Genomic DNA, 114076 nt, shown 5'->3' with positions numbered 1-114076 from the left:
GGGAACCAGCCCTGCGGGCCCTTGCCGCTGCTGGCCGTGACGGCGATCTTCTCGGTGCTGTAGGTGCACACCGGGATCAGGCCTCCCCGCCGAGGTGCGTGGCGAAGAACGCCTCGACCCGCTGCCACCCGTCGACCGCGGCGGCCACCCGGTAGGAGGGCCGGTCCACGGAGAAGAACGCGTGGCCCGCGTCGTCGTAGCGGTGGAACTCGTAGGTCTTGCCGTGGGTCTGCAGCAGCTTCTCCAGCTCGTCGACCTGGTCGGGCGAGGGGTAGGAGTCCTCGTTGCCGAACAGGCCCAGCAGCGGTGCGCGCAGCTCGGCCGTGCGGTCGGCGAGCGGCTGCACCTGCAGCGGGAAGCCCTCCGGCGGGGTGCCGACGACGAACGCGCCGTAGCAGTCCACCGCGGCCTGGACATCCAGCTCGAGCGCCGAGAGGAAGGCCTGGCGCCCGCCGGAGCAGAAGCCGATGGTGCCGACCTTCCCGTTCGACGTCGGCAGTGCCCGCAGCCACCGCGCCGCGCCCGCCGCGTCCCCGACGAACCGCGCGTCCGGCACCCCGCCGCTCGCCCGCGCCGCGGCCGCCGCGTCGTCCGGGTCGGCGCCGGGCGCCTCCCGGCTGTAGAGGTTCACGCAGATCGCGTTGTAGCCCGACGTGGCGAAACGGCGCACCACCTCCTTGCTCTCCCGGTCGAACCCGGGCATGTGGTGGATCACCACCACGCCGCCCCGACCGCCGCCGTCCATCGGGCGCGCCGTGTAGGCCTCGATCTCGTCGTCGTTCGCACCCCGGATGCCCACGGTCTCGGCGAGCACGGCGTCGTAGCGCACGAGGATCCCCTCTCGATCACGTCTCCACTGGTCGCTCCCAGTCTTCCCCCCTCCGCCGTGGAGATCCACGGGCCCGTGGTGCTCAGGCGGCGATCGCCACGTCGAGCAGCTCGTCCAGTGCCATGGTGGGCGCGCCGGGGACCTTCGCCTCGTCGTCCCAGCGCCGGACGTCCATCGCCTCGCGCGCGAGCGGGTGGCGCAGGAAGCGGTCCAGCTCGGCCGACGCGGCCGGCCCGCCCTGCTGCTCCAGCGAGCGGACCGACACCGGCGACAGCAGCGCCGCGTAGCCGGGGTCGAGCGTCACGAGCGCCCGCTTGGCCAGCACGTGCGCCCCGACGAGCCAGCCGACCTCGTGGCCGAGCAGCCGCGTGCAGTACGCCGCCCCGGCGCGCTCGTGCGGGGCGTCCGGCAGCTGCGCCGACACGCCGGGCGAGCGGCCGATGTCGTGCAGCAGGGCCGCCGCGACGACCGCGGGCCGCGCCCCCGCCCGCACGGCGAGCGTGCCGCACTGCAGGGCGTGCGCGAGCTGGTCGACGGCCTCACCGTCGTAGGGCAGGTCGGCGACGGCGCACAGGTCGGCGCGCAGCCGCTCGCGCGTGGGGACGGGGGCGGTCGGTCCCTGGGTCATGGCGGCTCCGTTTCGGGGGGTGGCCGGGTCATCGCCGCTGAGTCAAGGGCGCAGGGGTGGCGCGCCCCTCAACCGGGCCTGCACGGGGGATGACGGTCCGGTGACCCCGGCAGCGGGTTGTCGCGCGAGGGGCCGTGATCGATCTGATCCGCACGAGAGCGCGCTCCGGACAGCCGTGGTGTGCGACTCACTGCCGTCCCGGCGCGATGATCGTCGCGAGCCGCACCCCACCGTCGTCCGCGGCACCGTGGTGTGCGGATGGGAATGATCTCGGCCGTGTCCCGCGAGGTCTATGCGCGCAGCCCCAACGCCCGCGACGCCTCGGCCGCCGCGGCGCGCAGCAGCGCGAGCTGGTGCTCCTGCTCGGAGTCGGGGAGGTGAGCGGTGAGGCCGCTCAGGCTCAGCGCCGCCACGGTTTCCCCGGTGTGGTCGCGCACCGGCACGCTCAGCGCCTTCACGCCCAGCTCGACGTCGTCCCGGCTGGTGGCGTAGCCGTCGGCGCGGATGCGCCGGACCTCCTCACGCAGCTGGTCGGCGGTGGCCTGGGTCGGGGAGGTCCGCCGCTGCAGGGGGCCCGCGAGGTAGCCCTCCACCTGCTCGTCGGGCAGGGCGGCCAGCAGCAGCCGCGGCCCGGCACCCAGGTGCAGCGGCAGGGTGCCGCCGACGCGCAGGGTGTGCGTGGACGCGTAGCGCCCGTCGAGCCGCTCCACGCACACCGCCTCGTCACCGCGCAGGACCAGCAGGAACACCGTCTCGCCGGACTGGCGGTACAGCTCGCGCATGGCGGGCTGGGCGCGCTCGCGCACGCTGAGGCGGCGCGCCATCGCGCTGCCGACCCGAAAGGCGCCGATCCCCAGCCGGTAGGTGCCCGGCGAGGGCCGCTCGACGAAGTCACCCGCCGCCAGCGTGGTGAGGATCCGGTGGCAGGTGCTCTTGTTCAGGTCGAGGCGCGCGGCGATGTCACCCAGGCTCAGCTCGTCCGGGGCCTCGGCCAGCAGCTCCAGCACCGCCATCGCCTTCACCAGCACCCGGACGGGTTCGCCCGCACCGGCGGCCCTCTCGGCCATCAGCCCTCCCCCGTCCACCGCTCGATCACGCTACGCGACGCCGGGAGAGCGCTCGGCGCCGAACGCGAGGGTCGAGGGGAGGTCGACGATGCCGGCGTCGGAGCCGAGGCCCTGCGCGACCAGTGCGGCGGCGGCGGTGCCCAGCCGCGCCGCGTCGGGCAGCGAGCGGCCCGCCCCGAACCCCACGAGGAACCCCGCGGTGAAGGCGTCGCCGCAGCCGGTCGTGTCCACCACCGGGACGTCGAACGCGGGGATGCGCTCGGCCCCGTCCTCGGTGACGACCAGGCAGCCCTGCGCCCCGGTCGTGACGACGACGGTGCCGACGCCGCAGGCGCGCGCCACCCCGGCGGCCTCCACCAGGTCGTCGCGGCCGGTGACACCGCGGATCTGGTCGTCGTTGGGGAGCAGGAAGCCGGTGTGCTCCCACGCGGGCGCCAGCACGTCGACGAGCTCGGGCCGGCCGATGCTGAGCAGGTCCATGCTCACGACCGTGCCGTGGGCGGCGGCGAAGCGCAGCAGGTCCGGCAGGGCGTCGCGGGTGAAGTCGCCCAGGACGTCGGGGCCGCCGACGTGCAGCACGTCGGCCTCGGCGACGAGCTGCCGGTCGACGTCGGCCGCCGTCAGCGTGGCCATCGCGCCGGGCGCGTGGAGCGCGGGCCGCTCGCCGTTGGGCCGGATCGGCAGCATGGTCGCGGGCGTGGCCTGCCCGGGCCGGTGGGCCATGTGGCGCACGTCGACGCCGTGGTCGGCGAGCAGGTCGAGCAGCAGGCGGCCGGTCGTGTCGTCGCCGACCGGGCCGATGCTCACGACCTCGGCCCCCGAGCTTCGCCAGGTCCACCGCGGTGCCACCGGCGGTGCCCGCTGCGGTGATCCGGATCTCGTCGAGGACGCGGCGTCCCTGCCCGGGCGGGATGTCGGGGACGGGGCGCCCGAGCACGTCGAGGATGTGCGCGCCGAGGCAGACGACCTTCATGCCGGAACCTCCGTGATGTTCCCGGTACGGCGCCGCGCGACCGCGGCGAGCTCCTCGCCGCTCAGGACGCGCGGGCTGCCCATCCCGGTCGCCATGACGTGCAGCGCGCACAGCCACTCCACCAGCCGGGCCCGGTCATAGGCGGTCTCGAGCGTGTCGCCGTGCGCGACCGCGCCGTGGTTCTGCATGAGCGCCGCGGTCCGTCCCTCCAGGGCCGCCCGTACGGATCGGGCCAGCTCGGGGGTGCCGTACGTCGCGTAGCTCGCCACCCGCACCGGCCCGCCCAGCTGCAGGACGTAGTAGTGCAGCGCCGGGAGCTCGTCGACCACGGTGGACACGGCGGCGCTGTGCAGCCCGTGGTGGTGCACGATCGCACCCGCGCCGGTTCTGGCGTAGATCGCGAGGTGCATCGGGGTCTCCGACGAGGGGGCGTGCGGCCCGTCCACCCGCTGCCCCGCGAGGTCGACCACCGACACGTCCTGCGGTTCGATGCGGTCGTAGGGCGTGCCGGACGGCGAGACCGCCACCAGCTCCCCCACCCGCACGCTCACGTTGCCGGCCGTGCCCAGCACCAGCCCGTCCGCGACCATCCGGCGGCCGCACTCGGCGACCTGCCGGCGAGCGTCGTCCAGCGCGTCGCGCTGTGCCCGTGATTCGCTCGCAAGCTCGCTCATCGGGCACCCACCGGCTGCTCGGCCGGCGTCTCCGCGCCGTCCGGCACGAGCACGCCGGCGTCCTCGGACCAGCACACCTCCACCCGTTCGCCCACGGTGACCGAGCGGCTCACCCCGGCGGTGTCGCGCACCTGCCCGCTGCCGCCCCCGTCGAACCGCACCAGCACGCGCCGGAACGCGCCCTGGTAGACGACGTCGGTGACGGTGGCGGACAGGACGTTCCCCTCCGCGGCAGGCCCACCGCGCACGGCGAGGCGCAGGTGCTCGGGGCGCACGACCAGCGCGACCGCACCCTCCGGGCCGGCCGGCGCGCGCAGGCTGCACCAGCCCGTGTCGAGCAGGCCGTCACGCACCCGGCCGGTGAACACGTTGGAGTCGCCGAGGAACGTTGCGACGAACCGCGACGACGGGGTCTCGTACAGCTCGGCGGGCGTGCCCGCCTGCTCGATGCGCCCGTCGCGGAACACCGCGATCCGGTCGGACAGGGCCAGCGCCTCGTCCTGGTCGTGGGTGACGAAGACGAAGGTGATGCCCAGCTCGCGGTGCAGCCGCGAGATCTCCAGCTGCAGCGACTCGCGCAGCTTCTTGTCCAACGCCCCGAGCGGCTCGTCGAGCAGCAAGGCACGGGGCTCGAACACCACGGCCCTGGCCAGCGCCACGCGCTGCTGCTGCCCGCCGGACAGCTGCGAGGGGAGGCGCTCGCCGTGCCCGCCCAGGTGCACCAGCTCGAGCGCCTCCGCGACGCGCCGCCCGATCTCGGCCTTCGCCACCTTGCGCTGCTTGAGCGGGAACGCGACGTTCTCGGCCGCCGTCATGTGCGGGAACAGCGCGTAGTTCTGGAACACCATGCCCAGGTTGCGCTTGTAGGCCGGCAGCTGGGCGATGTCGCCGCCGTCGAGCCCGATCCGGCCCGCCGTGATCGACTCGAATCCGGCGATCATGTTCAGCGTCGTCGTCTTGCCCGACCCGCTGGGGCCCAGCAGGGTCATGAACTCGCCCGGCCGGATCTCCAGGTCGATGCCGTCGACCGCAGGCGCGGCCGCGCCCGGGAACAGCTTCGTGAGGCCCTCGACCTCGATCCGGGCTCCGGCGACGTCGGCACCAGCGGTGTCAGGCATGACGGCGGTTCCTCCTCATGGCGGTGGCCAGGGCCAGCAGGGCGGTGGTGACCGTGATGACCACCGTCGAGGCGGCGGCGATCGTCGGGTCCACCTCGTTGGTCACGGACGTGAACATCCGCACCGGCAGCGTCTGCAGCTGCGGCGACTGCACGAACAGCGACACCACCACCTCGTCGAACGAGGTGACGAACGCGAACACCGCACCGGACAGCACCCCGGGCATGATCAGCGGCAGCGTGACGCTGCGGAACGTGGCCAGCGACGAGGCACCGAGGCCGGCCGCCGCGCGTTCGAGCGTGCGGTCGAACCCGCCCAGCGCCGCGCCCACGTTCACGGTGACGAACGGGATCGCGAGCACCGTGTGCGCGAGGATGAACCCCGTCGGGGTGCCGATCAGGCCCCACTGCAGGAACGCGGCGTAGACGGCGACGGCCACGACGATGCCGGGCACGATGAGCGGCGCCAGGAACAGCCCGTTCACCGCGCCCTTGCCACGGAACGCGGTGCGGGAGAGGGCGAACGCGGCGGCCGTCCCGAGCACCGTCGCGACGACCGTGACGATCACGGCGAGCTGGATCGAGACGAGCAGCGCGTTGAGCCAGCTCGGCTCGGTGAAGAACGTCGCGTAGTGGCGCAGGCTCCACGAGCTGGGCGGGAACGCGAAGCTGTCCTCGCCGGAGAAGCTGATCGGGATGACGATCAGCGTCGGCACGAGCAACCACGCCCCGATCAGGACCCCCACCGCGACCAGCGCGCGGCGCAGTCGTGCGGACCTCACGATCCCCCACCCCCGACCAGTCCGACCGGCGCCCCTCCGGTGCGGGTGAGCCGCTGCACCCCGGCCACCAGCACGAGCGTGACGACCAGCAGCGTCACGGCGAGCGCACCGGCCGCGCCGAAGTCCACGAGCTGGTTGACCTGCACGGAGATGAGCTGGGCGAGCATCGACTGCTGCGGCGAGCCCACGAGCGACGGTGTGACGTAGAAGCCGAGCGACAGCACCATCACCAGCGTCGCGCCTGCGGCGACGCCGCGCAGCGACAGCGGGAGGTAGACGCGCAGGAAGGCGGCGAACGGGGTGGCGCCGAGACCCATGGCGGCATCGACGAGGCGCCGGTCGATGCCCCGCATCGCCGAGTACACCGGCAGCACCATGAACGGCAGCATCACCTGTGCCATCGCGACGCTGACCCCGGCGGTGGTGCCCAGCAGCCGGGCCGGGCCCAGCCCGACCGCCGCGAGCAGCCCGTTGACGAGGCCGGTGTCCTGCAGCAGCACGACCCACGCGAAGGTGCGCGCCATCAGCGACGTCCAGAACGGCAGCAGCACCAGCGCCGTGAGCACCGCCCGCCACCGGGGCCCGACGATCGTCATCAGGTAGGCGTAGGGGTACGCGCACAGCACGCACAGCACCGTGACCACCGCGGCCATCCCCAGCGTGCGCAGCACGACGGTGACGACCACGCCGTCGGAGGCCATGCCCGTGTAGTTGCCGAACCCGAGGGCGGGCTCGCTCACCGACAGCCAGGCCAGCCGGGCCGCCGGCACCACGAAGAAGACCGCGAGCACGACGACCGCCGGCAGCGCGAGCAGCAGCAGCGGACGGCCCCGCGGTCTGCGGCGCGCCGCCGCGGGCACGGTCGCGGCGGGCGCCGCGTCGACCGGGCTGACCGACACCATGGACACACCCCACTTCGATCACGCAATCCGGTACGGGTTTCACCAACTGAAACGGGAGCGTCGGGGTCACAGCCCGTGTTGTCAACCCTCCACCGCGCCGGTTACGGAGTCGAAACGCAAGAGAGCAGCTAATTCACGTCCACCCTCTTGACGACCCCCGGCCACCCGACCATCCTGCCGGTACCACATCGCGAAGTGCGTTCTGGATGGTGAAACGGCCCGGACGTCTCACCCCGTCAACCGAAGGTGGTCCCCGTGCGCAACCGCAGGCTCCTGTCCGCACTGGCCCTCTGCGCGGCCGTCTCCGTCAGCGCCACCGGGTGCTTCGCCACGGTCGGCGGGGACGCGGGAGCAGGCGGGACAGTCGTCTTCAGCAACACCGGGGGCGCCCTCGCCTCGATCTTCGCCGACACCGCCTACAAGCAGCTCGCCGAGCAGGGCATCCAGGTGGCCGAGGAGTCGCCGAACAACGAGGCGAAGCTGACGGCGATGGTCGAGTCGGGCACCCCGACGTGGGACGTCTTCTACGCCTCGCCCTACCGCACCGTCGCCAAGTGCGACGTCCTGTTCGAGAAGCTCGACATGTCGCGGATCAACACCGACGGCCTCGACCCCGAGCTCACCTCCGAGTGCGGCGTGCCCGTGCTGAAGTCCGCGTTCCTGCTGGTCTACAACGCCGACAAGTACGGGGACCGGCCGCCGCAGAGCTGGACGGACTTCTACGACACCACGAACTTCCCCGGCACTCGCGGGATCATGAACTACGCCAAGGACGCGGGCATGGAGACGGCGCTGCTCGCCTCCGGCGTGCCGGGCGACCAGCTCTACCCGCTCGACTACGAGCGCGCCTTCGCCACCCTCGACACGATCCGTCCCTCGGTGCGGTTCTACGAGACCGGCGCCCAGCAGACGCAGGCGCTGGAGTCCGGCGAGGTCGACATGATGCTGGCCTGGCCCGGGCGCGCCTACGAGGCGGCGAAGAACGGCGCGAACCTGAAGGTCGTCTGGAACCAGCCGCTCTACTACACCGACTCCCTGGGCATCGTGAAGGGCGCCCCGAACATGGACGAGGCGTACGAGCTGATCAACGCCCTGATCGACGTGCCGACCCAGGAAGAGATCATGAAGCGCCAGCCCTACGGGGCGGCCAACGCGAACGCCCAGCCCTCCGAGGACCCGCTGCTGAACTCGTTCATCGCGACGAGCAACGTCACCGGCACCGAGGTGAACCGCGACAACGAGTGGTGGGCGGCGAACCTCGACGAGGCCACCCAGCGGTGGACGAACTGGGTGAACCGGTGAGGCTGCTCGGCTACGCCGACCGGCTGTCGGTGCCCGCGGGCGGGCGGATCGAGTTCAAGGTCAGCAGTGAGCTACCGGAGTTCACGCCGTCACTGGTGCGGCTGCGCCGCGGCGGGTCGCCGGTGCACGAGTGCGATCTGCTCGAGGACGACGTCGCGGCAGAGCTCCCCGCGAGCGTCCCCGGCCGGGTCCAGGTCGCCCGCGCGGGCTCCTACGTCGAGGCCGCGGTGCGCGAGGACGTCACCGTGCACGGCGCCGGGCTGGCGGCGTGGATCTTCCCGACCCTCCTGGACGGCGAGCAGACCGTCCTCGCGCTGACGGCACCCGACGGCAGCGCCGGGTACCGGCTGGCCGTCACGTCCGACGCCGTGGTGCTCCGCGACGCGTCCGGGACGGAACTGTCCCGCCTGGCCGTGGCCCCGGTCCTGCGCCAGTGGAGCTTCCTGGCGGCGACACTCTCCCCCACGGGCGAGGCCCGGATGGAACTGCACCGCCCGGGCCGCACCACCCCGATGGTTCAGGAAAGCCACATTCATGAACCTGCAGGGCAGGAAAGTGGCTTTCCTGAACCTCGGGAGGCGGGGGCGTGGCGCGGGGGGCTCCTTCGCATCGGGGCCGGGGGGCGCGGCGCGCCCACCGGGTTCTTCAACGGCAAGCTCGCTCGGCCGATCGTGTCCGCCGCCGGCTGGTCCGCCGAGGCCACCGCGCGGCTCGCCGCGGGTGAAGCCGCCGTCGACGTCCTGGGCGCCACCGGGGTGAGCGCGCTCGCGCTGGGTCGCGAGCCCGCCGCCGCCACCGTCGCCGACGACGGCGCGCTCACCACCGGCGGGACCGTCGTCAACCGGCCGGCGAGCGCCGTGCCCGGCCCGTTCTGGCGCTGCACCGAGACCGACTTCCGCCGGGTCCCCGGCGAGTACGACGCGCTGCACCTGCACGAGGACGACCTCGACGACGCCGGCTGGGACACCGACGTCGCGCTCACGGTCCCGGCCGACCTCCCGAGCGGGGCCTACGCGCTGAAGGTCCGCACGGGCGAGCACGTCGACCGCATCCCGTTCGTCGTCACCCCGCCCGCCGGCGCCCGGCCGGCCCCGGTGCTGGTGGTGCTGCCGACCTGGACCTACCTGGCCTACGCGAACTGGCGCACCTATGCGGAGTTCGAGGAGGAGCGCGTCGGGCTCTACGGGGAGCGCCGCGGGGTCGACCCGCGCGACCGCTGGCTGGCGCGTCACCCCGAGCTCGGGAAGTCGCTCTACGACGTCCACACCGACGGCAGCGGCGTCATGTACTCCTCGCGCGCGCGGCCGATCGTCAACATCCGGCCCGACTACTACACCCCCACCACCCGCGGGCTGCGCCACTTCGCGCAGGACCTCTCGCTGCTGCACTGGCTCGACGCGCGCGGCGAGGACTACGCGGTGATCACCGACGACGAGATCGAGGACCGCGGCGCCGACGCGCTGTCCGGGCACCGCGTCGTGATCACCGGCAGCCACCCCGAGTACTCGTCGGCGCGGATGCTCGACGCGTACGAGTCCTTCACCGCGCACGGCGGCCGGCTCATGTACCTGGGTGGCAACGGCTTCTACCACGTCACCAACCGCCATGCCGGGCCCTCGGGAGCGATCGAGATCCGCCGCGCGCGGGGCAGCACCACGGCGTGGGCGTCCGCCGCGGGCGAGGAGCACCTGTCGGGGACGGGCGAGCCCGGCGGGCTGTGGCGCTGGCGCGGCCGGGCCCCGCAGCGGGCGTTCGGCGTCGGCATGACCGCGCAGGGCTTCGACAAGGCGAGCGGCTACCGCCGGACCGCGCAGAGCCGGGCCGTCGACTGGGTCTTCGACGGGGTGGACGCCGCGGTCGGCGAGGTCTTCGGCGACGAGGGCCCGGGCCTGGGCGGTGCGGCGGGCGACGAGATCGACCGCGCGGACGTCGCGCTCGGCACCCCGGCCGACGCCGTCGTCCTCGCGACCTCGGTGGGGCACTCCTCCAGCATCGTGCTCGTCGCCGACGACCGGACGATCTCCTACGCGGCGCCGGTCGCTCCCGACCCGCGCGTGCGGGCCGACATCGTGGTCTTCGGCCGACCCGGCGGCGGCGCCGTCTTCGCGGTCGGTTCGATCGCCTGGTCCACGGCGATGACCCACAAGGGCGGCGACAACGACGTCTCCCGGATCACCGCGAACGTCCTCGACCGCTTCCGCGAGCACCCCGAGCCGGTGGAGGGCGCATGAGGATCGTCGGGTACGCCGACCGGCTCTCCGTCCGCGCCGGCGAGGAGATCGCGTTCTGCGTCAGCTGCGAGCACGACGCCTACGAGCCGGAGATCGTGCGGCTGCGGCGCGGCGGCTCGGAGCGGCACGGCAGCGCGCTCGTCGAGGAGCCGGTCGCGTCGGGGCTTCCGGACACGCTGCCGGGCCGGGTCCAGGCCACCACGTCCGGCTCGTTCGTCGACGCCGGGCCCGTCGGCCCCCTCGACGAGCTGGGCCTCGCGGTGTGGTTCCTGCCCACCCTGCCCGGCGACGAGCCCCGGCCGCTGCTGGCCGTCGGGGACCTCGTGCTCGAGGTCTCGGCCGCCGGGATCGCCCTGCGCCGGGGTCACGCGGTGCTGGCCGCCCTCGCCGCGCCGCCCACCGAGCGGCGCTGGGCGTTCGCGGCCGCGACCCTCGACGCCGCGGGCGAGGTGCGCCTGCGCCTGCACCGCCCGGACCTGCCGGCCGCCGCGGTCACGGCACGCACGGCCCCGGCGCCGGTGCTCGGCGTCCTGCGGATCGGCTCGGACGGGACCGCCACCGGCGGGCTCGGCCGGACGTTCAACGGCAAGGTGGCGCGCCCGGTCGTCGCCGCGGCGGCGTGGCCGGAGGCGACGACGGCGGCGCTCGCCGGCGGCGCCGACCCGATCGGCCTGCTGCTCCCCGCCACGACCAGTGCGCTCGACCTCGCCACCGACCCCGGTGGGGCCCGCGTGCCCGACCGCGGCAGTCTCACGGACGGGGGCGAGGTCCGGCACCTGCCCACTCGCGGCGTGCCCGGCCCGTTCTGGGCGGGCGCGGAGACCGACTTCCGCCGCTCCCCGGCCGAGTTCGACGCGCTGCACCTGCACGACGACGACCTCGCCGACGCCGGCTGGGCGCCGGACCTGACCTGGACCGTCCCCGCGGACCTGCCCAGCGGCGTCTACGCGCTCAAGACCAGCGCGGACGGTGACGTCGACCGGATCCCGTTCGTCGTCACCCCGGCCCGCCACGACGCCCCCGTGCTCGTCGTGCTGCCCACCTGGACCTACCTCGCCTACGCCAACTGGCGCACCTACGCCGAGTACGAGGCCGAGCGGCTGGTGATCTACGGGGAGGCGCGCGGGATCGACGAGCGCGACCGCTGGCTGGTCGCGCACCCCGAGCTCGGGCGCTCGCTCTACGACGTGCACACCGACGGCAGCGGCGTCTGCCACTCCACCCGGTTGCGCCCGATCGTCAACATCCGCCCCGACTACTTCACGCCGACCACCCGCGGGTTCCGCCACTACGCGCAGGACCTGCTGCTGCTCGACTGGCTCGACCGGCGCGGCGAGCACTACGCCGTGGTCACCGACGACGAGGTCGAACGCGAGGGCACCGACCTGCTCTCCCGCTACGACGTGGTGCTCACCGGCAGCCACCCCGAGTACTGCTCGGCCGGGATGCTGGATGCCTACCTCGCGTACACCCGTGCCGGTGGGCGGCTGATGTACCTGGGCGGCAACGGCTTCTACCAGGTGACCGCCCGGCACCCGGGACACCCGGACGCGGTGGAGATCCGCCGCGGCCACGCGGGCGTCGCCACCTGGGTGTCCGACCCGGGTGAGGAGCACCTCGCCGCGACCGGCGAGCCGGGCGGGCTCTGGCGGATGCGGGGGCGCGCGCCGAACCTGCTGGCCGGCGTCGGGTTCACCGCGCAGGGCTTCGACTCCGGCTACGGGTACGCCCGCTCCGCCGCGAGCGCGGACCCGTCCGTGTCGTGGGTGTTCGAGGGCGTGAGCGCAGGCGCAGGCGAGGTCTTCGGCACCGAGGGGCCGGGCCTGGGCGGCGCGGCGGGCGACGAGCTGGACCGTGCGGACGTCACGCTCGGCACCCCGGCCGACGCGGTCGTGCTGGCCTCCTCGGTCGGGCACTCGGAGAAGATCGCGCTGGTGCCCGAGGAGGTCGACCACGGCTACGCCGCACCTCCGCCCGGCGTCCACCCGAAGGTCCGCGCGGACGTCGTGCTGCTCGCGCGGCCCGGCGGCGGCGCCGTCTTCTCCGTCGGCTCGATCGCCTGGTCGACGGCCATGACGCACAAGAGCGGCGACAACGACGTCTCGCGGATCACCGCCAACGTCCTCGACCGGTTCCGGGACGAACCCGGCCCCGTGCTCGGCGAGCAGCAGTAAGGAGCAGGAGTGCCCGTCACCAGTACCGACCAGGTCGCGCACCTCACCGACCGGGCGAGGTTCGTGCGCACCGAGACCGTCCGGCTCACCCGGATCGCCGGGGCCGGCCACTACAGCGCCGTGTTCTCCTGCGCGGAGCTGTTCGCCGTCCTCTACTACGCGCAGCTGCGCCTCGACCCGGCCCGGCCGGACTGGCCCGACCGCGACCGGTTCGTGCTCAGCAAGGGCCACGCCGCGATCGGCCTCTACCCGGTGCTCGCCGACCTCGACTTCTTCGACCCCGCCGAGCTCGACACCTACACCCGGCTGGGCAGCCCGTTCGGCGACCACCCGGACATGCGCCGCATCCCCGGCGTCGACTTCTCCTCCGGCTCGCTCGGGCACGGCCTGTCGATCGCCGCGGGCATGGCGCTGGCCGGGCGGATGTCCGCGTCGGAGCACCGCACGTACTGCATGCTCGGCGACGGGGAGCTGGCCGAGGGCCAGATCTGGGAGGCCGCGATGGCGGCCGGGCACTTCCGGCTCGGCAACCTCGTCGCGATCGTGGACGCCAACCAGCTCGGCATAGACGGCTTCGTCCGCGACGTCATGGCGGCCGAGCCCATCGACCGGCGCTTCGCCGCGTTCGGCTGGGAGACCCACCGCGTCGACGGCCACGACATCCCCGCACTGCTGGAGCTGTTCGCCGGGCTGCCGTCCGCCGCGGACGGCCCGCCGCAGCTCGTCGTCGCGGACACGGTGAAGGGCAAGGGGGTGGCGCGCATGGAGCTGTCGCCCGACTGGCACGTCGGCAACCTCGTCGGCACCGACTACGACGACGTGCTGGCCGAGCTGGAGGGACGGGCATGAGCACCCAGGACCAGTCCGAGCTGTTCAACGGCACCGCGAACGTCGGGCTCAAGGACGCGCGTTCCGTCGACGGCACCGACACGCGCGCGATCCCCGCGTTCGTCTTCGGTGAGGAGCTCGCCCACCTCGCCGACCACGACCCGCGCATCGTCGTGCTCACCGCCGACCTGGCCCGCTCCAACCGGGCCACCGACTTCGCGAACCGGCACCCGGAGCGGTTCGTCAACGTCGGCATCGCCGAGAAGAACATGATCACGATGGCGGCCGGCATGGCGGCCTCGGGCTACGTCCCGTTCGCGGCCACGTTCGGCGCGTTCGCGGCGCTGCTGTGCGCCGAGCAGATCCGCACCGACTGCGCCTACCCGGGGATGCCCGTGCGGGTCGTCGGCCACCACTCCGGCATGTCCATGGGCTTCTACGGCACGAGCCACCACAGCCTGGAAGACCTCGGGATGATGCGCTGCATCGCCGACCTCACCGTCGTCTGCGCCACCGACGCCAACCACCTGCGGGCGCTGCTGCGCCTGTCGCTCGACCACCCCGGCGCGATGTACATCCGGCTCGGCCGCGGCCGCGACCCGCAGGTCTACGACGTGGTGCCGGACCTGTCGATCGGGCGCGCCGAGACCGTCCGCGACGGCACCGACCTGACGATCATCGCCACCGGATCCGAGGTGCACCCCGCGCTGCAGGCCGCCGACGAGCTGGCCGGCGCGGGCGTCTCCACCCGGGTCGTCGACATGTTCACGATCGCCCCGCTGGACCGCGACGCCGTGCTCGACGCCGCGCGCTCCACCGGCGCCGTCCTCACCGTCGAGGAGGGCAACGTGACCGGCGGGCTGGGCAGCGCGGTCGCCGAGTGCCTGTTCGAGGCGGGCGCCCGCGTCCCGTTCCGCCGCCACGGCGTGCCCGACGAGCACGTGCCCGTCGGCCCGCCCGCGGGCCTCTACGCCCACTACCGCCTCGACGGACCCGGTATCGCCGCCGTCGCCCGCGAGCTCCTCGACTCCGGCAAGGGAACCCACGCATGACCACCGCACCCACCGTCCTCGGCGAGCGGGAGCTCGCGCTGCGCGAGCGGGCCCGCCAGGTGATCCCCGGCGGGATGTACGGCCACATGTCCGTGCAGGCGTTCAGCGCCGCGCACCCCCAGTTCATGGCGTCCGGGCAGGGCTCCCGCGTCACCGACACCGACGGGCGCACCTACCTCGACCTCATGTGCGGCTGGGGACCGGTGGTCCTCGGGCACCGCCACCCCGGCGTCACCGCCGCGGTCCTCGACCAGCTCGACCGCGGCGACTGCCTCGACGGCACCAGCCCGGTGGCCGTCGAGTTCGCCGAGCTGCTGGTGGACACGATCCCGTCGGCGGACTGGGCGATGTTCTGCAAGAACGGCTCGGACGCCACCACCACGAGCGTGACGATCGCGCGCGCCGCCACCGGGAAGCGGAAGCTGCTGGTGGCCCACGGCGCCTACCACGGCGCGGTGCCGTGGTGCTCGCTGCGCGGCTCGGGCGTGACCGCCGAGGACCAGGCGCACCTGGTGCACTACGAGTACAACGACCTCGCCTCCGCGGAGGCCGCCGCGGCCGAGGCGGGCGACGACCTCGCCGCCATCGTCGTCTGTCCGATGCGCCACGACATCAAGCGCGAGCAGGAGCTCGTCGACCCCGCCTTCGCGCGCGGCCTGCGGGCGCTGGCCGACCGCACCGGCGCCGTGCTGATCCTCGACGACGTCCGCTGCGGCTTCCGGCTCGACCTCGGCGGCAGCTGGGAACCGCTCGGCGTCCGGCCCGACCTGTCGGCCTGGTCGAAGGCGATCGCCAACGGGCAGGCGCTGGGCGCCGTCACCGGCGTCGAGGCGCTGCGCGACGCCGTCGGAAAGATCTACGTGACCGGGTCGTTCTGGACGGCAGCGGTGCCGCTCGCCGCCGGGCTGGCGACGCTGACCGAGCTGCGCAAGGGCGTGGCGCTGCCGGACATGGCCCGCACCGGCGCCCGGTTGCGCGAGGGTCTCGCGGCCCAGGCCGCCGCGCACGGCGTCGCGATCCGCCAGACCGGCCCCGTGCAGATGCCCATGCTCTCCTTCGACGGCGACGAGGACTTCCGGCTGGCCACCTCCTTCGCCGAGGCCGCCGTGCAGCGCGGGGTGTACCTGCACCCGTGGCACAACTGGTTCCTCTCGGCCGCCCACACCGACGACGACATCGAGGAGATCCTCGCCCGCACCGACGACGCGTTCGCCGCGGTGCGCCACGGCTGACGCGCTCCCACACCGATAGTGGTGCCGGCACACCGGTTGCAGTCGGTGTGCCGGCACCGAAGTCGGTGTGCCGCTCAGCCGGGCGGGTCGAGGGCGATGCCGGCGTCCTCCAGGGCCGCCTCCGTGAGCAGCCGCGCGAAGGCCCGGTCTCCGCGGCGGGCCTCGGCGAGGGGCGCCTCGACCCCGACCATCGCGCACACCTCCAGCAGCGTCTCGTCGTAGGCGGCCAGCAGCGCGACGGTGCGCACCTGGGTCGGCGGGCGGGAGTCGCGCACCTGGCGGTGCAGCCTGCGCAGGGTCGCGACCACCGACTCCAGGCACGGCCCGGGTGCCGGGTCGGTGCGCCGGCGGCGCGCGAAGAACGCGGCGACGGCCGCGGGCAATGCCCGCAGGCCCAGCCAGAGGACCACGGTAGGGGCGACCGCGATGGCGACGTAGAGGAGCAGCCCCACCAGGACCGGTCGATCACCCACCGCGGCACCTCCCCGTGCCGATCGAATCGATTCGATGGACAGAATACGCCGCCGGCCCGGCGCGGACAAGCGGGCTTTCTCGGCTCGTCCCGTGTGATTAAGGTGAGCCTAACCAATTGAAGGAGGGTCGATGGCGGGCGCGATGGGTCGATGGCTGCTGGAGGTGCGCCGGACCGAACGCGTCACCCCGCACATGGCCCGGGTGACGCTCGGCGGAGACCTCCACGGGTACGCCCCGCTGGCCCCCGACCAGCAGGTCAAGCTGTTCTTCCCCCGGCCCGGCCACGACGCCACCGAGGTGCCGGCACCGCCCGTGAACGGGGACGGGGCGGCCGAGCGCATGTCCTGGTACCAGGCCTACCTCGCCATCCCCGAGGAGCGCAGGCCGTGGATGCGCACGTACTCGGTGCGCCACCACCGCCTGGAGGAGGGCGAGATCGACGTCGACTTCGTGCTGCACGACCACGGCGACGACACTGGCCCCGCCTCCCGGTGGGCCGCCGGAGCCGCCGCGGGTGACGTCATCGCGCTCGTCGGGCCCGCGCCCAGCCACTTCCGGACCCCCGGCGCGCACGACTGGACGCTGCTCGCCGGCGACGAGAGCGCCCTGCCCGCCATCGGCGCCCTGCTCGAGGCGATGCCGGCCGGGCAGCGGGCCGAGGTGTTCGTCGAGGTCGCCGACGCGGGCGAGGAGCAGCCGCTGCCGACCGCGGCCCGGGCGTGCGTCCGCTGGCTGCACCGCGGCGACGTGGCGGCGGGCCACTCCGACCTCCTGGTGGAGGCGGTCCGGGCCGCCGACCTGCCCTCCGGCCCCGTCTACGCGTGGGTGGCGGGCGAGGCGTCGGCCGTGCGCGCGGTCCGCCGCCACCTCGTGGGCGAGCGGGGCGTCGCCAAGAAGCAGATCGCCTTCGCCGGCTACTGGCGGCTGCACCTGACGCAGGACGCCGCCCCCACCCCCCGAGGAGGCGGCCGAGCTGCTCGCCGAGCAACCCTGACGCGCTGACCGCACCTTGGAGCCGTACTGCTGCTTTTCGGGCCTCGGAATCAGCAGTATGGCTCCAAGGTGCATCACGTGGTGGCGGCTGCGGCGGCTCGGCGCCATGCCGCTGCACGGAGGAGGCGCAGGCCGTTCAGGCCCACCAGGATCGTGGAGCCCTCGTGGCCGGCCACGCCCAGGGGCAGTGGCAGCGTGCCGAACAGGTCCCAGGCCACGAGGACCGCGATCACGGTTGCGGCGATCGCGAGGTTCGCGACCACGAGCCGCCGCGCCCGCCGGGCCAGCGCGATCACGGTGGGCACCGCGCCGAGCTCGTCGCGGGTGATCACCGCGTCCGCGGTGTCGAGCGCGAGGTCCGACCCGGCGCGGCCCATCGCGATGCCGACGTGCGCCGCCGCCAGGGCCGGAGCGTCGTTCACGCCGTCGCCGACCACCACGACCCGGTGCCCGGCCGCCTCCAGCTCGCGCACGGCGGCGACCTTGTCCTCGGGCAGCAGCCCGGCGCGCACGTCGTCGATCCCGACCTCGGCGGCGATCCGGGCGGCGGCCAGCGGGTTGTCGCCGGTGAGCAGGACCGGCCGTGCGCCGGTCAGCGCGGCGAGCCGGGCGACGCCGTCCGCCGCGGCCCGCCGGACCGTGTCGGCGAGGCCGAGGACGGCCACCACCGCACCGTCGACGCGGACCACGACGGCGGTCTGCCCCGCACGCTCGAGCTCGGAGACCAGCGCGGCGGCCCGGGGGTCCTCCACGGGGAGCCGAGCGGGGCTGCCGACCTCCACGCTCCGCCCGTCGACGCGCGCGGTGACGCCGTGGCCGGGTACGGACGCGAAGTCCCGCGCCGGGCGCAGGTCGAGGCCCGCGTCGCGCGCCGCGGCGACGACGGCGCGCGCGAGCGGGTGCTCCGACCCCCGTTCGGCGGCGGCGGCCAGCGCGAGCGCCTCGTCGGACCCGAGGCCGTCGAGCGGTCGCACCTGCACGAGCCGCGGCCTGCCCTCGGTGAGCGTGCCGGTCTTGTCGAACGCGAGGATCGTGGCGGTCCCGAGGCGTTCGAGCACGACGGCCGACTTCACGAGCACCCCGTGCCGCCCGGCGTTGGCGATCGCGGACAGCAGCGGGGGCATCGTCGCCAGCACCACCGCGCACGGTGACGCAACGATCATGAACGTCATCGCCCGCAGCAGCGTCGGCTCCAGTGCGGCGCCCAGCGCCAGCGGGACCACGAACAGCGCGAGGGTCGCGACGACCATCCCCACCGAGTACCGCTGCTCGACCTTCTCGATGAACAGCTGGGTGCGCGCCTTCGTCGCGCTCGCCTCCGCCACCATGGCCACGATCCGGGCGACCACCGTGTCGCCGGCCGGGCGCGTGATCCGCACCCGCAGCGCGCCGCGTCCGTTGAGCGTGCCGGCGAACACCTCGTCGCCCGGGCCCTTGCCGACCGGGAGCGGCTCGCCGGTGATGCTCGCCTGGTCGACGTCGCTCGCACCGTCGACGACGAGGCCGTCCCCACCGACGCGCTCGCCCGGGCGCACCAGGATCACGTCCCCGACCTCGAGGGCGGCGGCGTCGACGACCTCCTCTCCCCCGGCGCTCCCGGTCAGCCGGGTGGCGCGATCGGGTGCGAGGTCGAGCAGGCCGCGGACGGAGTCCTCGGTGCGCCTGGTCGCGACGGCCTCCAGCGCCCCCGAGGTCGCGAAGATCACGATGAGCAGGGCGCCGTCGACGACCTGGCCGATGGCCGCCGCGCCGATCGCGGCCACGACCATCAGCAGGTCGACGTCGAGCACCTTCTCCCGCAGCGCGCGCAGCCCGGCGAGGCCCGGCTCCCACCCGCCGGCGACGTAGCAGGCGAGGTGCAGCGTCCACCACGCCCAGGCCGGGGCGCCGGCGAGCTGGACGAGGAGCCCGAGGACGAACAGCATCGTCGCGAGCGCCGCCCAGCGCACCTCGGGCAACGACCAGGCGCCGGACCGGCGGGGCACGCGCGCGCGGTCCGGCGCGGGCGCGCCGGCGAGGTCGAGTTCGACAGGCATGCGTTCGAGCTTAGCTGCGCAGATACGCAGATACGCAACCAGCCAGGTCGGGCGAGTACTCTCGCTGCATGCACGAGTCGCTGCCGGACTTCGCGATGCCCGACGACGACCAGGTGCACCTGGCGGCCGAGACGTTCCGGATGCTGAGCGACCCCACCCGCATCAAGGTGCTCTGGGCCCTCCTGCAGGGCGAGTCGTCGGTGGCCTGCCTGGCCGAGCTCGCCGGCGCCGCACCGACGGCGGTCAGCCAGCACCTGGCCAAGCTGCGCCTCGCCGGCCTGGTGAAGGGCCGCCGCGAAGGCACCTTCATCTACTACTCCGCGGCCGACGACCACGTCCACCGCCTGCTCACGCAGGTGCTGATGCACGCCGACCACGCCTCCCGGTGAGGCGACGCACACGCGCCGACGCATGAGCCCCCACGATCGGGGGAACGCCTGCGGGATCCGCACGACACCGACGGACGGAGAGACTCTGATGCGGCTCGCACGGCCCCTCGCCGGCGCGCTCCTGGCCACCGCCACGACCGCCGGCCTGCTGACGGGCACTGCGTCCGCCGCCGCGGCCCCCGCCTCCTGCTCCGCGACGGCCCGCGCCTGCGTGGACCTGTCCGAGGGAACCGCGTGGCTGATGGACCGCGGCGAGGTGACCTACGGCCCGGTCGAGGTGACCTCCGGCGGCCAGGGCCACCGCACCCCGACGGGGACGTTCGCGGTGACCTACAAGGACATCGACCACCGCAGCCGGGCCTACGACGACGCCCCCATGCCGTACGCGGTCTTCTTCACCACGAGCGGCGTGGCGTTCCACGAGGGCGACCGGAACTCGCGTTCGCACGGCTGCGTCCGGCTCTCCCCCGACGCCGCGGCCGCCTTCTACGAGGGACTGCAACCCGGCGACGCGGTCCAGGTCCGGCGCTGACGACGCCGCGGCCGCCCCAGCGCGAGTCCCCCGTCCCGACAGCGCGAGTCTCCCGTCCCAACAGGGCGAGTCTCCCGTCCCGACAGGGCGAGATCGCGACGACCGGCGCGGTGACGGTCGCAGCACGACCGGCGGTCAGCGGACGGCCGACGCCTGCCGCTCGCGCACGAACAGCGTCGTGATCAGCGTGATCAGCCCGAGGAGCGCCCAGTACCCCGCGACCAGCCACGGCGCCCCGCCGGACACCGCCACCAGCGCGGTGGCGATGAAGGGGGCGAGGCCGCCGGCGAAGATCGCCGAGAACTGGTAGCCGAGGGAGATCCCCGAGTAGCGGACCCGAGTGCCGAACAGCTCCGAGAAGAAGGCGGGCTGGGTGGCGAACATGGCGCCGTTGGCGACCGCGTACCCGATCACGAACGCGATCACGACCAGCACGGGGTCGCGGGTCTGCAGGATCAGGAAGAACGGGAACGCGAAGACGACGTGTAGCGCGGCGCCGAAGAGGTAGATCGGCCGCCGCCCGACGCGGTCGGACAGCGCCCCGTAGACCGGCGTGATGACGAACTGGACGACCGCGGCGAGCATCGTGGCGACGAGCCCGAGGCCGGTCGAGAGCCCCAGGTCGTTCGTGACGTAGTTGAGCGCGAACACGCTGATCAGGTAGCCGCAGGCGTTCTCCGCGACCCGCATCCCGATCACGAGGCCGATCGCGCGGCGCTCCGTGCGCAGGGCCTCCACGACCGGACGGCCTGCCTCACCGCCGCTCTCCTTCAGCTGTGTGAACTCGGGTGACTCGGGCACGCGCAGGCGGATCACCAGGCCGACCGCCACCAGCACGATCGAGAGCAGGAACGGCACCCGCCAGCCCCACGACAGGTAGGCCTGCTCGCTCAGCCCGCCCGACAGCGCGGCGTTGAAGCCGGTGGCCAGCAGGAGGGCCGCCGAGGAGGCCATCTGCGGCCAGCTGCCGTAGAAGCCGCGGCGCCGGGCCGGCGCGTGCTCGGTCATCATCAGCACCGCGCCGCCCCACTCACCCCCGACGGCCACGCCCTGCAGGATCCGCAGCAGCACGAGCAGCGCAGGCGCCCAGATCCCGATCGCGTCGTAGCCGGGCAGCAGGCCGATGCCGAAGGTCGCGATCCCCATCAGGAGCAGCGTGATGACCAGGGCCGACTTGCGACCGACGCGATCGCCGATGTGCCCGAAGATCACCCCGCCGATCGGCCGGGCGAAGAACCCGACGGCGAACGTCGCGAACGCCGACAGCGTGCCGACCAGGCCCCCGCCGCCCGGGAAGAACAGGTCCCCGAAGACGAGGGCGGCCGCCAGCCCGTAGAGGAAGTAGTCGTACCACTCGACGAGGGCACCGACGAAGCTCGCGACCCCCACCTTCCGCAGCGTCCGCGGGTCGCTGCCCGCTCCCGTCCCCCGGCTCGCCGGCTCGGCCACGTCCGTCCCCCTCCGTCGCGGTGCGGCCATCCTGGCGCTGATCCGCCGCCGGTGCACCAGGAGGGGTCCGGGTCGGCAGGCACGATCCCGATCTTCCGGGTGGACAGCGGCCGGACGGTTCGCAATGCTGCCCGCACCGCCGCCACGATCGAGACCCGACCAGCGACCCGCGTCTGCACCGTCGACCGGTGCAGCGAGGATGGGAGCAGCGCCGTGGAAGAACTGGCCCGCCGACTCGGACTGAGGACGAGTCCTCACATCTTCTTCTGGTCCTCCGGGCTGATGGTGCTGTTCCTCGTCCTGCTGCTGGTGTTCCCCGATCCGATCGGCGCGGCGTTCGGCGCGGGGCGCGAGTGGATCGTGACCAACCTCGGGTGGTTCTTCATCCTCGGCGTGACGAGCTGGTTGATCTTCCTCATCTGGATCGCCGTGAGCAGGCACGGCACGTTGCGGCTCGGGAAGGACACCGACCGGCCCGCGTACTCGAACCTGTCCTGGTTCGCGATGCTCTTCGCCGGTGGCATCGGCACCGTGCTCATGTTCTGGGGCGTGGCCGAACCGATCTCGCACTTCACGACCCCGCCGTTCGCGGGGGTCCAGCCCTTCAGCGCCCAGGCCGCGCAGGACGCGATGGCGATCTCGCTCTACCACCTGAGCCTGCACACCTGGGCGATCTTCACGCTGCCCGGCCTCGCGTTCGGCTACTTCATCTACCGCTACGACCTGCCGATGCGGGTGTCGTCGGTGTTCTACCCGTTCCTGAAGGAGCGGATCCACGGTCCGATCGGGCGCACCATCGACGTCTTCGCCGTGCTGGGCACGCTGTTCGGCCTTGCGGTCTCGCTGGGGCTGGGCACCTCTCAGATCAACGCGGGGCTCACCGACCTGATCGGCGTCCCGGACGTCGTCTGGCCCAAGGTCGTCATCATCACGATCCTGACCATCGTGGCCACGGCCTCCATCGTGGCCGGCCTGGACAAGGGCGTGAAGCGGCTCTCGAACCTCAACATCCTGATGGCCGTCGGGCTGATGGTCTTCGTGCTCGTCACGGGGAACACGGTCTTCCTGCTCCGGCAGATGATCGAGAGCATCGGCATCTACGCGCAGGAGATCATCCCCCTCTCCTTCTGGAACGACGCGATGTCGCGGTTCACCAAGGAGGGGGGCTGGGGCTGGCAGGGCGGCTGGACCGTCTTCTACTGGGCCTGGACGGTGACCTGGTCCCCGTTCATGGGCGTCTTCCTCGCCCGGATCTCGCGCGGGCGGACGATCCGCCAGTTCGTCGCAGGCGTGCTGGTGGCCCCGTCGGCGTTCACGCTCGTCTGGTTCGTCATCTTCGGCTGGTCGGCGATGGAGCTGGACGGCATCGGCGGCACCGGCGGTCCGATCTCGGCCGCGGTGGCCGAGAGCGTCCCGCTGGCCATGTTCGAGTTCTTCACCAACTTCCCGGCGGGGACGTTCGTCTCGGGGGTCGCCGTCGTGGTGGTGGCGCTGTTCTTCGCCACGTCGTCGGACTCGGCGTCCCTCGTGGTCGACATGCTGTGCTCGGGCACCGGAGATGCCGGGCCGGTTCGGCAGCGGGTCTTCTGGGGGGTGTCGGAGGGCGTCCTCGCCGCGAGCCTGATCGTCCTCGGCGGCACCGCGGGCCTGACGGCGCTCCAGCAGGTCATCACGGTGATCGGGCTGCCCATCTTCATCCTGGTCTTCGCCATGATGTTCGCGCTCGTCGTGGGCCTGCGGAACGAGGCGACCGCGTCCCCCGCGCCGGTCCCGCGGGCCGAGCGCGAGACCGGGGAACCGGCCGTGGAGAACGACGAGGCGAGATCGGGCTGATCACCGGACCTCGCGGACGAGGTCGAGGGCGCGGGCCAGGGTGCTGAGGCGTTCGTCGAGGGTGTCGCCCGCGGGGTAGAGCCGCACCGTGTCGACGCCGGCGGCGCGCCAGACGCGCAGCCGGGCCCGGACCATCTCCTCGGTGCCGACCAGCGTGGTGGCCAGCACCATCTCGTCGGTGACGAGCGCGGCCGCGCCGTCGCGGTCGCCGCCCTGCCAGCGCTCCCGCACGGCCGCCGCGACCTGCGCCCAGCCCTGGCGGCTGTAGGCGTCGTTGTAGAAGTTCGTGCCGGCCGAGCCCATGCCGCCGAGGCTGAACGCCAGCTTCCGCTTCCGGTCGGCCAGCATCGTGCGCAGCGCGTCCTCGTCGGCGGCGAAGGCGACCTCCGCGCCCTGGCACACGTCCAGGTCCCGGCGCTGCCGGCCGGCGCGCGCCAGGCCCGCGTCGAGGTGTTCCAGGTAGGCGGCGGCACCCTCGGGCACGAAGCTGGTGCCCAGCCAGCCGTCGGCGACCTCGCCGGTCAGCTCCAAGAGCTTCGGCGCGAGCGCCGCCAGGTACACCGGGATGTCCGGGTTCGGCGCCGTCGACACCCGCATGGGACGCCCCTCCCCGCCGGGCAGCGGGATGCGGATCGTGCGCCCGTCGTAGGCGACCTTCTCCCCGGCGAAGACCTGCCGCACGACGTCGACGGACTCGCGCACCCGGGTCAGCGGCCGCGCGAACGGCACACCGTGCAGGCCCTCGACCACCTGCGGCCCGGACGGCCCGAGGCCGAGCAGGAACCGGCCATCGGACATGTCGGCGAGCGTGAGCGCGGCCTGCGCGATCGCGACCGGCGTCCGCGTGCCGACCTGGATGATCCCCGAGCCCAGCAGCATCCGGTCGGTGCGCGCGGCGAGGTACCCCAGCACCGACGGCGCGTCGGAACCCCAGGCCTCCGCGACCCAGCAGACGTCGAGCCCGAGCTTCTCGGCCTCGCACGCGAACTCGACGGTGTCGCGGAAGCCGGCACCGCCCGAACCCTCGACGGTCGTCGCGGTGCGCATCAGCCGCGACCCTCCACCCGTTCCTTGATCCCGGCGAGCGTGGCGGTCATGTTCGCCTCGAACTCGCGCAGGCGAACGAACACGATCTTCTCCTCCTTGTCGGGCATCTGCTCGATCGCCTGGCTCAGCCCCGACCGCCCCGGCCCCAGCCGCACCCACTCGGTGAGCCGCGTGCCGCCGTCCTCCGGCCGGAGCGTGAACCGCCACGTGGCGGCCGGATCGGCCGGCTCGCCCACGGCCCACGCGAACACCCGCGGGGCGGCGCACTCCACGACCTGCGAGGTGGCCGACCACTCCCCCAGCGCCTCGTGCCGGTTGTGCCCGACGAAGCGCGACCCGACCGCGGGCCCGGCACCGTCGAGCCACTCCACCGACTGCAGCTCGCGGCTCGTCCCGGCCATCGCCGCGAGGTCGACCACCGCGGGCCAGACCGCCTCGGTCGGGGCATCGACCCAGGTGGTCACCTCGACCGTCGGGCCGTCGGCGTACCGGGCACCGGTCCACTCCATGGAAGCTCCTCCGCGATCGTCGTGACCCCCATCGTCGCGGGCCGGGGGACGCAAGGCGAGAGCCCGACGACCGGCACCGCGGCCGGTCCGGACGCGTGCCACCGACGCCTCGGACGGGCTGATCACCGGGTGCGGTCGCAGGACCGCACCGCTGCGGCCCTCCGACCGCATGCGGCGATCATGAGCGCCGGGGCCGCCCGCTGATCGCCGTTCGTGGTGTGGCCGCACGGGTGCGGTCCGCGGCCGCTCGCCGTGATCTCGGCAGCTCGACGCCCGCCACGGTCAGGCGAGGCGGGCGTACACGTCGCCCGAGCGCCCCAGCGGGCGCATCCGTTCGAGCAGCTGCACCAGCTCGGCCGCGTCGAGCCAACGCTCGGAGGCGAACCGCATGGTCTCGACCGGCGAGTAGTTGTACGTGTAGCCGCCCGCGCCCAGCTGCTCGACGCGGCCGAGCACCGCCAGCGCCGCGTCGTGCGTCGGCGGCAGGTACTCGAACGACAGCGCGCGCAGCGGCCGGCTCAACCCGGCCAGCACCTCGGCCTCGAAGCCCTCGACATCGATCTTGCAGAACGCCGGCTCCCCGTGGGCGGCGATGAGGTCGTCGAGGGTCACGACGTCCACCTCGACGGAGCGGTCCCAGCGCACCCGGGCGAAGCTGCGGTCCGCGGCCACCGACTCCCGCCAGCGCTGCGAGAGCGACGAGACCGTCGGCGTCGACGTGGAGACGCCGAGCCGCGCCCGACCGGCCGCGGCGCCGACCGCGGACGGCACGAGGGTGACGCCGCGGTCGCGGCCGAAGAGCAGGCGCAGCACGCGCAGGCAGTCCGGCTGCGGCTCGACCGCGACGACCCGCGCTCCCAGCCGCCGCCAGGTCCGGACCCGCCCGCCCACGTGCGCGCCGATGTCGAACCCGAGGTCACCGGGCCCGAGGAACTCGCGGTACAGCGCCAGGGCGCGCCGGTGCTTGGCGGGCTGGCCGTGGTAGATGACCAGGGAGCGGACGATGCCCCGTGCGCGGCCGAGCATCGCCAGATCCTAGGCGCGCCCCGGACCGCAGGACACCCCTGCGCCCACCGGCCGGCGCAACGCTGGAGATCGACCCGAACGCCTTCGCGAGGGCGCAGAGCGCGATCTCGCAACGATCACCGGTCACCGACCCCGCACTCGCTGTGCCCGAGAGGCCCCGCCTGCGCGGGATCGACCTCCGGGCGAGCGAGCCGGCGGGCTCGGCGCCGCCGCCGGGGACCACTAGTGTCCTCCCCGACGGCAGCGGCACGAGGAGGTGAGACCGATCAACGTTCGGCCCGATCGGACGCTCCCCCCCTCGCCCCGCCGGATAAGGCGGCCCCGGGGACGTCCTGCGACATTCCCCTGGAGGCACCCGTGTCCACCTCTTCCGCCATCCCCGACGTCGTCGGTCGCCTGCGCGCCGCCGGCTGCGTCTTCGCCGAGGACGAGGCGCGCCTGCTGCACGACGCCGCGCGCACGCCCGCCGAGCTCGACGCGCTCGTCGACCGGCGCGCCGCCGGTGAGCCGCTCGAGCACCTCCTCGGCTGGGTCGAGTTCGCCGGGCTGCGCCTCGCGGTCGAAGCCGGCGTCTTCGTACCGCGCCGGCGCACCGAGCTGCTGGCCCGCGAAGCCGCGGCGCTCGCCGCTGCCGGCTCCGTCGTCGTGGAGCTGTGCTGCGGGGCGTGCGCGATCGGCGCGGCGGTGACGGCCGCTGTCCCCGGGATCGAGCTGCACGCCGCCGACGTCGACCCGGTCGCGGTGCGCTGCGCCCGCCGCAACGCGCCCGGCGGCCACGTGTACGAGGGCGACCTCGACGACCCGCTGCCGGTGTCGCTGCGCGGCCGCGTCGACGTGCTGGTGGCGAACGCGCCCTACGTGCCGACCGAGGCGGTCGGGATGATGCCCCCCGAGGCACGCCTGCACGAACCGCGCGTCGCGCTCGACGGCGGCGCGGACGGCCTCGACGTGCAACGCCGGGTGATCGCCACGGCCCCGCGCTGGCTCGCGCCCGGCGGGCACCTGCTGATCGAGACGAGCGAGGCCCAGTCCCCGCACACGGCGGCGGCGATGGAGGCGGCGGGTCTGCGCACGCGCGTCGTGCGGGAGGAGGAGCTGGACGCGACAGCAGTCGTCGCCACCCTCCCACTCCCCACCTTGGAGCCACGATGCAGATTGTGAGCGCCCACATTCTGCAGTAGGGCTCCAAGGTGCGACGTCAGGGCTCAGGCGGAGGCCTGGAGGGCGCCTCGGCGCGTCAGGAGCGCGATCGCTCCCGCGCTCGCCAGCGGGACCATGGCCAGCACCAGCCAGGCCAGTGCCGGGGGTGCCACCGCAGGCTCCAGCAGCGTGCCCGCGGCCGTGCTGCCGACCAGCACGGCGACGCCACCCGCCGAGGACAGCACGCCGAAGTGCGCACCGAGCCTGCGCTCCCCGGCCAGCCGGGGCACGAGGTCCTGCGCCAGTGGCTGCGTGATCATCTGCCCCGCGGTGAGCAGCACCACGAAGCCGACGGCCGACCACAGCGCGAGCGGACCCGACGGCGTCGGCAGCAGCACCGCCACGGCGACCAGCACGAACGCGAGCGCCATCAGCCCGAATCCCAGGACGATGGCGCGGCCGCTCCCGAACCGGCGGGCCCAGCGGGTGGTCGGCAGCTGCCCGGTGATCACGATCAGCGAGGCGAGCGCGAACAGCCAGCCCAGCGCCGCCTGGCTGCCGGTCGCCCGCACCAGCTCGACGGGCAGCGCAAGGTAGAGCTGGTTGTAGCAGACGAGGTAGCCCGCGTACCCGGCGGCGAAGGCGAGGAACGGGCGGTTGCCCAGCACCTCCGCCCACCCCGCCAGCACCGGCTCGCCGGCGTGCTGCGCCGGTCGGTTCGGCAGCCAGTGCAGGTGGGCGAGCCCGATCAGGACGAAGGCCACCGCGGCGACCATGCAGGAGACCCGGAAGTCGACCAGCAGCAGGAGCGTGCCGACCAGCGGGCCGACGACGGCCCCGACCTGGCCGCTGACGGCGAACATCGCGAAGACGTCCGCCCGCACGAGTCCTTCCGCCGAGCGCTCCCCCGCCTCCCGCGCGAGCGAGGACTCCACCGCGGGCGAGAACAGCGCCGCGGCGAAGCCGGTGAGCAGCGCGCCGGCGACGACGCCGACGAGACCGTCCGCCGCGGCCAGCAGGACGAAGCCGAGCACGCGCAGGGCGCACCCGGCCAGGACCACCGGCTTGGCGCCGATCCGGTCGGCGAGGGTGCCGCCGACGACGAACAGGCCCTGCTGGCTGAACGTCCGCAGGCCCAGCACGAGCCCGACGACGCCGCCGGCCAGCCCGAGGTCCTCGGCGAGGTGGACCGCGAGGTAGGGCACGACCATGTAGAAGCCGAGGTTGAACGCGAGCTGCGTGAGCACCAGCAGCCGCATGACCGGGGGCAGCCGGCCGAGCCCGCCGAGCAGGCGCCAGCGCCGGAGTCCGGTCGAAGGGTCCACAGTCGCCAATAACTAGCATCTGCTGCTGCCCGGCGACAAACCGCCCCCGCGGCATCCATGCACGACTCTGCACACGTTTGACAGCCTGCTCACCCGAACAGATGATCTGGATCGAGTCGACCCCGGCACCGCAGCCGGTCCCGCCGCGTCCGACCGCCCGGACGCCCCGCCGAGAGGCCCCCCGTTGCCCCGTGCCCGTCCCCCGGCGCTGCCCCGCGCCGTCGTCGCGCTGCTCGCGGTCCTGCTGGTCGCCGCCTGCGGAGGGCCGCAGCCGACCGGGGAACCGGTTCCCGACGGTGACCTCGCGATCGCCATGCAGTTCGCCCCGCGCTCGGGCTACGCGCTCGACACCGACGACGCCTTCGTCCTCACCCAGCTCGGCGCCACCGAGACGCTCGTCGCCGCGGGCCCGGACGGGCAACCGGTGCCGCGCCTCGCCACGGCGTGGACCCAGGCCGACCCGCAGACCTGGCGCTTCGAGCTGCGCCCCGGCGTCACCTTCCACGACGGCACCCCGCTCACCGGCGAGGCCGTGGCGGCGGCGCTGAACTGGGTGGCGGGCGTGACCGCGCCGCCGCGGGCGGTCCGCGGCGTCGGGCTGGTCGCCGAAGCCGAGAGCGACGCCACCGTGCTGGTGCGCACCAGCGCCCCGGACCCGATCCTGCCCCTGCGCCTGACCAGCCCGAACACCGCGATCCTCGCGCCGTCGGCCTACCGGGGCGACGGGCCGCCCGCCGTGCTCGGCACCGGCACCGGCCCGATGCGCCTGACCGCCACCGACCCGGCCGCCGCGAGCCTCGAGCGGTTCGACGGGTACTGGGGCGGCCGGCCGCGCCTCGCGACCGTGCGCGCCGAGTACGTGCCCGACCCGGCCGCCCGCGCGCTGGCCTTCCGGGCCGGGGACGTCGACATCGCCCAGGGCCTGCCCGAGCCGGCCGTGCTCGAGCTCTCGGCCACCGACGGCGTCGAGGTGCAGACGGTCGCCGCGCCCCGCACGGTGACCCTGTTCCTGAACCAGTCCGCCGCGCCGTTCGCCGACGTGCGGGTCCGCCGCGCGGTGCAGCTGGCGGTCGACCGCACCGCGCTCGCCGAGCAGGCGCTCGCGGGAGCCGCGCTGCCGGCGTCGGAGCTGTTCGGGCCCGCCGTGCCGTGGGGCGCGGACACGCCCCCGCCGCCCCCGGACCCGGCCGCCGCCACCGCGTTGCTGGCCGAGGCCGGGTACGGGCCTGCCAACCCGCTGACCGTGCGGCTGTGGACCTACCCGAACCGCCCGGAGCTGCCGGTGCTGGCCACGGCGGTGCAGGCGATGCTCACCGAGGTGGGGATCGAGGCCGAGATCCAGGTGGGCGAGTACGCCACGCAGGAGCCGGAGGTCCTGGCCGGCCGCTACGACATGTTCCTGCTCTCCCGCAGCCACCTGACCGACGTCCCCGACGCCGCCGGCGTGCTGACCAGCGACTACACCTGCGACGGCTCCTTCAACCTCGACCGGTACTGCGCACCGGCGTTCGATGCGCTGGTGGCCGGCCTGTCGGGCGTCACCGACCCGGCCGCGCGCCAGGAGGTCTTCGCCCGCGCCGCGCAGCAGCTCGTCGCCGATGCCGTCGGTGTGCACCTCGTGCACAGCCAGGACAGCGCGGCCGCGCGCGGCGTCGTCGGCTTCACGGCCGACCCCACCGGGAAGGCGCTGGTCACGGCGGAGCTGGCGACGACCGGCTGAGCGGAGCTTGCGGAGCGAGAAGACAACGCTGAGCGGAGCTTTGCGGAGCTTTGCGGAGCTTTGCGGAGCTTTGCGGAGCTTTGCGGAGCTTGCGGAGCGAGCAGACGACACGAGCGGAGGGGACGCGTGCTCGGCACGTTGCTGCGCCGGCTGGCGCCGCTGCCCGTGGTGCTGCTGGTCGCGTCCGTCCTGGTGTTCCTGCTGCCGCGGCTGACGGGCGTGGACCCGGTGCGGGCGGTGCTGCGCGCCCGCACGGCCGAGTCGGTGCCCGACCCCGCCGTCGCGGCCCGGCTGACCCGCGAGCTGGGGCTCGACGCCCCGCTGCCCCAGCAGTACCTGACGTGGCTGGGGCAGGTGCTGCAGGGCGATCTCGGGCTCTCGTTCGCCACGCGCGCGCCCGTCGCCCCGCAGCTGTTCGCCGCGCTCGGGGTGTCGGCGCTGCTCGCGGCACTGGCGCTCGCGATCGCCGCCGTCGTCGGCGTCCCGGCGGGGGTGCACGCCGCGCGCCGGCCGGGCGGGGCGCTCGACCGGGTCGTCACCGGCGCCTCGGTGCTCGGTGTGGCGGTGCCGGAGTTCATCCTGGCGCCGGTCCTGGTCCTGGTCTTCGCGGTGGCGCTGCCGGTGCTGCCGGCCACCGGCTGGGGCGAGCCCGCCGACGTCGTGCTGCCCGCGCTCACGCTCGCGCTGTTCCCGACCGCCCTCGCCGCGCAGCTCACCCGGGCCGAGATGCTCGACGTCCTCGCGCGACCGCACGTCGTCCTCGCCCGCGCGAAGGGGGTGTCGGGGCGCCGCGTGCTCTGGGCGCACGGGGCGCGTCTCGCCCTGACCTCGGTGACGTCGCTCTCGGGGCTGTTCTTCGCCGGGCTGCTCGGCGGCGCGGTGGTGGTCGAGGTCGTGTTCGCGGTGCCCGGGCTGGGCCGGCTGCTCTACGACGCCGTCCTCGGGCAGGACCTGCCGGTGATCCAGGCCGGCCTGCTGCTGGTGGTCGCCGTGGCCGTGGTGGCGGGCGCCGTCGCCGACACCGTGGCGCTCGCCGCCGACCCCGTGGCACGGGACGCCGCGTGAGGCGCGTCCCGCCGCTGGTCGCGGTCGCTGCCGGCGTCGGCGCGCTGCTGCTCGTGGCCGCGCTGCTGCCGCTCGACGCACTCGGCAACGACCTCGCCCACCGGTTCGCCCCGCCCTCGCCCACCCATCCCCTCGGCACCGACCACCTCGGCCGCGACGTGCTCGCGCGCCTCGCCGCCGGCACCCGCATCTCGGTCGGGTTCACCGTCCTCGCGGTGGCCGTCTGCGCCGTGCTCGGCACGACCGCCGGGCTCGTTGCCGGCTACCGCGGTGGGGCAGCCGCACAGGTGCTCGGCCGGGTCGTCGACGTGCTGGTAGCCGTGCCGTCGCTCGTGGTCGGCCTGGTGCTCGCCACGGTGCTGCGCCCCGGCGTCACGACACTGCTGCTCGCGGTGCTGGTCACCGGGTGGACGCCGTTCGCGCGCCTCGCGATGGGCCTCGCCGTGCGGGAGGCGGGCGCGGAGTACGTGCAGGGCGCGTTCGCGATCGGCGCGACCGACGGGCGCATCCTCGCGCGCCACGTCCTGCCCAACGCGATCCGCCCGCTCACCGCGCACGCCTGCATGCGCTTCGCCCACACGCTGCTCGCGGTGGCCGGCCTGTCGTTCCTGGGTCTCGGACCGCAGCCCCCGACGCCCGAGTGGGGCGCGATGCTGAACGAGGCACGCCCGTACCTGTTCCTGCGCCCGGGGCTGGTGCTCGTCCCGGCCGCGGCGATCGTCGGCGTCGCGCTGGTGGTCGTCCTGCTCGGCCGCAGCCTGGAGCGGCGCTGGGCGGCGTAGGCTGCTGCCACACATCTGCGACAGCCAGGAGGTGGCGTGGCCGGGAGCGACGGACGGCGCAGCGGGACGGTGCGACCGGAGCTGAAGGAGCTGGTCGGTGATCTGGGCATCGTGCCGGCGCGGGCCGAGGCGGGGGCCGCACGCGCCGTGCTCGAGCGCGACGGGGCGGTGATCGTCCCGGGCAGCGGCGACGATCCCGAGGAGCTGGTCGTCACCGCGGCGCGGCTGCTCGGCGCCCGGTTGCGCGAGCTGTTCGGCATCCGCGCCCAGCACGGCGTCGACGCGCCGCGCCTGGGCATCCACAGCGACGGCGCGAACGTGGTCGTGGACGTCCACGGTCAGCAGGTCCGCCTGCGCCACCCGGACGAGGACTACCTGCTCATGCTGTGCACCCAGCCGGCCCGCGAGGGCGGCGACTCGGTGCTGCTCGACGGCTACGCGCTCGTCGAGGCGCTGCGCACCGCCCGTCCCGAGCTGCACGCGTTCCTCACCGGCTGCGACGTCGACTACTTCGGCTCGTGGGTGAACCCGGCCCGCGGCGTGCCGGCCACCCCGCTCGTGCGCCGGATGGTGGAGCACACGCGCGGCGGGCGCCGGGCCGTGCGGGCCAGCGACTACGCCGCGCCGGTGCCGCGGGAACCGCGATGGGACGAGCACCTCGCCTTCCTCGAGGAGTACGCGGACGTGCTCGCCACCGCGCAGGACTGCGCCGCCGCCTTCCGGATGGACGCAGGCGACCTGCTGGTCCTGGACAACTACCGCTTCCTGCACGGCCGAGACGCCTACCGCGGCGAGCGGAAGCTCCACGTGCTGACGGTCCGCACGGTGGACGCGTTCTGAGGCTCCCCTGACGACCGGCACTCTCGTCGGTACCTAGCCGACGAGAGTGCCGCTCGTCAGCTCAGCCGGGGGCGTAGCGGCTCGCAACCTCCGCGAACGCCTCCTTCCGGATCCCCCGTGGGGCCTCGGGTGTCACCTTCACCAGGCCGAAGCCGGCCATGTCCAGGTCCTGGCGCGGGTCGGCGTGGTGCGGGAAGTCGGGCATGACGTAGGTGAAGACGAAGCAGCCGTGCACCCCGGCCTCGGCGTAGAGGTCGAGGAGCTCCGCGAGGTAGGCGGCCTGCACGCCCTCGTCGCGGACGTGGCCCTCCCGCACCCGCGGCGGCGAGGCGAACCAGTTCACGATCAGGAACGAGCCCGGCCCGCGCCGGTCGGCCCCGGCGTGGGCGCCGCACCCGAACTCCGTGACGACCACCGGCTTGCCCGCCTCGCGTACCAACGCACGCACGCGGCGCTCGTACCCGTCGTGGTCGGTGCCGAGGCGGTAGAGGTTGACGCCCACGACGTCGAAGGCCGACCAGTCGACGCGCTCCCAGAACGCGGCGGCGTAGGTGACCGGCCCGGCGAACTCCCGGCGCGCGGTGGCGAGGGCGTCGGCCAGCAGCGCGTTCACCCGGCGGGTGATCCGCCGGTCGAACAGGCGCCGCAGGCGCAGGATCACCTGCAGGCGCAGGAAGACCCACCGGCCGGGGACGATGCCGCGCGAGGTCAACGAGAACTCGCTGCCCACCAGGAGCGTGACGCGCCCCGGGTGCTCGGCGCGCAGCTCCTCGGCGAGGGCGGCCACCGTCGCGAGGTGCGCCAGCACGTCCGCGCGGCGACCGTCCTCCAGCGATGGCCGGACGTGGACGTCGAGCCCGGCGCGCAGCGCCTGCCGGGCCGCCCCGGCCTGGCCCTGCGGATCCGTGCCGATCAGCATCACGGTGTTGCAGTGCAGGTCGTCCCGGATCACGGCCAGGTCGGCGCGGACGCGATCGGGCGCCATGCCGTCGGTGAAGTAGGAGACGCCCCTGACCGCGATGCCGTCCACGTCGCGAACCTAACGCCGACGCGGGCGGTCCCGGGCGGGATCGCATACGCCGGTCGTCGCACCCGGTACTTCCGGATGACGCCGTCAGTCGCGGTGGGCCGTGTCGAGCGCGAACGCGGGCAGGCACACCGCCACGTACTCGGCGCCCTCCGCGCCCGGGGAGCTGTAGCGCACCCACTCCCCCGCCGCCGTGTGCACGGCCTGGCCCGCGGCGACCGTCAGCTCGCCCTCCTCGTGCTCCACGCGCAGGGCGCCCCTCAGCACGAGCGTGAACTCGTCGAACTCCGGTCGCTGGCCCGGCTCCGACCAGCCCGACGGGCTGCGCATGTGGGCCACCGACAGCCGCGCGTCACCGGTGTTCACCCGGCCCACGTACTCGTCGATCGTCTTGGGCGGCTCGCCCGCGGCCGTCACGCGGCTGGGGGTCTCGATCAGTCTGGGCACGCGCCGGATCCTCCTCCACGCCGACGCCGGCGGTACCGTCGGTGGCCGGGGAGGCACGGGATGAACGAGGCGTACTGGGCCCGCTACGAGTCCGCGATCGACAAGCAGATCCGCATGGCCGAGGAACGCGGCGACTTCGCCGACCTCCCCGGCAAGGGCAAGCCGCTGCCCGGCCTCGACGGCCCCGACGACGAGAACTGGTGGATCAAGAGCTACATCGCGCGCGAGGGCGTGCCGTCCGAGGCGATGCTCCCCACCCCGCTGCAGCTGCGCAAGGAGGCCGAGCGGCTCCCCGACACCGTCCGCGAGCTGCCCACGGAGCAGGCCGTCCGCGGCGCGGTGGCCGAGCTGAACCGCCGGATCGCCGAGTGGCTGCGCGCGCCGTCCGGGCCGGCGGTGCCGGTGCGCCTCGTCGACGCCGACGCGATCGTCGAGGGCTGGCGACGGCACCGCCCGGCCCCGCCGCCCGCACCGGCGGCCGCGGAGGCCCGACCGCAGCCCCGTACCCCCTGGTGGCGCCGCCTCCGGCGGCCGTGAGTGGATACGGGTGCTGGAGCACTCGTATCCACTCACGACCTCAGGTCTCGACGGTCACCGCGGAGGGGCGGGCGGGACGGGTGGCGGCCGTGCTGGTCAGAGCCACGCCCGCCAGGATCAGCGCCCCGCCGAGCAGCTGCACGGCCGTGGGTACCTGGCTGAGCAGCAGCCACGACGCCACGGCGGAGGCCACCACCTCCAACAGCGCCACCAGCGAGCCGCGGGAGGCGCCGATGCGGGCGATCGCGGCCACGCCCGTGAGGTAGGCGATCACCGACGAGACCACGACGAGCAGCGTGGCCGCGACGGGCCAGCCGACGTCGACGCCCGCGAGCAGCACCCCCGTGGCCGCGGTGTCGATGACGATCGGGAGCAGCCCGACGAGCCCGAGCAGCGCCACCACCACCGTGCCGACCGTCATCCCGACGCCCGCGAGCACCAGCGGCGGGGTGGAGCTGCCGGCGCGGTCGGCCACGAGGAAGAACGCGGCCTGGCAGACCGCCGCGCCGAACCCCCACGCCAGGCCCTGCCACTGCAGCGCGACGCCACTCCAGACCTGCACCACGAGCGACAGGCCGAACAACGCGACGATCGCGCCCGCCAGCGTGCGCCTGCTCGGCGGCTGCCTGCGCACCACCCACACCCAGGCGATCACCAGGATCGGACCGGTGTACTCCAGCAGCAGCGCGACCGTGACCGGCAGGTACTGCAGCGCGTTGAAGAACGCCACCTGCACGCCCGCCGTCGCGAGCACGCCGTAGAGCACCAGCGCGGGCCCGTCCGCCCGGAGCGCGGCCAGCACGCCGGGCCGGACGACCGCCAGGACCACCAGGAGGATCGCGGCCGCGCCGCCCAGCCGGACGAGCACCGCGCCGCTCGCCGACCAGCCGGCGTCCGTGAGCGCCTTCGCGAACGGGCCCGAGAGCCCGAACGTCACCGCCGAGACGACCGCGAGGACGAGACCGACGGCGGACCGGTCCAGGGTGGTGCTCAGTCCTCGGCTCCCGTCTGCGCCACGAGCCCGGCCGCCTCGATGCCGGCGACGGCGGCGGCCTCGTCGTTCAGCGACGCGTCCCCGCTGATGCCGACCGCACCCAACAGCACGCCGTCGGCGTCGCGGACGAGCACGCCGCCGGGCACCGAGACGACCTTGCCGCCGGCCAGGCCGACGAGCGAGGTGTAGATGTCCGGGGAGTCCGCGGCACGGGCCGCGAGGGCGCGGTTGGTCATGCCCATGCCCAACAGGCCCCAGGCCTTCGCGGTGGCGAGGTCGGGCCGCAGGTAGCCGGAGCCGTCCTGGCGGCCGAGCGCGACGAGCGCCCCGCCCGGGTCGAGCACGGAGACGGTGAGCGGTTGGAACCCCTGCTGGGTGCCGTGCTCCAGCGCGGCGCGCACGATGGTCTGGGCCTGGTCGAGGGTGATGGGCATGGGTAGATCCTGCCTCAGGCCGCGCGGGTGAGCCGCAGCAGCGGGATGATGCGGTCGGTCTTGCGCTCGTAGTCGCGGAAGCCGGGCGACCGGGTGACCACGCTCTCCCAGAGCGCGTCGCGTTCGGCCCCGGTGACCTCCTCCGCGACCACCTGGTAGGTCTCGGTGCCAACCTCGACGTCGATCTTCGGGTTGGCCTTGATGTTGTGGTACCAGGCGGGGTGCTGCGGGGCGCCCGCGGCGGAGGCCACGATCACCGTGCGGCCGTCGTCCTCGGGGAAGTGCACGAGCGGGGTCACCCGCTCCGTCCCGGACTTCGCGCCGACGTGGTGGACCAGGATCATCGGGGCACCCTCGAAGGGACCGCCGACACGGCCCTCGTTGGCGCGGAACTCGTCGATGATCTGCTGGTTGAAGTCGCTCATCGTTCTCCTCATGTGAACAGCAACACCCAGGCCGCGACGATCGCGGCCGCTGCTGCGAGCAACCCGAACAGCAGTACCCACATTCCGCGGGGCACGCGCGTCAGCCCGGCGAGCATGTCCGCGTCCGACGCGCCGGCGTAGCGGCGGCTGCGCTGCAGCTCGCGCACCGCGCGCACGCCGCCGAACAGCAGGAACCAGCACAGCGCGGCCGCGAACCCCTCCTGCAGCCGGGGCTCGCCCCACCACGCGACCGCGCCGACGAGCGCGCCGGTGGCCAGCACGGCGAACCCGCCGTAGATGTTGCGCACGTGCACGAGCGTGGCCACGAGCAGGGCGATCGCGATCCAGAGCATCAACGCGGCCCGGTCCGCCGCCACGAGCGCGGCACCGCCGAGCCCCAGCAGCGACGGCGCCGGGTAGCCGCCGAGGAACGTGAAGACCAGACCGGGGCCGCGGCGGGCGCCCGTGGACACCGTCAGGCCCGAGGTGTCGGCGTGCAGCCGGATGCCGGTGAGGCCGCGCCCGGCGAGTACCGCGACGAGAGCGTGGCCCCCTTCGTGGGCGATGGTCACGACGGTGCGGGTCCAGCGCCACGACGCCGACCACAGCACCGCCAGCAGCGCGAGCACCGCGGCGAGGAGCACCGCGGGCCGCTCGTCGAGCAGCAGGGTGGCCGTGTCGACGACCTGCTGCAACGCCGACGCTCCGTCCCCCACACGAGCAAGTCTGGCACGCTCCCGAATTTCGGGTTTGACCTTCCAGCCGCTGGAGGGTCGAGGATCTCCTCATGGCCGAAACGACCCTGCTGACCATCGGGCAGCTCGCCCGCCGCTCGGGCGTGCCGGTGCGCACCATCCGGTTCTGGTCCGACGAGGGCATCCTGCCCGAGACGGACCGGTCGGTCAGCAACTACCGCCGGTACGACGGCCGCGCCGTCGCCCGGCTCGACCTCGTCCGCACGCTGCGCGAGCTCGGCATGGGGCTGGAGGACATCCGCCTCGTGCTCGAGCGCAGGCGCAGCGTCGAGGAGGTCGCGGCCTCGCACGTGCAGGCCATCGACAACCAGATCCGCGCCCTGCGGACCCAGCGCGCCGTGTGCACGCTGCTCGCCCGGGGCGCTCCCTCCGCACGGAAGGCAGCACTCATGAACGACCTCGCCCGGCTCTCCGCCAGCGAGCGCCAGCAGATGATCGACGAGTTCGTGGACGCCACGTTCGCCGGTACCGATCCCGACGCCCCCGGAGCGGGCATCGCCGCCAACATGCGCACGCTCCCGACCGAACTGCCCGACGACCCGACCACCGAGCAGGTGGAGGCCTGGGTGGAGCTCGCCGAGCTCGTCTCCGACCCGGCGTTCCGCGCCCGGGCAAGGGAGATGGCCGTCGCCGGTTCGGAGACCGGCAGCGACCAGCCGCAGTTCGACCCGTCACCGGTCGTCGAGCACGCGGGCACCGCCGTCGCCGACGGCACCGCGCCCGACTCGCCGGAGGGTCAGGCCGTCCTCGCCCGGATCATCGACCCCGGCATGGACGCCGCAGCCCGCGACCAGCTGGCCGCCACGATCGACACCTTCACCGACCGGCGGGTCCACCGCTACTGGGACCTGCTCGGCATCCTGAACGGCTGGGGCCGCGCCCCGTCGCAGGCGGAGCCCTTCGAGTGGTTCAGCGCAGCCCTGCGCGCCCACAACTGAGGCGCGAGTCCCTCCGCCCCGACAGCGCGAGTCTCCCGTCCTGACCGGGCGAGTCTCCCGTCCCGGCCGGGCGAGTCTCCCGTCCCGGCCGGGCGAGTCTCCCGTCCCGGCCGGGCGAGTCTCCCGTCCCGGCCGGGCGAGTCTCCCGTCCCGGCCGGGCGAGTCTCCCGTCCCGGCCGGGCGAGTCTCCCGTCCCGGCCGGGCGAGTCTCCCGTCCCGGCCGGGCGAGTCTCCCGTCCCGGCCGGGCGAGTCTCCCGTTCTGACGGGCTGGCCGGGCCTCCCGGCGGCCGGGGCGGAGATCGGCGGGCGGCGATCAGTCCTTGCGGCCGGACAACGCGAGGCCGGCGCCCATCACGATCAGCGACGTCCCACCGAGGCCACCCATCCACCGCAACCGGCCCGGGGAGGTGGCGAACCAGTTCCGCGCCGTGCCCGCGGCCAGCCCCCACGCGCTGTCCAGCGTGGCGGCGATGACGGCGAACAGCAGCCCGAGCACCAGCATCTGTGTGGTCGGGCTGCTGCCCGCCTCCGTCTCCACGAACTGCGGGAGCACCGCGGCGAAGAAGATCAGCACCTTCGGGTTGGTGAACCCGACGACGACGCCCTGCCAGAACATCCGCCGGTCTGCCGGCCCCGCGGGCTCGCCGAGCCGGGCGACCAGGTCGGCGCGCCTGCGGATCGTCTGCACACCGAGGTACACGAGGTAGGCGGCCCCGACGAGCTTGAGCACGGTGAACACCGCGGCCGACCGCGCCGCGATCGCCCCGAAGCCGAGCGCGACCACGACCACCACCATCGACGCGCCCGCCGTGTTGCCCGCGACGCTGGCCAGGGCCGCCCGCCTGCCGTGCGCCAGCGCGCGGCCGACGATGAACAGCACGCTCGGGCCGGGCACGATCACCAGGATGACGCCGGCGAGCGTGAACATCAGGAGTGTCTCGAGCGAGGGCACGCCCGCACCCTAGCCCCGAGGCCGACGTCCACCTCCCGGATTTCCGCTGCGCTGTGGACGCTTCCCGTCAGGTACGGCGCGAGCACCGGCCGACGAACCGCCCGCCGGGACGGCGAGACGCCTGTGCGGGGAGATTGCGCCGGACGAATGGGGGCCGATCGTGGAGACCGGAGGCGTCAGCCGCCGCGCTGGAGATCGCCGCGAGCAGTACCTCGTGGTGGCACCGACAGCCGCCAGGTGCGAATCAGATCGATCACTCGGCGCGAGAAGCACATCAACGCTGCCACCCCAGCCATCAGGTACCGCTCGGACCGATCATGGTGAGCCCGCCCGGTGGCGGCAGTCCCGCCGACGCGGAAGGGCGGCGGCCATCCCACGGATCGCCGCGCTTGGTGGTGGAAGCTCTGAGCGAGCGTCGCGCGTCGAACGGGAGACTGGCCCTGCCAGAACGGGAGACTCGCGCCGTCGGGACGGGAGACTCGCCCTGCCAGAACGGGAGACTCGCCCGGGCAGAACGGGAGACTCGCGCGGTCGGGACGGGAGACTCGCCCGGGCAGAACGGGAGACTCGCCCGGTCGGGACGGGAGACTCGCCCGGGCAGAACGGGAGACTCGCCCGGTCGGGACGGGAGACTCGCCCGGGCAGAACGGGAGACTCGCCCGGTCGGGACGGGAGACTCGCGCGGGCGGGGCGGGCTACCAGCCGTAGAAGACGCGTTCGACCACCGCGCGGGCTCGGCGGGTGGTGCGGCGGTAGTCGTCGAGGAAGACGCCGGGGTCGCCGCCGGGCGGGTAGCCCAGCGCGGAGGCGACGGCGGCGAGCTCGCGGCCGGAGCGGGGCAACTGGTCGCCGGGCTTGCCCTTGACCAGCATCACCGCGTTGCGGGCGCGGGTGGCCAGGCGCCAGCCCGCGGCCAGCTCGTCGGCGTCCTCGGCGCGCAGCAGGCCCGCGGCGGCGGCCTCCTGCAGCCCCTCCAGCGTGGACGTGGTGCGCAGCTCCGGCCGCTCGCCCGCGTGTTGCAGCTGCAGCAGCTGCACGGTCCACTCGACGTCGGCGAGCCCGCCGTGGCCGAGCTTGGTGTGCGTGCTGCGGTCGGCGCCGCGGGGCAGGCGCTCCTCGTCGACGCGGGCCTTGATCCGCCGGATCTCGGTGACGGTGGCGGTGTCGATCCCGGAGGCCGGGTACCGGATCGGGTCGATCATCTCCAGGAACCGCCGCCCGAGGTCCGCGTCGCCCGCCACGGTGCTCGCGCGCAGCACCGCCTGCGCCTCCCACGGCTCCGACCAGCGCGCGTAGTAGGCCCGGTAGGACTCCAGCGTGCGCACCAGCGGCCCGGAGCGGCCCTCCGGGCGCAGGTCGGCGTCCACGACGAGCGCCGGGTCGGGGCTGGGCGCGGCGAGCCGGCGCCGGACGGTCTCGGCCACCGTCGTCGCGTAGCGGACCGCCTCCTGGTCGTCCGCCCCGTGGACCGGCTCGCAGACGAACAGCACGTCGGCGTCGCTGCCGTAGCCCAGCTCCGCGCCGCCGAGGCGCCCCATCCCGATCAGGGCGAGCCGGGCGGGCGGTGGACCGTCGAACGTGCGCTCGACCGACTCCAGCGTCGCCTGCAGCACCGCCACCCACACCGAGCTGAGCGACGCGCAGACCTGCTCGACGTCGACCAGGCCGAGCAGGTCGGCGCACGCCACCCGCAGCAGCTCGTGCCTGCGCAGTGAACGGGCGGTGGCGGCGGCGCTGTCCGGGTCGGTCTGGCGGGCGACGGTGGTGCGCAGCGACGAGGCGAACTCCGCCGGGTCGCGCCGCAGCTCGTCGGCCTGCCCCGCGACGGGCGCGGCGAGCAGGCGCAGCACCTCGGGCGCGCGCACGAGCAGGTCGGGCACCAGCGCGGACGTGCCGAGCAGCCGCATCAGCCGCTGCGCCACCTGCCCCTCGTCGCGCAGCAGCCGCAGGTACCAGGGCGTCTCGGCCAGCGCCTCCGACACGCGCCGGTAGGCGAGCAGCCCGCGGTCCGGGTCGGGGCTGTGCGCGAGCTCGTCGAGCAGCACCGGCAGCAGCGTCTGCTGGATCGAGGCGGCCCGCGACACCCCCGCCGTCAGCGCCCGCAGGTGACCCAGCGCCCCCTCGGGCGACGCCCAGCCCAGCGCCCCGAGCCGCGCGGCGGCCGCCTTCTCCGACAGCCGCGCGGTGTCGGCGGGCAGCCGCGACACCGCGGTGAGCAGCGGCCGGTAGAACAGCTTCTCGTGCAGCCGGCGCACCCGGCGCACGTTGCGCGACCACTCCGCGTCCAGCACGCCGACGACGTCGCGCCGCCCGTCCGGGCGCAGCCGGGCCGCGCGGGCGAGCCAGCGCTGCGCGTCGAGGTCGTCGGCGGCGGGCATGAGGTGCGTGCGCCGCATCCGCTGCAGCTGCAGCCGGTGCTCCAGCAGGCGCAGGAACCGGTAGGACGCGGCGAGGTTCGCGCCGTCCTCCCGCGCGACGTACCCGCCGCCGGCCAGCGCGGCCAGCGCCTCCAGCGTGGACGGCGAGCGCAGCGCCTCGTCGGTGCGCCCGTGCACGAGCTGCAGCAGCTGCACCGCGAACTCGACGTCGCGCAGCCCGCCGACCCCCAGCTTGAGCTCGCGCTCGGCGTGGTCGGGCCGGATGTGCTCCTCCACGCGGCGGCGCATCGCCTGCACGTCGGCCACGAAGTCGTCCCGGCCCGCGGCGTTCCACACCAGCGGCGCCACGGCATCGGCGTAGGCCGCGCCGAGCTCCGCGTCCCCGGCGACGGGCCGGGCCTTGAGCAGCGCCTGGAACTCCCAGGTCTTCGCCCACCGCCGGTAGTAGGACACGTGCCCGTCCAGGGTGCGGACCAGCTCGCCGTGGCGCCCCTCGGGGCGCAGGTTGGCGTCCACCTGGAAGCAGGCGTCGCCCGCGACGCGCAGCACGCGGGCCGCCATCCGGGTCGTCTGCTGGTCGGCGGGCTCGGCCACGAACACGACGTCGACGTCGCTGACGTAGTTCAGCTCGCGCCCGCCGCACTTGCCCATGGCGATGACGGCCAGCCGTCCCCCGCCCCCGATCTCGGCGGCCGCGACGGCGACGGCCGCCTGCAGGGCCGCGTCGGCCAGCGCGGCGAGCTGGGCGGCGACGTCGGCGACGTCGAGCACGGGCAGGTCCGGCTCGCTGACGGCGCCGAGGTCGGCGGCGGCGAGCACGAGCACCTCGTCCCGGTAGGCCGTGCGCAGCGCGTCGACCGCCTCGGCGCCGGTGAGCGCGGCGGGCGCCATGCCGTCGGCGTCCGGGTCGGCCCCGACCGCGCGCAGCAGGGCGGCGCACGCCCCGTCGCCGGGCGGCGGCGCATCGGCGGTGAGGCGGTGCCAGCGGTCCGGGTGGGTCACCAGGTGGTCCGCGAGCGCCGTGGAACCGCCGAGGAGCGCCAGCAGCCGCCCGCGCAGGACGGCGTCGGTGCGCAGTGCGGCGTCCAGGTCAGCGCGGTCGGGCACCGCCTGCAGGAGGCGTTCCGCGGAGCGCAGGGCGAGGTCCGGGTCGGGGCTGCGGGCCAGCGCCCACATGATCGGCGCGGCGTCCTCGGCCGGCCGGTCCCCCGCCCACCAGCCCAGCGAGGTGACCGTGCCCTCGGCCCACGACTCGGTGAGCCCCAGGCGTGCGAGTGATGTCCCGGTCCGCGTCACGGAGGACGATCCTGCCGCATCGGGGCCTCGCGCAGGTGCTCAGACCGCGACGCCGGGCCGGTTCGCCTCCGGGGTCGCTCCCCAGCGGGCCAGCGCGGCCCGCAGCGCGCCGGCGTCGCTGCCGGCCCAGGCGACGTAGCCGTCCGGACGCACTAGCACGGCGGTCGTCGTGCCGGGGACGACGTGGACGACGACGCCGGGGGGAACGTCGGCGGCCCCGGGCGGGACGACCAGGACGAACCGGCCACGGCGCAGGACCTCGTAGAGGCGTGTCCCCCCGGCCGACGAGACGTCGGGCGCCCGGGTGCCGACCAGCCGGTGCGCGCCGCGCGGCCGGCCGTAGGCGATGCCCAGTCCGCTCTGCCGCATCCTGGCCAGCCGCCCGATCACCGGGACGGCCAGCGCCGCGGGGAACACCCGGTTGCGGATCGCACGGGCGACCGGCGAGCGGAGCAGGGCGGCCCGCAGCAGCCCGCCGGACAGGCGCAGCACCATCCGCCCGACCGGGTGGCGCTCGTCCTGGTACGAGTCGAGCAGCCGGTCGCCGCCGCGGCCCTGCACGGCCGCCGCCAGCTTCCAGCCCAGGTTCGCCGCGTCCTGCAGCCCCGTGTTCATCCCCATGCCGCCGGCCGGGGAGTGCACGTGCGCCGCGTCGCCCGCCAGGAAGACTCGGCCCACCCGGTAGCGCTCGGCCTGCCGCTCGTCGCTGTGGAACCGCGACATCCAGCGGGGGTCGTGCATCCCGAAGTCGGTGCCGAACACCCGGCGGGCGACCCCGGCGATCTCCTCGAGCGCGACGGGGGCGTCGTCGGGCAGCTCGGCGCGGCGGTCCCGCGCGATGATCCGGTACCAGCCGTCGCCGAACGGGACGACGAAGCAGAACCCGTCGGCGTTCCCGTCCACCGTGAGCTGGTCGGCGGGCGGATCGGTCATCCGGACGTCGGCGAGCACCAGCGACCGCACCACCGCCCGGCCGGCGAACTCCAGACCCAGCTGCGCGCGGACGGTGCTGTGGTGCCCGTCGGTGCCGACGACGTAGGCCGCCCGCACCGACCGGTCGGCGCCCTCGGCGTCGCGGTAGCTCACCTCGACGTGCCCGGGCGCCTGTCGCAGGTGCTGCACCTGCGCCCCGCGCACCAGCGTCGCGCCGGCGGCGAGCGCCCGCTCGGCGAGCACGTGCTCGACCTCGTACTGCGGGGTGACCAGCATGAACGGGTAGCGGCTCGGGAGCGGCGACAGGTCCACCGCGACGCTGCCGAAGAGCCGGAACCGGTCCACCCTGGTACCGGTCGCGAGGAGCCGGTCGGCCACGCCGCGCGCGTCGAGCTGCTCCAGCGTGCGTGCGTGCACCACGAACGCCCGCGTCAGGTTCGACTCGTCGAGGCGCCGCTCCAGCAGCATCACGTCGACGCCTGCCGCGGCGAGGTCACCGGCCAGGAGGAGGCCGGTGGGCCCCGCGCCGACCACGACCACGTCGGTCACCGCCCGCTCCCCTCGGGCACGGCGGCGAGGACGGTGCGCGTGCCCGGGTCGGTGACCCCGGCGTCCCGCCATGCGGCGTGCAGCTCGGCGCTGCCCATGTGTTCCCGGGCCAGCGCCAGGTCGTCGAACTCGAAGAGCACCACGACCTCGTGCGGGTCCTCCAGGTTGCGGAACACGGCGGTGCTGCGGCAGCTCGCCGCCGCGCGGGTCGGCGCGAGCCGGTCGAAGACCGCCTTCCAGCGGTCGAACTCCTCGAAGCGTTGCTGGACGAGCAGGTGCGCCATGATCTCCCCCTTGAGTTGCCAACGTCTGTTGTCCAACAACTGTAGGCGAACCATGCTCGCTTGACAACAGACGTTGGCGCGGGAGCCGTCCGAGGCGGGACCCACTTCTCCGATTCCTGTGCAGAAGTGCGTGAGCGGGACGCGCGGTGGCAGGCTCGGCTCGTGTCCGCGCTGCTCGACGCGCACCTGCTGAGCGGCCTCCTGCCGGGGGTCGTGACGGCGGCAGGCCTGGTGGGCGCAGCGTTCCTCCTCGTGCAGCGCCGGCGCCGCTGGTGGACGCGCAGCGTGCCGGTCGCGCTCGTCGGCGCCGCGGCCCTGACGGCGCTCGTGGCGCTGCTGGTCGACCGGGTCTGGCAGCCGTTCCCGGACCCGGTGCCGCTGCCGGTGCTGCTGCTGGGCGGCGCCGCGCTCGCCGCGGTCGGGCTGGCCGTGCTCGGGATGCGGGCGCGGCGGTGGCCGGGCCGCGCCGGTGCGGTGCTGGCGGTGGTGCTGGTGTTCCTCGGCTGCGCGGAGGCGATGAACCTCGTCTACCGGGAGTACCCGACGGTGCGCACGGCGCTCGGGCTGCCCGCCGTCGACGAGATCCCGTTCACCCGGGTCCCGCTGCGCGAGCAGGTCATCGGCGCCCGGGCGGGGCTGCCGCTCTCGGCCGTCTGGCGTCCACCGGCGGGGATGCCGGACGCGGGCGTCGTCACCGAGGTCGCCATTCCGGCACCGGAGTCGGGCTTCGCGGCGCGGCCTGCGTGGCTGTACCTGCCGCCTGCCTACCTGTCGCGGCCCCGGGCCCAGCTGCCCGTCCTGGTACTCCTGTCCGGCCAGCCCGGATCCCCCCGCGACTGGCTCGACGGCGGGGAGCTCGCCCGGCGGATGGACGCCTTCGCCGCCGCGCACGACGGGCTCGCGCCCGTCGTGGTCATGGCCGACCACCTCGGCGCTCCGCTGGCCAACCCGCTCTGCACGGACTCCCGCCTCGGGAACGTCGCCACCTACCTGTCGGTGGACGTCCCCGCGTGGATCCGCGACACCCTCCAGGTCGACGCCGATCCGGCGGGGTGGGCCGTCGGCGGCTTCTCCAACGGCGGGACCTGCGCCCTGCAGATGGCCGTGACCGCGCCGCAGGTGTACCCCACCTTCGTGGACATCTCCGGCGAGGACGAGCCCACGCTCGGCGACCACGCCGCCACCGTGCAGGCCGCGTTCGGCGGGGACGAGGCCGCGTTCGCGGCCGTCAACCCGCTCGACGTGCTCGCGCAGCGGCAGTTCCCGGCGACGGCCGGCTACCTCGTCGCCGGCCGGGACGACGCGGTGTACCTGCCGCAGGCGCAGCGGGTGTTCGCGGCGTGCCAGGCGGCGGGCATGGACGTCGGGCTGCACGTCCTTCCCGGCGGGCACACGTTCGAGGTGTGGGGGCCCGGCCTGGAGCAGGCCCTGCCGTGGCTCGCCACCCGCCTCGGGATGACGCCGTGATCCGGCGGCTCGCCGGGCTCGCCCGGGGCACCGCGCGGATGGTCCGGCGGGCGCCGCTCGCCGTGGCCCTGGTCCTGCTGGTCTGGGCGTACGGCCTCGCGACGCGCAGCCTCCCGGCCGGGCCGGGCCCGCGGCTGCTCGAGCGCGTGGGCACCGGCGTCGGGCCGCTCGCCGAGGGGCGCTGGTGGACGCCGCTCTCGGCGATGCTCTGGTGGGGCAGCGTCGGCGCGGCGGTCGCGACGAGCGCGCTCCTGCTGCTCGGCGGCGCACTGGCCGAGCACCGCATCGGCGCCGCCCGCACCGCGGCACTGCTGGTCGGGACGCAGGTGCTCGGCACGCTCGCGGCGCTCGCCCTGGTCGCGGCCGGGGCCGCACTGGGCGGGGGCTGGCCCGCAGACCTGGCCACGCAGGTGGTCGTGGGCGCCGCGCCCGGCGCCGTCGGGCTGGTCCTCGCCGCAGGCGGCGCGCTGTCGGCGCTGTGGCGGCGCAGACTGCGGCTGCTGGTGCTCACCGCGCTGGTGATGCTGGTGGCCTACTCCGGCGAGCTGCCCGACGTCATGATGCTGTGCGCCGGGCTGGTCGGGCTCGCCGCGGGACGGCTGCTGCCGGGACGCACCGACCGGCGGCCGGGCCCGTCGAGCCGCACCGAGGTGCGGGTGCTCGTCGCGCTCCTGGTGACCGCCTCCGCGGTCGGGCCGCTCGTCGCCGCGATCGCCCGCGCGCCGGTCGGGCCGCTGTCGGTGCTGCAGTTCGTGGTGCTCTCCCCGCCGCCGGACGCCGCGACCGTCCAGCAGATCTGCACCACCGCACCCGCCGGGCAGTGCCGGGCGCTGCAGGCGCAGCTGCGCCTGTCCGGCATCGGCCCGGCGCTGGCCTCGGCGGTGCCGGTGCTGCTGCTGCTCGTCGTCGCCGACGGGCTGCGCCGCGGCCGGCGCGCCGCGCTGGTCGTCGGCATCGTGCTGAACCTCGTGCTCGCCGCGCTCGGCGTGCTGCTCGCCGTGCTGGTCGTGTCCACCCCGGTCGAGCAGCTGATCGTCTACCAGTCCGCGCCCGGCGCCCGGCGCGTACTGGCCCTGGCGCTGCCCCCGTTGCTGCCGCTCGCGGTCGCCGTGGTGCTGTGGTGCACCCGCCACCGGTTCGCGGTGCGCGCACCCGCGGGCACGTACCTCCGACTGCTCGGCATCGCGGTCGCCGTGCTGGTGGCCGTGAGCGCGACGTACGTGCTGCTCGGCGCGGCCGTCGCCGACCAGTTCGACCGCCCGCCCAACGTCGGGCAGCTGCTCGCCGACCTGCCGCTGCGCTTCCTGCCGCCCGGGTACCTCGGCGAGGTCGAGCCGGACTTCCTCCCCCAGGGTGTGCTCGCCACCCTGCTGTTCGAGTGGACGGGCGTCGTGTTCTGGCTGGTCGTGGCGGTCGGCCTGCTGGTCACCTTCCGCCGCCCGCGCGCCGACCCCGGAGCGCGCGACGCCGAGCGGGCGCGTGAGCTGGCGCGCCGCGGCGGCTCGGACCTCTCCTGGCTGACGACCTGGGCCGGCAACGCCTACTGGTTCGACACCCGCGGCGAGGCCGCCGTCGCCCACCGCGTCATCGGCTCGGTCGCCGTCACCACCGCCGACCCGATCGGTGCGCCCACCGACGACACGGTGGCCGAGTTCGCACGATTCTGCCGGGAGCACGGCTGGACGCCGGCGTTCTACAGCGTCACCGACGGCACCCGCGCGGCGTGCGAGGCGCTGGGCTGGAGCTCCGTGCAGGTGGCCGAGGAGACGGTGGTGCCGCTGGCGGGGCTCGCCTTCACCGGGAAGAAGTGGCAGGACGTGCGCACCGCGCTGAACCGGGCCGCGAAGGCCGGGATCACCGCCGAGTGGACCCCCTACGCCGATGCCCCGCCCGCGCTCACCGACCAGGTGCGTGCGATCAGCGAGGAGTGGGTGGCCGACAAGGGCCTGCCCGAGATGGGCTTCACCCTCGGCGGCCTCGACGAGCTCGCCGACCCCGAGGTGCGCTGCCTGCTCGCCGTGGACGGCGACCGCACCGTGCACGGCGTCACGAGCTGGCTGCCGGTGCACCGCGACGGCGCGGTCATCGGCTGGACGCTGGACTTCATGCGCCGCCGCGACACCGGCTTCCGCGGGGTCGTGGAGTTCCTCATCGCCTCGGCGGCGCAGCGCTTCCAGGCCGAGGGCGCGCAGTTCCTCAGCCTGTCGGGCGCCCCGCTCGCCCGCCTGGACCGCGGCGAGCGGCCCGCCGCGGTGCAGGGCCTGCTCGACGTGCTCGGCCGCACCCTCGAACCGGTGTACGGGTTCCGGTCGCTGCTGGCGTTCAAGGCCAAGTTCCAGCCCGAGTACCGGCCGTTGCACCTGTGCTACCCCGACCCGGCGACTCTGCCCGCGATCGGCCTGGCGGTCGCCCGCGCCTACCTGCCCGACCTGACCGCGCGGCAGTCCGCACGGCTGCTCGCCCGGCTGCGGTGAAGGCGCGGCACGGCGGCTGGGCTCCGGAAACGGGATCCGCATGACGAGCGGCACTTTCGTCGGCTAGGTACCGACGAGAGTGCCGTTCGTCCGGGTGGGAGCCTGGCTCCTGGGCCCTGGATCTGCCGGCACACACACCTCCACGACCCGGCACACACCACCGGACATGTGTGCCGAGCCCTGCAGGTGTGTGCGAGCCTCCCGAGGCCTGGGCCGCCACCTGGGCGGCCGGGTCGTCTCCGCGGCCTGGCGGGCCCGATCACCGGCAGCGTCAGGCGCCGAACTCCCCCGCCCGCACGCCCGTCAGGAACGCCTGCCACGCCTCGCCGGAGTGCCGGTGCGGCGCCCGGGCCCGGTCCTTCGTGTCCCGCACGGCGACGTCCCCGCCGGGGAGGGCGGCGACCTCGACGCAGCCGTTCCCGCCGTTCCCGCCGCTGAAGCTGCTCTTCCGCCAGACGGCGCCGGTCGGGATCGGGGCAGGCATCGGGCACCTCTTCGCGTCACGGTCTCAGAGCTGGGCGGCCACCCGCTCGACGAGGGCGACAGACTCCGGCGAGCTCAGCGCCACCGAGCGCAAGTGGCCGAACACGAGCCTAGCTCGCTCGACGTGCTCCGACTTCTCGATGTGCACCGAGCCCACGGGGTGCTCGACGTAGCCGACGTCCGGCTCGCCCAACCCGTCGAAGCTGAGGACGGTGAATGCACCGTTGATCCCGGGGTGAGCGCCCACCTCGGTCGGGAGCACCTGGAGCGTCACGGTCTCGAGCGCAGCCGCCGCCGCGAGGTGGTCGAGCTGAGCACGCATCACCGCTGCGCCTCCGACCGGCCGGTGCAACGCCGTCTCCTCGACCACCGTGAGGAGCTCCAGGGGCTCCACGGGCGAGGTGAGCCGCTCTTGCCGGATCATCCGGACGGTGACGTCGCGATCAAGGCCCGTTCCCGACGGCCGCTGCAGCGAGCTCGCGAGCAGCGCTCGGGCGTAGGCCGGAGTCTGCAGCAGCCCGGGCACGTGACTGACCGTGTAGTCACGAACAGCGCTGGCCTCGGCCTCGAGCGGCACGTAGCCCTGGTCGTCCAGCCCGTACGCCCGCCACCACCCCTTGGCGTTGGCCTCCCGGGTCAGCTCGACGATCTCCCCCCACCGCTCCCCACCGACGCCGAAGACGTCCATCATCGAGCGCACGGCGTGGACGTCCACGCCCTGGTGCGCGTTCTCGATCCGGCTGAGCTTGCTCGGCGAGAAGTCGAGCAGGGGCGCGGCGGTCTCGATCGTCATGCCCGCCTTCTGCCGCAGCTCGCGCAGGATGCGGGCGAGCTGCCGCCGCCGGACCAGGGAACCGCTGCGCACGCCCCACCCCCTGCTGTCCGCGACCGTCCGGTGACGGATCGTGGGCAGATGGTGGCAGGTGGGAGGTGACAGGTGAAAGATCCAGCCGTCACCGGCCGGCCGGACCCTCCCCGGCATGCAGACCGAGGGACGGGCACGGGACCGGATCACCGAAGCCGGTGTGATCATCGCGAGTTGGACGCGGCTGTGGTCGCAGCTGCTCGTGCTCCACGTCGCCGGCCCGGACGGGCGGTGTCGCGGGTGCCCGAGCAGCGCGCACGCCTCGCCGCGCTCGCCGTGCCGGCTCGCCGAGCTCGCCCGCGCGGCCCAGGCCGCCCACCGCGACCGGCGGGCGACCGGCATGACCTCGTCATGGCATGCGGGAGGACACGGGGCGGAGCCGCAGTGAGGACGCCGAGGACCGCACCTTGGAGCCATGATGCCGTCCAGGGGTCCATGTGGAGCGCACCTTGGCTCCAAGGTGCCGTCCAGGGGTCCATGTGACACGCACCTTGGCTCCAAGGTGGTGGAGTGCGCGGCCTGGACACGGCCCCGCTCGGGGATGTACATGTATGTACATGACCGAACAGGTGGCCCACTCCAAGCGGGCTCGGCTGGTCGAGGATCTCGCCGCGCACATCCGCGCGGGGCGCCTCACGCGCGGAGACCGGCTGCCCGGGGAGAACCAGCTGGCCGCCCGGTACAGCGTGTCGCGCGGCACGGTCCGCAGCGCCCTCGCCGAGCTGCAGCGCCGCGCCCTGATCACCACCGAGGGCGGCGTCGGCTCGTTCGTGACGTTCGACGGGGTGCCGCTGGACCAGGGCGTCGGCTGGGCGCGGGCCCTCTCCGACTCCGGCGCCGAGGTCACCACCGAACTGCTGGGCATCGCCGCCGGCGGCGAACCGGGCGTCGAGGAGCGGGAGGGGCCGCTCGTGACCGTCCGGCGGCTGCGCCGCTTCGAGGGCCGCCCGATCTCCGTCGAGGCCTCGTCACTGCCGGCGGTGGGGCTCCTCGCGGACCTGCCCGCTCGCGGCCTCGTCGACGGCTCCATCACCGCGACGCTGCGCGCGGCGGGCCTGCACGGCGTCGGCGGCGAGCAGTGGATCTCGATGGAACCGCTCGACGACGCCGCAGCGGCGCTGCTCGAACGGCCGCCGGGAACGCCGTTCCTGCGAGCCGTGCGCGTCACCCGGAGCGCGGGGGGCGGCCTCGTCGAGCACGTCGTGAGCCTGCTCGACCCCGAGCACTTCCGCTTCCACCTGACCTTCGGCGAGCAGCGGTGATCCGGGACCGTGCGCTCGGCGCCCTGTACGGCCTCGCGCTGGGCGATGCGCTGGGCATGCCGACGCAGTCGATGTCCCGTCCCGGGATCGCCGCGCGCTACGGCACGGTGGACCGGCTCCTCGACGGCGCGCCCGACCAGCCGATCGCCCCCGGCCTGCCCGCGGGCACCGTCACCGACGACACGGAGCAGGCGCTGCTGCTGGCCCGGCTGCTGATCGAGGGCGGGGGCACCGTCGACCCCGTCGTGTTCGCCACCGCGCTGGAGGACTGGGAGCAGGACATGATCCGGCGCGGGTCGCTGGACCTGCTGGGCCCCTCGACCCGGCGCGCGCTGACCCGCCTCAAGGAGGGCGAGTCGCCGGACGAGACGGGGCGCGACGGCACCACGAACGGCGCCGCCATGCGCGTCGCCCCCGTGGGCATCGCCGTCGCCGGGCCGCGCCTGCTCGACGCCGTCGTGGCGGCGAGCCGGGTCACCCACAACACCGGCCTCGGCATCGCGGGCGCGGCGGCCGTGGCGGCGGCGGTGTCCGCAGGCATCGCCGGTGCGGGGCTCCCTGCCGCACTGGACGCCGCCGAGCGGGCCGCCGCGGCCGGGGCGGCCCGCGGGCACTGGGTGGCGGGCGGCGACATCGCCGCCCGCCTGCGGTGGGTGCGGGGCTGGGTGCGCGGCATGTCCCGGGCCCAGCTCGCCGACGCCGTGGCCGAGGTCGTCGGCACCTCGGTGGCGGCGAACGAGTCGGTCGTCGCCGCGTTCGCGCTGGCCGAAGGGCTGGGCGCGGACCCGCGCGCCGCGCTGACCACCGCCGCCTCCCTGGGCGGCGACACCGACACGGTCGCCGCGATCTGCGGCGCCGTGCTGGGCGCGCACCACGGCGTCGCCGGACTGCCCGCGGACCTGCTCTCCCAGGTCCGCGCGGTCAACCGGCTCGACCTCGACGCAGTCGTCGACGGGCTGCTCGCCCTCCGCTCCCCCCTCAGCTGAAGGAGGCCGCGATGGCCACCGAGACCACCACCGGCACCGCGAACACCGACACCGCGAACACCGCCACCCTGGAGACGCGGGGCATCGAACCCGTCCCGCCCGGGGAGCGCCACGGCCGCCCCGGCCAGCTGTTCTGGGTGTGGTTCGCCGCCAACATCTCGATCCTCGGGCTCCCGCTGGGCGCCACGCTCGTCGCGATGGGCATGACGGTCTGGCAGGCGGTCATCGCCGCCGTCGTCGGCTCGGTCGGCTCGTTCGCGATCGTCGGCGCCGTCTCGATCGCCGGGCGCCGCGGGGGCGCGCCCGGGCTCACCCTGTCCCGGGCGGTGTTCGGCGCGCGCGGCAACACCGGCCCGACGGTGATCTCGCTGCTCTCCCGGCTCGGCTGGGAGACCGTCAACACCACGACCGCGGCGTTCGCCCTCCTGTCGCTGGCCACGATCCTGCTCGGCACCAGCCCTGCGGCGAAGGACCACCCGGTGCTCACGATCGTGTGCATCGCGGTGTTCGAGCTGCTCACGGTGCTGGTGGCCGGTCTCGGGCACGCGTTCCTGGTGGCGGTGCAGCGGTGGGCGACGTGGGTGTTCGGGGCCCTCAACCTCGTCGTCGGCGGCCTGCTGGTGGCCACGGTCGACTGGGCTGCGATCGGCGCCGCGACGCCCGCGCCGGTCGGCGTCGTGGTGGCCGGCGTCGGCGTGATCGCGGCGGGCACGGGCATCGGCTGGGCCAACGCCTCGGCCGACGTGTCCCGCTACCAGGCGCCGGCCGTGCGGGCGGGCTCGCTGGTCCTGTCCGCCGCGGCGGGCGCCGGCATCCCGCTGGTGCTGCTGATCTCGCTGGGCAGCATGCTCGCGGCGGGCGACCCGTCGCTCGCCGACGCCGGGGACCCGGTGGCCGCGATCCGCGCGATGCTGCCCACCTGGATGGCGGTGCCCTACCTGATCGCCGCGTTCGGCGGGCTCCTGCTGTCCAACCACCTGTCGGTCTACTCCGCCGGGCTGACCACGCTGACGCTGGGCATCCGCGTGCGCCGGGTGTGGGCCGTGGTCGTCGACGTCGTGGTGACCTTCCTCGGCGCGATCTACTTCATGCTGGTCGCCGACGGCTTCTACACCCCGTTCATCGCCTTCATCAGCGCCCTCGCCGTGCCGATCACGGCCTGGGTGGGGGTCTTCGCGGTCGACATGCTGAAGCGGCACCACTACGACCCCGTCGCGCTCATGGACACCTCGCGCACCAGCGCCTACTGGTACCGGGCCGGCGTGGAGCCGCGGGCCGTGGGCTCGTGGGCGGCGGCGATCGTCGTCGGCTACCTGTTCACGACGATCGGCCCGTCCGACGCCCCCTGGTTCACCGGGCCGCTGGCCGCCACCTGGCTGGGCGAGAACGGCCTGGCCTGGGTGATCACGTTCGTCGTCGGCGCGGGCGCCTACGCCGCGCTCGGCGGCGCGCGGGAGCCGCGGTCGTGACCGGGCGGCTCGTCCACACCGGTCAGGTCGTGATCGACCTGGTGATGCGGGTGCCCGCGCTCCCGCCGGTCGGCGGTGACGTCCTCGCCTCGACCACCGTCGAGCAACCCGGCGGCGGGTTCAACGTCATGGCCGCGGCCGCCCGGGCAGGCGCCGACGTCGTCTACACGGGCGGGCACGGCACCGGCCCGCGCGGCGACCTCGCCCGCGCCGCGCTGGCCGCCGAGGGGATCACGGTCGCCCTGCCGCCGACCCCGGGCGCCGACACCGGCCTCTGCGTGGTGCTCGTCGACGACTCCGGCGAGCGCACGTTCGTCACCGGCAGCGGTGCCGAGACCGCGGTGGCAGGCGCCCTGCCCCGCGCAGGCGCCGGGGACGTCGTCTACGTCAGCGGGTACAGCCTGCTCGTCCCCGCGAAGGCCGAGCAGATCCTCGCGATCAGCGGCGGCGCGCTGCTGGTGGACCCGGGACCGCTCGTCGCCGAGATCGACCCCGCGCTGTGGGAGCGCACCCTCGCACGGACGTCCGTGCTCAGCTGCAACGCCCGGGAGGCCCGCCTGCTCTCCGGCCGGACCGACCCCGCCGACGCCGGGCGGGCCCTCGCCCGGATGCTGCCCGGCGACGCCGTGGTGGTGGTCCGCGACGGCGCCGCCGGCTGCCACGTGGTCCGTGACGGCGTGGCCGAGCACGTGCCGGGCGTACCGGTCGAGGCGGTCGACACGAACGGCGCAGGCGACGCCCACTGCGGCGTCCTGGCCGCCGAACTGCTCCGCGGCGCCGACCTGACCGGGGCGGCGATGAGGGCGAACGCCGCGGCAGCGCTCGCGGTGACGCGCGCGGGCCCGGCCACCGCCCCGACCCGCGCGGAGGTGGACGCCCTGCTCGCCCGCCGCTGACCTTCGCATGACGAACGGCACTTTCGTCGGTACCTAACCGACGAAAGTGCCGTTCGTCATGCGGATCCCGGCGTCAGGCTCCCTTGCGGCACAGGTCGGTGACGCGCAGGCCGGTCTCCCGGTCGAAGGTCTGCCCCTCGGGCAGCAGGTCGAGCCGGCGGGCGAGCGTGCTCCGGTGCACGTCGACGACCGACTCGAGCAGCGCGGCGTGGACGCGGACGGCGGCGCGGCCGCGGAGCCACGCACTCACCCCCACCCCGGCGGCGATCAGCACGGCGGGCCACCAGAGCAGGGCGGTGGCGAGGTACGCCAGCGCCCAGCCGGCCTGCACGGCCGCGGCGTCGAAGAGGGCGCGGGCCGCCCGCAGCTCGCTGCGGGTGGAGTCGTCGACGACGAGCCACAGCCGCGGCCACCACGACTCCAGGTCCGCACCGTGCTGGTGGTGCAGGCGGGCCTCGGCGGCCGCGAGCTGGTCGCCCATCCAGGTCGGCCGGGTGGGGCGGGCAGGCGCGATCGCGTTGCGCCGCAGCGCGGCCCGCAGCCGCAGGCGCGGGTCGGCCGGGTCGGGTGCCGCGCTCGCGGCGTCGGCCGCGTCCCAGCGCGCCCGACGCCGCGCGACGAGCAGGTCGCCCAACCGGGACACCCGGTGCCCCCAGCTGCCGAGCCACACCCGCGCCACGCCGCCGGCCAGCGCCCGCACGAGCAGGCCTGCGCCGCTGCAGGCGAGCAGCAGCACGCCCAGGAGGAGGACCTGCGAGGCCACGGGGAGCGCGCCCACCGCCCGGAACCAGGCCTCCGCCGTGCCGGCCAGGAGGGCGCCGTCGAGGGCGGAGGCGTGTCCGAGCGCGACCGCGACGCCGACGACCGCCGCCAGCAGGAGGCTCGGCAGCAGCAGGAGCGAGAGCCACTTCTCGGCCAGCCGCTTGCCGAGCTCGCCGAAGAACGACGTCATGCGCGGGCCGGTCGCAGGGGCTGGTCGACGACCCAGCAGCGCTCGTCCGGTACGGGTCCGCCGGGCTCGCGCCGCACCGCCCGCCCGCACGCGCCCCACGGGCAGGCCAGCACCTCGCCCGTCGGGCGCCCGGTGACGCCCAGCAGCGCCTGGTAGCCCGAGCCGGAACGCAGCACGTCGGCCGGGATGCCCAGGCGCGGCAGCACCTCCACCACGGGCACGCCCGCGCGCACGTCCGCGAGCACCGTGCGCAGCTGGGCGGACAGGCCGTTGCGGGCGGCCGCGGCCCGCAGCTGCGGCAGCGTCCGGCAGAACGCCGCGAGGTGATCGCTGCCGGGGTCGCTGCTCTGATCATTCCCGTGCACCGGGCCATCCTGGCAGCATCGGCGCGTGCCCGACCATGATCCCGCCGACCGGGAGGAGCTCCTGCGCCGCGTCACCGCGCGGGTGAACGCCTCGGCAGGGGGCGACCACGCCGCGGTCACCGGCCCGGACGCGCCGGCCGAGGCCGAGGCGCTGCTCGCGCACGTCGCCACGCCCGCCGGGGTCGATCTCCAGGTGCTGTACGCCGCGGGCATGCTGCACTGGAACCGCTGGTCCGCGCTGGCGCCCGCCGGCACGTCCTCCGGCGACACGGCTCAGCTGCTGATGACGCCGGCGTTCCTGATGGGCAGGCCCGGGATCCCCCCGCAGCTGGCCGAGTTCCTCGCGCCGCAGCGCATCCCGCCCGAGTCCGACCCGGCCGGGCACCTGTACCAGCTGGGCTCCGCGTTCGCCGCGATCGCGGTCGCGCTCGACCGGCCGGTGATCGACGAGACGGCGGCGGGCCTCCTCGAGGGTGCCGTGGAGACCGCGGGCGCCGACGACCCGCGCCTGTCGGACTTCCTCTCCGCGGTGGGCGAGGTCCGGCTGCGCCTGCACGAGGCCGACGACGACGGCAGCGGTGAGCACCTCGACCGCGCGGTGGTGGCGTTGCGGGAGGCCTGCCGCGTCTCCCCCGCCACGGGCGCCGACCTGGTGCCGCAGCTGGTCGAGCTCGCCCGCGCCCTCGGGCCGGTCGTGTGGCGGACCGAGGACCCCGCGCCGCTGCGGGAGGCGGTCGACGTGCTGCACCGCGCGCTGCGCGACGCCCGGGGCATGGACCGGGACGAGGCGCTCGCGGTGGCGGTGCACCTGCTCCCGGCCGGGGCCGGTCGTCCGCGGGCCGACGGGGTGGGTCCCGCCTTCCTCGCGGTGGTCGTGGAGGCGGCGCGCCGGTCGCTGCGGGAGAGCACGCCCGACGACCCGCTGCACCCGGTCCGGACGGCGCACCTGGGGCTGGCCCTCGACCACCTCGGCGACGCCACCGACGACACCACGGCGACGAGCGAGTCGGTGCGGATGCTCTGCGCGGCCCTCCCGCTCCTCGACGGGGACGGGTCCACGCGGACCGCCGTGCTCTCGGCGCTGCGCAACCGGCTCCTGCTCGACCGAACCTCGCCGCTTCCCGAGGAGGTCTTCGGGCTGGCCGTCGCGGCCGTCGAGCAGGCGGAGCCGGACCCGGCGGATCCCGCCCTGCTCCTCGCCGCACGCGCGGCCGCGCACCACGCGATCGCCCGTCGCAGCCCCGGAGACGAGCAGAAGCGGCGCCACGAGGAGGAAGCGGTCCGCGCACTGGACGCCGCTCTCCTCTCCGGCACGGCCGGGCCGCAGGTCCTCGCCGGGTTCCGGGCCATCGAGAGCGCCCCCTCGACCGGCGCGCTCGACCTGGACCGGTCGGAGGACCGCGAGCGGTGGGAGGCCGTGACGGAGATGCTCCGCGGCCTGGTCACGGCCGTGCCGACCAACCGCGCCCTGCTGCCGCTGTGGCTGGCCGACCTCGCCGACCTGCTCCGGCACCGGTGTGATTGGCGCGCCGAACCCGATGTGGTCGACGAGGCGATCGCGGTGCACCGGCGGTTGCTCGGGATCCTCCCGCGCGCCGACCACCAGCGCGCCACCGACCTGGGGTTCCTGCTCCTGACCCGCTCCGCGCTGGCACAGCGGGACCCGGCCCTGCTCACGGAGGCCGTCGAGGTGCTCGACGGCGTGGTGGACGCGGACGAGGTCGACGCGCAGACCCGGGCCACGGCGCTCTACCACCGCAGCAGCGGGTTGACCGGGCTGGCGCTCGCCGGCGGCGACGTCCGGGCGGCCCGGGACGCGGTGGCCGCCGTGCGCGACGTGGTCGAGCGCGGCGAGCCGGTGGAGGCCATGCCGACGAGCTGGCACAACCTGGCCACCGCCCGGTTCGTCCTGTACGAGAGCACCGGCGACGGGCTGGCCGACGCGATCGCCGCGGCCCGCCGAGCGGTCGCGCTCGGGCAGGACGAGCCCGGCCAGGCCGAGCGCACCGCGTTCCTCGCCCAGCTGCTCGGCGTCGCCGGGGAGGTCGACGAGGCCGCGTCGCTCGCCCGGCGGGCGCTGGCCGACGGCGGGCCCGACGAGCGGCAGGGCTTCCTGCAGGACGCGCTCGGCGAGGTCCTGCGCCGCCACCACCTGCGCTTCGGTGGGGCGGGCGAGCTGGACGAGTCGGTCGCCCACCTGCGCGCCGCCGCCGACGACGCGGACGATCCCGTCTCGCGCACCATCCGCCTGCTCACCCTCGCCAGCGCCCTGCGTGCGCGCTACAGCACCACGGGCGACCTGGCGACCCTGGACGCGGCGATCGCGACGGGCCGGCGCGGGGCGCGTGAGCTGCCGCCCGGCCACCGGGTCTCGCTCGTCGCCCGGGCGAACCTCGCGACGGCGCTCACCACCCGCTACGAACGCACCCGGGACGCGCGCGCCCTCGCCGAGGCCATCGCGATCAGCCGGCAGGTCGTCGCGGCGACCCCGCCCGGTCACCCGGCCCTGCCGCTGCGCCTGTCGAACCTCGGGCGGGCGCTGACCGAGGAGTTCCGGCGCACCGACGATCCGCGCGTCCTCGACGAGGTGATCGACACGGAGCGCCGGGCCGTCGACTGCGCCGGACCCGCGGACCCCAACAAGGCGATGATGTTGAGCAACCTGGCCGCATCGCTGAACCAGCGGCGCACGCTGACCGGGGACCCCTTCGGCGGCGAGGCGGTGCGGATCGCCCGCGCGGCCGTCGCGGCCACGCCGCCCGACCACCCGGCGCTGTGCCACCGGATGATCAACCTGGCGGTGGCGCTGAGCACGCCGTGGCGGCTGCTCCTGCGCGCCCGGGAGGTGATGCGGGTCGCGGAGGCCGCAGCGCGCCTGCCGTCCGCGCCCGCCTCCGAGCGGCTGCGCGCGTGCCGCTACTGGGGCCATGTCGCCGCGATGCGCGGGCGGTGGGACAGCGCGGCGCAGGGCTTCGCGGAGGGCGTGCGGCTGCTGCCGCGGGTGGCGGCCAGGAACCTCACGCGCGGCGATGCCGAGCACCAGCTCACCACGGTCGATGGCGTGCACCTCGACGCCGCGGCGTGCGCGGTGCGGGCCGGCGACGCGGCCGAGGCGATCTCGGTCCTGGAGCAGGGTCGCGGGCTCCTCCTGTCCTACGCCCTGGACGCCCGCACGGAGCGCACCGACCTGCACGCCGCGGCGCCCGACCTCGCCGAGGAGGTGGAACGCCTCCTCGAGGAGCTGGACGCCGTGGGCGAGGCGCTGCCCGAGGAGGAGGCCGACCAGGCGGCCGCGCTCGACCACCGGCACGCACTGGCCGCGCGGTGGGACGCGACGATGGCCCGGGTCCGCGAGCTGCCGGGCTTCGAGCGGTTCGGCGAGCCCCCGACGGTCGCCGAGCTGCTTCCCGCCGCCTCGGACGGGCCCGTCATCACGGTCGTCGTGAGCGAGCACGGGTGCCACGCGCTGGTCGTCACCACGGCCGGGGTGCGGGCGGTGGCCCTTCCCGGCCTCACCGCCGACGAGGTCGGCTCCCGGGCGCGGGCGTTCCTGCGGGCCCTGGACGTCGTCGGGTCCGGTGGGTTCGCCGAGCGCATGGACGCCCAGGCCGAGGTGCGCGAGACCCTCGGGTGGCTCTGGGACGCCGTCGCCGGTCCCGTCCTCGACGCGCTCGGGATCGGTGCGCGCACCGACGGGCCGTGGCCGCGCGTCTGGTGGTCCCCGACGGGCATGCTGACGTTCCTGCCCCTGCACGCGGCGGGTCACCACGACGGGAGCGGACGCGCGGTGCTGGACCGCGTCGTGTCCTCCTACACCCCCACGCTGCGCGCGCTGCGGCACGCCCGCGCCCGACCGGCGAACCCCGACCCCGCGCTCGTCGCGGTCACCCTGTCGCAGACCCCCGGTCAGCAGGCACTCCCCGCGACCGCCGCCGAGGCGGCCGAGCTCGCGCGCACGGCGTCCCGCGCCGTGCAGCTGCGGGACGGCGAGGCCGGGTTCGACGCCGTGGTCGGCGCGCTGGCGGCGGCGGGGTGGGCGCACTTCGCCTGCCACGCGGTCAGCGACCCGCTCAGCCCGTCGGAGAGCCGGCTGCTGCTGCACGACCGGCCGCTCGCCGTGCGCGACATCAGCCGCCTGCGCCTGCGGCACGCCGAGCTGGCCTTCCTGTCGGCCTGCTCCACCGCGCGCGGCCACGAGGAGCTGGCCGACGAGGCGATCCACATCGCGTCCGCCTTCCAGGTCGCCGGGTACCGGCACGTCGTCGGCACGCTCTGGCCGGTGCTGGACGCGACCTCCGCGCGGCTGGCCGCCGACTTCTACGAACGGCACCGGGCCGGGGCCCCCGCGGCCGAGGCGCTGCACGCGGTGGTGCGGGAGCTGCGGGACGCGCACCCGCTGCTGGCCTCGACGTGGGCCGCGCACGTGCACTCGGGCCCGTGAATCCCGTTCTGCCCAATTCTGTCGAACCTTCGACAGAACAGGTGCCGAACCGTTGACGGAATGCTGCGGGTGCTCGCAGGCTGACCGGCGTGCCCCCACGTCGGCTGCACCCGCCCCGCTCCCCACGCCGTGCCCACGAGGCGTGGATCCTCGAGCACCTGCGCAGGCAGGGCCGCGCGAGCCGGGCGGAGCTGGTCGAGGCCACCGGGCTCTCCCGCGCGACGGTCTCGGCGCTGACCGCCGACCTGCTCGCGGCCGGCAAGGTGGTCGTGACCAAGACCGCCGCGCCCGGCCGCGTCGGTCGCACCCCCCAGAGCCTGTCGCTCGACCCCGCCGCCGGGCTCGTCCTCGGGCTCGACTTCGGCCACACCCGCGTCGCGGTCGTCGCCGCGGACGCCGCCCACGAGATCGTCGGTTCCGCCTCGCGTCCCTACCCGCGCACGACGCCGTGGGAGACCCGCCGCGCGATCGCCGTCCGCCTGGCCCGCAAGGTGCTCGACGGGCAGCCGGGGGCGACGCTCGCGGCCGTCGGCATCGGGATCGCGGGCAGCATCGGTGACCGGCCCGCGGTCGTCGGCGCGATCCGCGAGGCGTTCACCGGCGCGTTCGGCGTGCCCGTCCGCACCGACAACAACGCGCGCCTCGCGGGGCTCGCCGAGTCGGTGTGGGGCGCGGCGCGCGGGATCCCCGACGTGCTGTACGTGCGGCTGTCCAGCGGCGTGGGCGGCGCGGTGATCCTCGACGGTCGCGTGCACCGGGGTCGTGGCGACGCGGCGGGCGAGTTCGGCCACGTGTGCCTCGACCCCGCCGGGCCGCTGTGCCGCTGCGGTCGCCGCGGCTGCCTGGAGTGCTACGTGCGCGTGGAGACCGTCCTCGCGCACGGCGGCGTCACCACCGTGTCCGGGCTCGCCGAGGCGCTCGACCGCGACGACCAGCGGGCCCGCGGCGTGCTGGCGGAGGCGGGCCAGCGCATCGGCCTGGTACTGGCCGGAGCCGGCAGCGTCCTGGACGTGTCGACGGCCGTGCTCGGCGGGGACCTCGCCGCCCTCGGTGAGCACCTCGTGCGCCCCGTCCGCCAGACGCTCGCGCGCCACCTGCCCCTCGACGAGGTCGACGACGTCACCGTCCGCACGGCCGAGCTCGGCGACCTCGACGGCGCGCTGGGCGGTGTGGCACTCGTGCTGCACGACCCGTCGATCACGTTCACCGGCTCGCTCCCGCCCCGACTCACAGGATCGGCATGACTCCCACGAACGTCCTGTTCTTCCTCACCGACCAGCACCGCACCGACACCCTCGGCGCCTACGGCAACCGGGTGGTCCGCACGCCGGTGCTCGACGGCGTCGCCGCCGAGGGCACGGTGTTCGACCGCTTCTACACGCCCACCGCGATCTGCACGCCCGCGCGCGCCAGCCTGCTGACCGGCGCGGCGCCCTACCGCCACCAGCTGCTCGCGAACTACGAGCGCAACGTCGGCTACCGCGAGGAGCTGGCCGACGACCAGTACACGTTCGGCCAGGACCTGCGGGCGGCCGGGTACGACGTCGGGCTGATCGGGAAGTGGCACGTCGGCACCTGCCGCACACCGAACGACTACGGGTTCGACGGGCCGCACCTGCCCGGCTGGCACAACCCGGTGGACCACCCCGAGTACCTCTCCTACCTCGAGGTTCGAGGCCTGCCGCCGTACGCGATCACCGACGAGATCCGTGGCACCTTCCCCAACGGCACGCCGGGCAACCTGCTCGCCGCGCGCCTGCAGCAGCCGGTGGAGGCGACGTTCGAGCACTTCCTGGCCGACCGCGCGATCGAGACCCTGCGCCGCTACGCCGCCGGGCCGGACCGCCCGTTCTTCCTCGCGACGCACTTCTTCGGCCCGCACCTGCCCTACATCGTGCCGAGCGAGTACTTCGACATGTACGACCCGGACGCCGTGCAGCTGCCCGCGTCGGTGACCGAGACGTTCGAGGGCAAGCCGCCGGTGCAGCGCAACTACTCCGCGCACTGGACGTTCGACACCATCCCGGAGGACGTCTCGCGCAAGCTGGTGGCCGCCTACTGGGGCTACACCACGATGATCGACGAGCAGATCGGGCGCATCGTCGACGCCGCCCGCGAGCTCGGCCTCTACGACGACGCCGCGGTGTTCTTCTCCGCCGACCACGGCGAGTTCACCGGCGCGCACCGGCTGCACGACAAGGGCCCGGCGATGTACGAGGACATCTACCGGGTGCCGGGGATCGTCCGGCTGCCCGGCGGGGTGCCGGGGCAGCGCAGCGACCGGTTCGCCACGCTCCTGGACTTCACCGCCACGATCCTGGACGTCGCCGGGCTCGACCCTGCCAAGGCAGTGGACGGCGCCTCGCTGCGCCCGATCGCGCACGGCGACGCGAGCGGCTGGCGCGAGGACCTGGTGCTCGAGTTCCACGGCCACCACTTCCCCTACCCGCAGCGCGCGCTGGTGACCGACCGGTACAAGCTCGTGGTCAACCCGGAGTCGGTCAACGAGCTCTACGACCTGCGCGACGACCCCGACGAGCTGCACAACCGCTACCCCGACCCCGCCCACGAGGCGGTGCGCGACGCGCTGCTCGCCCGCCTCTACCACCTGCTGCGCGAGCGCGGCGACAACTTCTACCACTGGATGACGTCGATGTACCCGGTCGGCGGCAAGGACCACGACGCGTCGTTGAGCGCGTTCGAGCAGGTGGGGACAGCGTGAGCCTCAGTAGACGCGGGTTCCTCCTGCTCGGCGCGACGGCCGCGCTCGCCGGGTGCTCCGCGACCATCGACCCGGACGCGGCGCGGGTTCCGGCGGCGGCGTTCCCCGGCGGGTACGCCGGCCCGCACCGGACCCTGCAGTTCTGGAACCCGTTCACCGGCGGTGACGGGCCGACGATGGCGAAGATCGTCGACTCGTTCAACGCGGCCCACCCGAACATCCGCGTCGTGATGTCCTCGGTGGACGCCACCCAGATGTATGCGAAGTTGCTGCCCGCGGTCGGCGCGGGCGAGGGCCCGGATGTGGCGATCATGCACCTGGACCAGCTCGCGACGTTCGCCGTCCGCGGCACCATCGTGGTGCTCGACGACCTCGTCGCAGGCCTGGGGATCGGGCGTGCCGACTTCGTGCCTGCCGCCTGGGACCAGGGCACCTACCAGGGGCACCGCTACGGCATCCCGCTCGACGTGTTCACGCTGGCGCAGTACTGGAGCACCGGGGCCTACGCCGCCGCCGGTCTCACCGGGCCGCTGCGCGGCGACACGTTCGACGACGCGATGGCCGCCCTGCAGGCCTCGGGGGTGGAGAACCCGTACTGGGTGCCGTCGACGCGCTGGCAGCTGTTCGTGAGCCTGCTCGGCCAGTTCGGCGGCAGCCTCTACGACGAGGCCGGCACCAGGGCCACGTTCGGCTCGGAGGCGGGCGTGCAGGCCCTGACCTGGATGCGCGGGCTCGTCGAACGCGGGTACAGCCCGCAGGGCGTCACCAGCGAACGCGCCCCGTTCAAGCGCGGTTCCGCGGCGGTCATCACCGACCTTCCGGCCACGATCCCGGACCTGCAGAAGACCGCGCCCGACCTCGCGTGGGAGCTCGCTCCGCTGCCGCAGATCGGTTCCCGGCCCGGCTCGTTCGCGAACTCGCACAACTTCGTGCTCACCGCGCAGAGCCAGGCCGACCCGCACACGGCGCACGCCGCGCAGGCCTTCGTCGACTGGACCAGCCGCAACTCCGCGTCCTGGGTCGAGGCCGGCATGACCCCGGCCCGCACGCTGGTCCGCGAGACCGAGGCCTTCCGCGCGTCCCGGCAGGCGCTGCTCGCCACCGACGAGGTCTTCGACAACCTCTACTTCCTCCCCCAGCTGCCCGGCTCCCGCGACATCGCGCGCAACGGCTACGAGCGCGCCGTCGCCGAGGCGGTGCTCGGCCGGGCCACCCCCGCCGAGGCGCTCGCCTTCGGCCAGGACACCGCCCAGCGCCAGCTCGACGACTTCCGCGAGCTCTACGCCACCTGAGGAACCCCATGACCACCAGCTCGATCGCGCTGCCGCGGTCCGATCCCCGAACGGCCACCCGGCCCGCGCGCACGCTGCGCGGCCGGCCCTGGACCCCGTACCTGTTCCTCGCACCGTTCTTCGTGCTGTTCGCGGTGTTCGTCGTCCTCCCCATCGGGCTCGGGCTGTGGGCGAGCCTGCACCGGTGGAGCCTGGGCCTGCCCCGACAGCCGTTCGTCGGGCTCGACAACTACGCCGGTCTGTTCAGCGGTTCCAGCGTGCTGTCGGTGGAGTTCTGGAAGGGGATGCAGGCCACCGCGATCTTCACGGTCGCGAGCGCGCCGCTGCTCGTGGTGCTCCCCCTCGGGCTCGCGCTGCTGCTGAACCGCGCGTTCCCCGGCCGCACGTTCTTCCGCGCGGTGTTCTTCGCGCCGTACGTGCTCGGCGTCGCGGTGATCGGCCTGCTGTGGAACTACCTGCTCGACGCCCAGCTCGGCCCGGTCAACCAGATCCTCGGCGCGCTCGGGCTGCCCGACGACATCGCGTGGACGACCTCGCTGCCCGCGGGCTGGGTCGCCCTCGTGGTCGCGACGCTGTGGTGGACGCTCGGCTTCAACACCGTCATCTACCTCGCAGCGCTGGCCGACGTGCCCGCCGAGCTCTACGACGCGGCGAAGGTCGACGGGGCGGGTGCGTGGCAGCGGCTGTGGGCAGTGACCGTGCCCGGGATCCGGCGGGTGCTGCAGTTCGTCGTGACGATCACGATCATCGCCTCGGCCAACATGTTCGGGCAGTCGGAGCTGATCACCCAGGAGCAGCCGGGCACGGCCACCCGCACCGCCATCGGGTTCATCGCCGACACCGGCATCGCGGGCTTCGACATCGGCTCGTCGTCGGCGATGAGCATGATCCTCGCCGTCTCGCTGATGGCCGTCAGCGCGCTGGTGTTCCTCCTGTTCCGGAAGGCCGGTGACCCGGAATGACCACCGCAGCGCTCCCCCGCAGGCGCCGCCCGCCGCGCGTCGGGCTGGCGGTCACCCTCGTGGTGCTCACCGCCGTCATCGCGCTCCCGCTCGCGTTCATGCTCTCCACGTCGTTCAAGTCGCCGCAGGAGGCCAACGCGCTCGGCTTCTCGCTGTGGCCCGACGACCCGACGGTGTCGGCGTACGCGGAGATCCTCACCGACCCGCAGGTGCCGGTGCTGCGCTGGCTGGGCAACAGCCTGCTCACCGCGGTGCTGCACAGCGCGCTCGTCGTCGTGCTGGCCACCACGGCCGCCTACGCGCTCGCGCGCCTGGAGTTCCGGTTCAAGCGCACGCTGTTCGTGCTGATCATCGCCACGATGTTCGTGCCCGGGATCATCTTCCTGATCCCGCACTTCCTCATCGTCAACCAGCTCGGCTGGCTCAACGGCTACGCGTCTCTGGTGGTGCCCTCGGCGGCGGGCGCGTTCGGCGTGTTCTTCCTGCGCCAGTTCTTCCTCGGCATCCACGGCTCCATCGAGGAGGCCGCGATCGTCGACGGCTGCAACCAGTGGGGCGTCTTCTGGCGGATCATGGTGCCGCTCGCCCGGCCCGCCATCGCGACGCTGGCCGTCCTCGCGTTCCTCACCAGCTGGAACGACTTCCTGTGGCCGGTGTTCGTGCTGTTCAGCACCGACATGCTGACGCTGCCGGCCGGTCTCGCCCAGCTCCAGGGTGAGAACACCACCCGCTACGACCTGCTGATGGCGGGCGGCGTGATCGCCAGCGTCCCCGTCCTCGTCGTCTACGTGCTCGCCCAGCGCTACATCATCGAGGGCGTGTCACAGGGCGGCGTCAAAGGCTAGTGACCAGAAGGGAACTGATGACAGCCCGCATCTCCATCTCGACGCTCCCCGGCGCCACCCCGATCGACCCGATGATCTACGGCCACTTCCTCGAGTCGGCCTTCTTCGGCAACATCGAGGGCGGGGTGTTCGACGAGGGCTCGCCGCTGTCGATCGCCGACGGCCCGCTGCGCGGCTGCCGCGCCGACGTGCTCGAGGCCTGCCGCGCCCTGGGCCTGCCGGTGGTGCGCTGGCCCGGCGGCAACTTCACCTCGCCCTACTGGTGGCGCGACGGCATCGGCCCGCGCGACGAGCGCCCCCGCCGGCTGGAGCTGGCCTGGGGGTCGGAGGAGAGCAACCGCTTCGGCACGCCCGAGTTCCTCGCGTGGTGCGAGGCCGTCGGCACGGCGCCCTACCTGGCCCACCACGCCCGCGACGTCGACGACGCCGTGCGGTGGGTCGAGTACACCAACTACGCCGGGGACACGACCCTCGCCCGGCAGCGGGCGGAGGACGGGCACCCGGAGCCGTACGGCGTGCGCTTCTGGGGACTGGGCAACGAGGTGTACGGCCCGTGGCAGATGGGGCACCGGCCGGTCGCCGAGTACGTCACCGCGGCCCGCGAGCACGCGAAGTTCATGGACCTGGTCGACCCGGGCCTGCGCTTCATCGCGGTCGGCAGCGAGCGCGACGACTGGACCGAGCCGGTCGTCGCGGGGCTGGGCGACCGCGTCGACTACGTCTCGCTGCACCTCTACGGCGCCAGCCGCCACCTCACCGACCCGAGCGAGGCCGAGTTCGACGCCGTCGTCGCGCAGTCGCTCTACGTCGAGCAGGCGATCCAGGCCCAGTCCGACACGATCCGGCGCGTGCAGGCCGCGCACGGGCGCAGCCGTCCGCTGGCCATCGCGATGGACGAGTGGAACATCCGCCACGTCGAGCCCGGCACCTGGCCGGAGCCGCAGCCCGGCGCCGACGGCGGGATCGCGCCGCGCGACACCCCGGCCGCGGACGGGCCCGCGCAGCGCGTCAACCGCTACAGCCCCCGCACGCTCGCCGACGCCCTCTACTACGCGGGCGTCTTCCACGCGATGCACCGCGCCTCGCAGCTCGACGTGCCGGTGGGCATGGCCAACACCGTCAACCTGGTCAACGCCAACGGCCTGCTCGCGGTCCGCCCCGACGGCCTGGTGAAGGCCGCGACCTACCACGTGTGGGACCTCTACCAGAACCACACCGGCCCGGTCCCGCTCGCCGCGACCGTGCACGGCCCCGCACGCACCACGGCGCTGCGCCTCGGCGACGACCGGCGGGCCGACGGCACCTTCCGCACCGTCCCGAGCGTGGTCGGCCTGCTCGACGTCTCCCCGAGCCGCAGCGTGGACGGGCGGACGCTGCACGTCGCGGTGATCAACCGCTCCGCGACCGAGGCCGTCACCGCCCGCCTCGACCTGGACGGCGCCGCGCTGCCGGGCACGGCGGAGGTCCGCGGCATCGGCGCCGACGGCTCCGACCTGTTCGCCTGCAACTCGATCGCCGAGCCCGACGCCGTCACGCTGAGCGCGCCGCAGCGGGTCGAGCTGACCGGCTCCTCCTACACCTTCCCGGCGCACTCGATCACGTTGCTGGACGTCGCGCTCGGCGCCTGAGAACGCCTGCCGGCCCGGTTCCGGCGTTGACACATTCCCATATGGGTATACATTGCTTCCCATGGCACGGGCGGCGACCACCACGGACGCGTTCAACGCCGTCGCCGAGCCCCGGCGTCGGCAGATCCTCGACGTCCTCGCCGGCGGCGAGCTGCCGGTGGGCGACATCGTGTCGGCGGTCGGGCTCGCCCAGCCCCAGGTCTCCAAGCACCTGCGGGTGCTGCGGGAGGTGGGGCTCGTGGAGGTGCGCGACGAGGGGCGGCACCGCCTGTACCGCATGAACGGCGGGCCGTTGCAGCCGATCCACGCGTGGGTGTCCCGCTACGCCGCGACGTGGGAGGGCCGGTTCTCGCGGCTCGACGACGTCCTCGCCGAGCTCACGGAAGCAGAAGCACGTCAACCCGAGAACGGAGAACGGACATGACCACGACGCACAGCGCGGTGCTGACCCTGCCGTCCGACACGCAGATCCTCATGACGCGGGAGTTCGCCGCACCCGCGCACCTCGTCTACCGCGCGATGACGACCCCCGAGCTGATCAAGCGCTGGTGGAGCGGCGGCCGCGGCGAGGTGACCGTCGCCGAGGTCGACCTGCGGGTCGGCGGGCGGTGGCGCCACGTCCTCGTCACCGAGGACGGCCACGAGGTCGGCTTCCACGGCGAGTACCGCGAGATCGACCCGGCGAGGCGCATCGTCTGCACGGAGGCGTACGAGGGCGCGCCGGACGGGCCGCCCGCCCTCTGCACCTACACCTTCGAGGAGCACGACGGGCGTACGACGGTCTCCGTCCTCACCGAGGTCACCGACCGGCAGGTGCGCGACGCGATCCTCGAGACCGGCATGGAGGACGGGGCCCAGGACAGCTGGGACGCACTCGAGCGGGTCGCCGTGTCGCTGGGCTGATCACCGGGATCAGCCACCGCCCGGCGGCGGATCCGCGCCGTCGCGGGCCCGTACGGCCGTCGGCGGGGGCCGGGACTCGTCCCCGCCCCCGGCCGACGGCCTGCGCGTGGACCGCGCGAAGAGCCACATCGTGAGCCCGCCGAGGACGGCCCCGCCCAGCACCGAGAGGAAGACGATCCACCCGGTCTGCAGCCCGCCCCCCAACGGACCGCTCCCGCTCGCGAGCCGGCTGTCCTCGTTCGTCGAGGCCGCGCCCGGCTGCAGCGGCTCGTGCCCCAGGAACTCCCGCAACATCCCGGTGTCGGTGATGACGTTGAAGTTCTGCCCGAGGAACGGCACCGACATCTGGCTGCTGATGCCGTAGACCTCGCCGCGGGAGTTGATGGTGGGCCCGCCGGACACACCCTCCGCGAGGTCGGCGTTGATCTGGTACACGGCGACGCCGTTCCGGAACTGCCTGGCCGTGATCGTGCCGCTGGTGTTCACCGGCTGGAGGCGCGAGTCCTGCAGCACCTCGGCAGGCGTCTTGCCACCGCTGAGGAGGGCGTCGAGGTTGACGCCGTCGGTCTCGTCGATGTTCAGCCCCGGGAAGCCGATGGAGGTGACCGTCTCGCCCAGCCTCGGTGCCGTCGGGGCGATCGCCAGCGGCTTCCCCGGCGGCATGCCGTGCATCTCGAGCTTGGCGGTGTCGCCTTCCTCCCCCGGGCGGAAGCTGTCCACCCGGACGACGACCGGCGACGTGATGACGGCTCCCGGCATCTCGCGGGGCTGGAAGGCGTAGACGACGCGCTCCGGCTCGGGCCGCACCGGCGGCGTCGGCAGCGGCTCACCGGTGCCCGGGTCGATCGACGGCCCCTTCTGGAGGTCGATCGCCAGCCTGCCCTGCTCGGGATCGACGCAATGGCCCGCGGTGGCGATCGTCGTCGGGGTGTCGAACCAGCCGGTGCAGATCGTGATGACCGGCGGCTCGGCGCCGGGCACCGCCGGGCCCCCCGGTTCCGGGACGTCCCCCAGGGCGAAGGGGTCCTCGGGTTCCTCCCAGACGACGACCAGGCCGACGATCGACTGCTGCAGCGACTCCAGCAAGGCCGGATCGATGAGGCTGTTGAGTGCCGCGCCGTCCGGGGACGAGCCCGGCGGATCGGGTTCCGGGGTGTCGGCCGCGGCCGAGGCCCCGGAGATCATCATGACCGAACAGGCGACGACCGGTGTCAGCGCCAGACCCAGCAGCCGACGCCCCGGCGCCGTCGAAGCGAAGCCCACGCCCACGCCCCCTCACGGACTCGTGATCGCCGACGTCGTCATCGGCCCGGCGAGCGACAGGTGGAGATGTCGGGCGATCTTCCGTCGACGCCACCGAGTGTGCCCCCCGTCGGCCCGAGGCGCGAGACCTCCGCGACGACCGGACCACGAGATCGGGTTGCCGAGCGGCGCCACGACGCAGCAGGGTGGCGCACGTGCCGGATACCGCCCACCTGCTGCAGGCCTACGACGACCACCTGCGCACCGAGGCGCCCAGCGCGATCGCGGTGACCCGGCACGGACCGCTGCGGCTGGTGACCTTCCCCGGCGGGCGCGGTTGGGTCACCTACCGCGATCTCGGCGGCGCGGACGCCCCGGCGGTCCGGCAGCTGGTCGTCGATGCCCTCGACCACTACCGCGCGGACCCGGGGATCGAGCGGGTGAAGTGGAAGACCCGCGGCCACGACCACGCGCCCGGCCTGCACGACGCCCTCACCGAACACGGCTTCGCGGAGGGCGAGACCGAGTCGATCATGATCGGCGAGGCCGCCGGGCTGATCGCGGACGTGGCGCTGCCCGCCGGCGTGACGGCGCGGCGGGTGGTCGACGAGCCCGACGTCCGCGCGATGTGCGCGACGGCGTCGGCCGTCTTCGCCGACGACGCCCCGGACCGGATCGCCGATGCGCTGCTGCGGCGATTGGCCCTGAGCGACGGGACGGAGCTGTGGATCGCCGAGGCCGGCGGCCGCATCGTCGGCACGGGCCGGCTGGAGCCCGTCGCCGGCAGCCGGTTCGCCGGGATCTGGGGTGGAGCCACGCTGCCGGAGTGGCGTGGACGCGGTATCTACCGGGCGCTCACCGCCGTTCGCGCCCGCTCCGCGCTCGCGCAGGGCAAGACACTGATCCACAGCGACTCGACCGACCACTCCCGCCCGATCCTGGAGCGGGCGGGGCTGGTCAGGGTGTCGTCGACGACGCCGTACACCTGGCGCCGACGGGTTCAGAGCACCGGCAGGTACGTCGCCAGCTCGTAGGGGGTGACCTGGCGGCGGTAGCCGTCCCACTCGCTGCGCTTGTTGCGCAGGAAGAAGTCGAACACGTGCTCGCCGAGGACCTCGGCCACGAGCTCCGAGTGCTCCATCGCCGAGAGCGCCTCGGTGAGGTTCTGCGGCAGCGACTCGTAGCCCAGTGCGCGGCGCTCGGTCTCCGTGAGCGACCAGACGTCGTCCTCGGTGGGCGCCGGCAGCTCGTAGCCCTTCTGCACGCCGGTGAGGCCGGCGCCGAGGATCACCGCGAAGGCCAGGTAGGGGTTGCACGCGCTGTCCAGAGTGCGGATCTCCACGCGGCGGGTGGACGACTTGCCCGGCGAGTACATCGGCACCCGGACCAGGGCCGAGCGGTTCGCGTGGCCCCACGACACGGCGGTGGGCGCCTCGCCGCCGACGATCAGGCGCTTGTAGGAGTTCACGAACTGGTTGGTGACCGCGCTGATCTCGCGCGCGTGCCGCAGCACCCCGGCCACGAACGCCTTGCCGGTCTCGGACAGCTCGTACGGGTCGTTCGGGTCGTGGAAGGCGTTGCGGTCACCCTCGAACAGCGAGAAGTGGGTGTGCATCGCCGAGCCCGGGTGGGCCGAGAACGGCTTGGGCATGAACGAGGCGCGCACGCCCTGCCGCAGCGCGACCTCCTTCACGACGTAGCGGAACGTCATGATGTTGTCGGCCATGGTGAGCGCGTCGGCGTAGCGCAGGTCGATCTCCTGCTGGCCCGGCCCGCCCTCGTGGTGGCTGAACTCGACGGAGATGCCCATCGACTCCAGCGTCTCGATCGCGTTGCGCCGGAAGTGCGGGGCGACGTCGTGGCTCGCCTGGTCGAAGTAGCCGCCCGAGTCGGCGGGCTCGGGTGCCGACCCGTCGTCGGGCAGGTCGCGCAGCAGGTAGAACTCGATCTCGGGGTGCACGTAGCAGGTGAAGCCCGCCTCCCCCGCCCGCGACAGCGCCCGCCGCAGCACGTGCCGCGGGTCCGCCCAGGACGGCGACCCGTCGGGCATGGCGATGTCGCAGAACATGCGCGCCGAGTAGTGCTCGCCCGACGTGGTCTCCCAGGGCAGCACCTGGAACGTCGACGGGTCGGGTCGGGCCACCATGTCCGACTCGTACACCCGCGCGAAGCCCTCGATGGCGGAGCCGTCGAAGCCGATGCCCTCCGCGAACGCCCCTTCCAGCTCCGCGGGTGCCACGGCCACCGACTTGAGGTAGCCCAGCACGTCGGTGAACCAGAGCCGGACGAAGCGGATGTCGCGTTCCTCGAGGGTGCGGAGCACGAACTCCTGCTGGCGGTCCATGGGCGCCGAGCCTAGGAACGTCGCGTTACGGGCATGTTTCCGGGCTCCCCCACGGGTGCGACATCACTCCCGTGGCCCGGGCGCTCAGGACGCAGGAAGCGGCAGGCTCCCAGCCGACGAACGGCACTCTCGTCGGTACCTGGCCGACGAGAGTGCCGTTCGTCGTGCCCACAGATGGTCAACGCACTACTGGAGCGCGCAGCGGGCTCCGTCGGGCGGCAGCTGCAGGTCGATGAGGTAGGAGCTGACGATGTCGTCGACGCACTGGTTGCCCTGCAGCGCCGCGGTGTGCTGCGTGCCCTCGACCGACAGCAGGCCCCCGTTCAGCGCCTCCGCCAGGTCGACACCGGCCTGGTAGGGGGTGGCCGGGTCGCCGGTCACGGAGACCGTCAGCGTCGGGGGCAGGCCCTCCACCTGCGGCACGTGCGGTTCGCTGGTCGGCGGGGCCGGCCAGAACGCGCACGGGTCGAGCGCGGCCACGACCCCGCGGCCGTCGTCGCGGAACGGCGCCGCCTCGATCGAGCGGCGGATCAGCTCGGCCTGCTCGGCGCGGTCGGTGATCCGCTCCTCGTCGACGCAGCTGATGACGATGAACGCCTCGATGCTGTTGCCGTAGTGGCCGTCCTCGCCGCGGTCGTTGTAGATGTCGGCCAGGCGCAGCAGGATCGTGCCGTCCCCGGCCGCGAGCGCGGACAGCCCGCGCGAGAGCACCGGCCAGTAGTCCGACAGGTACAGGGCCTGGATCGTGCCCGTCACGGCGTCCGGGTAGGAGAGCGTGCGCGCCCCGCCCTCGGCGGCGGCGGGCTGGTCGATCAGCGGGCGGGTCAGCGCCTGGAAGTTCGCGGTGGCCTGCGCCGGGTCGGTGCCGAGCGGGCAGTTCGGCTGCGTGGCGCAGTCCGCGGCGTAGGCGTCGAACGCCTGCTGGAACCCGGCGTTCTGGTCGACGGTGCGCTCCACGGTGGTCTGCGTGGGGTCCAGCGCCCCGTCGAGCACGAGGGCCCGGACGTTCTGCGGGAACGCCTCGGCGTACGCCGAACCGATGCGGGTGCCGTAGGAGTAGCCGAGGTAGGTCAGCTTCTCGTCGCCGAGGGCCTGGCGCAGGATGTCCATGTCCCGGACCACGTCGCGGGTGCCGACGTTCGCCAGCACCTCCGGGCCGCCGGACCGATCGGTGCAGCGCTGCGCGTACTGCTGGTTCTCCGCCTCGGTCTGCGCCACACCCTCGGGCGAGGGGTCGACGTCGAGGTCGGCGCGCTCGGCCTCCCACTCGGCGTCGTTCAGGCAGTCGATGGTCGGCGTGCTCGCCCCGACCCCGCGCGGGTCGAACCCGACGAGGTCGAAGCGCTGGGCGACCGGGCTCTCGGTGAGCCGGCCCGACAGCGACGCCGCGAGGCTCATGCCCGACCCGCCCGGGCCGCCCGGGTTCATCAGCAGCGAGCCGATCCGCTCGCCGGTGGCCTTCTGGCGCAGCACGCCGATCCGGGCCGTCTCGCCGTCGGGCGCCGCGTAGTCCAGCGGCACCTCCAGCCGCGCGCACTCGAGCGCCGGGTTCGCGTACGTCTGCTGGTCCATCGCGCTGACCGCGTACTCCCCGCACGGCCCCCAGCTCAGCTGCTGCTCGTAGAACCGGGTCAGACCCGGGTCCGGCTCGGGTGGATCGGGCGCCGCCGAACCGGGGGTGGACTGCGCGCACGCGGCCAGCACCAGCGCGACGGAGCAGGAGGCGGCAGCGACGGCGACGGAGCGCAGGCGGTCGAACACGAGCCCAGCATGCCAGCGTCGCGGGCGGGCACGACCGCCCACCGCCCCGCGAGTCGCGCTCCGGACCCCGGCGGCCCCGCGCACGGGCGTGTGAACCTCGTCCCAGCCGCTGCCCGGCTCCGCCCGCCGGTGTCACGCTGCTCGGGTCAGCACCTGACGACCCGGGGACCCGCACGGGCCTCGAGGGAGGACGGACGATGATGTCCCGACCGACGCACGCCCAGCCCGCGGACGAGACCCCGCCGTACCGCACCGGCCCGACCACCGCCCCGCCCCCGCGGCGCACCCGCATCCCGCACCTGCACGCGTTCAAGGAGAGCGGGCGGCGGTGGGCGATGCTCACCGCGTACGACACCTACACCGCGGAGATCTTCGACGAGGCCGGCATCCCGGTGCTGCTCGTCGGCGACTCGGCCGCCAACAACGTCTACGGCTACGAGAACACGCTCCCCGTGACGGTCGAGGAGCTGCTGCCGCTGGTCAAGGCGGTCGTGCGGGGCGCACGGTCGGCGCTCGTCGTGGCCGACCTCCCGTTCGGCAGCTACCAGACCGGCCCCGAGCAGGCGCTCGGCACCGCGTTCCGGTTCCTCAAGGAGGGCGGGGCGCACGCCGTCAAGCTGGAGGGCGGAGCCCGCTTCGCCCCGCAGGTGGAGGCCCTCACCGGCTCCGGCATCCCGGTGATGGCGCACCTGGGCTTCACCCCGCAGAGCGAGCACGCGCTCGGCGGGTTCCGCGTGCAGGGCCGGGGCAGCGCGGGCGACCAGCTCGTCGCCGACGCCCTCGCGATGCAGGCCGCGGGCGCGTTCGCGGTGGTGCTGGAGATGGTGCCCGCCGAGGTCGCCAAACGGGTGACGGCCGAGCTCGCGATCCCCACGATCGGCATCGGCGCCGGCCCGGACTGCGACGCCCAGGTGCTCGTGTGGTCGGACATGGCCGGCATGAACCGCGGCCGCAAGCCCCGCTTCGTCAAGCAGTACGCCGACCTCGGCGCCACCCTGCTCGACGCGGCGAGGCGCTTCGACGCCGACGTCCGCGGCGGCCACTACCCCGCCGACGAACACTCCTACACCTGACCCACCGCACCGCGAGTCCCCCGAACGGACAGCGCGAGTCCCCCGTCCTGACCGGGCGAGTCTCCCGAACCGACAGCGCGAGTCTCCCGTCCTGACCGGGCGAGTCTCCCGTCCGGACAGGGCGGGTCCCGCGCCGCCGCCTCAGGGCTGCAGGCCGGCGACCGGGGAGCCCGCCCGGTACGCCGCGAGCATCGCGTCAGCGGGCGACTCGCGCCGCTCCCATCGCCCGCGCAGGCGCTCGAGCCGGGCGAGGTCGTCCGGACGCCCGGCGAGCGCGCGTTTCGCGGCGTCGATCAGCTCTCCGGTGCCGGCGTGGACGGCGTCGTCGGCGAGCCCCGGGCCGGCGACGTGGCGGTGCAGGGCCGCGTCCGGAGTCGTGCGCCTGCCGGGCAGCGTCTCGTCCAGCACCACCCCGGTCAGCAGGGAGAGCAGCTCGCCGTACAGCTCGGGGTCGGGGCAGGAGTCGAACGCCTTGAACTCGATGCGCCCGACCTCCGCCGGCAACCGGGCCACCTGCGTGAGCGACGGGTCGGCGTCGACCTGCTCGTCGTCTTCGCCGAGGAAGACCAGGGCCGCCGGCCGCACGCCCGTGCGCACGGCCGTGCGCGCCGAGAGGCCGCCCCACGGCGCCCCGTCCCGGAACGGCGACGAGAAGGACAGCGGCACCAGCCACGGGCTGTAGTGGGTGAGCTTGCGGCCGACGTCGACGAGGGCGGCCGCGCCGAGGTCCGCGCAGGACAGGTTCAGGTCCGGCCCGTAGGTCGACATGTGCACCTGCGCCGTGCGCTCCTCGGGCGAACCCTGGCGGTGCGTCTGCTCCCAGGCGTTCAGCGGCGGCGCGATGCGGTACTCCGAACGCACCGGGTTGAACGAGATCGTCGTCGTGCGCATCCGCGTGCCCGCCAGCGCCGCGTCGAGGCGCCGCAGGTCGGCCCGCAGCGCGTCGACGGCGGCGGCCACCGAGTCGTGGATGCGGGTGCGCACCTCGATGCCCTTCGGGTCGCAGCGGGTGAGCCCGCCGTGGTCGTCGAAGCGCTCGTAGCCCTCGACGTACCAGCGCTTGCGCTTGATCCCCTGATCACCGACCCGCAGGTCGGGGTAGTCCTGCGGGTCCAGGGGGAGCGCGTCGACCACGGACTGCAGCTCCTCGAAGCCGGTGTTCGTGTGGTCGGCGAAACCGCCGTCGGCGAGCACCAGCGCGCACTCGTGCTCGATGCCGTAGCGGAACGCGCGCACGGGCACGGCCCACCTCCCCCGAGTCTGTCCGGCGGACCGTCCGCCGCGACTGAGGGTAGCCTCACTAGAACGATCCGCGAGGCCCGGCCGCGAACTCGATGCGCCCGGTCGCGGGATCCGCTTCCTGCAGCCGGACGCGCACCAGAGCACCCGCGGTGAGGTCACCGGTGCAGCGCGCCAGCACCGGCGGCTCCGGCACGTAGACCTCACCCGCCTCCCCGTCCGCCTGCCCCGGCCGCAGGACCACGGCGTCGAACTCGCGTCCCACGTGGGCGTGCAGGAGGGCGGCCTCCGTGCGGTCCACGCAGGCGCGGTCCACCCGCCCGGCCAGGGTGTCGGACGCGGCCATCACCTCGGACAGTTCCGGCAGCGCGCCGCGCAGCCACTCCGGCAGCCCCTCACCCGCCACCACCGCCAGGCACACCTCGGTGCCGAACCGGTCGACCAGTCGCCGCAGCGGCGCCGTCACGTGCGCGTACGGGGCACCGATGCCGCCGTGTCCCGGGTCGTCCGGCGCGGCGACGCCCGCGTCCCGGTCGAAGGCCGCGTACCCGGCCCCGCGCAGCAACGTAGTGGCGGCCCGGCGCAGCGCGAGGGTCGACGGCGTGTCCGCAGGCAACCCGGCCAGGACCTCGGCCACCGACGCCCCCTCGGGCCACGCGAAGCCCAGCTCGCCCGCCGCGCGCCGGAACGCCGCGAGCGCCTCCGCATCCGGCGCGGGCAGCGTGCGCAGCAGACCGACGCCCGCGTCGAGCATGATCCGCGCTGCGGCCATGCCCGTGAGCAGCGAGATCTCCGCGTTCCACGACTCGACGTCGAGCCTGCGGCGCACCTGCACCGTCCAGCCGCCTGCGCCGTCCGGCACGACCTCCTGCTCGGGCAGCTCCAGCTCGATCGCGCCGCGGCGCACCGCGTGGGCCCGCCGCAGCGGCCCCAGCTCGGGGAGGCCCGCCAGTGCCGGGTGCAGCGCGTCCGTGGCGAGGTCGGCCTGCACGCCCGCGTAGTCCAGCCGGGCCCGCGACCGCACGACCGCCCGCTCCACCTCGGCCGCGACGACCTCGCCGTCACCGTCCAGGTCGAACGTCCACAGCACGGCCGCCCGCGGCCCGTCCGGCAGCAGGCTCGCGGCGTCCTCGGACAGCACCGGCGGGTGCAGCGGCACCGCCCCGTCCGGCAGGTAGATCGTCTGGCCGCGCCGCCGCACGTCCGCGTCGAGCGCTCCCCCGGGCGCGACGACCGCCCCCAGGTCGGCGATCGCGTAGTGCACCCGGAAACCCGCACCGCGGCGCTCGACGCCGACGGCCTGGTCGAGGTCCTTCGACCCCGGCGGGTCGATCGTCACCAGCGCGATGTCCGTGGCGTCGCGGCGCCCCGGCCCGGGCCCGGGGCGCTCCGCGGCGGCCCGCGACGCCTCGGCGAGCACCGCGGGCGGGAACGCGTCGGGGAGCGCGAACTCGGCACGGACGGCGGCGAAGTCCGGAACGGGACGCGGCGACGACGGCACGTGCCGGAGCCTCCCACGACAACGGCGCGGACGGCGATGCCCACGGACACCCTGCGGGCGACTTCGCACACCCACCGGCCGCTTCGCACACCGCCCGCCTTGTGCGGAGTGGCGGGGGTCAGAGCCAGCGGGGTGGCGTCGGGGGCTTCCCGCCGTCTGCCGTGCTCAGGGTGCGGCCTCTGCTGCGGCCCAGGAGCCACGCCGCGAGCTCCGGGGCCGGGCCCCGGATCGTGCGGGCGGCACCCGGGTCGCCCACCACCCACTCCGCACCGTCGGGCGCGACGAGGTGCAGGGCCGGGCAGTCCGGTTTCTGCGCCATCGTCGCGGTCACGTCCGTGAGCAGCTCGGTGACCATGGGAGCAGGCATGTCCGCGAACGACGCGCCGACGTCGAGGTCGACGGCGTGGATCCACATCTCCCGGGCCCGCAGCCACGGGATGTCGGTGGCCACGAGGTCACGCCCCTGCGCGTTCTGCACCTGCGCCGACCACGCGGCGTCCGGCATCGCGCGCACCACCCGCGCCAGGCGGTCGGAGGACTCCACGACGTCGTCCCGGATCATCGCAGGCGTGCGCCGCGCCCCCGCCTCGATGTCGGCGTCGCGTTGCTCCCGTCCGGCGTAGGCGGGCGTGCGGACCCCGGTGCGCGCCCAGGTCAGCAGGTTGATCAGCGCGTCGGCGTTGCGCGCCACGTGGGTGAGCACGTGCGCGCGGCTCCACCCGGGCAGCGCGGACGGCGCCGCGAACGCCTCCTCCCCCATGCGCGTCATCAGACCGCGCAGGTGGGCCGCGCCGTCCCCCGCCCATGCGAGCGTGTGCGCGAGCGAGCGGGTGCCCGCAGGTGTCACGGTGCCGCCTCGAGGCGACAGGTGTTGCGGCACTCGCCGACGCCGGCGACCGTCGTGACCAGCTCCGCGCCGTCCGTCAGGTACCGCGGGGGCTTGCGCGCGTGGCCGACGCCGCCGGGCGTGCCGGTGGCGATGACGTCACCCGGGTTGAGCGTGACGATCCCGGAGAGGTAGACGACCAGGTCGACCGGGGTGAACACGAGCTCGCTGGTGGACGAGCGCTGCATCGTCTCCCCGTCGAGCACGGTGGAGACCTCCCACCCGCCCTCGGGCAGCTCGTCGGGGGTGACCAGCCAGGGGCCCAGCGGGGTGCTCTTCTCGAACGTCTTGCCCTGGAGGAACTGCTTCGTGCGGTACTGGAAGTCGCGCACGCTCACGTCGTTCAGGACGGTGTAGCCGGCGATCGCCGCCTCGGCCTGCTCGGGGGTGGCGTGCCGCACCGACCGCCCGATCACGACCGTGAGCTCGACCTCCCAGTCGATCGCCTGCGACGCGCGCGGCAGCACGATCTCGTCGTACGCGCCGACCAGGGCGGGGGCGAACTTCGCGAAGACGGTCGGGTAGTCGGGCAGCTGGTTGCCCATCTCGAGCACGTGGTCGCGATAGTTCAGCCCGACGCAGATGATCTTCTCGGGCGACGGGACGAGCGGCGCGTAGTCCAGCCCGTCGAGCGGGTGCACGGGCCCGGCCGCCGCAGCAGCGTGCTCCGCCCAGTCCGGCCGCTCGAGCAGGGCGCGCACGTCGGCGTCGCCCGTCTCGACGGCGCCACTCCCGTCCACGCGTACCGCCCGGTGCCCCGTCGCCGTCCGGATCGTCGCCAGCTTCATCCCGTCTCCTCACCCGTCAGATGACTCCTCATCACGGCGGGCAGTCTCGCCCAGCAGGTTCCGGGACACACGATCGGGGCCGGAACCGCGCGCAAGGGCCTCGGCGACGGGCCGGGCGAAACGGATGAATCGATCGGGCGGCGCGACCACCACCCGGACGGGCGCTCCGCCGCGCGCACGGCGGAGCGCCCCCGGGGTCAGATGGTGGCCTCCGCCGACCCGTCCTGGCTGCGGACCGGCAGCGTCGCGAACACGGCGGGAGGCTCGCGCCACGGGTCGGCCGGGCGACCGGCGCGCCCGTCCTGCACGGCGCGCCACACCCGCTCCGGGGTGCAGGGCAGGTCCACGTGCCGCACGCCGAACACGCTCAGCGCGTCGACCACCGCGTTCTGCACGGCGGGCGTGGACCCGACCGTCGCCGACTCCCCGATCCCCTTCGCCCCGAGCGGGTTCATCGGCGTGGGCGTCTCGGTGTTCGCGGTCTCGTAGGTGAACAGGTCGGCCGCGCTCGGCATCCGGTAGTCGGCGAGGGTGGCGGTGAGCGGCTGGCCCTCCGCGTCGTACACGACCTCCTCGTAGAGGGCCTGCGCGATCCCCTGCGCGAGCCCGCCGTGCTGCTGCCCCTGCACCAGCAGCGGGTTGAGGATGCGCCCGCAGTCGTCCACCGCGACGTGGCGCAGCGGTGTGACCCGGCCGGTGTCGGTGTCGACCTCCACCACCGACACGTGCGCCCCGAACGGGAACGTCGCGTCGTCCTGGTGGAAGTCGATCCCGGCGAACAGCTGCTCGCCCTCCGCCTCCGCCCCGCTCGCGACCTGGGCCCAGGTGAGCGTCACCGACGGCACACCGGCCACGCCGAACGCGCCGTCCTCGGTGAGCTGCACGTCGTCGACGGACGCCTCCAGCATCGCGGCCGCGCGCTTGCGGGCCTGCTCGAGCACGTCGTCGGCCGCACCCTGCACGGCGTTGCCCGCCATCTGCAGCGACCGTGATCCGCCGGTGCCCCCGCCGCGCGGCACCACGGCCGTGTCGGACTGCACGAAGCGGATCTTCTCCATCGGGATGCCGAGGCGGTCGCTGGCGAGCATCGCGAACGCCGTGGGGTGGCCCTGCCCGTGGCCGGAGGTGCCCGCCGAGACGGTGGCGCTGCCGTCGGCGTGGACGGTGACCGAGCCGTACTCGTCCCCGCCACCGGCGGTGATCTCCACGTAGACGCTGATGCCGATGCCGATCTGGACGGGGTCGGCCGCCTCGCGCCTGCTCGCCTGCTCCTCGCGGAGCTTGTCGTAGTCGACGAGCCGCAGCGCCTCGCGCAGCGGCAGGTCGTAGTCGCCGATGTCGTAGCGCACGCCGGACGGCGTCCGGTACGGGAACTCGTCGGGCCGGATGAAGTTGCGCCGCCGGATCTCCGCCGGGTCGATGCCCAGCTGGGCGCCGGCCAGGTCGATCATCCGCTCGATGTGCGCGGTGGCCTCGGGGCGGCCCGCGCCGCGGAACGCGCCCATCGGCGTGGTGTTGGTGAGCGCCACGGCGCCGTCGAACGCCAGCTTGGGGATCCGGTAGACGCCGGTGGCCATCGTCTGCGTCGAGCCGAACACCAGCCCGCCGCCGAACCCGGCGTACGCACCGCTGTCGGCCACCACCCGCGCCCGCAGCCCGGTGATCACGCCCTCACGGGTGAGGCCGAGCTCGTAGTAGGCGACCTGGCCGCGCCCCTGCGGCATCGACACGAGGTTCTCGGAGCGGGTCTCCACCCACGTGACGGGGCGGCCCAGCTTCCGCGCGACGCCGACGGCCGCCGTGTGCTCGGCGAGCATGCCCGCCTTGCCACCGAACCCGCCGCCGACGTGCGGGGCGATGACCCGCACGCGCTCGGTCTCCAGCCCGAACAGGGCCGCCGCCTGCGCGCGGAAGCCGTGCGGCATCTGGGTGGACACCCAGATGGTGAGGTCGTGCTCCTCGTCTCCCCCGTTCCCAGGGCCTCCCGGCTGCACGGCGATCGCGTTGCCCTCCATGGGCACCACGGCCACCCGCTGGTTGACCAGCCGGGCCCGCACGACCACCTCCGCGTCCGCGAGCGCGTCGTCGTCGGTGAACCGCTGGCCGGCGGCGAGGTTGCTGCCCAGCTCCGGGAACTGCAGCTCCGCGCCCGGCTCGAGGGCCGCCTCCATGTCGACGACGGCCGGCAGCGGGTCGTAGTCGACCTCCACGAGCTCGACGGCGTCGACGGCGGCGGCCTTCGTCTCACCGACCACCACCGCGACCGGCTCGCCCACGAAGCGGACGCGGTCGGTGGCGAGCGGCGGACGCGGGAGGTCGGGGTTCACGACCATGAGGCCGTGGTGCGCGGGCAGGTCGAGGTCTGCGGCGGTGAGCACGGCGACCACGCCCGGCGCCGCGGCCGCCTCGGCCGTGTCGATCCCGGTGATCACCGCGTGGGCCAGCGGGGAGCGCACGAAGGCGAGGTGCAGCACGCCCTCGAGCGAGAGGTTGCCGACATAGGTGGAGGCGCCGGTCATGAGGTCGCGATCCTCGACGCGGCGAACGGAGGTCCCGAGAATCGATCCAGGCATGTCGATGACCCTACGGTCACCGACCGGGCCAGGCCCAGAAGTTGACGCACATCCGTCCGTCGGCGATGGTCTAGGGACGCTTCGCGCGCCGACCCGTTCGACGCGCGCACCCCGGGAGGTCGGACTGGTCGGGGGCCGGTCCGGCCTCCCGACCCAATCGAGGGCGGGTTAGGTTTCTCCGGTGCCCGAGTTCCACCACACCGACGTGCTCCCCCTCGGCCCCGACGACACCGAGTACCGCCGCCTCGACCTCCCGGCGGGCGAGGTGATCGAGGCCGCCGGGCGGACGTTCCTCGAAGTGCCGCCCGCCACGATCACCGCGCTGGTGCGCGAGTCGGTGCGCGACATTCAGCACATGCTGCGGCCCTCGCACCTCGCTCAGCTGCGGTCGATCGTCGACGACCCCGAGGCCTCCCCCAACGACCGCTTCGTGGCCACCGACCTGCTGCGCAACGCGTGCGTCTCGGCGGGCGGCGTGCTCCCCATGTGCCAGGACACCGGCACGGCGATCGTGGTCGGCAAGCGCACCGAGACCGTGCTCACCGGCGGCGACGACGAGCGCGCGATCTCCCAGGGGATCTTCGAGGCCTACGACGAGCTGAACCTGCGCTACTCCCAGATGGCGCCCACCTCGTTCTGGGACGAGCGCAACACCGGCACCAACCTCCCGGCGCAGGTCGAGCTGTACAGCGCGCCGGGGGCGACGCCGAAGTACGAGTTCCTCGTGATGGCCAAGGGCGGCGGCTCGGCCAACAAGACCTTCCTGCACCAGGGGACGAAGGCACTGCTCAACCCCAAGAAGCTCGCCGCGTTCCTCGACGAGAAGCTCCGCGCGCTCGGCACCGCGGCCTGCCCGCCCTACCACCTGGCGATCGTCGTGGGCGGCATGTCGGCCGAGTTCACGCTCAAGGTCGCCAAGCTCGCCTCGGCCCGCTACCTCGACGCCCTTCCCTCCGAGGGCTCCGAGCTCGGCCACGGCTTCCGGGACCGCGACCTCGAGCAGCAGGTGCTGGAGCTGACGCGGCAGTTCGGCATCGGCGCGCAGTTCGGCGGCAAGTACTTCTGCCACGACGTGCGCGTGATCCGGCTGCCCCGCCACGGCGCCTCATTGCCCGTCGGCATCGCGGTGTCCTGCTCGGCCGACCGGCAGGCCAAGGCCAAGATCACGCCGGATGGCGTGTTCCTGGAGCAGCTCGAGCGCGACCCCGCCCGGTTCCTGCCGGAGGCGTCTTCCGAGGACCTGTCCGAGGAGGTCGTGCGGGTCGACCTCAACCGCCCGATGGCCGAGATCCGGGCCCAGCTGTCGACGCTCCCGGTGAAGACGCGCGTGTCGCTCACCGGGCCGCTCGTGGTGGCCCGCGACATCGCCCACGCGAAGATCGCCGAGCGGCTGGAGGCCGGCGAGCCGATGCCGCAGTACCTGCGCGACCACCCCGTCTACTACGCCGGGCCGGCCAAGACGCCCGACGGCTACGCCTCCGGCTCGTTCGGCCCCACGACGGCCGGGCGGATGGACTCCTACGTGGAGCAGTTCCAGGCCGCCGGTGGATCGCTGGTCATGCTCGCCAAGGGCAACCGGTCGACCCAGGTCACCACCTCCTGCGCGACGTACGGCGGGTTCTACCTCGGCTCCATCGGCGGGCCGGCCGCCCGGCTGGCCCAGGACTGCATCCGCAAGGTCGACGTGCTCGAGTACCCCGAGCTCGGCATGGAGGCGGTCTGGAAGATCGAGGTGGAGGACTTCCCGGCGTTCGTCGTGGTGGACGACAAGGGCAACGACTTCTTCGCCGGTGTCAGCCAGCCGACGCTGCAGGTCTCCTTCCGCCGCTAGCCCCGACCTGACGAACGGCACCTTCGTCGGCTAGGAAGCGACGAAAGTGCCGTTCGTCGAGTGGGTCAGCGCAGGCGGCGGGGGCCGCCCCGTTCCCTGCGGGTGGGCGGTGGCCCGACGACGATGCGCGCGCCCGTGACGAAGGCGCCCTCGGGTGAGCTCAGGACCGGGTCGAGGCTGAGCGAGCGCACCTCGGGGAGGTCCTCGGCGATGCGTCCCACGCGCAGCACCAGGTCCTCGAGGGCGGCCAGGTCGACCGGCTCGGTGCCGCGGTACCCGGCCAGCAGCGGCGCGGCCCGGGGTGCGCGCACGAGCGCCGCGGCGTCCTGGTCGGACACCGGGACCACGCGGAACGCACGGTCGCCGAGGAGCTGCGTGGCCATCCCGGACAGCCCGAACGACAGCAGCGAACCGAACGACGGGTCCTCCACGATCTCCAGCACGCAGGACACGCCCTTGGGGGCCATCCGCTGGACGTACACCTGCGGCTCGCCGGTGAGCGTTGTCAGGTCGCCGTGGGCGCGCCTCACGGCCGCGCCGGCGCCGAGGTCGAGCCGCACACCGACCAGGTCGGTGCGGTGGCGCCACCGGTCCCCGACCGCCTTGAGCGCCACCGGGTAGCCGAGCTCGTCGGCCGCGGCCACCGCCTCCTCGACGTCGGACACCAGGCGGAACTCGGTGACCGGCACGCCGTAGCAGCCCAGCAGCTCGACGGCCTCGTCGTCGGTGAGCCGGTGCGCCTCCGCGGCGCCCACGCGCGCCACGACGCCGCGGGCGCGCTCGGTGTCGACCCCGGCCGGCGTGCCGAACCGCCCCACGGGCAGCGAGCGCCACCGCGCGTAGCGGCTGACCCGCGCCAGCGCCGCCGCCGCCCGCTCCGGGCTCGGGTAGCTGGGCACCGACCCCGGCCCGGGCGACCCGTCCTCCCGCGCCACCGACAGCTCGGCCGGCACCCCCTCGGCGGCCAGGAACACCGCGATCACCGGCTTGTCGACCCCGGCCACCGCCTCCCGCAGTGCCCGGGCGTACGCCGCGCCGGGGGTCGCGACGGGCGGGACGAAGACGGCGATGAGGGCATCGGCCCCACCGGCGGGCGCGTCGCCGGATGCCTCGCCGGATGTGTGGCCGGATGCCTCGCCGGATGCCTCGTGGGACGCGTCCTCGGACGGGCGGTCCCTCGCCGCGCCGGTGCCGCTGCCCGCGACGGAGGCGGCGTCCCGGTCCGACACGGCTCCGAGCGCCCGCGCGACCGCGGCGGCGAACTCCTCGGGCGGCGCCGCGGTGCCGACGTCGACCGGCGGCCCGTGCAGCTCCATGCCCTCGTCGAGCAGGGCGTCGGCGACCAGGACACCCAGTGCGCTGGAGTTGCCCACCACCGCGACCCGGGGCCCGGCCGGCAGCGGCTGGTAGGCGAGCAGGAGCGCGGTGTCGAACAGCTGCGAGAGCGTCTCGACGCGGATCACGCCCGCCTGCTCGAACAGGGCGCGCACGCTGGCCTCGTCGATCCGCGCCGCGCTGGCCGCGAGGGCCGGCGTGGGGCCGGAGTGCCGACCGCTCTTCACCGCCACGATCGGCTTCGTGCGCGCCAGCCGGCGGGCCAGCCGGGCGAACTTGCGCGGGTTGCCGAACGACTCCAGGTACAGCAGCACGACATCGGTGGCGGGGTCGGTCTGCCAGTACTGGAGCAGGTCGTTGCCCGACAGGTCGGCCCGGTTGCCCGCCGAGACGAACGTCGAGAGCCCGAGGCCGCGCTCCTTGGCGGTGGCGAGGATCGCGATGCCGAGGGCACCGGACTGGGAGAAGAACCCGACCCGCCCCGTGCCGGGGACGTCGGGGGCGAGCGTGGCGTTGAGCCGGACCTCGGGATCGGTGTTGGCGACGCCGAGGGCGTTGGGCCCGATCACCCGCATGCCGTGCGCCCTGGCCTCGGCGACCAGCCGCCGTTCGGCCACGACACCGCTGCCGCCCGCGTCGGCGAACCCGGCGCTGACCACGACCAGCGCCTTGACGCCCTTCGCGAGGCAGGAGTCCATGACCTCGTCGATGCCGGCGGCGGGCACGGCGACCACGGCGAGGTCGACCTCGTCGGGGATGTCGGTGACCGAGGCGTAGGCACGCACCCCGCGCACCGAGCGCGCGTCCGGGTTGACCGGGAAGACCGGGCCGGTGAAGTTGCCGCGCAGGAGGTTGGCCAGCACGGCGTGGCCGATCTTCGACGGGTCGGTGGACGCCCCGATGACGGCGACCGACGCCGGGTGCAGCACGTTGTGCACGCTGCGCGCCTCGGCCCGCTGTTCGCGCGCGTCACGCACGGCGAGCGAGCGCTCGGTGGGGTCGATGTCGAACTCCAGGTGCAGCACGCCCTCGGAGAAGGCCCTGCTGACCTGGTAGCCCGCCTCCCGGAACACCCGCACCATCTGGTGGTTCTCGACCAGCACCTCGGCCTCGAACCGGCGCAGGCCGTTCTCCCGGGCGGCGGCCGCGAGGTGCTCCAGCAGGATGGAGCCCAGCCCGCGGCCCTGGTGGTCGTCGCGGGCCACGAACGCGACCTCGGCCGACTCGACCCCGGCCGGCCCCGCCCCGGACCCACCGGGCAGCCCCTCGTAGCGGCCCACGGCGAGGATCTCGTCGCCGAGCAGGCAGATGAACCCCACCCGCTTGCGGTGGTCGACGTGGGTGAAGCGTTCGAGGTCCCTCGGGGAGATCCGCGGGTACGGGCCGAAGTAGCGCAGATAGCGGGTGCGGTCGGACAGGCTCGCGTGGAACCGCAGCAGCGCGTCGGCGTCGCTGGGCAGGATCGGGCGCAGGTGCACGATGCCGCCGTCGGAGGCCACCACGTCGGCCTCCCAGTGCCGGGGGTAGCCGGGGTCCGCGGCGGAGTCGGCCGGGGAGTCGGCCGGGGCGCCGGTCGTCGAGTCGCTGGGTGGCATGTCGGTCATCCCGTCAGTCCCGCGGGTCGTCCGGATCGAGGCCGTGCAGCGGGAAGACGGCCCGCCGCGTCTCCAGCACCGCGCTGTCCACGCGGTCGGCCCCCTCGCTCCACGGCGTGTACCCGGTGTCGGCGCCGTCGGTCATCGAGATCGGCAACTGCTGGCCGGTGAGGCCTGCGGTGTGCGCCACCCAGCCGGCCGGGAGCGGCCGGCCCGGCTCGACGTCGCGGTCGAGGACCGTGGCGATCAGGTGCGTCCAGGAGCGGGGCACCACGCGGAACAGTCCGTACCCGCCGCCGCCGACGGCGAGCCAGCGGCCGCCCGCCGCGTGGGTGGCCAGCTCCCGCAGGTTCCGGTAGATCGCGCGGTGGCCGTCGACCGACAGCCCGAGATCGGCCAGCGGGTCCTCCGCGTGGCTGTCGACGCCGCACTGCGTGACGAGGATCTGCGGCCGGAACTCGGTGACGAGCGACGGGACGACCGCGTGGAACGCGCGCAACCAGGCGGAGTCGGAGGTGCCCGGCGGCAGGGGCAGGTTGACCGCGGTGCCCGCGGCGTCACCCTCGCCGTACTCACCGGGCCACCCGGTGCCCGGCCACAGCGTCATCGGGTGCTGGTGCAGCGAGATCGTCAGCACGCGCGGATCGGCGTAGAACGCGGCCTGCACCCCGTCGCCGTGGTGCACGTCGACGTCGACGTAGGCGATGCGGTCGAACCCGTGGTCGAGCAGCCACGAGATCGCCACGGCGCAGTCGTTGTAGACGCAGAACCCCGCCGCGCGGTCGCGCATCGCGTGGTGCAGGCCGCCGGCGATGTTGACGGCGCGGTCGGCGCGGCCCTCGGCGATCTCCCGCGCCGCCTGCAGGGACCCGCCGCACACGAGGGCGCTGGCCTCGTGCATCCCGAAGAAGATCGGGTTGTCGTCGGTGCCGAGCCCGTGCCCGACGTCGAACGGGCTCTCCGGCGCGGACTTGACCGCCGTGAGGTAGCTGGGCACGTGGACCCGCTGCACCTCCTCGTCGGACGCCTGTGCCGGCACGATCGGCTCGACGCCCTCCAGCACCCCGAGCGCGGTGGCCAGGCGCATCGTGAGGTCCAGTCGGACCGGGTCGAGGGGGTGCTCGTCCCCCAGGTCGTAGGAGAGGAAGTCGGGCGTCCAGACGACCGCCGCGCGCGGGCTCATCCCGACCGCCCCCTCGCCCAGGCCGCCATGCGGCTCACTGCTCGGTCCCGACTGCCACCGGCCGGCCCGGATCGGCCGACCAGTTCGACCACGATCCCACGTACAGCCCGATCGGCCGCTCCGGTGGCCGCAGCCCCGCGTGTTCCATCGCGAGGACCAGGGCCGCGGCGGTGGCTCCCGACCCGCAGTAGGCCCCGACGTCACCCGCCCCCGGGCCCGCGAGCCCGGCGAGCCGCGCAGCCAGCGGTGCGGGCGCCAGCCAACGCCCGTCCGGGCCGAGGACGTCGGTGGCCGGAGCGTTGACCGCGCCCGGGATGTGACCCGCCTTCGGGTCGACCGGCTCGAACTCACCGCGGTAGCGCTCCGGTGCCCGTGCGTCGAGCAGCACCCCGCTGCGGGCGAGCGCGGCGGCCTCGTCGGCGTCGAGCACGGGCATGCCCCCCGGCCGGACCGTGACGTCGCCGGGGAGGGGCCGGGACGGCTCGTCCGTGGTGGGCAGGCCCGCCTCCACCCAGGCGCGGTAGCCGCCGTCGAGCACCGCGACCCGTCCTGCGGCGAACCCGGCCCAACGCAGCAGCCACCACGTGCGAGCCGCCTGGACGCCCTGGGCGTCGTCGTGGGCCACGACGAGCGAGTCGTCGCGCACCCCGGCGCGCCGCAGCGCCGACTGCAGCCTCGCAGGCGACGGCAACGGGTGGCGACCCGCCGGACCCGGCGGATCGGCCAGGTCGGAGTCCATGTCGAGGAAGACGGCCCCGGGCAGGTGCGCCGCGTCGTGGTCGGGCCGGGCGGGCGGCCCGGTGAGCCGCCAGCGGACGTCGAGCACCACCGGCCGCTGCGCGGGGTCGGGAACCGCGAGCAGCTCCGCGAGGACGGTCGGGGCGATCAGGGGATCCATCGGTGCGACCACCGCGCCATCCTGCCCGGGATGGCGGGGCGTCGGCGAGGCGTTGCACCGATAGGATGTGGCCTTGACAGAAGGGCTGGGGGCGTGAACGAGCTCATCGATACCACAGAGATGTACCTCCGAACGATCTACGAACTCGAGGAGGAGGGCGTCGTCCCGCTGCGCGCCCGGATCGCAGAGCGCCTCGGCCAGAGCGGGCCGACCGTGAGCCAGACCGTGGCCCGCATGGAACGCGACGGGCTCGTGGTCGTGGCCGGCGACCGGCACCTGGAGCTCACACCGACCGGGCGTTCCCGCGCGGTGTCGGTGATGCGCAAGCACCGCCTCGCCGAGCGGCTGCTCATCGACGTGATCGGGCTCGAGTGGGAGTTCGTGCACGCCGAGGCCTGCCGCTGGGAGCACGTGATGAGCGAGGCCGTGGAACGCAAGCTCGTGCGGCTGCTCGACAACCCGACGACGTCGCCCTACGGCAACCCGATCCCGGGTCTGGAAGAGCTCGCGAGCAGCCCGGAGGCCACCACCGGGCCGCCGACCTCGGTGCCGCCGGTGCTGGAGGTCGGGCTGCAGCGGCTGGACGAGTTCGCGCGGCGCGGCGGTGGCCGCGTGGAGGTGCGCCGCATCGCCGAGCACGTGCAGATGGACGCCGACCTGATGGCGGAGCTCAAGGACGCCGGCATCGTCCCGGGCCACGAGGTGGAGGTGGATTCCATCTCCCGCTTCGGCGACGCCGTACCGGTGGCGAGCAACGGGGCGTCCTCCTCGGTGGCACCACTGATCGCGCACGCCGTGCTGGTGCGCGCGCGCTGACCTCGCCGCACGGCCGGTCCACCGCTCCGCGGCTGCTGGGCGGGGGCCGGCCGGGCGGGGGCGTGCTCGCGCGCCCCTCGCCGCGACCGGCGGGGCGGGCGTGAGACGGTGTGCCGCGCCGACGCGCGGCGGCCGGGTGCCGCGCGCCATTCCTCGAGGAGGTCTGCTGTGAAGCTGCTCGTGACCGGTGGGGCCGGCTACGTCGGCAGCGTGTGCGCCGCGCACCTGGTGGACGCCGGCAACGACGTGATCGTGCTCGACGACCTGTCCACCGGTCACAAGGACGCGGTGCCCGACGGCGCGCGCTTCGTGGAGGCCGACCTCGCCGACGCCGCGGACGACGTGCTCGCCGAGGGGTTCGACGGGGTGCTGCACTTCGCGGCCAAGTCGCTCGTCGGGGAGTCGGTGCAGCACCCGGAGCTGTACTGGGACGGCAATGTGGTGACGACGTTCCGGCTGCTCGAGGCCGTGCGCCGGCACGGGACGCCGCGCCTGGTGTTCTCCTCCACCGCCGCGACCTACGGCGAACCCGACCAGGTGCCGATCCGCGAGGACGCGCCCACCCGCCCGACCAACCCCTACGGCGCCAGCAAGCTCGCCATCGACCACGCGATCAGCTCCTACTCCGCGGCGCACGGCCTCGCGGCGGTGAGCCTGCGGTACTTCAACGTGGCGGGCGCACACGGCCGGTTCGGGGAGCGGCACGCCGTGGAGACCCACCTCATCCCGCTGGTGCTGCAGGTGGCCTCGGGGACGCGGGAGGCCGTGCAGGTGTACGGCGAGGACTGGCCCACGCCGGACGGCACCTGCGTGCGCGACTACATCCACGTGGACGACCTCGCCGATGCCCACCTGCTGGCACTGGAGCACGCGCGGGCCGGCAGGCACGCGATCTACAACCTGGGCTCCGGAACCGGCTTCTCGGTGCGCGAGGTGGTGGAGGCCTGCCGGGAGGTGACCGGGCACCCCATCCCCGCTCACTCCGCACCTCGCCGCGCCGGGGACCCCGCCGTGCTGATCGCCTCGAGCGAGGCGGCGCAGACCGAGCTGGGCTGGCAACCGCGGCGCACCGATCTCGCCACGATCGTGGGCGACGCCTGGCGCTTCGCGCAGAGCCGGACGAGCTGACCCGACGCGGTCACGCCGACCGCCGGCCGCGCCGCGTAGCCCGTGGCGCCGGCGCCGGCTCCATCGTCAGCCCCTCCCGCAACCACTCCCGCACCTCGTCGGGACGCAGCCCGGCCTCCGCCGCCGTCCGGAGCACGCCCGCGAGCAGGTGGCCGGGCCACGCCCGCTCGGCCCGCCCGAGCGCGACGTTGGCGAGCGCACCGTCGCCGCGCAGCAGTGCCGAGACGGCCAGCAGCGCCGCGGGCACGGCCGCCTCCGGGTCGGGTGTCTCGCGCGCCAGCGCCGCCCACAGCTGCTCGGCGGCCACCGCCCGCGGACCGGTGCTCCGCTGCAGCGCCGCGGCCTGCACGGCGGGTATCCCCAGCGCGCTCGCCAGCGCCACCACCCGCGTGTCGGACAGGGTGAGCCGCCCGGCGGCCGCGTCGGCGATCGCGGTGTCGAGCGCAGCGGCACCGGTGTCACCGGGGGCGCCCCCGGCGTCGCTGCGGAGCAGCAGCTCCTCGCGGCGCCGGAGCGCACCGGGATCGGCGGGTGCCACGAGGCGCTCCAGCGCATCGCGATCGGGGTGCACCACCCGGCCCTCGGCCACGGTGGCCACCACGAACTCGGTGGCGGCGGGATCCGGGACCAGGCCCCAGCAGCCGCACGGCTCGTAGCAGGCCCAGCGCGCGCCGCCGGTGGTGCTCTCGGCCCACAGCAGCGCGTGCACGTCGACCTCCCGCTCGGCCAGGGCCTGTGCGACGAGGCCTGCCAGCCGCCGGTGCGGCAGGCTCGGCGGATCACCCGTGCTGGGCGCGAGCACGGCGGCGACGGCGCCCGCGGGGTCGTCGAGCAGCAGGCCGCGCACGGCGGACGCCGCGACGACCTCCGCGTGCTCCGCGTAGGCCGCGATCTCCGGCGGTGGCAGGTCGACCCGCAGCGTGAGGCCGAGCCGGCGGCCGGACTGGCCTCCGGTGGCCATCAGGACCAGCGACTCCCGCGGGTGGAAGCCGAGCATCGCGGGAATGGCCGCGACGAGCTCGCCCTGGTCGCGGACGCGCACGACCGGTCGGTCGTCCGGCGCGGGTGAGGAGGGTCGGGGGCGGCGGGGAGGGGTCATGTGGCGAGGGTGGACCGCGGGGGTGCGGGGGCGCGCCCGTTCCGCCGTACGGCTGTGGATCCAGGCGCCGGAACGGGCCGGAAACGGGCTGATGTGGACGGGCGGGGCCGGCAGACCTCGCGAGCGGGACGAGATGTCGTCGGCGAGTGCTAATGGGGACCATTCGCCTCCCGCGCTTGCCGCGCGGCGCGCCTGCCGCGACGCTGGGGCCCGCGCGGGTGGCCGTCCGGCCGCCCGTCGACATGGGGAGGACCGTCGCGTGTACGACTACGACCTGCTCGTGATCGGGTCCGGCCCGGGTGGCCAGAAGGCGGCGATCGCGGCCGCGAAGCTGGGCAAGCGCGTCTGCGTCGCGGAGCGGCGCGACATGATGGGCGGCGTCTGCGTCAACACCGGCACCATCCCGTCGAAGACGTTGCGCGAGGCCGTGCTCTACCTCACCGGGTTCGCGCAGCGGGACATGTACGGCGCGAGCTACCGCGTCAAGAGCGAGATCACCATCGCCGACCTGCTGGCCCGCACGCAGCACGTCGTCGGCCGGGAGGTCGAGGTGATCCGCAACCAGCTGCTGCGCAACCACGTGGACCTCCTCGGCGGCACGGCCCGCTTCGAGGACGAGCACACCGTCACCGTGGAGGGCGAGGCGCGCGGTGACCACAACACCGTCACGGCCGAGCACATCGTGATCGCCACCGGGACGAAGCCGGCCCGGCCGGCCGAGGTCGAGTTCGACGACGAGCGCGTGCTCGACTCCGACGGCGTGCTGCGCATGCAGCGCGTGCCGGGCTCGCTGGTGGTGGTCGGCGCCGGGGTGATCGGCATCGAGTACGCGTCGATGTTCGCCGCGCTCGGCACGCGCGTCACCGTGGTCGAGAAGCGCCCGCAGATGCTGGACTTCTGCGATCCGGAGGTCGTCGAGTCGCTCAAGTTCCACCTGCGCGACCAGTCCGTCACCTTCCGGTTCGGCGAGGAGGTTTCCCGGGTCGAGATCACCCCGAAGGGCACCGTCACGAGCCTGGCCAGCGGCAAGCGGGTGGCGGCGGACATGGTGATGTACTCGGCGGGCCGCCAGGGCGTCACCGACGAGCTGCACCTGGAGAAGGCGGGGCTGGCCGCCGACAAGCGGGGCCGCATCACCGTGGACAAGCAGTACCGCACCGAGGTACCGCACATCTTCGCCGTCGGCGACGTGATCGGCTTCCCGGCGCTGGCCGCCACCAGCATGGACCAGGGCAGGCTCGCGGCCTACCACGCGTTCGGCGAGCCGGCGCGCGAGCTGCAGGAGCTGCAGCCGATCGGCATCTACACCGTGCCGGAGATCTCCTACTGCGGGCGCACCGAAGCGGAGCTGACGTCCGCGGCCGTGCCCTACGAGGTGGGGATGTCGCGCTACCGGGAGCTCGCGAGGGGCGCGATCGTCGGCGACTCCTACGGGATGCTCAAGCTGCTCGTCTCCACCGACGACCGCACGTTGCTGGGCGTGCACGTCTTCGGCACCGGCGCCACCGACCTCGTGCACATCGGGCAGGCGATCATGGGCTGCGGCGGCACGGTCGACTACCTCGTCGACACGGTGCTGAACTACCCGACGCTGTCGGAGGCGTACAAGGTGGCGGCGCTCGACGCCACGAACAAGATCCGCGCGCTTGAGGCGTTCGACAACGGGTCCGTCGAGTAGCGGCGGGCGTCAGTAGACGATGCCGTGCTCGTCCAGCCAGGGGCGCGGGTTGATCTTCTTGCCGCCCGGGGTGTGGACCTCGATGTGCAGGTGCGGGCCGGTGGAGCGGCCGCGGTTGCCGACCTCGGCGATCACCTCACCCGCGGCCACCTCCTGCCCCTTCTTGACGTGCGAGCGGTTGATGTGGCCGTAGACGGTGACGGTGCCGTCGCCGTGCCGCACCCGCACCCACTGGCCGAAGCCGGACGCCGGGCCGGAGTCGATCACGGTGCCGGCGAGCGGGACGTGGATGGGCGTGCCGATCGGAGCGGCGATGTCCAGCCCCTGGTGGGCCCGGCCCCACCGCGACCCGAACCCGGAGGTGACGCGGCCCGTGACCATCTGCACGGCGCCACCGACGGAGGCCTTCGCCTGCTCGGCCGCGCGGGCCTCCTCGGCGAGGCGGGCCTGCTCGGCGGCGCGGGCGGCCTCCTCGGCCGCGGCTGCTGCGGCGGCCTCCGCGGCCTCCGCGGCCGCGCGCTGCAGGTCTGCCGCCTTGACGAGCGACGCCGCGTCGGCCATGGGGAGGTCGGCCACGGCAGCCGTCTCCGGCAGCACCGGAGCGACCGCGGGTGCGATGACGGTGTCCGCGACGTCGGCCACCTCGGCCCGCGCCGACGTGCCGATCATCTCCTCGACGGCGACCCGCAGCGCCGCGGTGTCCGCGGCGTCGGGGAGGGTCTCCGCGAGCGCGTGCTGTGCAGTGGCCGCGAGCGCACTGCCGACGACGGCGGTGGCCACGAACCGGGCCGGCAGCGACGAGGTCAGCTGCGGGACGGGGATCGACCGGTGGGCGCCACCGACCCCCGCTGCCGCCATGGCGGCGGACAGCGGGGGCCCGAGGTGCGCGCGCCGGCCCTGGGGGGAGCGGTGCCGAGCCACGACCTTTCCTTCCGGATCTCCTGCTGACCCGGCCGGACATCCCGCTCGGGGGGTGCGGGGCGGACCGTCGGGGGGCGTTCGGTCCGTGTCCGGTCTGTGACCGGGTCGTTATCGATCCGGGGGCAACGTTAACCACAGCCCGCCGGCGGGGAAGCCCCTCGCGGCGGGAACTGAGGCCGCCGGACCGGGCGGCGCGACGAGCGGCACGCTGCGCGCTCACCAGCCGGGACGCCGGCGAGCGGCACGCCGTTCACCGCACGTCCACGTCCTGTCCCCCGCCGGATCCCGCTCGGCGTACCAGTGGCACGCGCCGGTACGGGGGCGGTACCGGCGAACGGAGCATCCTCGGCCGTCGGTCGTCGCGTCCGCTGCGCCGGACGGGAACCCGGTGGTGATCAGGATCGGCGGATCCGTCGCACGTCAAGAGACCGCGAGCACGGTCACGCCGCGCTGTGGCAGCCCCTGCTCACCGGCCGCCGGTCCGGGTACGGTTGGCGCGCCGGCGCACGAGGGGAGCGAGGTGTTCCGCAGGTCCGAGCGTGGAGGAGAGCTCCCCGACGAACGCGTCCAGGCCGCCCGCAACGCGGCCACGCAGGGTTTCCTCGCCCTCGACGACGAGCAGCGCGCCGTCGCCGACGCGGTGCGGGCCGCCACGGAGCTGGGCGGCGGCGACCGCCGGCTCGCCCGCGAGTGGGCCGAGGTGGCGGCGGCCGGGGACAGCGCCACGAACGCCTACCTGACCGCCACGCAGGAGCACCCGCTCGACGGGAGCGCGCCGGTCCGCGGGGCCCGCGAGGCCGACGAGAAGGCACTGCGCGAGATCGAGCGGGCCCGGGAGACGATCCGCCGGTTCCACGCGGCGCACTCGCGCACGCTCGACGCGGCCGCGTACGCCCTCACGACGCTGCCGCGCACCGTGCAGGAGGCCAGGACAGCGCTCGTCTCCGCCCGCGCCGCCGTCGAGGAGGCCGCCACCTCGGGCGTCCGCTCCCGGCGCGCCGAGGACCGGCTCGCGGAGGCCGAGCGCAGCGCGGCCGCTCTCGACGCCGTCGGCGCGGGGCTGCGCGAGCGGCGCGACGCGGCGCGGCGCACCCTCGAGATCGCCCGCTCGGCCGCCGCCCTCGCCGCCGAGGCCCCGCAGACCGCGGCGCAGGTGCGCTCCGCGTTGAGCAGCATCGCGACCCGCCGATCGGCGGCCACGACGAAGGCCGAACGGATCGAGCCCGCGATGTCGGCGCTGCGCCGGGAGTTCTCCGAACCGTGCTCGCGCGACCTGACCGGCGCCGAGGCCGCGGCGCGCGACGCCATCACCGCCGCGGAGCGCGCGTTGGCCGACGCGCGGCGCCACGCCGACTCCGGGGACTGGGACGCCGCGTCGGACGCGGTGACCGCCGCCCGTTCCGCGCTCTCCCGCGCCGAGGACCGGCACGAGGCGGTCACCGACCGGCTCGCCGCGCTGCGCGACGTGCGCGCCGACCCCTCCCGGCACGCCGCCGACACCCGCTTCGTGCTGCGCGACGCGCAGCGCCTCGTCGTGGACCGCGGGCTCGTCAGCGAGTTCGGCCCGATCCTCGACGCCCAGTCGGTGCGGCTGGACAACGCCCGGGACCGCCTGGCCGGCGTCCACCCCGACTACTGGCTCTACCTCACCGAGCTGCGGGGCATCCGCCAGCGGGTGCGCGAGGTGGTGGCGCAGGTCCGCAGGCGCACCTGACCGCGGGTCGTGCGGTGCCGCCCCCGACCGGGCACCGCACGACCGCGGGTCAGGGCCGGGCCGGCATGCACTCCACCGGGGCCGGCTCCCCCGGCTCGGCGGGAACGACGCGCACCGGCCCCTGCGGGCCTGCCTCCACCCACGCGCCGTGCTCGGGCACGGTCCAAGCGGGCTCGGCGGGTCGCACGGGCACCGTGGGCCGGGCGGGTTCGGCCGGCAGCACCCGTGTCCGCATCCACCTCCGCTCGTCCTCGGTGGGCGCGCGGCGCACGACCTCGCCGTCCTCGCAGCGCACGACCACGACGGCGTCGGCGGCGCGATCGTCGGCGTCGTGGTCGGGCTCCCCCGCGCTCGCCGCGCCCGTCAGCGTGACCGAGAGGGCCGCGGCCACCACCACGGCGGCTCCGATGCTGCGCATCCGCATGATCTTCCTCCATTCGTCGGACAGAACGGGCGGAGCCTGTCGGGGCCGGGCTGAACCGGGGCTGAAGGAGCCCGAACGCGTCTTCAGGTTCGCCTCAGGCGTGGGCGCGAGACTGCTCGCCGTGCGGATGCTGCTGGTGGAGGACGAGCGACGGCTGACCGACGTGCTCGCGGGCGGGCTCGCGGGCGAGGGGTTCGCCGTGGACGTCGCGCACGACGGGCGGGACGGGCTGTGGCTCGCCACCGAGAACGCCTACGACGTGATCGTCCTCGATGTGATGCTGCCCCGGCTGAACGGCTACGCGCTCTGCGCGGCCCTGCGGGCGGCGGGGAACTGGACCCCGATCCTGATGCTGACCGCCAAGGACGGCGTGCACGACGAGGCCGAGGCGCTCGACACCGGCGCCGACGACTACCTGTCCAAGCCGTTCTCCTACGTGGTGCTGCTGGCCCGGTTGCGCGCGCTGGTGCGCCGCGGCGGCACGGCCCGCCCGGTGTCGATCACGGTGGGCGACCTGTGCCTGGACCCGGCCGGGCTGCGGTGCCGGCGCGGCGACGTGGACATCGCGCTCACCCCGAAGGAGTTCGCCGTGCTGCACGGCCTCGCCCGCCGCCCCGGCGAGGTCGTGTCCAAGCGCGAACTGCTCGCGCAGGCGTGGGACTTCGCCTACGACGGCGACCCGAACATCGTCGAGGTCTACGTGAGCGCGCTGCGCCGCAAGATCGACGCGCCGTTCGGCCGGACGTCGCTGGTGACCGTCCGCGGGGCGGGCTACCGGCTGGAGGCGACGCCGTGACGCCGCGCCGCCTGTCGGTCCGGCTCCGGGCGACCCTCGCGGCCACCGCGATCGTCGCGGCGGCCCTCGGCGTCGCCTCCGCGGTGCTCGTCGGCGTGCTCACCGACAGCCTCGAGGAGAGTGCGGCCGTGGAGGCGCAGCGGCGGGCCACAGTGGCCGCCGACCTGCTGGACGCCGCCGAACCGCGCTTCATGCGCGCCGACGGCGAGACGGCGTGGGGCAGCCGGCTCGCGCCCGACGTCGTCGTCCGGCCGGCTCCGACGGTCCCGCCGGTCGAGGGCCTGGACATCACCCGGGTCGTGGAACCCGCCGTGCCGGTGGAGGCGGCCGCCCCGGCCCCCGGGGCGTTCGCCGTGGCCACCCTGCCGGTGCGCACCGAGGCCGGGGACGTCCTCGTGCAGGCGCGGGCCTCGCTGCAACCGGCCGCCGCCGCGCTCGAGACCCTCCGCGCGGTGCTGCTCCCGGGCGTCCCCGCCCTGCTCCTGCTGGTCGCGGGCCTCACGTGGCTCGCGGTCGGTCGCGCGCTGGCCCCGGTCTCGGCGATCCGCCGCGAGCTCGCCGACATCACCGCCACCGACCTGCACCGCCGGGTGCCCGTGCCGCGGGCCCGGGACGAGGTCACGCGGCTCGCGCAGACCACCAACCGGACCCTCGACCGGCTCGAACAGGCCGTCGGACGGCACCGCAGGTTCGTGGCGGACGCCGCCCACGAGCTGCGCAGCCCGCTCGCGGTGCTGCGCACCCGCCTGGAGATCGCCCCGCCGCAGCCGCTCACGGCCGAGGCGCTCACGGACGTCGAGCGCATCCAGCGCCTCACCACGGACCTGCTGCTGCTCGCCCGGCTGGACGCGGGCGCACCGCCCGAGCACGAGGAGGTGGAGCTCGGGCAGGTCGCCGCGGAGGAGGCGATGCGCACCCGGCCACGCACCGACGTCCGCGTGGAGATGCGGATCGAGCCCGGGACGCTCGTGCACGGGTCCGGCGAGCAGCTGCGTCGCCTGGTGGCCAACCTCGTGGACAACGCGGTGCGCCACGCCGCCACCACGGTGGTGGTCGGGCTGCGGGAGCGGGCCGGGGAGGCCGTCCTCGAGGTGGCCGACGACGGTCCGGGCATCCCCGCAGAGCACCGCGAGGCGGTCTTCGACCGGTTCACCCGGCTCGACGAGGCGCGGGCCCGCGACGCCGGCGGCTCCGGGCTCGGGCTGCCCATCGCCCGCGACATCGCCGCACACCACGGGGGCACCATCGTGGTGGCGGACGCGGCTCCCGGAGCGCTGCTGCGCGCGGTGATCCCGGTCCGGTGATCTACCGCGTCCCGCGGAAACGGGCCCACGCCTCCCGCCGACAGACGGACATGGGGGTCCGGGAGCTCGTGACGGTCGCGGTGCCGGCCCTGCTGCTCGCGGCGTGCGCGACACCGGTGGCGCCGGCGCCTGCCGACGTGGAGGCGGAGGTGGCGGCGCCACCCGCGCGGGAACGGCTCGTCGTGCACGGCGCCGGGGACGTCAGCCTCGACCCGGACTACGTCCCCGCCCTGGCCGAGCACGGGTACGCCCACGCGTGGTCCGGGCTGGACGGGCTGTTCGCCACCGACGACCTGACGATCGTCAACCTGGAGTGCCCGGTCTCGACGCGCGGCACGATCGCGCCGCAGGCGTTCAACTTCCGCTGCGACCCCGCCGCCCTGCCGGCCGCGTACGACGCGGGCGTCGACGTCGCGAACCTCGCCAACAACCACTCCCTCGACTTCGGGCACGAGGCCCTGCTCGACTCGATCCGCCACGTCCGCGACGCCGGCATCGCACCGGTCGGCACCGGCGCCGACCGGGACGCCGCCCACGTGCCCGCCGTCCTCGAGCGGCGCGGGTGGCGCATCGCCGTGCTCGGGTTCAGCGACGTCCTCGTCGACCCCGACTGGGCGGCCACCCCGGACTCCCCCGGCGTCGCCGCAGGTGACGACACCGAGCGGATGGTCGCCGCGGTCCGCGCCGCCGACGCCGTGGCCGACCTGGTGTTCGTGACGATCCACTGGGGCATGGAGCTGGACACCGAGCCGCGGGCCGACGACGTCCGCCGCGCCGAGGCCATGATCGACGCGGGCGCGGACGGGATCTTCGGCCACCACCAGCACCGGCTCGGCACCCTCGGGACCTACCGCGAGCGGCCGATCGCGTGGGGGCTGGGCAACTTCGTCTGGCCGCGGTTGTCGGCGGCGTCGGCGCGGACGGCCGTGGCGCGGTTCGTCGTGGAGCCCGACGGCGCGGTGCGCGCCTGCCTGCTCCCCGCCGAGATCGTCTCACCAGGCCACCCGGAGTTGACGGAGGCCCGCACCTGCGACTCCGAGCGCTAGGCGGCAGGCGCCCCGCCGACGAACGGCACTTTCGTCGGTACCTAGCAGACGAGAGTGCCGTTCGTCGTGCGAGTCCCGCTTCCGCCGCGGCGCTAGACGGTGAGCACGAGCTTGCCCGCCGTGCGCCCCAGCTCCCCGGCGCGGTGGGCGTGCGAGGCCCGTTCCAGGGGGAAGGTCTCGGCCACGAGGACGCGCAGCCTGCGGTCCTCGACGAGGTGGGCGAGCTCCTCGAGGTCGTCGCCGTCGGGTTCGACGAGCATCGCGGTGGCCCGGAACCCGCGCTCGGCCGCGGCGGCGAGCGCGTCGGTGGCGGCCGCCGATGGCAGGCAGATCAGCCTGCCGTCGGGGTGCAGGACGTCGAGCGAGCGGACCGCGACGTCCCCGCCGATGAGGTCGAGCACCAGGTCGACCGGCTCGATCGCCTTCTCGAACGCCTCCGCGCGGTAGTCGATCGCCTCGTCGATGCCGAGGTCGTGGAGGAGGTGGTGCTTGCCCGCCGACGCGGTGCCGATGACGTACGCGCCCCGGGCCTTGGCGATCTGCACGGCCAGGTGCCCCACGCCGCCCGCTGCGGCGTGGACGAGCACCCGCTGCCCCGGCTCCACCGCGGCGATGTCGACCAGGCACTGCCAGGCCGTGAGCCCGGCCAGCGGCAGGCCCGCCGCCTCCACCTCCGAGAGCCCCGCCGGGCGGTGCGCGAAGTGGCGCGACGGCCCGGTGACGAACTCGGCGTAGGCGCCCGCCTGCCGGGGGAACCACGGCATCCCGAACACGGCGTCGCCCACGGAGAAGCGGGTGACGCCCGCGCCGACGGCGTCGACCGTGCCGGCGACGTCCCAGCCGACGGTGAACGGCGGCGGCCCGAGCACCGCGGCCATCCCCGCGCCGGCCCGCGTCTTCCAGTCCACCGGGTTCACCCCGGCGGCCGCGACGCGCACCCGGATCTCGGTGGGCAGGGGCTCAGGGATGTCCCTCTCGCCGAGCTCGAGCACCTCCGGCCCGCCGGTCGACAGCTGGGTGATCACGCGCATCGTTCCCACGGCGCGATGCCTACCACCGCGGGGCCACGGCCCGCGGCCCGGAAAGGGCCCCGTCCGGGACCCGCGCGACGAACGGCAGCCCCTCCGCGCCGGGCTCCAGGGCCCGGCCCGTCCCGTTCGACGTTCCTCAGCGCGCTCCGAGGACGCGGCGGGCCGCGCCCGCGGACGTGCCACCGACGACCCAGTCCTCCGGGCGCACGGGGACGACCTCGCCGTGCACCAGCCTGCGGTCGACGCCCAGCACGTCCACGACGAGGTCGGTGAGCGCGCCCAGCAACCTGCGGCGCGCCTCCGCCGGGCGGTCGGCGAAGACCGCTGCCGTGAAGTAGGGGGCCGACCGGCCGTCGGCGGGGATGCCACCGTTGGCCCACAGCTGGGGCCGGTGCAGCGTGATGTGAGCGCGCACGCGCTCCAGCGGCACCTCGGTCACCTCCGCGTACCGGGTGCTCATGGCGACGAGCAGTTCGGCGTGCTGAGCGGGGGTGTGCATCCCCTCGACGAGGTGGACCCCGAGGACCGGCATGCGCACACCGTATGCAGCCCCGCACCCGGCGACAAGATCCCTGTCCCGCTACTCGCGCGGCGCGTCCACCACGGTGGGCTGGTGGCGTTCCCACTCGAGGAACCGGTCGGTCTCGGCGAGGAAGGCCCCGCCGAGCCACAGCGCCACGACGGCGTCGTCGGTGAGGCCGAGCAGGGCGAGGAACGCCTCGGGCACCAGGTCGACGGGCGAGACCAGGTAGACCAGCGCGAGCACGATCAGCCCGAGCCGCCCGCGGGACAGCTCCGGGTACCGCCCGGAGACGGCATCGCGCAGCATGCGGGGCAGGGCGCGCAGCCGGTCACCCATGCCGGGCGCGCCGCGGCGCGACTGCGAGACCGCCCGCCACAGGGCGTGGAACGCCGCGACGCGGCGCGGTCCGACCTTCGGCATGTCCGGTTCAACGAGCGAGCCGGGCCGGGTGTTCCGAGGCGGCCGCCCACCGTGCCCGGATCGGGGCACGATCCCGACCGCTCGACAGGCGCCCGCCACGGCACCGACTACCCTCGGAGGCAGCACCACGCCGTCATCAGGAGAACTGCGATGAGCCCGATCCCGCGCATCTGCGCGCTCGCCGCTCTCGTGGTGCTGACCGGCTGCGGCAGCTCGGTGGCCGACGCAGACTCCCCCGACCCGCGCCGTACCACCGCCGCCGCGTCGACCAGCCCGTTCTGCGCCGCCGCGCAGGCCAACCTGCAGGCGATCCGCCCGCTCAACGGCCTCGTCGCCCGTGGCCAGGTGCCGCCCGACGAGCTGGCCGAGACGGTGGCCGTGGTGCGCCGCGCCGGCAGCGACATGGCCCTGACGGCGCCCGCCGACATCCGCGACGACGTGGAGCGCACGGTGCAGGCGCTCGACCTGCAGCTCGACGCGCTGGTGGCGAGCGGCGGGGACGCATCGGCGCTCACCCGCGACCCGCAGCTCACCGCCCGGCTCAACTCGCCCGAGTTCGCGGGCGCGGGCGAGCGGGTGCGCACCTACGTGGAGCGCACCTGCAACGCGGGCGTCACGACCCGCCGCTGACCCCGGCTACCCGCCCAGGGACCGCCGCGACCGCGACCTGACGGCCGAGTACGCCGCCGCACCGACGAACACCACGGCGCCGATCACCAGCGCCCAGGTCAGGAACTCGAAAATCGCGCCCAGCACGGTGAACGCGAGCCACACGAGCACCGCGATCCCCAGGACCTTCAGAACCATCCGCCCCTCCTCCGTCCCCTCTCCGACGAGCGGGGCCCGCCGGTAGTTCCCGGACCGGTGTGACCGCCGCCGCGAGCCGGCCACTTGCCGCCAGCACTATCGCGATATATCGTGATGGCACACGAGCTAGTCAGAAGCTCAGGACGAAGGAGACGACATGAACACCGAGAACACCCACTGGGACGGCCCGCGCTTCGGCCCCCGCGGTCGCCGCGGACGCCGGCCCTTCCCCCCGGCCGGGCCGCCCGTGCCGCCGTTCGCCGGTCCCGTCGACGACGAGGACGTCGAGCGCGGCGCACACCGGCACCGCGGCCGCAGGCACCCCTTCGGACCCGGGTTCGGGCCGGGCTTCGGCCCGCCGTTCGGGCCGGGCATGCGCGGCTTCCCCGGCCCACGCGGGCGGCGGGGACGCCGTACGTCGCGCGGCGACATCCGTGCGGCGGTGCTCGCGCTCGTGGCCGAGAAGCCGCGCCACGGGTACGAGATCATCCAGGAGATCGCGGAGCGCTCCGGTGGCGCGTGGCGGCCGAGCCCCGGCTCGGTCTACCCCACGCTCTCGCAGCTGGAGGACGAGGGCCTGGTCCGCGTCGAGCAGACCGAGGGCCGTCGCGTCGTGCACCTCACCGAGGAGGGCACGCGCTACGTCGAGGAGCACCGCGACGAGCTCGACGCCGTCTGGGCGTCGGTCGGCCGCGAGGCCGAGGACGAGGGCGCGGGCGAGCTGTGGGAGCAGCTGGGCCAGCTGCACGCGGCCGCGGCGCAGGTGATGGCGGCGGGCACGCCGGAGCAGGTCGCGACGGCGACGACCACGATCACCGAGGCCCGCAAGGCGATCTACCGACTGCTCGCCGAGTGAGACCTCGTGAGTGGATACGAGCGCTCAGGCACTCGTATCCACTCACGAGCTTCTAGCAGTCGCGCAGTTCCGGGCTCTGGTTCAGGACCTGGCCGCGCGGGCTGATGAACTCGCGGTACACCGCGCCGTCCACGTCCGCAGGGGCGAACGCGGCCACGCGGTGGCAGTTCTGGAAGGCGAACACCACGCCGAAGTGGCGCTCCAGCGCGCCGCGGATCGCGTTGCTCGCCAGAGCGCGCAGCAGCTGGCCGCGCTCCTTCTCCGACGGCGGCGGCACCTCGTGCTCGCCGAAGGCGGCGTCGGGACGCGCGGCGCGGTCGTCGGCGGCGGCGCTGACGACCTCCCATGCGTAGGGCAGGGAATCGCGCACCACCGCGACGAACTGGGCGTCGTCGAGCTCGCCGCGCTCGGCGGCCGAGAGCACGTGGGTGGGGACGTCGAGGGACACAGGACCTCCTGGTAGTAGAACTACTGACGGACCGTGCTCGATCAGTTACGCACGGACGGTGGGCAGGGCGCCAGGCCCCGGGACGAAGTCGGGGTCGACCTGCGCGGCGAGGTCGGCCCCCACGGCGCGGTTCCCCCAGGCGGCGGCGTTGCGCAGGTGGAACTCGACGGTGCCGCGGTGGTACGCGGCCCAGTCGCGCTGCCGCTCGTCGAGGGCGGTGAGCACGGCGTCGAGGACGGCGAGGTTGGCGGGCTCGAGCGACCCGACGGGGGCGACGGAGCCGCGCTCGGCGGCGCGCACCCACGCCGACTGCCCGAACCAGCCGAGCAGGGCGTCCCCGACCTGCTCGCGCAGGTAGGCGACGTCGTCGGGGTCGGTGACCTTGTTGCCCAGCACCCGCAGCGCGACGCCGTGGCCGCGGGCGTGCTCGGCGTACTGCTGGTAGACGCCGACCCCGCGCCGGGTCGGCTCGCTGACCAGCACGGTGAGGTCGAAGCGAGTGAAGAGCCCGGACGCGAAGGCGTCGGCGCCCGCGGTCATGTCCACGACGACGTACTCGCCGGGCCCGTCGACGAGGTGGTTGAGGTACAGCTCCACCGCACCGGTCTTGGAGTGGTAGCAGGAGACGCCGATGTCGGCCTCGTCGAACTCACCGGTGACGAGGTAGCGCACGCCCCCGGCCACCGCCGTGTGGCGCCGGAGCAGCTCACCCTCCGGGTCCAGGTCGAGCAGCCGGGAGCCCGGGCCCGGTGGCGTCGTCTTGATCATCGAATCGGCACCCGCGATGCGCGGGTTGGTGCCGCGCAGGTGCTCCTTGAGCCATGCCAGGTCCGCGCCGAGCGCGCGCGGCGGCGGACCGTCGTGCCCGAGCGCCTGGCCGAGGTGCTGGTTGATGTCCGCGTCGATCGCGAGCACCGGCCTGCCCAGTTCGGCGAGGTAGCGGCTGAACACCGCCGCCGACGTCGTCTTCCCGCTCCCGCCCTTGCCGACGAACGCGATGCGCACGCCGCCTCCTCCCGTCGTCGGAACCGAACGCGCAGATGATAATCATTGCCACTTACGGGTGACGGGCTCGACCCCGATCATGACGGGACGTGGCGGCGGGGAGGCGGGTCAGCGCACGCGGCTCGAGGCGCGGGCCCCGCGGCGCGCCGCCAGCACCGCGCGCAGCGACGGCACCACGACCCCCTCCGCAGCCATCTTGCGGCGGGCCCGCCTGCGGGCGACCAGGACGCCGACCAGCGCCGGAACCCAGATGGCGTACTGCACCACCCAGGCGATGCGGAACGCCTCCGGCGTGTAACCGTCCGGGCCCGCGGTCGCTCCGAGCAGCACGCCGACGGCGAGGGAGACGACCAGCGAGGCCAGGAACCCGGCGACGTTGACGATGCCGACGGCGGTGCCCTGGCGGTGCCCCGGGTTGAACGTCCGCGCGTAGTCGAACCCGACCATCGACGCCGGTCCCCCGAGCGCCAGCACGACCACGAGCAGCGCCAGCAGCCAGCGCGGCGCGGGCGGCGGGACGAGGAGCACGGCCGTCCACACCGCGGCCGTCGCGGCGATCACGGCGAGCACGAGCCACGAGCGGCGCAGCGGGTGCCGCGCGGTGAACTCCCCGAACAGGGGCCCGGCGACCAGCCCGGCCACGACCAGCAGCGTGAGCATCGCGCTCGCCGCGCCCGTCGACATCCCCTGCCCGGCCACCAGGTACGGCACCCCCCACAGCAGCGCGAACACCATGCCGGAGAACTGGGTGCCCATGTGCGACCAGAAGCCCAGCCGGGTGCCCGGCTCCCGCCACGACGAGACCACGCCGTCGAGCACCTCGCGCGGGCTCGGGGCCTGCGGCGGGGCGGGTGCGCCCGGCGGCCGGTTGCGCACGACGGCCAGCGCCGCGAGCCCGACGGCCACGCCGAGCGCGGCGGCGGACACGAACGCCGGGGTCCAGCCCGGACCGTGCAGGAGCGCGGCGAGCGGGACGGCCGAGAGCACCTGCCCCAGCTGACCGATGAGCCCGGTCAGCTGGGTCATCAGCGGCACGCGCCGCACCGGGAACCAGCTCGTGACGACCGAGAGGACGCTGATGAACGTCAGCGCGTCGCCGATGCCCACCAGCACCCGCGCCAACACCGCCGTGGCGATGCCGCCTGCCAGGGCGAGCAGGAGCTGGCCCGCGGCCATCGTGAGCGCGCCTGCGACGATCAGCCGCCGGGCGCCGAAGCGGTCGAGCAGCGCGCCGACCGGGATCTGCAGGCTCGCGTACACCAGGAGCTGCAGCACCACGAACCCGGCGAGCGCCGCGGGCGCCGCGTCGAACCGCGCCGCCGCGTCCAGGCCCGCCACGCCGAAGGAGGTGCGGTGCATGACGCCCACCAGGTAGGCGGCCAGACCGACGGACCAGACGACCCAGAGGCGGTGCTGCAGCTTCATCTCGGCCCCATGGTGCGCCTCCGGGCGCGGGAACGGGATGCTGTGCGGGCAGACTCACGTTGCAGGTGTGGAGACGTGCGACGGGCGGGGCCCTCGGGGCCCCGTCGAGAGGCGGAGGTGTGCCGTGCTGGACCCGGAACAGCTGTACGAGGTGGCGCCCGACGCGCCGCAGCTGGACGAGCCCGTCCTGCTCGTGGCGTTGGACGGGTTCGTCGACGCGGGTGCCGCCGCCCGGCTGGCGGTGGAGGCGCTGCACGAGGGCCGGGAGCCGCGGCTGGTGGCGCGCTTCGACGTCGACCAGCTCGTCGACTACCGGTCGCGCCGCCCCCCGCTGCGCTTCGAGACCGACCGCTGGGCCGACTACACGCGTCCCGAGCTGGACGTCGTCGCGCTCACCGACACCGGCGACACCGAGTACCTGCTGCTGGCGGGGCCCGAGCCGGACATGCAGTGGGAGCGGTTCAGCGCCGCCGTGGAACAGGTCGTGCGGCGGTTCGGCGTCCGGCTGGTGATCAACCTCACCGCGATCCCGATGGCCGTGCCGCACACCCGTCCGATCGGCGTCACGGTGCACGGCACGCGCCCGGAGCTCACCGAGGGCCACGAGGCGTGGTTCGCCACGGCCGAGGTGCCGGGCAGCGCCGTCGCGCTGATGGAGTTCCGGTTCGGCGAGGCCGGGCTCGACGCGATGGGCTTCGCCGTGCACGTGCCGCACTACCTCGCACGGGCCGAGTACCCGCAGGCCGCGCGCGTGCTGCTGGACCACGTCGGCCTCGCCGCCGGGCTCTACCTGCCCACCGAGACGGTCTCCGCCGCTGCGGAGAAGACCGAGGCGGAGATCGCCGAGCAGGTGGCGGGGTCCGACGAGGTGCGCCAGGTGGTCGAGGCGCTGGAGCGGCAGTACGACATGGTCGCCTCCGGGCGCGGCGAGCGCTCCAGCATGGGGCTGTCGGGCGAGCTGCCGAGCGCCGACGAGCTCGCCGCGGAGGTGGAGCGCTTCCTCGCGGGCCAGGACGACGACGAGAACGGCCCCGGCTGAGCCTGTCGACAACCCCTGCGGTGACGCTCCCCCATCGCGAGTTCCCCCCGGCTTCCGCGGCTACCGCGGCGGGCAGCCGGTGCTGGGCGGCGCGCGCCACGGCTTGAACGAGCCGGGCGGTCGCCGCGATCATGTGCGCCGACATCACCGCAGATCCGGGCGACGTGTAACGAGCAGGTCGCCGTCGGGCCCTCCGAGTTGACGCCGTCGCTCGGTGTGAGGAGGGTGTCGGCAGCCAGGAGTCACGGAAGGGGGAAGGCTCTGGTGCACGCACCAGGGCCCAGACGGGATGACGGTTCACGAAACGCCCGAGAGCGCCGAGTCCGCGCCGCCGATGGAACCGGGTTCGCTCGTTCTGGACGCCGAGGCCAAGAAGCCGATCGATCGGTGGATCTTCGGCATCGCGGCGGTCCTCGTCGTCGCGTTCATCGCCTGGGGCGTGATCTCCACCGAGACGCTGAGCGCGGTGTCCACGGCTGTTCTCGGCGGGGTGATGAACGCGGGCGGGTGGGCGTTCGTCCTCATCGCCAGCGGGTTCGTCGTGTTCGCGCTGTGGCTCGCGTTCAGCCGCTACGGCAAGATCCCGCTCGGCGCCGATGACGAGGGACCGGAGTTCCGCACGGTCTCGTGGATCGCGATGATGTTCAGCGCGGGCATGGGCATCGGTCTCATGTTCTACGGCGTCAGCGAGCCGCTCAGCCACTTCACGAGCCCACCGCCGGGCACCGTCGAGGCCGGTTCCCCCGCAGCGCTCGACGTCGCGATGGCCACCACCCTGTTCCACTGGACCCTGCACCCGTGGGCGATCTACGCGGTGGTGGGTCTCGCCATCGCCTACAGCACCTTCCGCCGGGGCCGCAGCCAGCTCGTGAGCTCGGCGTTCGCGCCCCTGCTCGGTGAGCGCCGCACGCAAGGCGCGTTCGGCAAGTTCGTCGACATCCTGGCGATCTTCGCCACCCTGTTCGGCTCGGCAGCGTCGCTCGGGCTCGGCACATTGCAGATCGGCGCAGGTCTCGAGGCCAACGGCCTGCCGCCGGCCGAAACTCCCCTGCTGCTCGGCATCATCGCCCTGCTCACGATCGCGTTCGTCGCATCAGCTGTGTCCGGCGTCGCCAAGGGCATCCAGTGGCTGTCGAACATCAACATGGTGCTGGCCGGGGTGTTGGCCCTCTTCGTGTTCGTCGCCGGGCCCACCATCCTCATCCTCAACCTCGTTCCGACCGCCATCGGCGACTACCTCGGCGACATGGCCCAGATGGCCGCGCGCACGGCGGCCACCGGCGGTGACGCCACCGCCGAGTGGCTGTCCAGCTGGACGGTCTTCTACTGGGCCTGGTGGATCTCCTGGACGCCGTTCGTCGGCATGTTCATCGCCCGGATCAGCCGCGGGCGGTCCATCAAGCAGTTCGTCGTCGGCGTGCTGCTCATCCCGAGCGCGGTGAGCCTGCTCTGGTTCGCGATCTTCGGTGGCGCGGCCATCCAGGCGCAGCGCGACGGCAACGACCTCGCGTCCGCCGGCCTGGAGGGCCAGCTGTTCGGCCTCCTCCACTCGCTGCCGCTCGGCGGGCTGATGAGCATCATCGCCATGGCGCTCGTCGCGATCTTCTTCGTCTCCGGTGCCGACGCGGCGTCGGTGGTCACCGGCACGTTGTCGCAGCGCGGCACGATCGAGCCCGCCCGTGGGGTTGTGATCTTCTGGGGCGTCGTGATGGGCGCCATCGCAGGCATCATGTTGGCGGTCGGGGCTGGTCAGGACGACGCCCTCACCGGCATCCGCGACATCACCATCATCTCGGCGGCGCCGTTCGCGCTGGTGATGGTCGTGCTGTGCATCGCACTGGCGAAGGACCTGAACAACGACCCGCTGATGCGCCGCGACCGGCGCTCGGCCGCAGCCGTCGAGCAGGCGGTCGAGTTCGGCACCGAGAAGTACGGCGACGAGTTCGTCGTGGCCGTCAAGCCGCACCCGGACGCGGGTAAGGACACTGCGGACGAGAACAGCGCGAGCGGGAACGGCGCGGCGCCCGCAAAGGACGACCGCACGAGCTGAGCGGGGCCCACCTCGTCCACGGCCTCCGGCTCACGCGCCTCGTGGTGCGTGAGCCGGAGGCCGTTCTCGCTGGGGGAACCGGCTCAGAGGCGCCCCTTCACCGGGTCACCACCGGGCGCCGGGGTCATCCGCACGACGGCCGGCGGCTTCTCGAGCAGCCCGGAGATCGCCCGGCCCAGCCGCGCGACCGGCTCACCGCTCCCGTGGGCGTCGAGCAGCTCGACCGACTCCCACTTCTCGATCAGGACAAGGGCGCCGTCGGCGGCGTCGTGCAGGGCGTACAGCTCGCACCCCGCTTCGGCGTGGACGTCGGCGAGGGCTCCGAGGATCGCGGCTCGGGCCTCCTCCTGACGTCCCTGCTGCGGGACGAAGACCGCGGTGACGACGACCGGTTGGGGCATGGGGGCTCCTGGGAGTTCGGGGACGGGTGATCAGATCCTGGCAGTGCTGGACCGTTCGAGGAACTCGGCGACGACGCGGATGCGCCGCGGTGCCGGGGGCAGCTTCTGCCGCATCCGCGCGTGCGCCAGCTCGACCGAGTGCAGGGCGAGCATGTCGATCGGCTGGCGGACCGCGGTGAGCGGCGGCCGGATCAGCTCGGTCCAGGGGTTGTCGTCGAAGACCACCACCGACAGGTCGTCCGGGATCGCGATGCGGGCCTGGGCGAGCATCCGCAGCACGACCCGCACCTGCGCGGTGTTGGCGACGACGAGACCGGTCGGCGGATCGTCGAGCGCGAGCATCTGGGCCACGACCTCGGCTCCGAGGTCGCCGCGGAACGGGGCGGGGCGCACCAGCCCGTCGTCGCGCGCGATGCCCCGCTCGCGCAGGGCCTGCTCGTAGCCCTGCACCCGCTCGATGCCCGTGCTCGTGTCGAGGGGGCCGGACACGATCCCGACGCGCGTGTGGCCGCGGTCGAGCAGGTGCCGGGTGGCGGTGACGGCGGACCCGACGTTCTCGATGCTCACCACGTCCACCTGCGCGAGCTCGCCGAGGGCGCGGTCGACGAAGACGACCGGGATGTCGAGGGCCGCGAGCTTCTCCCAACGCTCCACGTTGTGCCCGGTGGGTGTGCCGATCATGGCGCCGACGGAGCGGTCGAGGAGCGTGTCGAGGGCCTGCGCCTCCAGGTGCGGGTCCTCCTGCGTGGTCATGAGCAGGATCTGCAGGTCGCGCGAGCGCGCCTCGGCGACGACGCGGTCGGCGAGGCGCGCGAAGAACGGGTTGGTCAGGTCGGCGAGCAGCAGGCCGATCGTGTCGCTGCGGCCATGGCTGAGCTCGCGCGCCGCGGCGCGCGGACGGTAGGCGAGGGTGTCGATGGCCTCGAGCACCTGGGCGCGCTTCGCCGGGGCGACCGGGCCCGTGCCGTTGAGCACGCGCGACACCACCGAGACGGAGACCCCCGCGTGGGCGGCGACGTCGCGGATGGTGGCCGCCTTCTTCATCCCGCTCCCTCCGCGCTGGACCGTTGACCCTGGCGAAACGTGCGTGGTACACAACTGGAACCGGTACCACTCTAGCAGTCCAGGAGCCCCCGTGAATTTGCACGACCTGCTGCAGGCCCGTGAGCGCGACGGCGCCCCGATCCGGGTGGGCCTCATCGGCGCCGGCCGGTTCGGCACGATGTTCCTCGCCCAGGCGCGCACGACACCGGGGATCCACGTCGCGGCGATCGCCGACATCAACCTCGACCGGGCGCACCAGGCGCTGAAGCTCGTCGACTGGCCCGAGGACGCCGTCACCGACGACCTCGCCACCGCGCTCGCCGACGGCACCACCGCGGTGCTCCCGGACGCGTCCGCGCTGTTCACCGACCGCGTCGACGTCGTGGTGGAGGCCACCGGGAACCCGATCGTCGCCACGTCGCACGTCCTCGCCGCCTTCGACGCCGGCCAGCACGTGATCATGGTGACCGTCGAGGCGGACGCGGTGGTCGGGCCCGCGCTCGCCCGCCGCGCGGCCGACCGCGGGCTCGTGTACTCGATGGCCTACGGCGACCAGCCCGCGCTGATCATGGAGCTGGTCGACTGGGCGCGCACCTCGGGCTTCCCCGTGGTGTGCGCGGGCAAGGGGACCAAGTACCTCGAGCACTACCACGAGATGAACCCCGACAACGTGTGGGAGCACTGGGAGTTCTCGAAGGAGCTCACCGACTCGGGGCAGCTGAACCCCTACATGCACACGGCGTTCCGGGACGGCACGAAGGCGGCCATCGAGATGGCCGCGGTGGCCAACGCCGCCGGCCTGGTGCCCTCGGACGAGGGCCTGACCTTCACCCCCGGCGACGTCGAGCAGATCGCGACGATCTGCCGGCCCCGCGAGGTCGGCGGCGTCCTGGCGCACGAGGGATCGGTCGACGTCATGTCGAGCGTCACCCGCGACGGCACCCCGATCCCGCACAACACGCAGGAAGGCGTCTTCGTCGTCGTGAAGGCGCCCAACGACTACGTCGCGGGGTGCTTCTCCGAGTACGCCTGGCACGCCGACCCGACGTCGCGGTACGCCGCGCTCTTCCGCCCCTACCACTACATCGGCCTCGAGCTCGGCGTCTCGATCGCCAACGCCGTCCTGCGCGGCATCGCCACCGGTGCGCCCAAGGGGTTCTCCGCCGACGTCGTGGCGACGGCCAAGAAGGACCTCGTCGCCGGTGACGTGCTCGACGGCGAGGGCGGCTACACCGTCTGGGGGAAGCTGATCTCGGCGCGGGCGTCCGTCGCGCGGCGCGCGCTCCCGATCGCGCTCGCCCACCACGTCGAGCTGCGGCGCGACGTCGCCAAGGGCGCGGTCGTCACCTGGGACGACGTGCAGCTGGACGAGGCCGCGTTCGGCCGGGTGCTCGAGCTGCGGCGCGAGACGGAGCGGCTCCTCGAGCAGCCGTGACGGCGCTCGCTCCTCGGCGCGGCGGCCCGGGTGCACCGGCCCGCCGCATGAACGGGAGCATGGCGCCATGGCGATCAAGGGCGTGCTCTTCGACTTCTCCGGGACCCTCTTCCGCATCGAGAACACGCACCAATGGCTCTCCGCGGTGCTCGAGGAGACCGGGACGGTCCTCCCGCCGGCCGAGGTCACCCGGCTCGCGCAGGAGCTGGAGCGGGCAGGCGCCCTGCCCGGCGGTACGGCCCCACGGGTCGTGCCCGCGCCGCTGGTCGAGCTCTGGGCCACCCGTGACGAGAGCGCGGAGCGCCACCGCGGCGCCTACACCGGGCTGGCCCGGCAGGTCGCGCTCCCGGAGCCGCGCCTGTACGACGCGCTGTACGAGCGCCACATGTCGCCCGCGGCGTGGCGGCCCTATCCCGATGCGGCCGACGTGCTGCGGGTGCTGCAGCGCCGCGGCGTCCGCGTGGGCGTGATCAGCAACATCGGGTGGGACCTGCGGCCCGTCGTGCGGGGCCACGGGCTCGACCCCCTCGTGGACGCGTACGTCCTGTCCTACGAGCACGGCATCCAGAAGCCGGACCCCGCCCTGTTCCGGATCGCCTGCGACGCGATCGGGACCGACCCGCACGACGTCCTGATGGTGGGCGACGACCGCACCGCCGACGCAGGCGCCGCCGCGATCGGCTGCGCGGTCCGGTTCGTGGAGCACCTGCCCGTCGACCACCGCCCCGACGGTCTGCGCCCGCTGCTCGCCCTGCTCGACGGGCCCGGCGCGCCGTCGTCGTAGCGCCCTTGGGAGCATGGCGCCGATCCGAGGGGGACGCCATGGAGCTCGTCGCACTGGACTTGCCGCAGCCGGGCCGGATGCGCGGCCGGTGGGCCGCGTTCGCGGCGGTGTGCGCGGCCCGCGGCTGGGGCGACGGCTGCCACGCCGACGGGTCCGTGTGGCACTTCGACGACGGCGGCGGCAACTGGGCCGACCTGCACCACCTCGGCGACGGCCGGGCCGTGCTCGTCGGGCACGACCACGAGTACTCCGACACGTACTGGGCCACGGCGGCGGAGTACTTCCAGGAGCCGGAGACCGACCTGCTCGCCGGCGCCCCGTCCTGGTGGGAGCCACCGGCCCGCGCGGCGCTGGACCGCGGGCTGTGGGTCGGTTTCGTCTACGGCTTCTCCGGCGGCACCTGGTGGCGCGCCGCCTACGAGCCCGACGACGGGTTCGCCTCCGTCGGCCTGCCCGCCACCGACGACGACCGGTGCCGCGAGCTCGTGCGCGAGTTCGTGCAGGACGCGCCGGGCCTGGCCGGCGCGGCACCGGACGCGCGCGCCGTCGACGCGCTGATCGCCGCGGACGCCGCCGTCGACGAGGCGCACGTGGTGGCGGTGATCGGGCCGACCGGGTGGGACGCGGCGGCGGGGGCAGCCGCCGCCCGCGAGTTCCTGCGAGCGGATCAGACGGGCACGCCGTCGTCGTAGCGCACGAGGCGCGGCGTGCTCGTCAGCT

104 protein-coding genes (2 of these 104 only partly in view) are annotated in these 114076 nt (G+C 74.5%); 50 read left to right on the top strand and 54 right to left on the bottom strand.

Translation table 11 applies throughout. The annotated features are described in order from the left end of the window. From FB558_RS16610 to FB558_RS16570, 9 genes are all read right to left on the bottom strand, one after another. Positions 1-71, bottom strand: the beginning of a protein-coding gene (locus FB558_RS16610) for a DUF6295 family protein (RefSeq protein WP_142054527.1). It extends 190 nt beyond the left edge of the window; the window shows 71 of its 261 coding nt (coding positions 1-71); it begins with the start codon at positions 69-71; its stop codon lies off the left edge, out of view. A 5-nt stretch (positions 72-76) separates the two neighbouring features. Then, the gene (locus FB558_RS16605; protein ID WP_142054525.1) at positions 77-829 is read right to left on the bottom strand and encodes a dienelactone hydrolase family protein; all 753 of its coding nucleotides are present in this window, start codon (positions 827-829) and stop codon (positions 77-79) included. A gap of 82 nt (positions 830-911) precedes the next feature. Beyond that, positions 912-1457 (bottom strand): HD domain-containing protein, encoded by a 546-nt coding sequence (locus FB558_RS16600; protein ID WP_142054523.1) that lies wholly within the window; start codon positions 1455-1457, stop codon positions 912-914. 290 nt (positions 1458-1747) lie between these two features. Further along, positions 1748-2524 carry an IclR family transcriptional regulator gene (locus FB558_RS16595; protein ID WP_142054521.1) on the bottom strand — a complete coding sequence of 259 codons (777 nt, stop codon included), beginning with the start codon at positions 2522-2524 and terminating at the stop codon, positions 1748-1750. Positions 2525-2554: 30 nt separating this feature from the next. Next, positions 2555-3331: a carbohydrate kinase family protein gene (locus tag FB558_RS16590; RefSeq protein WP_246106559.1), complete on the bottom strand. Its 777-nt coding sequence runs from the start codon at positions 3329-3331 to the stop codon at positions 2555-2557. A gap of 162 nt (positions 3332-3493) precedes the next feature. Next, positions 3494-4171, bottom strand: coding sequence for a class II aldolase/adducin family protein (locus FB558_RS16585; RefSeq protein WP_142054519.1), 678 nt, complete (start codon positions 4169-4171; stop codon positions 3494-3496). Beyond that, complete coding sequence (locus tag FB558_RS16580; protein ID WP_142054517.1) at positions 4168-5289, bottom strand: ABC transporter ATP-binding protein; 1122 nt, start codon at positions 5287-5289, stop codon at positions 4168-4170. The genes FB558_RS16585 and FB558_RS16580 overlap by 4 nt, the downstream gene beginning before the upstream one ends. Further along, positions 5282-6070 carry an ABC transporter permease gene (locus tag FB558_RS16575; RefSeq protein WP_246106558.1) on the bottom strand — a complete coding sequence of 263 codons (789 nt, stop codon included), beginning with the start codon at positions 6068-6070 and terminating at the stop codon, positions 5282-5284. The genes FB558_RS16580 and FB558_RS16575 overlap by 8 nt, the downstream gene beginning before the upstream one ends. Further along, on the bottom strand, positions 6067-6972 hold the full coding sequence (locus FB558_RS16570; protein WP_142054515.1) for an ABC transporter permease: 906 nt from the start codon (positions 6970-6972) through the stop codon (positions 6067-6069). Before FB558_RS16570 ends, FB558_RS16575 begins: the two co-directional genes overlap by 4 nt. Positions 6973-7227: 255 nt before the next feature. Between FB558_RS16570 and FB558_RS16565 the strand changes: the two genes are divergently transcribed. From FB558_RS16565 to FB558_RS16540, 6 genes are read left to right on the top strand one after another with little or no spacing between them, the layout of a single operon-like run. Beyond that, positions 7228-8274, top strand: a complete 1047-nt coding sequence (locus FB558_RS16565; RefSeq protein WP_142054513.1) for an extracellular solute-binding protein — start codon at positions 7228-7230, stop codon at positions 8272-8274. Further along, complete coding sequence (locus FB558_RS16560) at positions 8271-10505, top strand: N,N-dimethylformamidase beta subunit family domain-containing protein (protein WP_142054511.1); 2235 nt, start codon at positions 8271-8273, stop codon at positions 10503-10505. Before FB558_RS16565 ends, FB558_RS16560 begins: the two co-directional genes overlap by 4 nt. Then, positions 10502-12679 (top strand): N,N-dimethylformamidase beta subunit family domain-containing protein, encoded by a 2178-nt coding sequence (locus tag FB558_RS16555; RefSeq protein ID WP_142054509.1) that lies wholly within the window; start codon positions 10502-10504, stop codon positions 12677-12679. Before FB558_RS16560 ends, FB558_RS16555 begins: the two co-directional genes overlap by 4 nt. Positions 12680-12688: 9 nt before the next feature. Further along, on the top strand, positions 12689-13528 hold the full coding sequence (locus FB558_RS16550; protein WP_142054507.1) for a transketolase: 840 nt from the start codon (positions 12689-12691) through the stop codon (positions 13526-13528). After that, the gene (locus tag FB558_RS16545) at positions 13525-14559 is read left to right on the top strand and encodes a transketolase family protein (protein WP_142054505.1); all 1035 of its coding nucleotides are present in this window, start codon (positions 13525-13527) and stop codon (positions 14557-14559) included. The genes FB558_RS16550 and FB558_RS16545 overlap by 4 nt, the downstream gene beginning before the upstream one ends. Further along, positions 14556-15791 carry an aminotransferase class III-fold pyridoxal phosphate-dependent enzyme gene (locus FB558_RS16540; protein WP_142054503.1) on the top strand — a complete coding sequence of 412 codons (1236 nt, stop codon included), beginning with the start codon at positions 14556-14558 and terminating at the stop codon, positions 15789-15791. Before FB558_RS16545 ends, FB558_RS16540 begins: the two co-directional genes overlap by 4 nt. Positions 15792-15865: 74 nt before the next feature. Here FB558_RS16540 and FB558_RS16535 read toward each other — a convergent pair whose 3' ends face one another. Next, on the bottom strand, positions 15866-16264 hold the full coding sequence (locus tag FB558_RS16535; RefSeq protein ID WP_142054501.1) for a hypothetical protein: 399 nt from the start codon (positions 16262-16264) through the stop codon (positions 15866-15868). A 130-nt stretch (positions 16265-16394) separates the two neighbouring features. Between FB558_RS16535 and FB558_RS16530 the strand changes: the two genes are divergently transcribed. Then, entirely contained in the window at positions 16395-17267 is an 873-nt protein-coding gene (locus tag FB558_RS16530) for a siderophore-interacting protein (protein ID WP_246106557.1), read from the top strand. A 65-nt stretch (positions 17268-17332) separates the two neighbouring features. Here the strand turns inward: FB558_RS16530 and FB558_RS16525 are convergent, their stop codons facing one another. Next, positions 17333-19294, bottom strand: coding sequence for a heavy metal translocating P-type ATPase (locus FB558_RS16525; RefSeq protein ID WP_142054499.1), 1962 nt, complete (start codon positions 19292-19294; stop codon positions 17333-17335). 68 nt (positions 19295-19362) lie between these two features. Here FB558_RS16525 and FB558_RS16520 point away from each other — a divergent pair, with 68 nt between their 5' ends. Both FB558_RS16520 and FB558_RS16515 read left to right on the top strand, forming a co-directional pair. Then, entirely contained in the window at positions 19363-19683 is a 321-nt protein-coding gene (locus FB558_RS16520) for an ArsR/SmtB family transcription factor (RefSeq protein WP_142054497.1), read from the top strand. Positions 19684-19771: 88 nt separating this feature from the next. Beyond that, complete coding sequence (locus FB558_RS16515) at positions 19772-20215, top strand: L,D-transpeptidase (RefSeq protein WP_142054495.1); 444 nt, start codon at positions 19772-19774, stop codon at positions 20213-20215. A gap of 135 nt (positions 20216-20350) precedes the next feature. Here the strand turns inward: FB558_RS16515 and FB558_RS16510 are convergent, their stop codons facing one another. Further along, complete coding sequence (locus FB558_RS16510; RefSeq protein WP_246106556.1) at positions 20351-21664, bottom strand: MFS transporter; 1314 nt, start codon at positions 21662-21664, stop codon at positions 20351-20353. Positions 21665-21877: 213 nt separating this feature from the next. On the opposite strand from FB558_RS16510, the gene FB558_RS16505 reads away from it, so the two are divergent. Further along, positions 21878-23497 carry a BCCT family transporter gene (locus FB558_RS16505; RefSeq protein ID WP_142054491.1) on the top strand — a complete coding sequence of 540 codons (1620 nt, stop codon included), beginning with the start codon at positions 21878-21880 and terminating at the stop codon, positions 23495-23497. Here the strand turns inward: FB558_RS16505 and FB558_RS16500 are convergent, their stop codons facing one another. The 3 genes from FB558_RS16500 to FB558_RS16490 all read right to left on the bottom strand — a co-directional run bounded on the left by FB558_RS16500 (position 23498) and on the right by FB558_RS16490 (position 26079). Then, positions 23498-24544 carry an LLM class flavin-dependent oxidoreductase gene (locus FB558_RS16500; RefSeq protein WP_142054488.1) on the bottom strand — a complete coding sequence of 349 codons (1047 nt, stop codon included), beginning with the start codon at positions 24542-24544 and terminating at the stop codon, positions 23498-23500. Next, entirely contained in the window at positions 24544-25053 is a 510-nt protein-coding gene (locus FB558_RS16495) for an SRPBCC family protein (protein ID WP_142054486.1), read from the bottom strand. The genes FB558_RS16500 and FB558_RS16495 overlap by 1 nt, the downstream gene beginning before the upstream one ends. Positions 25054-25335: 282 nt before the next feature. Then, entirely contained in the window at positions 25336-26079 is a 744-nt protein-coding gene (locus tag FB558_RS16490; RefSeq protein ID WP_142054484.1) for an FkbM family methyltransferase, read from the bottom strand. A 357-nt stretch (positions 26080-26436) separates the two neighbouring features. Here FB558_RS16490 and FB558_RS16485 point away from each other — a divergent pair, with 357 nt between their 5' ends. Further along, positions 26437-27240, top strand: coding sequence for a putative protein N(5)-glutamine methyltransferase (locus FB558_RS16485; protein ID WP_142054482.1), 804 nt, complete (start codon positions 26437-26439; stop codon positions 27238-27240). Positions 27241-27284: 44 nt separating this feature from the next. Here the strand turns inward: FB558_RS16485 and FB558_RS16480 are convergent, their stop codons facing one another. Beyond that, on the bottom strand, positions 27285-28544 hold the full coding sequence (locus FB558_RS16480) for an MDR family MFS transporter (protein WP_246106555.1): 1260 nt from the start codon (positions 28542-28544) through the stop codon (positions 27285-27287). 184 nt (positions 28545-28728) lie between these two features. On the opposite strand from FB558_RS16480, the gene FB558_RS16475 reads away from it, so the two are divergent. From FB558_RS16475 to FB558_RS16460, 4 genes are all read left to right on the top strand, one after another. Then, entirely contained in the window at positions 28729-30264 is a 1536-nt protein-coding gene (locus tag FB558_RS16475) for an ABC transporter substrate-binding protein (RefSeq protein ID WP_142054480.1), read from the top strand. A 126-nt stretch (positions 30265-30390) separates the two neighbouring features. Continuing rightward, entirely contained in the window at positions 30391-31329 is a 939-nt protein-coding gene (locus tag FB558_RS16470; RefSeq protein ID WP_142054478.1) for an ABC transporter permease, read from the top strand. Next, positions 31326-32111, top strand: a complete 786-nt coding sequence (locus FB558_RS16465; RefSeq protein WP_142054476.1) for an ABC transporter permease — start codon at positions 31326-31328, stop codon at positions 32109-32111. Before FB558_RS16470 ends, FB558_RS16465 begins: the two co-directional genes overlap by 4 nt. 36 nt (positions 32112-32147) lie before the next feature. Continuing rightward, on the top strand, positions 32148-32951 hold the full coding sequence (locus tag FB558_RS16460) for a TauD/TfdA family dioxygenase (RefSeq protein ID WP_170231356.1): 804 nt from the start codon (positions 32148-32150) through the stop codon (positions 32949-32951). A 61-nt stretch (positions 32952-33012) separates the two neighbouring features. Here the strand turns inward: FB558_RS16460 and FB558_RS16455 are convergent, their stop codons facing one another. Next, complete coding sequence (locus FB558_RS16455; RefSeq protein ID WP_246106554.1) at positions 33013-33981, bottom strand: glycoside hydrolase family 113 protein; 969 nt, start codon at positions 33979-33981, stop codon at positions 33013-33015. A gap of 84 nt (positions 33982-34065) precedes the next feature. Continuing rightward, positions 34066-34425: a cupin domain-containing protein gene (locus FB558_RS16450; protein WP_142054472.1), complete on the bottom strand. Its 360-nt coding sequence runs from the start codon at positions 34423-34425 to the stop codon at positions 34066-34068. Between the two features lie 60 nt (positions 34426-34485). Here FB558_RS16450 and FB558_RS16445 point away from each other — a divergent pair, with 60 nt between their 5' ends. Further along, positions 34486-34962 carry a DnaJ family domain-containing protein gene (locus FB558_RS16445; RefSeq protein ID WP_142054470.1) on the top strand — a complete coding sequence of 159 codons (477 nt, stop codon included), beginning with the start codon at positions 34486-34488 and terminating at the stop codon, positions 34960-34962. A 40-nt stretch (positions 34963-35002) separates the two neighbouring features. On the opposite strand, the gene FB558_RS16440 is transcribed toward FB558_RS16445, so the two are convergent. Genes FB558_RS16440 through FB558_RS16425 form a run of 4 tightly spaced genes read right to left on the bottom strand, consistent with a single transcriptional unit; the run spans position 35003 to position 37531 of the window. Beyond that, positions 35003-35944: an EamA family transporter gene (locus FB558_RS16440; RefSeq protein ID WP_142056494.1), complete on the bottom strand. Its 942-nt coding sequence runs from the start codon at positions 35942-35944 to the stop codon at positions 35003-35005. Positions 35945-35952: 8 nt separating this feature from the next. Continuing rightward, positions 35953-36390 carry a GlcG/HbpS family heme-binding protein gene (locus FB558_RS16435; RefSeq protein WP_142054468.1) on the bottom strand — a complete coding sequence of 146 codons (438 nt, stop codon included), beginning with the start codon at positions 36388-36390 and terminating at the stop codon, positions 35953-35955. Between the two features lie 14 nt (positions 36391-36404). Continuing rightward, positions 36405-36815, bottom strand: a complete 411-nt coding sequence (locus FB558_RS16430) for a nitroreductase family deazaflavin-dependent oxidoreductase (RefSeq protein ID WP_142054467.1) — start codon at positions 36813-36815, stop codon at positions 36405-36407. An 8-nt stretch (positions 36816-36823) separates the two neighbouring features. After that, entirely contained in the window at positions 36824-37531 is a 708-nt protein-coding gene (locus FB558_RS16425) for a M50 family metallopeptidase (RefSeq protein ID WP_246106552.1), read from the bottom strand. Between the two features lie 71 nt (positions 37532-37602). Here FB558_RS16425 and FB558_RS16420 point away from each other — a divergent pair, with 71 nt between their 5' ends. Next, positions 37603-38508: a helix-turn-helix domain-containing protein gene (locus FB558_RS16420; protein ID WP_142054465.1), complete on the top strand. Its 906-nt coding sequence runs from the start codon at positions 37603-37605 to the stop codon at positions 38506-38508. A gap of 314 nt (positions 38509-38822) precedes the next feature. Here FB558_RS16420 and FB558_RS16415 read toward each other — a convergent pair whose 3' ends face one another. From FB558_RS16415 to FB558_RS16400, 4 genes are all read right to left on the bottom strand, one after another. Then, on the bottom strand, positions 38823-39461 hold the full coding sequence (locus tag FB558_RS16415; RefSeq protein WP_425468030.1) for a LysE family translocator: 639 nt from the start codon (positions 39459-39461) through the stop codon (positions 38823-38825). 695 nt (positions 39462-40156) lie between these two features. After that, positions 40157-43135, bottom strand: coding sequence for a bifunctional [glutamine synthetase] adenylyltransferase/[glutamine synthetase]-adenylyl-L-tyrosine phosphorylase (locus tag FB558_RS16410; RefSeq protein WP_142054464.1), 2979 nt, complete (start codon positions 43133-43135; stop codon positions 40157-40159). 39 nt (positions 43136-43174) lie between these two features. Then, on the bottom strand, positions 43175-44617 hold the full coding sequence (locus FB558_RS16405) for an FAD-dependent monooxygenase (RefSeq protein WP_246106551.1): 1443 nt from the start codon (positions 44615-44617) through the stop codon (positions 43175-43177). Continuing rightward, positions 44614-44901, bottom strand: a complete 288-nt coding sequence (locus FB558_RS16400) for an antibiotic biosynthesis monooxygenase (protein ID WP_142054460.1) — start codon at positions 44899-44901, stop codon at positions 44614-44616. The genes FB558_RS16405 and FB558_RS16400 overlap by 4 nt, the downstream gene beginning before the upstream one ends. A gap of 162 nt (positions 44902-45063) precedes the next feature. On the opposite strand from FB558_RS16400, the gene FB558_RS16395 reads away from it, so the two are divergent. After that, positions 45064-46368 (top strand): alpha/beta hydrolase, encoded by a 1305-nt coding sequence (locus FB558_RS16395; protein ID WP_142054458.1) that lies wholly within the window; start codon positions 45064-45066, stop codon positions 46366-46368. Beyond that, on the top strand, positions 46365-48842 hold the full coding sequence (locus tag FB558_RS16390) for a bifunctional lysylphosphatidylglycerol flippase/synthetase MprF (protein ID WP_211366639.1): 2478 nt from the start codon (positions 46365-46367) through the stop codon (positions 48840-48842). The genes FB558_RS16395 and FB558_RS16390 overlap by 4 nt, the downstream gene beginning before the upstream one ends. A 271-nt stretch (positions 48843-49113) precedes the next feature. Here FB558_RS16390 and FB558_RS16385 read toward each other — a convergent pair whose 3' ends face one another. Both FB558_RS16385 and FB558_RS16380 read right to left on the bottom strand, forming a co-directional pair. Beyond that, positions 49114-49326 (bottom strand): DUF397 domain-containing protein, encoded by a 213-nt coding sequence (locus tag FB558_RS16385; RefSeq protein ID WP_142054456.1) that lies wholly within the window; start codon positions 49324-49326, stop codon positions 49114-49116. A gap of 24 nt (positions 49327-49350) precedes the next feature. After that, positions 49351-50190 (bottom strand): helix-turn-helix domain-containing protein, encoded by an 840-nt coding sequence (locus FB558_RS16380; RefSeq protein WP_211366638.1) that lies wholly within the window; start codon positions 50188-50190, stop codon positions 49351-49353. A 115-nt stretch (positions 50191-50305) separates the two neighbouring features. Here FB558_RS16380 and FB558_RS16375 point away from each other — a divergent pair, with 115 nt between their 5' ends. The 5 genes from FB558_RS16375 (at position 50306) to FB558_RS16355 (ending at position 54803) form a co-directional block, all read left to right on the top strand. Further along, positions 50306-50578 (top strand): hypothetical protein, encoded by a 273-nt coding sequence (locus tag FB558_RS16375; RefSeq protein ID WP_142054452.1) that lies wholly within the window; start codon positions 50306-50308, stop codon positions 50576-50578. 163 nt (positions 50579-50741) lie between these two features. Then, positions 50742-51452, top strand: a complete 711-nt coding sequence (locus FB558_RS43930; RefSeq protein ID WP_142054450.1) for a GntR family transcriptional regulator — start codon at positions 50742-50744, stop codon at positions 51450-51452. After that, positions 51449-52438 (top strand): ADP-ribosylglycohydrolase family protein, encoded by a 990-nt coding sequence (locus FB558_RS43925; RefSeq protein ID WP_281288633.1) that lies wholly within the window; start codon positions 51449-51451, stop codon positions 52436-52438. Before FB558_RS43930 ends, FB558_RS43925 begins: the two co-directional genes overlap by 4 nt. An 11-nt stretch (positions 52439-52449) precedes the next feature. Beyond that, complete coding sequence (locus FB558_RS16360) at positions 52450-53907, top strand: purine-cytosine permease family protein (protein ID WP_142054448.1); 1458 nt, start codon at positions 52450-52452, stop codon at positions 53905-53907. Further along, positions 53904-54803, top strand: a complete 900-nt coding sequence (locus FB558_RS16355; RefSeq protein WP_142054446.1) for a PfkB family carbohydrate kinase — start codon at positions 53904-53906, stop codon at positions 54801-54803. Before FB558_RS16360 ends, FB558_RS16355 begins: the two co-directional genes overlap by 4 nt. A 73-nt stretch (positions 54804-54876) precedes the next feature. Here the strand turns inward: FB558_RS16355 and FB558_RS16350 are convergent, their stop codons facing one another. After that, positions 54877-55755 (bottom strand): hypothetical protein, encoded by an 879-nt coding sequence (locus FB558_RS16350; RefSeq protein WP_142054444.1) that lies wholly within the window; start codon positions 55753-55755, stop codon positions 54877-54879. Continuing rightward, positions 55752-56120: a hypothetical protein gene (locus tag FB558_RS16345; protein WP_142054442.1), complete on the bottom strand. Its 369-nt coding sequence runs from the start codon at positions 56118-56120 to the stop codon at positions 55752-55754. The genes FB558_RS16350 and FB558_RS16345 overlap by 4 nt, the downstream gene beginning before the upstream one ends. Positions 56121-56145: 25 nt before the next feature. Here FB558_RS16345 and FB558_RS16340 point away from each other — a divergent pair, with 25 nt between their 5' ends. From FB558_RS16340 to FB558_RS16300, 9 genes are all read left to right on the top strand, one after another. Continuing rightward, positions 56146-60561: a CHAT domain-containing protein gene (locus tag FB558_RS16340; protein ID WP_142054440.1), complete on the top strand. Its 4416-nt coding sequence runs from the start codon at positions 56146-56148 to the stop codon at positions 60559-60561. Positions 60562-60650: 89 nt separating this feature from the next. Beyond that, positions 60651-61805 carry an ROK family transcriptional regulator gene (locus FB558_RS16335; protein WP_142054438.1) on the top strand — a complete coding sequence of 385 codons (1155 nt, stop codon included), beginning with the start codon at positions 60651-60653 and terminating at the stop codon, positions 61803-61805. Next, entirely contained in the window at positions 61802-63283 is a 1482-nt protein-coding gene (locus tag FB558_RS16330; RefSeq protein WP_142054436.1) for a sulfatase family protein, read from the top strand. The genes FB558_RS16335 and FB558_RS16330 overlap by 4 nt, the downstream gene beginning before the upstream one ends. Beyond that, a complete protein-coding gene (locus tag FB558_RS16325; protein WP_142054434.1) occupies positions 63280-64575 on the top strand; it encodes an extracellular solute-binding protein in 1296 nt (431 codons plus the stop codon). The genes FB558_RS16330 and FB558_RS16325 overlap by 4 nt, the downstream gene beginning before the upstream one ends. Positions 64576-64583: 8 nt before the next feature. Further along, complete coding sequence (locus FB558_RS16320; protein ID WP_142054432.1) at positions 64584-65537, top strand: carbohydrate ABC transporter permease; 954 nt, start codon at positions 64584-64586, stop codon at positions 65535-65537. Next, positions 65534-66382: a carbohydrate ABC transporter permease gene (locus FB558_RS16315; RefSeq protein WP_142054430.1), complete on the top strand. Its 849-nt coding sequence runs from the start codon at positions 65534-65536 to the stop codon at positions 66380-66382. Before FB558_RS16320 ends, FB558_RS16315 begins: the two co-directional genes overlap by 4 nt. 17 nt (positions 66383-66399) lie before the next feature. After that, positions 66400-68010 carry an alpha-L-arabinofuranosidase C-terminal domain-containing protein gene (locus FB558_RS16310; RefSeq protein WP_142054428.1) on the top strand — a complete coding sequence of 537 codons (1611 nt, stop codon included), beginning with the start codon at positions 66400-66402 and terminating at the stop codon, positions 68008-68010. Between the two features lie 61 nt (positions 68011-68071). After that, on the top strand, positions 68072-68434 hold the full coding sequence (locus tag FB558_RS16305) for an ArsR/SmtB family transcription factor (RefSeq protein WP_142054426.1): 363 nt from the start codon (positions 68072-68074) through the stop codon (positions 68432-68434). Further along, the gene (locus tag FB558_RS16300; RefSeq protein ID WP_142054424.1) at positions 68431-68913 is read left to right on the top strand and encodes an SRPBCC family protein; all 483 of its coding nucleotides are present in this window, start codon (positions 68431-68433) and stop codon (positions 68911-68913) included. Before FB558_RS16305 ends, FB558_RS16300 begins: the two co-directional genes overlap by 4 nt. 9 nt (positions 68914-68922) lie before the next feature. Here the strand turns inward: FB558_RS16300 and FB558_RS16295 are convergent, their stop codons facing one another. Beyond that, entirely contained in the window at positions 68923-70176 is a 1254-nt protein-coding gene (locus FB558_RS16295; RefSeq protein WP_142054422.1) for a trypsin-like peptidase domain-containing protein, read from the bottom strand. A 194-nt stretch (positions 70177-70370) separates the two neighbouring features. Here FB558_RS16295 and FB558_RS16290 point away from each other — a divergent pair, with 194 nt between their 5' ends. Beyond that, the gene (locus tag FB558_RS16290) at positions 70371-71189 is read left to right on the top strand and encodes a GNAT family N-acetyltransferase (RefSeq protein ID WP_142054420.1); all 819 of its coding nucleotides are present in this window, start codon (positions 70371-70373) and stop codon (positions 71187-71189) included. Here the strand turns inward: FB558_RS16290 and FB558_RS16285 are convergent. Next, positions 71156-72499 (bottom strand): glutamine synthetase family protein, encoded by a 1344-nt coding sequence (locus FB558_RS16285; protein ID WP_142054418.1) that lies wholly within the window; start codon positions 72497-72499, stop codon positions 71156-71158. The two genes, FB558_RS16290 and FB558_RS16285, sit on opposite strands and share 34 nt — an antisense overlap. A 186-nt stretch (positions 72500-72685) precedes the next feature. After that, entirely contained in the window at positions 72686-74260 is a 1575-nt protein-coding gene (locus FB558_RS16280; protein WP_211366637.1) for an alpha/beta hydrolase, read from the bottom strand. A 200-nt stretch (positions 74261-74460) separates the two neighbouring features. Here FB558_RS16280 and panB point away from each other — a divergent pair, with 200 nt between their 5' ends. Beyond that, complete coding sequence (gene panB / locus FB558_RS16275; RefSeq protein WP_142056488.1) at positions 74461-75333, top strand: 3-methyl-2-oxobutanoate hydroxymethyltransferase; 873 nt, start codon at positions 74461-74463, stop codon at positions 75331-75333. Positions 75334-75474: 141 nt separating this feature from the next. On the opposite strand, the gene FB558_RS16270 is transcribed toward panB, so the two are convergent. From FB558_RS16270 to FB558_RS16250, 5 genes are all read right to left on the bottom strand, one after another. Then, complete coding sequence (locus FB558_RS16270) at positions 75475-76575, bottom strand: glutamate-cysteine ligase family protein (RefSeq protein ID WP_246106550.1); 1101 nt, start codon at positions 76573-76575, stop codon at positions 75475-75477. A gap of 58 nt (positions 76576-76633) precedes the next feature. Further along, positions 76634-78073 (bottom strand): RNB domain-containing ribonuclease, encoded by a 1440-nt coding sequence (locus FB558_RS16265; protein ID WP_142054416.1) that lies wholly within the window; start codon positions 78071-78073, stop codon positions 76634-76636. Positions 78074-78191: 118 nt separating this feature from the next. Continuing rightward, entirely contained in the window at positions 78192-78920 is a 729-nt protein-coding gene (locus FB558_RS16260; RefSeq protein WP_246106549.1) for a maleylpyruvate isomerase family mycothiol-dependent enzyme, read from the bottom strand. Next, positions 78917-79747, bottom strand: coding sequence for a fumarylacetoacetate hydrolase family protein (locus FB558_RS16255; RefSeq protein ID WP_142054414.1), 831 nt, complete (start codon positions 79745-79747; stop codon positions 78917-78919). Before FB558_RS16255 ends, FB558_RS16260 begins: the two co-directional genes overlap by 4 nt. Before the next feature lie 197 nt (positions 79748-79944). Beyond that, on the bottom strand, positions 79945-82320 hold the full coding sequence (locus FB558_RS16250) for a xanthine dehydrogenase family protein molybdopterin-binding subunit (RefSeq protein WP_142054412.1): 2376 nt from the start codon (positions 82318-82320) through the stop codon (positions 79945-79947). 181 nt (positions 82321-82501) lie between these two features. Between FB558_RS16250 and FB558_RS16245 the strand changes: the two genes are divergently transcribed. Next, on the top strand, positions 82502-84151 hold the full coding sequence (locus FB558_RS16245; protein WP_142054410.1) for a fumarate hydratase: 1650 nt from the start codon (positions 82502-82504) through the stop codon (positions 84149-84151). Positions 84152-84216: 65 nt separating this feature from the next. On the opposite strand, the gene FB558_RS16240 is transcribed toward FB558_RS16245, so the two are convergent. Genes FB558_RS16240 through FB558_RS16230 form a run of 3 tightly spaced genes read right to left on the bottom strand, consistent with a single transcriptional unit; the run spans position 84217 to position 89162 of the window. After that, on the bottom strand, positions 84217-87081 hold the full coding sequence (locus FB558_RS16240) for a bifunctional acetate--CoA ligase family protein/GNAT family N-acetyltransferase (protein ID WP_142056485.1): 2865 nt from the start codon (positions 87079-87081) through the stop codon (positions 84217-84219). Positions 87082-87094: 13 nt separating this feature from the next. Beyond that, positions 87095-88264: an acetoin utilization protein AcuC gene (locus FB558_RS16235; RefSeq protein ID WP_142054408.1), complete on the bottom strand. Its 1170-nt coding sequence runs from the start codon at positions 88262-88264 to the stop codon at positions 87095-87097. Between the two features lie 34 nt (positions 88265-88298). Next, entirely contained in the window at positions 88299-89162 is an 864-nt protein-coding gene (locus tag FB558_RS16230; RefSeq protein WP_142054407.1) for a sulfurtransferase, read from the bottom strand. A 93-nt stretch (positions 89163-89255) separates the two neighbouring features. On the opposite strand from FB558_RS16230, the gene FB558_RS16225 reads away from it, so the two are divergent. Beyond that, on the top strand, positions 89256-89978 hold the full coding sequence (locus tag FB558_RS16225; protein WP_170231355.1) for an iron-dependent transcriptional repressor DtxR: 723 nt from the start codon (positions 89256-89258) through the stop codon (positions 89976-89978). Between the two features lie 168 nt (positions 89979-90146). After that, a complete protein-coding gene (galE, locus tag FB558_RS16220) occupies positions 90147-91106 on the top strand; it encodes a UDP-glucose 4-epimerase GalE (protein WP_142054403.1) in 960 nt (319 codons plus the stop codon). 10 nt (positions 91107-91116) lie between these two features. On the opposite strand, the gene FB558_RS16215 is transcribed toward galE, so the two are convergent. Then, positions 91117-92205: a DUF4192 domain-containing protein gene (locus tag FB558_RS16215; protein ID WP_142054401.1), complete on the bottom strand. Its 1089-nt coding sequence runs from the start codon at positions 92203-92205 to the stop codon at positions 91117-91119. A gap of 259 nt (positions 92206-92464) precedes the next feature. Between FB558_RS16215 and sthA the strand changes: the two genes are divergently transcribed. Then, on the top strand, positions 92465-93883 hold the full coding sequence (gene sthA, locus FB558_RS16210) for a Si-specific NAD(P)(+) transhydrogenase (protein ID WP_246106548.1): 1419 nt from the start codon (positions 92465-92467) through the stop codon (positions 93881-93883). Positions 93884-93892: 9 nt separating this feature from the next. On the opposite strand, the gene FB558_RS16205 is transcribed toward sthA, so the two are convergent. Continuing rightward, positions 93893-94804, bottom strand: coding sequence for a M23 family metallopeptidase (locus FB558_RS16205; protein WP_246106547.1), 912 nt, complete (start codon positions 94802-94804; stop codon positions 93893-93895). Between the two features lie 520 nt (positions 94805-95324). On the opposite strand from FB558_RS16205, the gene FB558_RS16200 reads away from it, so the two are divergent. After that, positions 95325-96518, top strand: coding sequence for a coiled-coil domain-containing protein (locus tag FB558_RS16200; RefSeq protein ID WP_142054399.1), 1194 nt, complete (start codon positions 95325-95327; stop codon positions 96516-96518). A 49-nt stretch (positions 96519-96567) separates the two neighbouring features. On the opposite strand, the gene FB558_RS16195 is transcribed toward FB558_RS16200, so the two are convergent. After that, positions 96568-96936, bottom strand: coding sequence for a hypothetical protein (locus tag FB558_RS16195; RefSeq protein WP_142054397.1), 369 nt, complete (start codon positions 96934-96936; stop codon positions 96568-96570). 127 nt (positions 96937-97063) lie between these two features. Here FB558_RS16195 and FB558_RS16190 point away from each other — a divergent pair, with 127 nt between their 5' ends. From FB558_RS16190 to FB558_RS16180, 3 genes are read left to right on the top strand one after another with little or no spacing between them, the layout of a single operon-like run. Then, positions 97064-97738, top strand: coding sequence for a response regulator transcription factor (locus FB558_RS16190; RefSeq protein WP_142056481.1), 675 nt, complete (start codon positions 97064-97066; stop codon positions 97736-97738). After that, positions 97735-99042: an ATP-binding protein gene (locus tag FB558_RS16185; RefSeq protein ID WP_170231354.1), complete on the top strand. Its 1308-nt coding sequence runs from the start codon at positions 97735-97737 to the stop codon at positions 99040-99042. The genes FB558_RS16190 and FB558_RS16185 overlap by 4 nt, the downstream gene beginning before the upstream one ends. Positions 99043-99092: 50 nt before the next feature. After that, positions 99093-100088, top strand: a complete 996-nt coding sequence (locus tag FB558_RS16180) for a CapA family protein (protein ID WP_142054394.1) — start codon at positions 99093-99095, stop codon at positions 100086-100088. 92 nt (positions 100089-100180) lie between these two features. On the opposite strand, the gene FB558_RS16175 is transcribed toward FB558_RS16180, so the two are convergent. The 3 genes from FB558_RS16175 to FB558_RS16165 all read right to left on the bottom strand — a co-directional run bounded on the left by FB558_RS16175 (position 100181) and on the right by FB558_RS16165 (position 102062). Beyond that, a complete protein-coding gene (locus tag FB558_RS16175; RefSeq protein ID WP_142056480.1) occupies positions 100181-101119 on the bottom strand; it encodes an NADP-dependent oxidoreductase in 939 nt (312 codons plus the stop codon). Between the two features lie 136 nt (positions 101120-101255). After that, positions 101256-101651 carry a tautomerase family protein gene (locus FB558_RS16170; protein ID WP_142054392.1) on the bottom strand — a complete coding sequence of 132 codons (396 nt, stop codon included), beginning with the start codon at positions 101649-101651 and terminating at the stop codon, positions 101256-101258. Positions 101652-101699: 48 nt separating this feature from the next. Then, positions 101700-102062, bottom strand: a complete 363-nt coding sequence (locus FB558_RS16165; RefSeq protein ID WP_142054390.1) for a YkvA family protein — start codon at positions 102060-102062, stop codon at positions 101700-101702. Between the two features lie 150 nt (positions 102063-102212). On the opposite strand from FB558_RS16165, the gene FB558_RS16160 reads away from it, so the two are divergent. After that, positions 102213-102692, top strand: a complete 480-nt coding sequence (locus FB558_RS16160; RefSeq protein ID WP_142054386.1) for a hypothetical protein — start codon at positions 102213-102215, stop codon at positions 102690-102692. Positions 102693-102698: 6 nt separating this feature from the next. Here FB558_RS16160 and FB558_RS43270 read toward each other — a convergent pair whose 3' ends face one another. Continuing rightward, on the bottom strand, positions 102699-102869 hold the full coding sequence (locus FB558_RS43270) for a hypothetical protein (protein WP_170231352.1): 171 nt from the start codon (positions 102867-102869) through the stop codon (positions 102699-102701). 157 nt (positions 102870-103026) lie between these two features. Between FB558_RS43270 and FB558_RS16155 the strand changes: the two genes are divergently transcribed. Then, positions 103027-103725 carry a PadR family transcriptional regulator gene (locus tag FB558_RS16155; protein ID WP_142054384.1) on the top strand — a complete coding sequence of 233 codons (699 nt, stop codon included), beginning with the start codon at positions 103027-103029 and terminating at the stop codon, positions 103723-103725. A 52-nt stretch (positions 103726-103777) separates the two neighbouring features. Here FB558_RS16155 and FB558_RS16150 read toward each other — a convergent pair whose 3' ends face one another. From FB558_RS16150 to FB558_RS16140, 3 genes are all read right to left on the bottom strand, one after another. Continuing rightward, positions 103778-104173, bottom strand: coding sequence for an SCO5389 family protein (locus FB558_RS16150; protein WP_142054382.1), 396 nt, complete (start codon positions 104171-104173; stop codon positions 103778-103780). 45 nt (positions 104174-104218) lie between these two features. Continuing rightward, entirely contained in the window at positions 104219-105178 is a 960-nt protein-coding gene (locus tag FB558_RS16145; RefSeq protein ID WP_142054380.1) for an ATP-binding protein, read from the bottom strand. Positions 105179-105286: 108 nt separating this feature from the next. Next, entirely contained in the window at positions 105287-106603 is a 1317-nt protein-coding gene (locus tag FB558_RS16140) for an MFS transporter (protein ID WP_142054378.1), read from the bottom strand. Between the two features lie 124 nt (positions 106604-106727). Here FB558_RS16140 and FB558_RS16135 point away from each other — a divergent pair, with 124 nt between their 5' ends. Continuing rightward, positions 106728-107642, top strand: coding sequence for a proteasome assembly chaperone family protein (locus FB558_RS16135; RefSeq protein WP_142054377.1), 915 nt, complete (start codon positions 106728-106730; stop codon positions 107640-107642). Between the two features lie 289 nt (positions 107643-107931). Beyond that, positions 107932-109692 carry a BCCT family transporter gene (locus tag FB558_RS16130; RefSeq protein WP_425468027.1) on the top strand — a complete coding sequence of 587 codons (1761 nt, stop codon included), beginning with the start codon at positions 107932-107934 and terminating at the stop codon, positions 109690-109692. Between the two features lie 83 nt (positions 109693-109775). Here FB558_RS16130 and FB558_RS16125 read toward each other — a convergent pair whose 3' ends face one another. Continuing rightward, the gene (locus FB558_RS16125) at positions 109776-110093 is read right to left on the bottom strand and encodes a putative quinol monooxygenase (RefSeq protein WP_142054374.1); all 318 of its coding nucleotides are present in this window, start codon (positions 110091-110093) and stop codon (positions 109776-109778) included. Between the two features lie 30 nt (positions 110094-110123). Then, positions 110124-111137 carry a LacI family DNA-binding transcriptional regulator gene (locus FB558_RS16120; RefSeq protein WP_142054373.1) on the bottom strand — a complete coding sequence of 338 codons (1014 nt, stop codon included), beginning with the start codon at positions 111135-111137 and terminating at the stop codon, positions 110124-110126. Positions 111138-111228: 91 nt separating this feature from the next. On the opposite strand from FB558_RS16120, the gene FB558_RS16115 reads away from it, so the two are divergent. From FB558_RS16115 to FB558_RS16105, 3 genes are all read left to right on the top strand, one after another. Further along, a complete protein-coding gene (locus FB558_RS16115) occupies positions 111229-112572 on the top strand; it encodes an NAD(P)H-dependent oxidoreductase (RefSeq protein ID WP_142054371.1) in 1344 nt (447 codons plus the stop codon). A gap of 67 nt (positions 112573-112639) precedes the next feature. Next, complete coding sequence (locus tag FB558_RS16110) at positions 112640-113356, top strand: HAD family hydrolase (protein ID WP_142054369.1); 717 nt, start codon at positions 112640-112642, stop codon at positions 113354-113356. Positions 113357-113394: 38 nt separating this feature from the next. Beyond that, entirely contained in the window at positions 113395-114048 is a 654-nt protein-coding gene (locus FB558_RS16105) for a proteophosphoglycan 5 (protein WP_142054367.1), read from the top strand. Here the strand turns inward: FB558_RS16105 and FB558_RS16100 are convergent. Then, on the bottom strand, positions 114024-114076 hold the 3' portion of the coding sequence (locus FB558_RS16100) for a hypothetical protein (protein WP_142054365.1). Its footprint extends 256 nt past the window's final position; 53 of the gene's 309 nt are visible here — the last part of the coding sequence; the start codon falls outside the window, past its right edge — the gene reads right to left on this strand; its stop codon occupies positions 114024-114026. The genes FB558_RS16105 and FB558_RS16100 overlap by 25 nt on opposite strands.

It is taken from the genome of Pseudonocardia kunmingensis, from assembly GCF_006716445.1.
Taxonomy (GTDB): domain Bacteria; phylum Actinomycetota; class Actinomycetes; order Mycobacteriales; family Pseudonocardiaceae; genus Pseudonocardia; species Pseudonocardia kunmingensis.
The sequence above is the reverse complement of the archived record's forward strand: the minus strand, read 5'-3'. Positions and strand labels throughout refer to the sequence as shown.

What these genes read in the sequence shown, in the direction of transcription:
- FB558_RS16600 (WP_142054523.1), bottom strand. Translation starts at nt 1,457, where the DNA reads ATGACCCAGGGACCGACCGCCCCCGTCCCCACGCGCGAGCGGCTGCGC.
- FB558_RS16595 (WP_142054521.1), bottom strand. Translation starts at nt 2,524, where the DNA reads ATGGCCGAGAGGGCCGCCGGTGCGGGCGAACCCGTCCGGGTGCTGGTG.
- FB558_RS16585 (WP_142054519.1), bottom strand. Translation starts at nt 4,171, where the DNA reads ATGAGCGAGCTTGCGAGCGAATCACGGGCACAGCGCGACGCGCTGGAC.
- FB558_RS16580 (WP_142054517.1), bottom strand. Translation starts at nt 5,289, where the DNA reads ATGCCTGACACCGCTGGTGCCGACGTCGCCGGAGCCCGGATCGAGGTC.
- FB558_RS16570 (WP_142054515.1), bottom strand. Translation starts at nt 6,972, where the DNA reads ATGGTGTCGGTCAGCCCGGTCGACGCGGCGCCCGCCGCGACCGTGCCC.
- FB558_RS16555 (WP_142054509.1), top strand. Translation starts at nt 10,502, where the DNA reads ATGAGGATCGTCGGGTACGCCGACCGGCTCTCCGTCCGCGCCGGCGAG.
- FB558_RS16545 (WP_142054505.1), top strand. Translation starts at nt 13,525, where the DNA reads ATGAGCACCCAGGACCAGTCCGAGCTGTTCAACGGCACCGCGAACGTC.
- FB558_RS16540 (WP_142054503.1), top strand. Translation starts at nt 14,556, where the DNA reads ATGACCACCGCACCCACCGTCCTCGGCGAGCGGGAGCTCGCGCTGCGC.
- FB558_RS16530 (WP_246106557.1), top strand. Translation starts at nt 16,395, where the DNA reads ATGGCGGGCGCGATGGGTCGATGGCTGCTGGAGGTGCGCCGGACCGAA.
- FB558_RS16525 (WP_142054499.1), bottom strand. Translation starts at nt 19,294, where the DNA reads ATGCCTGTCGAACTCGACCTCGCCGGCGCGCCCGCGCCGGACCGCGCG.
- FB558_RS16520 (WP_142054497.1), top strand. Translation starts at nt 19,363, where the DNA reads ATGCACGAGTCGCTGCCGGACTTCGCGATGCCCGACGACGACCAGGTG.
- FB558_RS16515 (WP_142054495.1), top strand. Translation starts at nt 19,772, where the DNA reads ATGCGGCTCGCACGGCCCCTCGCCGGCGCGCTCCTGGCCACCGCCACG.
- FB558_RS16500 (WP_142054488.1), bottom strand. Translation starts at nt 24,544, where the DNA reads ATGCGCACCGCGACGACCGTCGAGGGTTCGGGCGGTGCCGGCTTCCGC.
- FB558_RS16495 (WP_142054486.1), bottom strand. Translation starts at nt 25,053, where the DNA reads ATGGAGTGGACCGGTGCCCGGTACGCCGACGGCCCGACGGTCGAGGTG.
- FB558_RS16490 (WP_142054484.1), bottom strand. Translation starts at nt 26,079, where the DNA reads ATGCTCGGCCGCGCACGGGGCATCGTCCGCTCCCTGGTCATCTACCAC.
- FB558_RS16445 (WP_142054470.1), top strand. Translation starts at nt 34,486, where the DNA reads ATGAACGAGGCGTACTGGGCCCGCTACGAGTCCGCGATCGACAAGCAG.
- FB558_RS16435 (WP_142054468.1), bottom strand. Translation starts at nt 36,390, where the DNA reads ATGCCCATCACCCTCGACCAGGCCCAGACCATCGTGCGCGCCGCGCTG.
- FB558_RS16430 (WP_142054467.1), bottom strand. Translation starts at nt 36,815, where the DNA reads ATGAGCGACTTCAACCAGCAGATCATCGACGAGTTCCGCGCCAACGAG.
- FB558_RS16420 (WP_142054465.1), top strand. Translation starts at nt 37,603, where the DNA reads ATGGCCGAAACGACCCTGCTGACCATCGGGCAGCTCGCCCGCCGCTCG.
- FB558_RS16400 (WP_142054460.1), bottom strand. Translation starts at nt 44,901, where the DNA reads ATGGCGCACCTGCTCGTCCAGCAACGCTTCGAGGAGTTCGACCGCTGG.
- FB558_RS16385 (WP_142054456.1), bottom strand. Translation starts at nt 49,326, where the DNA reads ATGCCTGCCCCGATCCCGACCGGCGCCGTCTGGCGGAAGAGCAGCTTC.
- FB558_RS16375 (WP_142054452.1), top strand. Translation starts at nt 50,306, where the DNA reads ATGCAGACCGAGGGACGGGCACGGGACCGGATCACCGAAGCCGGTGTG.
- FB558_RS43930 (WP_142054450.1), top strand. Translation starts at nt 50,742, where the DNA reads ATGTACATGACCGAACAGGTGGCCCACTCCAAGCGGGCTCGGCTGGTC.
- FB558_RS16360 (WP_142054448.1), top strand. Translation starts at nt 52,450, where the DNA reads ATGGCCACCGAGACCACCACCGGCACCGCGAACACCGACACCGCGAAC.
- FB558_RS16350 (WP_142054444.1), bottom strand. Translation starts at nt 55,755, where the DNA reads ATGACGTCGTTCTTCGGCGAGCTCGGCAAGCGGCTGGCCGAGAAGTGG.
- FB558_RS16330 (WP_142054436.1), top strand. Translation starts at nt 61,802, where the DNA reads ATGACTCCCACGAACGTCCTGTTCTTCCTCACCGACCAGCACCGCACC.
- FB558_RS16320 (WP_142054432.1), top strand. Translation starts at nt 64,584, where the DNA reads ATGACCACCAGCTCGATCGCGCTGCCGCGGTCCGATCCCCGAACGGCC.
- FB558_RS16315 (WP_142054430.1), top strand. Translation starts at nt 65,534, where the DNA reads ATGACCACCGCAGCGCTCCCCCGCAGGCGCCGCCCGCCGCGCGTCGGG.
- FB558_RS16310 (WP_142054428.1), top strand. Translation starts at nt 66,400, where the DNA reads ATGACAGCCCGCATCTCCATCTCGACGCTCCCCGGCGCCACCCCGATC.
- FB558_RS16305 (WP_142054426.1), top strand. Translation starts at nt 68,072, where the DNA reads ATGGCACGGGCGGCGACCACCACGGACGCGTTCAACGCCGTCGCCGAG.
- FB558_RS16300 (WP_142054424.1), top strand. Translation starts at nt 68,431, where the DNA reads ATGACCACGACGCACAGCGCGGTGCTGACCCTGCCGTCCGACACGCAG.
- FB558_RS16285 (WP_142054418.1), bottom strand. Translation starts at nt 72,499, where the DNA reads ATGGACCGCCAGCAGGAGTTCGTGCTCCGCACCCTCGAGGAACGCGAC.
- panB (WP_142056488.1), top strand. Translation starts at nt 74,461, where the DNA reads ATGTCCCGACCGACGCACGCCCAGCCCGCGGACGAGACCCCGCCGTAC.
- FB558_RS16255 (WP_142054414.1), bottom strand. Translation starts at nt 79,747, where the DNA reads ATGAAGCTGGCGACGATCCGGACGGCGACGGGGCACCGGGCGGTACGC.
- FB558_RS16250 (WP_142054412.1), bottom strand. Translation starts at nt 82,320, where the DNA reads ATGCCTGGATCGATTCTCGGGACCTCCGTTCGCCGCGTCGAGGATCGC.
- FB558_RS16240 (WP_142056485.1), bottom strand. Translation starts at nt 87,081, where the DNA reads ATGCCACCCAGCGACTCGACGACCGGCGCCCCGGCCGACTCCCCGGCC.
- FB558_RS16235 (WP_142054408.1), bottom strand. Translation starts at nt 88,264, where the DNA reads ATGAGCCCGCGCGCGGCGGTCGTCTGGACGCCCGACTTCCTCTCCTAC.
- FB558_RS16230 (WP_142054407.1), bottom strand. Translation starts at nt 89,162, where the DNA reads ATGGATCCCCTGATCGCCCCGACCGTCCTCGCGGAGCTGCTCGCGGTT.
- FB558_RS16215 (WP_142054401.1), bottom strand. Translation starts at nt 92,205, where the DNA reads ATGACCCCTCCCCGCCGCCCCCGACCCTCCTCACCCGCGCCGGACGAC.
- FB558_RS16195 (WP_142054397.1), bottom strand. Translation starts at nt 96,936, where the DNA reads ATGCGCAGCATCGGAGCCGCCGTGGTGGTGGCCGCGGCCCTCTCGGTC.
- FB558_RS16180 (WP_142054394.1), top strand. Translation starts at nt 99,093, where the DNA reads ATGGGGGTCCGGGAGCTCGTGACGGTCGCGGTGCCGGCCCTGCTGCTC.
- FB558_RS16175 (WP_142056480.1), bottom strand. Translation starts at nt 101,119, where the DNA reads ATGCGCGTGATCACCCAGCTGTCGACCGGCGGGCCGGAGGTGCTCGAG.
- FB558_RS16170 (WP_142054392.1), bottom strand. Translation starts at nt 101,651, where the DNA reads ATGCCGGTCCTCGGGGTCCACCTCGTCGAGGGGATGCACACCCCCGCT.
- FB558_RS16165 (WP_142054390.1), bottom strand. Translation starts at nt 102,062, where the DNA reads ATGCCGAAGGTCGGACCGCGCCGCGTCGCGGCGTTCCACGCCCTGTGG.
- FB558_RS16160 (WP_142054386.1), top strand. Translation starts at nt 102,213, where the DNA reads ATGAGCCCGATCCCGCGCATCTGCGCGCTCGCCGCTCTCGTGGTGCTG.
- FB558_RS43270 (WP_170231352.1), bottom strand. Translation starts at nt 102,869, where the DNA reads ATGGTTCTGAAGGTCCTGGGGATCGCGGTGCTCGTGTGGCTCGCGTTC.
- FB558_RS16155 (WP_142054384.1), top strand. Translation starts at nt 103,027, where the DNA reads ATGAACACCGAGAACACCCACTGGGACGGCCCGCGCTTCGGCCCCCGC.
- FB558_RS16140 (WP_142054378.1), bottom strand. Translation starts at nt 106,603, where the DNA reads ATGAAGCTGCAGCACCGCCTCTGGGTCGTCTGGTCCGTCGGTCTGGCC.
- FB558_RS16130 (WP_425468027.1), top strand. Translation starts at nt 107,932, where the DNA reads ATGACGGTTCACGAAACGCCCGAGAGCGCCGAGTCCGCGCCGCCGATG.
- FB558_RS16125 (WP_142054374.1), bottom strand. Translation starts at nt 110,093, where the DNA reads ATGCCCCAACCGGTCGTCGTCACCGCGGTCTTCGTCCCGCAGCAGGGA.
- FB558_RS16120 (WP_142054373.1), bottom strand. Translation starts at nt 111,137, where the DNA reads ATGAAGAAGGCGGCCACCATCCGCGACGTCGCCGCCCACGCGGGGGTC.
- FB558_RS16110 (WP_142054369.1), top strand. Translation starts at nt 112,640, where the DNA reads ATGGCGATCAAGGGCGTGCTCTTCGACTTCTCCGGGACCCTCTTCCGC.
- FB558_RS16105 (WP_142054367.1), top strand. Translation starts at nt 113,395, where the DNA reads ATGGAGCTCGTCGCACTGGACTTGCCGCAGCCGGGCCGGATGCGCGGC.